This window comes from Tenacibaculum sediminilitoris (assembly GCF_964513795.1).
GTDB lineage: Bacteria > Bacteroidota > Bacteroidia > Flavobacteriales > Flavobacteriaceae > Polaribacter > Polaribacter sediminilitoris.
On record NZ_CAZEQR010000011.1, the window covers coordinates 1 to 115343 of the forward strand.

Below are 115343 nucleotides of genomic sequence, written 5' to 3' on the forward strand. Positions count from 1 at the left end.
CTTTTCCATGCCGCCGTATTTCTTGCGCCAGTAATAAAATGTACTCTTATCAATACCTAATTCTCTGGATAAATCTCCTACAGATCTTCCTTGTTCATTCTCCTTGAGAGCCTTAATGATTTGACTCTCGCTAAATTTGCTGATTTTCATAATGACAGTTTGAATTTAAAGTTAGTAAATTCGAATTTATAACTGTCCTGTTTTTGGGGAAGCCTACAGTGAATTACTATTATTTAAAAAGAAGCCATCTATTCAAGAAAAAGAATAGTTCAAAAAAATAAAGAAGTATCATAGTGTAAGGCTGCCTTAATTTAAGATAATTGGGGTAGTTTTTTGGTTTTACTAGTTCTTCTAATAAAATTAAACCTCCCGATAGTTTGTTGTATAATCAGGAGGTTAATTATATTTTTTAGTTTCATAGCAATAATCCCCCGTAAATGACGACATAACTAATTTTAAACGATATTAGGAATTTAAAAAGTTTAAAAAAATTAGTTAAGTTATATAGGTAAGATATAACTACTGCAATATTAAGTTTAGTAGAGTGTTCAGGGGTTCGGAATTATGTACTATCTATGCATACCGAACTGATTTTTTAAAATTATTAGGGGTTGTATTGGTGTGTTTTTTAAATGCAGTGTAAAAACTCGTTTTGGAGTTAAACCCAGCTTCAAGCCCTATTGCTAGAATGGTATAATTATCAAACTCTTCATTTTTTAAAATTTCCTTAGCTTCATCAATTCTTAGAGTATTGATAAAATCATTAAATGTAGAACTAGCATTATCTTTAATCAGTTTAGAAATATAACCTTCGCTTAAGTTTAGTTTTTGAGCAAGTTTATAAAGGGTTAAATTAGGATCTAGGAATAATTTATCATCAATGATTAATCTTTTTATTTTTAGGAAAGACTTTGGTTCAGACTTATCATTATTTTTCTTAGTAAGATGTTTAATTCTCTTGTTTCGAAGTTCAATCCTTTCATAAAGTTGTTTTGACTTTATCAAACCAACATATCCAATCCAATAAATTAAAAAAGATATTGTAATCCACATAGGATAAAAGAAGAAGGATTTGTCAAGGTTAAAAATAATGACCGTGACTATTGCACATAACCACAATAAACAGATTGTAATCCCCAAAAAAATGAGTTTTTTTAGCCAATTAGTTTCAGACTTTACCCAATTAACATCATATGATTTATCATTTTCATGATTTTTAATAAGCTGGTAGGAAAAGTACATTACCAGTATATTAAATATAATAGAGAAGAATTCAAGGTATACAAAAATGCCTCTTTTGAAGTGAGAAGGTATAGCATAGTTTTCGTTAATAACAAATTTGTAAAATATTTGAGTAATGTGAATAAAAACTACGAAGAAGAAAGGGCCAAATAACAAGCGCTTTTTTTTAGAGTTAAAACTTTAGTACCAATAAATTTGTGCACATAAACATAAAACATAGGAAGTACTAGCAATTGAAAAGGGATATAGACGTATTTTAGAATCTTATAATTGTTAATTAGATGAGTGTCTATTAGCCAATATTGCAGATTACTCAATGAAAGAGTAAGAACTGTTAATGAAAGAAAAGTAACGTTATATTTTATATGTTTTTTTTGAGTGAGCGTAATAATGCTGAAGAAAATACCATGTAATACTCCTGATATGATAATAATGTTAAAAATATTAAAATTATTCATTTAGAAATTAAAATAGAAATTAAGAAAAAAGTAGGAGATTAGTTTCTTGTAAAGTTTGGTGATTTAATTTATTTGTTCTTTTTTTAAGAAGAATAGGCAAGTCTAGCTTTAGCATCACGTATAAAAGTATCAATTACGGTAAACAGTGTTTTTTAGTGTTTTCATCAAGGCTTTCAATGTTATTAAGACGATTTAAGGTCTCTTTATCAAAAGAAGGCGTGTTTGCCTTGTCCGAGTAAATAATCTACCAATACATCAAAAGTTTTGACAATTTTAAGAGCCATTTCAATAGATGACGAATTGTCGTTACGCTCGTACTTACCAATAATATCACGGGAAGCGTTTACAGCCTTTGCAAGTTGTGTTTGCGACCATCCTTTTGCTTTTCTTAGCTCAATTATTTTATTTCCAATGTTTAACATATGCTACTAAGAACAACTTTTTTTAACTAATTACTGCAAATATAGTAAAAGGTATTCGTTAAAAAAAGAGGGTGTTATTTAGCTTGATATTAAATAAGTTCTACATTTGTTGTATAAATTTAACTTTTTTTATAATGTTAGATATTTCCTATTCTTACAACTATAACTACGATACAAAGCGTTTATAAATTCATGTTTTAGGAGGCATAAAGACGAATAAATTAGAGAGTTTATACAAAACCATTGATACCTACCATCCTTTTAGTTAATATCATATGGAACAGAAACTGTATATTGTATACATAAAAACACGAATATTATGGATTTATCGTCAAGAAAATACCACTTTATATAAGAGCTAATTAATGTTGATAAAGAAAACATTATGGATGCTTTAGAATGTGTTTTAAAAAGAGAAAAAGAAGCGCATCAAGAAATCTCCACCGCACATAAAAAAGAGTTAGACAATCGTTTAGAAAGCTATAAAAATAACCCATCGGATTTATTGGATTGGGATGCTGTCAAAAACGATTGGTAAATGAGTTATACAATTAAATTACTGTCTGTTGGTGTATAAAGATTTACAAAAGGCAAAAAAGAGGTATAACGACCAACGTGAAGATTTAGGAGAAGAATTTAAAACAGAAGTTAACAAAGAGTTAGCGTATATAAAAGCATATCCAGAGCACTACCAACAGAAATACAAAGAATTACGTCAATCTTTAGTTACTCGTTTTCCATACGCTATATTTTACTTAGTTGAAGAAGAGAAGAAACGAATTATTATTTTTGGTGTATTACATACAAGAAGAAATCCAGAAATAGCAAGAAAACGAATAAAATAGAGCTTCGCAAACTCCGTTACAAGCCTGTCCTGAGCGTAGTCGAATGGATTGCTTGCAAAAAGCCAATCATAACGGGAAGAATCCCCACAACATAAAACCCAGTTTTTTCGCATACTCAAAACCCTCTGTCTTTTATGTTGTTCCGCTTGCCACCGCCTTGTAATTTTTGACTTCCCACCGCAAAAACAGCATATTGTATTTTGTAGCCCTACCGCATCATCCGTCAAAATGCCTCAAACAAAAATGCGTTAACACAACATTTTGGTTTGTTGCATTTAGCTACAAAATTCAATAAGCTGTCGCCAAAGTTTATCTTGAGCGAAGTCGAAAGGCACCAAGCCAAAAATCACCCAAAGCTATGTTTACATAATTTGCATTATAAAACTGCCGACCTGAGCCACCACACCGCCAAAGCTGTTGTTATAATGCCCAGTTATGTTACTTAGCAAGGAAAATATCCAACATATTTTTTTATATTTACCAAGTAAGGATGATGTAGTATAAGTTCATTGAATTTTTAGAAGAGTAGCATTAGGAAAAATGGTCAATTGCAGAAAAAAATGCATTAGATTACTTTTCATTTGGGATGCCAATGCCGAATAGACAAATCGTTAATGGAGAACCTTATAGATACGGGTATCAGGGTGAATTTGCTGAAACAGATGAAGAGACAGGAAAACCTTCTTTTCAATTAAGAATTTATGACCCTCGTATTAACCGTTGGTTATCTCCTGATCCTTATGGACAATATGACTCTCCTTATATGAGTATGGATAACCATTGGAATATGTCAACTGATCCTACAGGTGGGTGTACAGGAGATGATAATTGCAGTTGTGGAGGAAACGGACAGCATGAAATGTTAAATGAAGTTGTTATAAATGGAAAATCAAATAATTTTACAGGATATGAACTTAATACTAGAGATTGGCAGATATTTGATATGCTAAAAATTGAAGCACCTAATTTACATTATGCAATTAAGGATCGATTTGATAAAGGTGAGTATTTTCAATTAGGAGGAGGTAATTGGGGTGGTTTTGCGCCTAATTGGGAAAAAGGAGGAGCACCTGATAATGTAGGTAGAATGATTGATGGAATGTCAATAACTTTTGAAATAGCTATCCCTATTAATCTTGAAATGAGAGATCATTATCCACCTTTATATGGATATGCTATAAGTTTTGGAACCTATAATAATTATGGTACGGATGAGGCAGGTAATTTTTTCACTCATAAAGTTGCTACTACACCTGGTTTAGCATATGGAGTATCGATTGATGCTATTTCTTTTGAGAATTTAAGAAAGAATGCATCAATACATAGTGGTTTAGCAGGGCATGGTTATGAAGTAGGCGGTAATCTTATTTTTGGATATTCAAAATCTAGAGATATTTCTTTAGGTAACCCTCATAATGCAGCTACATTATTTTCTGATTCATTCAGTTTAGGAGTAGGTATTGACGTAGGGTATTCAGAATGGGATACTTTTACGAGAGTTTACAGATATAATAAATAGAATATGGATAAGAAAAATGTAATATTACTAGTTATAATAATTATTTTAGGCTTTTTTATCTATAATAATGTATATAAAAAAACATCAAAATTTAAAGATAATTTTTTTGAGAATCTTGTTTTGAATTTTTACAAAAAAGATTTTAAAGGTGTAATACTTTATAAATTTATAGATTCAACCGATCATGATTACAGAAAAATTCGACTAAAAAGTAAATATAAAGAGGAAATAATATTTTTTAATTATGAAAGTGATTCTTTTTTAAATTTTTTAAAAAAGGGGGATAGTTTAATAAAATACAAAGACCAATTTTTTTTAAGAGTAAAAAGAAAAGAAATAGATACAGTAATAAAAATAAAATTTGATAACTATATTTATAAAAATAACCCAAATACAGTAATAAAAAAATATTTAGAGAAGTACCCCCCTGATGGCGCTAGTATGTCCGAGTAGTGCTACCGATGAATAAAATTGATCCTGATGGTGGAAGTACTGACACATGGCTTAAAAATAAAGAAACAGGATAAGAAGTTTATATTAATGATGGTTTTGAACATACTAATTTAGAAGTATTCAGATGCAGAATACAGAGGCATCTTAAATTATGTTGTAGAACATGGAGTAAAGGGATGGTATAATCCTTTGAAAAATGAAAGTTTTAGTTGGAATAACTATTGGCTATTTACTTATAATTCAGCGATACAAGAAAGTTTACATGGCGTTGGTGATGCTTTATCCATGGCAGGTCAAGAATTACTTGTTCAAGGTGTAGCTTATTTAGCTTTTAGAGGGGTTGGTAGAATATTACCGAAGCCTGTTTTTACTAGTGCATCTAAGAATAAATTAGTTAAAGTTGTTCTAGGAGATTATCATACAGTAGGTATTCCTTTAAAACCTCTAAAAAAAGGTCAAGGAATTCCTAGTTCAACATATAATTATGTTACTAGAGAAGGGAAAGCATTGGAGAAACTTTATTATAATGAAACGGGAGAATTAATTTATGAAATAAATTACAAACATCATAATATGGGAGGTGTACATGGTCATAAGATATCAACTCCAGGTAATGTAGCGTCTGGTCATTTACCTGAGAATCATGTCCCTTTTATGTTGATGCCTTGGGATTATTTAAAATAAAATTTAAATGTTAAGAAACGTATTAAATAAATATAGAGAATTTTCTGACTCATTACTTGAAAGTATATTATATAATTATAACATCGATAACTCAAAGTCATATATTGAATTAACATTATCATGTACTAATGCAGAGAATGATTTCTCTTATGAGAAGGTTAAATTAATTATGAAAGAGATTAATGAGTTTATTTTGATAGAGTCTTATAATGCTGATAATAAAATGGTGATTAAAGATGCTCTACTAAAAGAAGAAAATGGGTTAATTATATTTGATTTTGATCCTATTGATCATTTTGATTACCTCGAAGAAAACCCAAATTCTACTTTTAAAATAAAGAGTAAGCAAATAAAAATATCCCCTGATGGCGCTAGTATGTCACGTAATCGCTAGTGCTAGTATTTGCTAGTACCGATTACGAGTAAGCGTTAACAAAGAGAAATTAAAAATATAAGAGCTACCTTAATGTAAGAATTAAGGTAGTTTTTTGGGTTTTAAGAGGAATATGCCCCCGCTCCCGCTAGTTTGTAACTAGTGGCGGTTATGAGTAAGCAAAGTAATAAAAGAAATAATATAAGCTACTTTAATGTAAGAATTAGAGTAGTTTTTATTTTTAAGCTGTGTTGCCACTAGTAAATACTAGCGGTAGCTGTTAAGAATTAACGGGTGCAATTATCAATAAAATAATTAAGAAACTGTTTTACGGTAAAATGTAAGGTAGTTTTTGTATTTTAGTAAAGCTATGAGTAGAAGTTATAAATTTCATAATAAATCAGGACTTTATTTTGTGTCATTTGCTACAATTAACTGGATAGATGTATTTACAAGACACATATATTTTGATGTGCTAGCAGAAAGTATTAATTATTGTAGAAAAGAAAAAGGAATGGAGTTGTATTGTTATTGCTTTATGCCAAGTCATGTACATTTTATATTTCGATCAACCAATGAGCAACCGTCAGGACTATTAAGAGATTTTAAACGACATACTTCAAAAAAAGTTATAGAAATTATTAAGGATAATCCGCAAGAAAGTAGAAAAGAATGGTTGTTGTGGATGTTTGAACGAGCAGGAAAAAAGAATGTAACTACGCATAAATATCAATTTTGCCAACAGCATAACCAACCTATAGAGCTATGGAGTGAAAAAGTTACCAAACAAAAAATAGATTATATCCATAACAATCCTGTAGAGAGTGGTTTTGTAATAAATCCAGATGATTGGAAGTATTCAAGTGCTAGAAATTACCAAGAGGATGAGACTATACTAGAAATAGACAGTATTGGTTTTTTAAAATGATGTTTGATTTACTATAAAGACCACCAGTTACAAATTAGCAGTAACTATCGTAATAATCTTTTGATTGAGTTGTTGTATGTTGTTTTGAGTTTGTAATGTTAAGATAGCTTCGCTTTACTTTGTATCGCTCACAATGACAGTTCTAAAATGTGTCATTACGAGGAGTATGCGACGAAGTAAGCTGTTTATTTGTAGTTTGTACTGTAGTTTTGAGTTCTGTTATGTTAACAATGACACTTCTCATACGTCATTTCGAAGGAGTATACGACTGAGAAATCTGCTTCTTTATAACTTAGAAACTAGAAGGCTCAGTGGAGCTAAATTTCAAGAATATGAGTTACTCTTTTGAGAAAGATTTAACTTTGTTGAACCTTACGGTTTCTCACCTTCGTTCGAAATGACAGTTCTAAAATGTGTCATTACGAGGAGTAGGTGACGAAGTAAGCTGTTTATTTAGAGTTTGTATTGTAGTTTTGAGTTCTGTTATGTTAACAATGACACTTCTCATACATCATTTCGAAGGAGTATACGACTGAGAAATCTGCTTCTTTATGACTTTGAAACAAGAAGGCTCAGTGGAGCTAAATCTTAGGAGTATAAGTCGCTTCTTTGAATAAGATTTAACTTTGTTGAACCTTACGGTTTTTCACTGTCGTTCGAAATGACAGTTCTAAAATGTGTCATTACGAGGAGTAGGTGACGAAGTAAGCTGTTTATTTAGAGTTTGTATTGTAGTTTTGAGTTCTGTTATGTTAACAATGACACTTCTCATACATCATTTCGAAGGAGTATACGACTGAGAAATCTGCTTCTTTATGACTTTGAAACAAGAAGGCTCAGTGGAGCTAAATCTTAGGAGTATAAGTCGCTTCTTTGAATAAGATTTAACTTTGTTGAACCTTACGGTTTCTCACTGTCGTTCGAAATGACAGGTTATTTATAAGAACTACAGTTACGTTAAAAGTATTTTTTTACATTTGTAAGACGTTAGAAGTATATTATTACTTTCTATTCAATAAGAAAATAAATTGTATTATATGAAAATTAAGTGGTCAATTTTAGCTTTGGTAATTGTTTTAATAGCTGCCTGTGAAGCAGTGTTTGTAGATGATATTTCAGACAAAGCAGTAACTGTTATAGCTCCAAAAGAGGGAGTGAGCTTACCAGAAGGAAGTATTTCTTTTTTATGGGAACGTATTGAAGGAGCAGAGAAGTATCAATTACAAGTAGCGAATCCAAATTTTGAAAACGCAGCACAAGTAGTGTTAGATACAGCAATTAGTAAAAACTCTTTTGAAAAAGCATTGACAAAAGGAAATTATGAGTGGCGAGTAAGAGCAAAAAACTCAGAGTACGAAACACCTTATACCTCACAAGCTTTTTATGTATACGAAGGTGATATTACAACCAAAGAATTGGTGTTGACCTCACCCAAAGATGATGTCATGACAAATGTATCTAATCAAACGTTATCTTGGGAAAAATTACCTGAAGCAGTAGAGTATAGGCTACAAATTTGGAAACCAGATACCAACGGAACTTTAGAAGAAGACACAACCATTACTAACACAACAGTTGATGTTGATTTTTCTGATGGAACCTATACATGGCAGGTTAGACCACAAAGCACCACGCAAAACGGAAATTATGTATCAAGAATATTAACTATTGACACGGTAAAACCGAATACTCCTGAAAATATAACTCCAGCAGATGCTAGCTCACAAACAGAAACAACCGTAAGCTTTACTTGGAAAAGAGAAAATATAGCAGGAACGGATGAACTAGATAGCTTGTATGTTTTTACAGATGAGAGCTTAAATAATTTAGCTTTTAAAGCCCAAGGAACTGATAAGAGTTTTACACAAGAGAATGTAGAAGTAAAAGCATATTATTGGTATGTTCAGGCTTTTGATAAAGCAGGAAATAAAAGCGACAAAAGTAACGTAACGAGTTTTACAGTTAACTAACTTAAGTGTAATTTTAAAAGAAACGAAAAATTGTAAGGCTCTTCTGTGGAGCTAAATTTCAAGAATATGAGTTACTCTTTTGAATAAGATTTAACTTTGTTGAACCTTACGGTTTCTCACTGTCGTTCGAAATGACAGTTCTAACTCGTCATTACGAGGAGTAGGTGACGAAGTAAGCTGTTTATTTAGAGTTTGTATTGTAGTTTTGAGTTCTGTAATGTTAAGATTGCTTCGCTTTACCATGTTATGTTAACAATGACACTTCTCATACGTCATTTCGAAGGAGTATATGACTGAGAAATCTGCTTCTTTATGATTAAAAAATGCAAGGTTCAGTGGAGCTAAATCTTAAGAATGCAAGTACTTCATTATAAGAGAAACGATTACACTAAACTTTACGTTTTCTTCTTTTATAGATAAACTATTAATCCTTAACAACTTCTACCAACTTTTTATCCTGATCTACTTCCCAAACATTAAATTGTCCATCACCATCAAAATCAGTAATAGCTGTAGCACGAGCTTTAAACGTATTATTGGTACTCTCAATAATTTCGTATTGGTAATTAGCTCTACCACCGTTAGCAACAGTAACAGGAGGTACAAAATCTAGCACATTAAAATCAGTACTATAGGTAGAATGCATAAAAAAGTGATTGCGTTGTAAAGAGTGTAAGTGGTTTAATTGATTTTGGGCTTCAATACTCTTGGTACGAGATATTAAAGGCATTAAATTAGGCAACGCAATTAAAATTAAAATACCAATAATAACTAAGGTTATTAATAACTCTTGTAAGTTATAGGCATCTACTTTTTTTAGTACAATTTTTTTATAAAAGCTCATTTTTCGTTTTTAGTGGGTAAATGTAATTGTTTGTGTTAAAAAAATAAAATAATTAGGTAATTACTGTACTTAATTTAAACATTGGTAAGTACATGGCAATTAAAATTACAGCAACAATACCACCTAACACTAAAATTAAGATAGGTTCTATGGTAGCATTAATCATTTTAGATTTGTATTCTATTTCTTCGTTATATTGATACGTTAAACGTTTGAAAATAATTTCGTTTTGATTGGTTTCTTCGGCAACTTTTAATAAGGAAGCCATTTTTTTATCAAAAATAGGTTGATTGGCGACACTTTTATGTAAGCTAATACCTTGTAAAATATCTGACTCTACTTGTTGTAAAGCGGTCTGTAGTGGATAAAAACGTATCATTTTTTGAGTTAGCTGCAATCCATTTAATAATGGAACTTTAGCAGCGACAAGTAAGCTTATGGCTTGCGTAAACTGTGCAATACGTATTTTTCTTGTAAAATCACCAATAAAGGGGGTTTTTAATAAAATAGCGGAACTTATTTTTCGAAACCATAATTTATTTTTTACAACAAAGAGTAGAATAACAAAAGCTACAATAAAAAGAAAAAACAAAGGAGCATTTTCTTCAGAAAAATCAGCTAAAGCAATAATCTTTTTTGTAACCCAAGGCAACTCTACTTTGTTTTGTTTAAAGATATCAGCAAACATAGGTACTACCATTCTTAACATAAAAAATACCGCTAAAAAGGCAGTTATTAACACAACAATAGGGTAGGATAAAGCACTTACAATTATTCTACGCTGTTCATTTTTACGTTTGTAAAAATTACCCAACTCTTCACTTACTTTTTGTAAAGTTCCAGTTTGTTCACCTATTTGTAAAGAATAAAATTCATAGTTTGAGAAAGACTTGTGTCTTTTTATAGCATCCGATAAGTTTTTACCATTGATTAAATCGTCAACGATGCTGTTAAATAGTTCTTTATCTGACGCTTTTTTTTGTTCATTTCCAATAAGTTCAATGGCGTCTTTTAACTCTAAACCAGCTTTTAAAAGTATCCCTAGTTCAATATAAAAATTCTCTTTCTTTTTGTTAGAAAAAGAATTTCCAAACAAGCTAATTTCTTTTTTTAAGAGCGAGTCTATATCAAAAGATTTTTTTTCTTTTCTGCTTGTTTCTGATATGTTGTTGAGTTGAAAAGCCATTAATTGTTTAGGTAAAAAGCAGCGTCTTTTTGTTTGTAAATAAAAATTTGTTTGAAGTTGTAGGTAGGATTTGTATATAATTTCATAGCATCTATAGCACCTTGTGTAACTTCTTTCCCGTCCAAAAATAAAGATTTATTAGTAAAATTGATGAAAATTGTATCATTATGTCTTAAAATATAATCATTGCTAAAGTCATAGGTAATAGTATCTATAGCATTAGTCATTAAAAAAGTATCTTTAACAGGCGAGTAGCTTACATGATAACTGTTAAAGTCTTTCCATAACAATCGTTCTAATAATTGATATTGTTGCTGATTTTTAAAGTTTGTTTTAATACTAGTGAGTTGTTTTTGGACAGTGTTTAAAATCACAAAAGTTAAAGAAACCACCAGGCTAGTAATAACTAATACGACTAACATCTCACTTAATGTAAAAGCTGCTACTTTTTTAGTTCTCATATACCACAGTTTTTTTAGTGATTTTCTTTTTAGACTGTTTGTTTTCGGCATGAAAGACAATTAATTTTTGATTCTTTTCCCTAATTTCTTCTGAATAAATCATCCATTCATTCTCATCAGAAGAATAGGGGAGTGTAACCTGCCCATTTTTATATTGATACACAAGTTCAGTTAACTCATTTTCTATTGTATGTGTATTACTTTTAACAGCGTTAAATAACAGGTTATCTATGGTTAAAAGAGCAATACCAAAAATGACCAAAATAATAACAGTAGCTATGATTACTTCGGTTAACGAAGATGCTTTTACTTTTGTGTTAATTATTTTTTTTAGTACAACCATTTAGCAACAGTATATTTTTGATGTTCTAAAGGTAAACCACAAAATTGTATAGGTAGTTTTGTGCTATTTATTTCTGCATGGTATAAATGATTGATATAGGTACTACCAAACTGTTTTGTTAAAAAATGATTGGTGTATACACTTCCATAAACGGTTCCCATCAGTTCTAAGTTTTGATTACAATATATTTCACCTGTAATAGTTGTTTTTTCCTTGATATGAACTTGAGGATTAAAATTCATGCTTTCACTAGTACTGTAGAGTAGAATACTTCCTTTTATTTGGCAGTTGTCATCAATACTTATTTCAGGGCTGTTATTGTTGTCTATTTTATTTTCGTTTACAACCACCAAGGCACTAGGATAGTTTAAAGTAGTGTTAGATTTAACTTCAATGGTATCTTTAGCAAATGCTTGAAATATTCCTTTTACTCGATTTTGGATGATTATTTTGGGTGCAATTACGATAACATCTTCAAGTATGGCAGAAGAATGTATTGTAATGTTGCTGTTTGACTTTATAAGTATATTACCTGTTAGAGAAATATTTCTAAGATAAATAGGATAGTTTGAATTGTAAACTAAGGTTTCTTTTTTAAAAGAGTTTTTAAAATGTTTACCTTCTTCTAACTCAAAAAAAGACACTTTACTGTTTAAAAGTGCAGAAGAAAAATACTCTTTAAGAACACTTATATTCTCAATTTCTGGAAGTTTCGTACTGCTTAGAGTTGATTTTCCGTATAATAAAGTGTTGCTATTGTAAGAAGTACCTGCAATATTTCCTCTTTTAATGCCTAGTTTTGGAATGTTGGCATCTCCTATAATTTTGGTATTTCCTACGACGGCTAAAGGTTTGTTATTTTCTTGAAGGTATAATGCTTTCTTCTTTTGTTTGAAGCCTCCTAGTAAACCAACTTTTTCAAAGAATTCATTGTTTTTGGTAGTCGTTACATGAGCGATTTTATAAATTCCCCAATTTTTAAACGTTGTTGTAGTATTGTCTAATTGATTTTTAGTTGTATTGTCATTGTTTATTTTTTGAGTTTCTAAAAGATCAAAAGTATACTGTACATTTTCTATTGATTTTTTATAGAGTACTCCTTTTAGTTTAACTTTTTGATGTAGATGCATTAAAGTGATAAAAGTAAGTATGAGTATGGCTATGATTACCGAAACTACTAAAACATACTGTAGCGCTCCTGCTTTTACCTTTTTAAACAAAAACATGATTATTGAACTTTAAAGGTTTTTGTTTTATCTTGAAACTTTAAAAGTACTTCTTCTGAACCTCCTTTTACTAGCTTAATATTTTTTATGCTCTGACCAAGAACAAAAATTTCTTGACTTCCATTAATAGTAATAATAAAAGATTTCGATTTATTAGATTCTACGGTACCATTGTAAATAATTTGAGGAAAATTCTTTTTTTCTCCTGTTATTTTCTTTTTAGGTTTAAAACTAACTTTTTTCCTTTTTATTGGAAGTTTTCCTAAAAATGGATCTCTATAATCCGCTTTAATAGTATAAGGTTCAACTTCTACTATTTTTTTTCTAGAAAAATAATTAGTATTGTTTGTAGTAGCGATAGTTGTTGTATTTGGAGATAAACGATTGTAAATTTTATAACCAATTATACCCCAAATACAAATAACTACAGCGAGTAAAATATATGTTTTTTGCTTTTTATTCAAGAACTTTACTTTTTATGAGTTTTTCTATTTCGTTTAAACGATGTTCTAAGGTATTGTTTTTTTCTTTTTCCTTCTCTAATTCTTTTTGTTGCTGAATAGTGTATAAGGTTAACTCTTCAATTTTCTCTAGCAATTTTCTATTCATTTCACCTAATTCAATTCCTCCATCTTTTTGAACTTCTTTAGCACTAGGTATATTTTGTAGGTGTCCTTTTTCGTTAATGTGTTGTTCTACTTCTTGTAAGCTAGGTAGTTTGTATTCTTTAGAAAATACGTAATCAGGCCAGTTACTTTTTAACTGTACTTTTACTTCTTCTGTAATTGTTTTTCCAGCAACCGCTAGTTTGTAATCGGTTGGAGTAGAATTAGCACCAATAGAAACACTTCCTCCATAATCATTCAAAATTAAATTACCTGTAGTATTACTTCCTGTTCTACTTCTAAGATAAAGATTACCACTTGCAGCAATATTTTCCATAACGAAGTGGTTACTCCCAAATGATGAAGACCTTACCTTAAAAAGCGAACCAAATTGAATACCATCATTTGAATTGAGATTGTCTAAATGTAATTTCATTGATGGAGTAGATGTTCCTAACCCAAGTTTACCATGAATCAATAAATTTGAAGGAGCAGCAGTACTACCAACCCAAACATTTTTTTGATTGCTATAATTTAGGTATAGGTTGTCAGACTCAGAAGCATCTGCTTTTTTTCCATTAATATGCCTAACAGTAAGCATAGTATTAGTTTCTCCACCAATATTAACGTTTCCTTCTATAGCCATATTTCCTTTTATATCATTTTTATAAGGTACAGTTACAATATAGGTACCAGACAAAGCTTCATCAACAGCAATCCAGTTTTCGTAATTAGTAGGAATGTCATCAGCAGTTCTACCTTTTGCATACGCTCTTACTTGAAACCTATTGAAGTACTCTCTTGAGTCTAAAAAAATAACCACTTTACCATTTTCATTAGCCAATTTTATGTCTGGAGCATAAGCTCCATGACTTGAGGCTCCATAAGAAACGAAGTTACCTTGATAAATGTACCAGTTCAACATAATTCCGATAGACTTGCCTTTGGAGTAATTGTACCCTTCAATAATTATGGTAGGCATTTGAGAACTGTTGGTATAGGGTAAATTGGTTTTAATTTTTATACCATGGGTAGGTGTACCATTAAAACTATAATTTAATGGAGTGTAGTTTTGAGATTTAACTGTTAAAGCAGCAAACACTAAAAAAAGTAATATTATTTTTTTCATAACTAATTTTTGTTTTCAAGTTTGTTAATTCTTTCTTCAAACTTTTTTAGGAGTCTGTTTTCTTTTTTTAACTCTTCAATTTCTTTTTGTTGTTGAATAGTATATAGAGTCAATTCTTCAATTTTTTCTAACAATTTTCTATTCATTTCACCTAACTCAATACCTCCATTATCTTTCACTTCTTTAGCACTAGGAATGTTTTGCAAATGACCTTTTTCTTGAATATGCTGTGCTACTTCCTGTAGGGTAGGTAATTGGTATTCTTTAGAAAATACATAATCGGGCCAGTTAGTATAGGTAGCTACTTTGACTTCTGTTGCTGCTATTTTACCATCAACTCCTAATTTAAAACCTTTTGTATCAGTGGTTCCAATACCTACACTACCGGTGTCAAAATATGTATTAGAACCTTGTTTTTTCCACAGAATATCATTTTCAGAAGCTAACAAACCTTTATAGGGTGTAGTTGCCTCTGGGTGTATGTAAAATAATTCTGATAATCCTAGCTTTCCACCTGAACCATGGGTGGAGTATATGGTATATCGTAATTTTGTGTAAGAACCTTTAGGTACTTTCCCTGAAATAAATTTAGCTCCTCCTGTATAATCTGTGTTAGTGTAGTCGGCTATTGTAACCCATTCATTTGCTCCATTATAAGCATTATACCCTTCAATTTTAAATCGTTTTGGCTGCCAAAATCTCGTTGACCAACCTACCCATGCTCCAGTTTGAGTATGGAAGTTAGGTAAGTTTTCTATTAAAATAGTAGTAGGTGATACTGTTGAAGCGGGTGAGCCACTATAACTTGGAATAAATCTACCATCAAAAAGTGCTCGTAAATTAACAGTTGCATCACCTGTTTGCGTTACGGTGTAGCGATTGGTAGCATCGAACAAAACATTATGTTCCATACCAACAGGAGTAGTATTAGTCGTAAACTGTTGAGAAAAAATGCTTACGTTGTATAAACATATCATAGTAAAAAGTAACTTTTTCATAGTAAATAAAGTTTTAAATTAATAAAGGATAAATTTCTTTTAATGAGGTAACACCTTCTTTTACTAAATGTATAGCATTGTTTTGAAGGGTTGCAATATTGTGTTTTTTTAGGTAGGTGTGAATATCTTGTTCTTTAGTGCTTATAGCTGATACTAATTCTTGGGTAATGGGGATTATTTCATAAATAGCTTTACGTCCTTTATACCCTGTATGATAGCATTGAGTACAACCAACAGCTTTATAATGTGTGTGGTTATTTAAAAGTTTGTTTGCTAAGTGCAAATCAGTATCATTTTTAATTACTTCTTTTTTACAAGTATTACATAGTTTTCTAACCAAACGTTGCGCAACACTTACATTTAGAGTACTTGCAATTAAGAAAGGAGGGATATTCATGTCAATAAGTCTAGAAATAGTTCCCCAAGCAGAGTTTGTATGTATGGTAGATAGTACTAAGTGACCTGTTAACGAAGCTCTAATAGCCATGTTTGCGGTATCTGGATCCCGTATTTCACCTACCATAATAATATCTGGATCTTGCCTTAAAAAGGTTCTTAGAGTACTCGCAAAATCTAATCCGATGCTTTCTTTTAATTGTACCTGATTAATACCTTCTAAGGTATATTCTATAGGATCTTCAACCGTTAAAATATTAGTGTTTGGTTTATTTAAAAGCTGTAAAGTAGCATATAAAGTAGTTGTTTTTCCTGATCCAGTAGGTCCAGAAATTAAAACAATTCCATTAGGTTTGTGTACTGCTTTTTGATATATGTTTAATTCTTTTTCATTAAATCCTAGACTTTCTAACTTAAAGGATAATAAGTCTTTTGATAAAATACGAAGCACTAATTTTTCACCATATAAAGTAGGTAAGGAAGAAACACGAATGTCAAAAACATCATTTCCATTTTTAAAGTTTATTCTACCATCTTGCGGTAACCTTTTTTCAGAAATGTCTAAACCAGACATAATTTTAAGTCGGTTGACTATTTTAGGGTATTCGCTTTTTAAAATAATATGACGTTCAATTAATTTACCATCGATTCGAAAACGAACTCTATTTAAATTTTCAAAAGCTTCAAAGTGAATATCACTACTCCCTATTTCTTTAGCTTCTTGTATTATATTGGTTAAAAAATCATCAGAATAACTAAGTATTTTTTCATGGTTTCTAACAGCTTTTCTATATTTTGAATTAATTGACTTTTTAAGTATTTCATTATCAATTATTTCAAATTCAATATTTCTGCCAAGTATAACTTCTAACTCCTTTTTTAATTCTGTATTATCAACCTCACTATAGATAATTAGAGTGTTGTTTTTAATTTCTTTAGGAAGGATGTTATAAAAAAAAGCTTGTTCAGAAGATAACAGTTGAAGAGCTTCAACCTCTGTTAAAATAGTGTTTTTCATTTACATAGCGTATAAATTAAAAAAATCAAAAATGTTATTTAGTAGCATCAAAGTTACTAAAAACAAAGATTGTAATCCTGCAAGAGGAACCGTTTTGTTAGTTAATTTAGGTTTCAAAAATATAAATAAAATAAGAGAAAACACCAAAGATGAAGAAAAAATAATTAAAAAGGTTAAAGTTGGAAAACCAATAGCTAATACCGTAAAAAATATAAGATCTCCAAACCCAATTGTTTCCAATAATCTTTTTTTAAATCCTAATCTTGTATATAGATACAAGATTAGGAATATAATAATTAAAACACTTATATTCAGTAAAATAGAATTTAAAAAAATGCTTACCAGTGAAGAATGTTGATAATGATAAAAACCAACTATAAATGCAACTATTAGTAAACTAAGCAGGTATACTTTTCTTTCTTTGAAATCTTGGTAAATAATGTATATGAGATTAAAATATAAAAGAATAGTAAAAATCATTTATGATAGATTTATAAGAATGTAAGGCTTACTTCCCGATACAGAAATTTCCAAAAATGTGACCTAAAATATCTTTATCAACATCATATTCACCAGTAATATTTCCTAAATGTCGTAAACACTCACGAATATCAATAGCAAATAAATCAGAAGAAATATCTAACTCAATACCACTCTTAACTGAGTTAATACTTTCTAAAGCTAAAGTAAGTGCTTCAAAATGACGAGAGTTGGTAACAATAGTTTCGTTATTGCTTAAAGCACCAGTATTAACTAGTGAAATAAGCTCTTGTTTTAATTCATCAACCCCTATGTTTTGTTTAGCAGAAAGCATAATTAAATTTTCAATTTCTGATTGTAAGATTGAAGATTCGTGACAAGACAACGTGTCGGTTTTATTAGCAATAACTAATAAGCGTTTATTAGGAAAGCGTCTTTTTATAGTTTCAATTTCCTCTAAAAACAACTCTTTTGAATGTATGTATTTATTAGAGTCAATTAAGAAAATAATTAGTTGTGCTTTTTCAGCTTTTTCATACGCTTTTTTAATACCTATGTTTTCAATAACGTCTTTGGTTTCTCTAATTCCAGCAGTATCAATAAAACGAAAAACAACACCATCAATAATTAGCTCGTCTTCAATGGCATCACGAGTTGTACCAGCAATATCAGATACAATAGCTTTTTCTTCATTAAGCAAAGCATTTAATAACGTAGATTTACCAACGTTTGGTTCACCAATAATAGCAACAGGAATACCATTTTTCATGGCATTACCAAATCCAAAAGAATCTATTAATCGCTTTAAAACGGCTGATATTTTAGCTACTAATTCTTTAAACTTTGTTCTGTCGGCAAATTCAACGTCTTCACCAGAAAAATCAAGTTCTAATTCAATCAATGCAGCAAAATCTAACAATTGAGCACGTAACTCTTTCAATTCATTGGTTATTCCACCACGCATTTGTTGAATTGCCATTTGATGAGAAGCCGCAGAATTTGAAGCAATCACATCGGCAACGGCTTCCGCTTGCGATAAATCCATTTTACCATTTAAAAAAGCACGCATAGTAAATTCACCATTGTCAGCCATTCTACAACCATTTTGTAAAAATAGTTGAATGATTTCTTGTTGAATAAAACTTGAACCATGGCACGAAATTTCAACTATATTTTCACCTGTATAAGAGTGTGGATTTTTAAAAATAGATACTAAAACTTGATCAACGGTCACTCCATTATTAACAATATGCCCTAAATGTAGGGTATGCGACTTTTGCTGTACTAGTGATTTGTTTTTTTTAATTGAATTAAAAAACGAATCTACTATTTCAATAGATTTTTCTCCAGATAATCTTATAACAGCAATTGCTCCCACACCAGCAGGAGTTGCTAAAGCAATAATGGTATCATTTTGAATCATACTGCAAATATACACAGTAAAATAAAGTAATAAATACTCAAAAAAACAGATTGTAACAAAATATAAATAACAGCGTCTATATAATATAACCAACATTTGTATAATATGAAAAGAAATAGTCAATTATTAGCGTTAACACATCTAAGTCAATTATTAGATTTCGTAACAGGTATCGGAGGTTTAATTGTTCCTTTAATTATTTGGATTGTGAAAAAAGATGAAGTATTAGATATGGATGAACACGGACGATCAATAATCAACTTTAGAATTACTATGTTTTTGTATTTATTGATTTGTATTCCATTAGTATTACTGTTTGGACTTGGTTTTTTAGGTATGTTGGTAATTGGGGGTTTTTATCTAATTTTTCCAATTATTAATGCTATTAAAGCTAGTAATAATGAACAACCCATATACCCATTTAGTATAAAGTTTATTTAAAAATAATAACAGAAATATAATTATTTGAATTAAAAAACCAGCTTATAAAGTTGGTTTTTATATTTATAAAACAAATAGTGAAAAGCAAAAGAATAAGGCACACAATAAATAAATTACATTATTTACGAATAAAAATGTTAGTATAATACCAAGAACCGTTTTTATTCTTTTTAGCCGTTAAATTAAAATGAGAATAATTTCCTTCAATATTTTTTCTATGTCCTTCACTGTTTAACCACCCATTCACAACAGCCTCAGCAGATGAATAACCACTGGCAACATTTTCTGCAATGGTCATGGCGTTTGCTTTATTTTTTAAATAATCAGCACGTTGATTAAAGTTATCATGTGATATTTTTCCTTGAGCAATCATATAATCAGTATGCTCGTCTGTTTGCGATTTTATTATTTCAAGGATTTCGAACTCTAATAACTCTTTACTTTTTCTATGTTGATTAATCAATTTTAAAATCTCAATTTCATAATCAGAGTTAGAAGTCGAGGTTAATGTATCAAGGTTGTCAGAATTTGATGAGCACGAAATGTACATGCTACAAAATAAAACGAATATTAATTTTAAGGGAGAGGAGTTCATAATATATTAAAATTAAAAATTAAATGGCTTGTTTAATAAAATCTTCATACTCATAAAAAAATAGTTCAAACTGCGTCATGGTATCAACAAAAAACTCATAACAATCACGCCATGTATTTTTATTGTGAATACTAAACTGTTTATCAAAAGGAACATAAATGCGCCTAATAATTTTATGACTTTCTAATTCAAAACAATCATCATAAATAACCTTTGGGAGGTACTCTGATTCTACTATTTTTTTTAATGAAATTAGTTGGTCATATAATAACTCGTTGGCTATTTCTTCAGGGTGCTCAAAATCTAAGCATACTAATGCTTTTTTTCGATCAGCCTTAAACTTGAACGATACCCCTTTGATTTTAGTATTATATAACAACCATTTTTTTGGAAAAGACTTTCCAAAGCTAGTCCAAAACTCTTTGCGCAAACGGGCAGATTCTTCTTTACTAAACACTATCCGTGAACTTTTGCTGTTTTACCTCTTTCTCGCATCATTTTTGCCTCAAAAGCTAGTAAATTTTCCCATTTTTCATCAACAATATCGCGATTCATATACTCACGAGCATACTTTAAAAATAAGGTGTAGTGATTTGCTTCAGAAACCATTAAATCTAAATAAAATTTAGATAATTTTTCGTCTTCCATATTATCAGCAAAAACTTTAAAACGTTCACAGCTACGAGCCTCAATCAAAGCAGCTACTAAAAGTCTGTGTATTAAAGCTTCTGTTCTGTTTTTTGTATGCGGAAAGAATTTTTGCAGTTTTAAGGCATAATCATTCTTGGTACCTTGACCTAAAACCATACCTCGCTCTACCATAATATTATGTACCATTCTAAAATGTTCCATTTCTTCTATGGCAATATCACTCATGTCTTTAACTAATGCTGTTTCTTCAGAGTAGTTGATAATAATTGAAACAGCATTTGAAGCCGCTTTTTGTTCTGCAAAAGCATGGTCTGTTAATAATTGTTCTAAACCATTTTTGGCAACTTCAACCCATGAGGTTTCGGTATCGAATTGTAATCCAAGCATACTATATAATTGAGAGCGTAAAAGTAAAAATATAAGTGCTAATAGTGTAATAAATAATTTAAAAATAGTTAGCTTTGTTGTTAAAAGCTATTGAAAATACAGAATAACATTCTCAAAAGTTACTGAAAAAATTAATTCTGTACAAATTATAATTTAATCACTACAAATTCTAAATAACTAGTCTTTAAAAAATATTTTGAATTAGTTTTAAAAAAAATACAAAAAAAACAAACTTAACTTCCTAAAAAATGAGAACACGTTTACTAAAAAAGTTGATAAAAAATATTAGCTTTATTGCATTAATATTTTTTGTGTTTACTATAAATTCATGTAAAAAGGCATCAATTAAAGAAAGCAATATTAATGAGTTTAGTGAATATATTAGTGTTTTCCCCGATAAATTAATCTCAGTAACTCCAAATTTAAAATTTGTATTAAAAAAGAAAGTAACAACAAATTTTGATGCAAATGAACTAATAACTACAAAACCAGTAATCAAAGGAGAAGTTGTTTATAACAACAATGAACTAATTTTTGTACCTACTGAAAAGCTAAAAAGCAATCAAGAATACCTCATAACACTTCATTTATCAAAATTATACCAGGATATTGATAAAGATTTAGAAAGCTTATCAATCAAAGTAAAAACCAAAGAATTGTTATTTAATGTTTCTTTACAATCTCCAAATATTTATAATAAAAACTTATATACTGTTGAAGGAGAATTGATGGCAAGTGATGTTATAGAAACAGTCAAACTATCAAGCTTAATAAGTGCTACTTATGATGGAAAAACAAAACCCATAAAATTTAGTACTGTAGGTAAGGTAAGTACTAAGGTTTATTTTAAAATAGACAGTATACAACGATTTGAAGAGGATAAACAATTAAAAGTAGTGTGGACTGGAGTACCAGTTCAATCAGTGTCTAAAGGAAGTAGAGAAGTTACTATTACTGGAAAAAATAACTTTAAAGTATTGGATATTGAAGTTTTAGATACTGATAAGCAGCATATTGAAATAAGTTTTTCAGACCCAATACAAAAATCACAAAACTTAAAAGGACTTATTCAATTTCTAAACACTCAAAAAAGAGAGTTTACTTATAAAGTAAATAATAATAAAATTATTGTTTATCCAAAATCATCATTTAAGAAGAAAGTAGATATAGAAATATTTAAAGGAATAAAAAGTTCAGAAGGGTATGTTTTAAAAGAAAATATCATAAAAACTGTATATTTTGAAGAATTAAAACCTTCAGTTAAGTTTATAAAAAGCGGATCAATACTTCCAAACTCTAACAATTTAAAAATAAACTTTAGTGCAGTAAACCTAAAAGCAGTTGATGCCACAATTTATAAGGTTTATAAAGATAATGTACTGCAATTTTTACAGTATAATAATTTAAGTAATCAAGGAGATTTACGTTATGTGGGACGTCCTACAGCTAAGTATACAGTAAATCTTAGTAACCAAGGTTTAGACTTAAGTAAAGAAAATGCTTTTGCAATAGATTTAAAAGATATTGTAAAGGTAGAAACTGGAGCTATGTACAGGGTTGAACTTTCATTTAATAAAGATTATTCAAACTATAAATGTGATGGCAGTGTTTTTACTAAAACGATAATTTTTGGTAAAAAAGAAATCGATACTAAAAATTATGATGACCCTAACTATTATGAAAGGTATTATAGAGAATATAGATGGAGAGATAGAGAAAACCCTTGTACAACTTCATACTACTACAATAAAAATATTAGTACCAATATTTTAGCTACAAATATTGGTGTTATTGTTAAAAAAGGAAACAATAATAAAATAGTAGTAGCAGTTACGGATATACTTACCACCGACGTTATTCAAGGCGCTAAAGTAACTTTATACAACTTACAAAAACAACCAATTACATCAGCAGCTACCAATAAAGAAGGAGTTGTTTCTTTTTCTGATGTTACAAATGCCTTTTTTGCAGTAGTTACTAAAAACAACAACACAACGTATGTGAAGCTGAAAGATGGTGAAGCATTGTCAATGAGTAAGTTTGATGTTTCTGGAGTAAAATTACAAGAAGGAATTAAAGGATATATTTATGGAGAACGAGGAGTTTGGCGACCAGGAGATCAAATGTTTTTAACTTTTGTTTTAAATGACAATGCAAATCCAATTCCGGAAGAACACCCGATAAAGTTTGAATTAATAAACCCGCGAGGAAAAATAATTGATCGAAAGGTGCTTTCAAAGAAAGCAAACAATGTATATGCATACACTCCAAGCACAAACCCAGAAGCTATTACTGGTAATTGGAAACTACGAGTAAGTGTTGGGGGGGCTGTTTTCAATAAAACATTAAAAATTGAAACTATAAAACCTAACCGATTAAAAATTAAACTCGCTACAGATACAGAGTTCATCAAAGCAAACTCAACTATTGCTGGAGATGTAGAAGTAAAATGGCTGCATGGAGCAATAGCAAGAGGGTTGAAGTTAGATATTAACGGAAAATTCTCACAAACTAATACGGAGTTTCCAAAATTCAAAAATTATAATTTTGATGATGTTACTCGCCGATTTGGAACAGAAGAGTTTAAAGTATTGAAAGGAAACTTGAATAGCGAAGGAACCACTAAATTTTCTGTAAAGCCGAAGCTTGATAATAAAGCTCCAGGAATGTTAAAAGCAAGCTTCATAACAAAAGTATACGAAAATGGAGGAGATTTTAGTACTGATGTATTTTCTAAAAAAGTATCGCCATATACTTCGTATGTAGGAATACAAGAAGCGGAAGAACCACAATCTAAAAACTACTTATTTACAGATGAAGAATATACATTTAATGTAGCTTCAGTAAATGAAGAAGGAGTAGGAGTAGCAAATAATGTAGAAGTAGCTGTATATAAATTATCATGGCGTTGGTGGTGGAGTACCTCTGATAATGGTTTATCTAGTTATGATGGAGCTCGTTATCATGAGCCTTACAAAAAACTAAAAACAACAACAAATGTAAGCGGTAAAGGAACATTTAAATTAAAAGTAGATGAAAACGATTGGGGACGTTATTTAATTAAAGTAAAAGATTCAAAAAGTAAACATGAAAGCTCAAATGTGGTATATTTTGATTGGCCATCTTGGTATGCAAAGAAAAAAGGAAATCAAGATAAAAGCAATGCTACGATGTTGATATTTACAACCGATAAAGAGTCGTACGAAGTAGATGAAAAAGCAACAGTGAAGTTTCCATCTTCAGAAGGAGGAAAAGCATTTATTACCATTGAGAATGGAACCGAAGTATTAGATCACTTTTGGGTACCAACACAAGCACAACAAACAACGTTTAGTTTTCCTGTAAAAGCAAGTTATACACCTAATGTATTTGTAAATATATCGTTGCTACAAAAACATAGTCAAACAGTAAACGATTTACCAATTCGTATGTATGGATCAATACCAATGTTGGTAAATAATCCTGCAACAAAATTAGAGCCAAAAATTCAGTTAGCAGACGAGTTAAGACCTGAATCTACTGCAACTATTCGAGTAAAAGAGGAAAAAGGTAGGGCTATGACCTATACTATTGCATTGGTAGATGAAGGTTTGTTAGATTTAACACGTTTTATAACACCAAATCCTTGGGGAGTATTCTATGCACGCCAATCTTTAGGTGTGAAAACGTGGGATATTTTTGATGATGTTATAGGTGCTTACGGTGGAAAAGTAAATCAAATATTAAGTATTGGTGGAGATGAAGCAGAAGCAGGAAGTAAAAACCGAAAAGCCAACCGATTTAAACCAATGGTTACCTACTTAGGCCCTTTCGATTTAGAAAAGGGAGATACTAAAGAACACAAGGTTAAAATACCAAAGTATGTAGGATCTGTTCGTGCTATGGTAGTAGCTACCGATACAAAAAGAGATGCTTACGGAAGCGATGAAAAAACAGTTTTTGTACGTAAACCAGTCATGATTTTAGCATCATTACCTCGTAAACTCACTCCACAGGAAACAGTTACCTTACCAGTTACTGTGTTTGCTATGAAACCAAACATTAAAAATGTAAAAGTAACTGTACAACCAAATGAATCATATACTATTGTAGGAGATAAAACACAAACAGTTTCATTTAATCAACCAGATGAAAAAATGACGTACTTCACTTTGAAAGTGAATAATTTTAAAGGAATAGGGAAGGTTAAAATTGAAGCAAGTTCAGGAAGTGAAAAAGCATCTTATGAAGTAGAAATAGATGTATTAAATCCAAATCCTGTAACGACTGAGGTAAAAGATTTGGTGCTAAAATCGAACGAACAAGGAAGTGTCAATTTTACAAGTTTTGGTACGAAAGGAACGAATGCTGCTACCGTAGAGTTATCAACCTTACCACCGATGAACTTTACCGAACGTTTAGGATATCTAATTCGTTATCCACATGGTTGTGTTGAGCAAACTACATCAAGTGCCTTTCCACAATTATTTTTACCTGCATTATTTGAATTACCGAAAGAAAAAATAACTTCTACAGAAAGAAACATAAAAGTAGCTATTCAACGATTATCAGATTTTCAATTGACTAATGGAGGGCTTTCATACTGGCAAGGAAATAGTCGAGCTGATAGTTGGGGAACGTCGTATGCGGGTCATTTTATGGTAGAAGCCGAAAAGAAAGGATATGTGTTGCCAATTGGATTCAAATCAAAATGGATTAATTATCAAAAACAACAAGCACGTAATTGGAGAAGTAGTTCAAGCTATTATAACAATGCACTTTCTCAAGCGTATCGATTGTATACCTTGAGTTTAGCTAATAACCCAGATTTAGCCTCAATGAACCGTTTACGAGAAACTAAAGGAATATCTAATGAGGCAAACATTCGCTTAGCAAATGCGTATGCTTTGATAGGAAAGAAGGCTGTAGCACAATCTATTTTAAGAGAATTAACAACAGATACTTACACAAAACGAACGTATTCAAACTACGGTTCAGAAACACGTAACAAAGCAATGGCTTTAGAAACATACACTTTGTTAAATGAGGAAGCAAAAGCAATACAATTAGCTAAAAAAATAGCAGAAAATTTGTCGAGCGACCGTTGGATGAGCACACAAACTACAGCTTATAGTTTGTTAGCAATGAGTCAATACGCTTTAAAAAATGGAGGTAACGATGGAATCAATACTAGTTATATTTTTAATAAGGTTTCTGGTGAAGCAAGTACAACAAAATCATTATCAGTAAAAGATATGGTTGCGCTACAGCAAGAAAACTCACTAAGTATAACTAATAAAAATAATGGAGTTTTATATGTACGTCTGCTAAATAAAGGTATTTTACCTGTGGGTGAAGAAAAAGTATTCCAAAAGAATTTAGAAACGACTATCACGTATAAAACAAAAGACGGTATGCGAATTCAGTCAGATAACTTATCACAAGGAACCAATTTTGTAGCAGAAGTTACAGTGAAGAATCCTACGAATGAAACCGTTCAAAATATAGCATTAACACAATATATTCCTTCAGGATGGGAGATTGTAAATACTCGTTTTACTAATTTCGGGAACAATACAACATCTTCAAAAGTTGATTATACAGATATACGTGATGCAAGTATTAGCCACTATTTTACCTTAAAAAAACACGAAACTAAAACGTTTAGAGTATTACTAAATGCTTCATATTTAGGAGAGTATTATTTGCCAGGAGTACAAGTAGAAGCGATGTATGATAACGATTACATAGCACGTACGAAAGGTGAGTGGATTAAAGTAGTGAAATAGTTTATAAATAATTAAATGAAATAAATAAAGCTTACTGAAATCAGTAAGCTTTATTTATTTCTAAAATACTTAATCTTTCCTTGTGTAAGACTACCTATCTTTGCCCATCAATATAAAATTCATAGATATAAAAAGATTATGGTAAATACAGTTAAAACACAAGAAGATATTTTAGCAAAGCTAAATATTTATGAATTAAATGAAATGCAACAAAAAGCCATTTCAACTATTGATAAAACAACCAATACAGTAATATTATCACCTACTGGTACAGGTAAAACATTAGGATTTTTATTACCAACATTAAAATTAATAGACCCTAATAATAAAGAAATTCAGGTTTTAATTTTAGTACCCTCAAGAGAATTGGCTATTCAAATAGAACAGGTGATTCGTGAAATGGGAACAGGTTTAAAAGTGAATGCTGTATATGGTGGACGTTCAATGGCAAAAGATAAAATTGAATTAAAACATACACCCAGTATATTAATAGGCACACCTGGTAGAATCTCTGATCATTTTGCTAACGAGCGTTTTTCTAAAGAAAGTATTAAGACCTTGATTTTAGATGAGTTTGATAAATCGTTAGAAGTTGGATTTGAGTACGAAATGCGCGGAATTATTAATCAATTACCAAATATTAATAAACGTATTTTAACTTCAGCAACTCAAGAAGCGGAAGTTCCAGATTTTGTACGTTTAAATAACCCTACCGTATTAAATTATTTAACAGATAAAAAACCAAAGAAACTAACTTTAAAAACTGTTGTGTCGTCATCGAAAAATAAAAACCAAACCTTAGTTGATTTATTGCATCATATAGGAAATGAACAAGGTATTATTTTTTGTAATTTAAAAGATAGTATTGCTAATGTAAGCGAGTTTTTAACGAAGAACAAAATAGCACACAGTTGTTTTTCTGGTGGAATGGAACAAAGAGATCGCGAGCGTTCTTTAATAAAGTTTAGAAACGGAACAAGTAAAGTATTGTTAGCTACTGATTTAGCTGGAAGAGGAATTGATATTCCGGAAATGAAATACATTATTCACTACGAATTACCCCAACGGTTAGAAGAATTTACGCATAGAAATGGGCGAACAGCAAGGGTAAACGCTAAAGGAACGGCTTATGTTTTAAAATGGCAAAAAGAAAACCTTCCAGAATTTCTTAAAAACATACCCAATGCCGATATTTCTCAGAAGCAAAAATTAAAACCTGATTATTGGGAGACGTTATTTATTTCTGGAGGAAGAAAAGACAAAATATCTAAAGGAGATATAGCAGGTTTATTCTTTAAAAAAGGAAATCTAACAAATGATCAAGTAGGAGTTATTGAGTTAAAACAAGATTGTGCTTTTATTTCAGTTCCTATAACTGAGTCAAAAAGGTTATTAGAAGAGTTAAATAATACACGTCTAAAAAACAAGAAAGTACGTATTAGTATTGTATAGATATTATTATATATGAATGAGAAAAAAAACTATTGAAAGTTATTATTTATACTAGTTTCTGGAATATTATTTGGTAATATTTCGAATGTATTTAAAGATAAAAACATAGCATATACTTTTTGTCTTTCTTTAATAGGTATTACCCTAGGCTTTTTATGTTATTATTTAACAAAAAAGAAAAAAAAGTTTATTAAAATTATTTCGTTAATTTTTTTGATAATAGTTCCTTTAGGAATTATCATTTTCAATAGTGAAAATGAATTTAATAAAGAATGGATAAATCAATCGATAAACTCAGTTGAGTTTTCATCACCTAATAAATTAAAGTTAATATCCTCAAATTTATCAAAAGAACTTATAGAATATTATGATAAATTAGAAATATATAGCGATAACCAAAATGATAAATCAATATTTCTTTATTCTATAGAACTAAAAGAAGAAAATATAGATTTACAAAACTATTATGAACAATATTTAGATAATTTTAAAGCAAAAATACCTAATTTAAATACTATTGAAGTAACAGAAAAGAAAATAAGTGATAACAATATTTCTATAAGGTTTAATTTTCTTACAAATAAAAAAGTATTAAACGGTTTCTGTCGTATTTCTAAAGAGCGTAAAAACTTAAATATGTTCTGGTTAATTCCTTTTTATAAAAGTTATTCAAAAGAGTATATAGATAAGTTTGATAATAAAATTGTAGAAGCTACTAATTAATGCTTTATCTCTCTCCACTCAAAATCTCCTTAACAGCAATTTGATACTTCTTTGGGTTTCCAGCTTTTTTAATTTTTTTATACGTTTTGCGAGGATCGAGAAAAGACTGAGAAAAATATTCCCAAAAACCTAACATCTTCATTTTTATAGGTGTTGGTCCTGATAAGGCAGCATCGTACTGTTGATATATTTCATCATGAAACTCTCTAAATATTTTCCATCGGTCTTTTGGATATTCAGTAGTGTTATCTTTAATCATTTGTGGTAAAAAAGGATCAGCAATTAAACCACGCCCAATCATAAAATGTGTAATACTAGGAAAACGTTCTTTCATAGCTTTAAAACCTGCTACCGTAGTAATATCACCATTATAATATAGTTGATGTTTAGCTACATCTATACACTTCTGAAAAGCATCTAAATCAACACCTCCTTTGTATAATTGTTTTCCAATTCTGGCATGAATAGCCACATTTTTTAACGGGTATTTATCTAAAATAGGAAAAGTGTGTAGTATTTCTTCACTATTTTCATAACCCATTCTCATTTTCATAGAAACCAAAATATCGGTTTCATTATGTGCTCTATGTAGTATCTCATCAATTCGAGCAGGGTTACAAATTAAACCAGAGCCCATACCCGATTTGGTTACCATAGGGTAGGGGCACCCTAAATTCCAATTCAACTCTTTATACCCTAAACTCTGCACATATTTAGCTACAAATAAAAACTCTTCAGCATCATTGGTTATAACTTGAGGAATAACCGTTAAAGTAGTGTTGTTTTCAGGTAATAAATCACGTTCGTAACTCGACTTTATTTTAAATTTACCGTTCAATCGAATATAAGGAGCATAAAATGTATCAATACCTCCAAAATATTTTTGTTGAGCATTTCTAAATCGAAAATCAGTGAACCCTTGTAGAGGTGAAGAAAGTAAGGTAAAACTCATAACTTGTATTAAGTTGCAAATATAACAGACTTATCGACTAAATGTTTGCTATAAACTTTATACTTTTGAGATATATAAGTTGTCTATGAAAATTGTTTTTAACTTTTTAAAACAGCATAAAATTAAAGTTATCATGATAAGTGTTTTTATGGTAGCTTATTATTTCTGTTTACCTAAAAACCTATTCGACAATCCAACATCAACAGTAGTTACTGCAAAAAATAATGAGTTATTAGGAGCAGTGATAGCTGATGATGGACAATGGAGGTTTCCTGAATTAGATACTGTACCTAAAAAGTTTGAACAATGCATTTTACAGTTTGAAGATGCTTATTTCTATAATCATTTCGGATTCAATCCTATTTCGATAGGAAAAGCAATGATAGAAAACATAAAAGCTAAAAAAGTAGTACGAGGAGGTAGTACACTTACACAACAAGTAATACGTTTATCAAGAAAAAATAAAAAACGTTCGTACTTTGAAAAATTTCAAGAGCTAATATTAGCGACCCGGTTAGAACTTCGTCATTCCAAAAAAGAAATTTTAAAGCTATATGCTTCTCATGCACCATTTGGAGGGAATGTAGTAGGCCTTGAAATGGCTTCGTGGCGTTATTTTGGTTTACAACCCCATCAATTATCATGGGCAGAAACAGCTACCCTAGCTGTATTACCAAACGCACCTTCGCTAATTTACCCAGGGAAAAATCAACAAAAACTTAAAAATAAAAGAAATAGGTTGTTACAAAAGCTATATAAAGAAGGAGTTATTGACAGAATAACTTATGATTTAGCGATTGAAGAAGAATTACCACAAAAACCATATTTATTACCTGAAATAGCATCTCATTTTGTGCAAGAGATAGCCATGAATAAAAAAGGAAAACGAGTAAAAAGTTCCATAGATATTCATTTACAAAAGCAAGTAAACAATTTAGTAAAACAACATTATTTACGTCAAAAGCAAAATGAAGTATATAACATGGCGGTATTGGTTTTAGATGTTAAAACAAGAAAAGTACTGTCTTATGTAGGAAACAGCCCTACCGATAAAGCACATCAAAAAGATGTGAATAATATCATTGCTCCTAGAAGTACAGGAAGTACTTTGAAACCTTTTTTATATGCACAAATGCTACAATCGGGAGATTTACTACCTACTCAATTAGTAGCTGATATCCCCACAGAAATAGCAGGCTATTCTCCAAAAAACTTCAATTTAACTTTTGACGGAGCTGTTCCTGCAAATGAAGCACTTACACGTTCATTAAATATTCCTTTTGTTCGGATGTTAAAATATTACGGATTGGAAAAATTTAGAGAAGATTTAAAAGCATACCATATCAAACACATTAATAAATCAGCAGATTATTATGGACTCTCATTGATTTTAGGAGGAGCAGAAACAAGTTTATGGGATCTATGCAAAACTTTTGCAGGCTATGCAGGAATTGTAAATCACTATGAGGAATTAAAACATAATTATTACCAAAGAGAGTTTGTTGAACCACATTTTTTATTTGATACAGTTTCAAATTTTGGAGAAATTCAAAAAAACTATACTACAATTGATGCAGGAACAGCTTTTTTAACCTTAAATACACTTATAGAAGTAAATAGACCTTATACCGATCAAGCATGGAAGTATTATGACTCATCTCAAACAATAGCATGGAAAACAGGTACAAGTTTTGGAAATAAAGATGCTTGGTCAATTGGAGTTACACCAAAATATGTAGTAGGAGTATGGGTAGGTAATTCAGATGGAGAAGGTCGACCAAACCTAACAGGAGTAGGAAGTGCCTCCCCGTTGATGTTTAATGTTTTTGATATTTTACCAAAATCAAATTGGTTTTTAGAACCTTATGAAAACCTCACTGAAGTTTCTATTTGTGATAAAAGTGGGTTTTTAGCTAAAACTATTTGTCCTTCAATAACTAAAAGAGTTCAAAAAAATGCAATGAAAGCTAAATCATGTATGTATCACAAACAAATAGTAGTCGATAAAGATGAAAGGTTTAGAGTAAATTCAAACTGTGAATCAATTGCTAATACAGTCACAAAAGCATGGTTTATATTGCCTCCATTAATGGCATATTACTATCAACAAAACAATGCAGATTATAAACCATTACCTAAGTATAGAGCAGATTGCCACCGTTTAGAAAATAATACGATGGATTTTGTTTTTCCTACTAAATATGTTTCAAAAATATCATTAACAAGAGGAATAAACAATGAATTTAACCCTATAATTCTAACACTAAAACATGCTAATGCAGAAGCTAATGTTTATTGGTATTTAGATAAAAAATTTGTAGGAAAAACACAGCAGTATCACGAACAAGCAATCATCCCAAAACAAGGAACTCATACAATTACAGTAATAGATGATTTAGGTAATGAGCTAAAGAGAGTCATCGAAGTAAAAAATTAAATAAAATGTAAAAGCAGTTTAATTAAAAGCTGTATTTTTAGTCTTTTTAAAAATAAACTATGTTAGAACTAGCAGGGATAATTATACTTGGAATTTTAGCGCAATGGGTAGCTTGGAGATTTAAAATTCCAGCAATTTTACCTTTAATTTTAATAGGATTACTAGTAGGTCCTATTGCAGCAGAATTTTTTAATGAAGATGGAAGTAAATGGATAGAACCAGTATGGAATGGAGAAAAAGGGTTATTTCCAGGAGAAGGATTGTATTATTTTGTTTCCTTATCAATTAGTATCATTCTTTTTGAAGGAGGATTAACTTTACGAAGAGGAGAAATAAAAAATATAGGTCCTGTTATTACAAAACTAATAACCTTAGGTTCTGCAGTAACTTTTTTTGGAGGAGCTATAGTTGCTCACTACGTGTTTGGGTTAAACTGGGAACTTTCATTTTTGTTTTCAGGCTTAATTATTGTTACAGGACCAACAGTAATAACACCAATTCTTAGAAATATACCACTAAAAAAAGATGTCTCAGCTGTTTTAAAATGGGAAGGAATTTTAATAGACCCTATTGGAGCTTTGGTGGCAGTACTTGTTTTTGAATTTATTAGTGTAGGTGGAGGGGCAGGTTTTACAGGAACTGCTTTATTAGAATTCTTAAAAATAATCCTTTTTGGAACAACCTTCGGATTTACTTTTGCACACGCTTTAATTTTTATAATTAATAAAAAATGGGTACCTCATTACTTGTTAAATGTAGTTTCATTATCTACCGTTTTACTTGTTTTTGTTGAGTCAGAATTATTTGCTCATGAATCAGGATTACTGGCTGTTGTAGTAATGGGAATGGTATTAGGAAACAGTAAATTAAAAAACTTAAAAGAAATTTTATACTTTAAAGAATCATTAAGTGTTTTATTAATTTCGATTTTATTTATTCTACTATCAGCAAATATTGACTTTAAGGAATTAATGTTGTTATATGAATGGAAAACTCTGCTTTTATTCGGGTTAATCGTGTTTTTAATACGCCCGTTAGCAGTATTTTTAAGTACTTCTAAATCTAATTTAAAAACAAATGAAAAATTATTTATCAGTTGGGTTGGTCCTAGAGGTATAGTAGCTGCGGGTATTGCTTCTTTATTTGGAAGTAAGTTATTAAAACAAGGAATTGAAGGAGCTGAATATATTACTCCTTTAGTTTTTATGGTAGTATTAGGTACCGTTTTGCTAAATGCTACCACAGCTAGGCTATTTGCAAAATTAGTAGGAGTATTTTTGGAGCGTTCAAATGCTATAATGATTGTCGGAGCGTCAGATATTGCTAGGTTAATAGCTAAATATTTAAAAGATAATAAAAGAAGGGTTGTATTAATTGATTCCAATATTGAAAATATAGAAAAAGCAAAACAAGAAGGTTTGGAGTCGTTTGAAGTTAATATATATGATGATGAATTAACTGACAATATAGAATTAAATGATGTAGGATACTTAATTGCAATGACAGGTAGTGATTCAATTAACAAGTTTGTAATTTCTAATTTTTCGTCAGTTTTTGGTGAGCAAGGAGCTTATCGTTTAGCTACTTCTCAAGAAGTAATAACTAAAGATTATGAAGATGAGGGGCATTTGTTTACTATAGAAGATGATTATATTAACTTAGTAGAAGCCGTAAGAGAATTTCCTGAAATACATGAAACAGGAATTAATTCTATAGACGATTATCAAAACAAAATAGAAGAGATTCATGAAGAGCAAAAATCTATTCCTATTTTTGTTAAAAGTCAAAACAATGAAATTTTATTAATTTCAGAATTTGAGAAGAGTGCAAAGAAAATAGAAGATTGGAAATTAATTTATGTAGGAAAGAATTTAAACATCTAACCCAAACGTATTTTTTAATTTTTCTATTAACGGATTTTTTTCTTTTAGTTTATCATACTTTTCTTGAGGAGTATAGGCAAACTTTTTTTCTACAGTTTCATTCACAATAACATTGATTTGAATACCATAGTTGTTTAGTTTTTCACGTAAAAAAAGTAATAATTTAGGCTTCCCTTTTTCAAGTTGAGATTTCATTAAGTCATTAGGTAATGAAAAAATAATAGTAAAATCTTCCTGTAATTTAGGGTCATCAGAAGCTAAAATAGCAGCAATACTTCGCTCACCAAAATTTTGTAGTTGGAAGTAATATTTTTTCCAAACATCTTTTAAATCATCTTGAGTAAAAGGAGTTCTAGGATGGTTATCATAATTTTCTTCTACTTCTATGCTACTTTTTACCTCTTTCTTTTGATGTAAACTTTTTAAAGATAAAGCAGAAGTACGTCGCTTAATATTCTTTAAAACGGGTTTGGGAGGAGCTTCTTTTGTAACCGTAGCTATTGGTACAGGTTCGGCTTTTTTAGGAGTTTTAGTAACCGTAGGTTTTACCTCAGTTTTTTGAACTGAAGGAGATAAAGCTGTGAAGAAAGTAGCAGGAATTATGTAGTTGCTAGATTTTTTTTTTGCTCCATCAAAAGTGATAGAGGCAATTTGCATTAGAGTAAGTTCTACCAATAATCGTTGGTTTTTACTGCCTCGGTATTTTAAGTCGCAATCGTTTGCCTTATCTATGGCAGGGAGTAAAAACTGCATACTAGCTTTAGAAGCTTGCTCTAAGTACTTTTTCTTAGTATTGTCTCCAACTTCTAGTAAAGCTATCGTAGCTTGGTCTTTTGCAACTAACAAATCTCTAAAGTGAGAAGCCAAACCATTTATAAAATGATGTCCCTCAAAACCTTTTCCTAACACATCATTAAATGCCATTAAGACTTCTGGAATTTTATTCTGAAGTAATAAATCAGTAATGTTAAAATACACATCGTAGTCTAACACATTTAAGTTTTGAGTAACAGCCTCACGTGTTAAATTGTTTCCAGAGAAACTAACAACTCTATCAAAAATAGAAAGTGCATCACGCATTGCTCCATCAGCTTTTTGTGCAATTACATGTAACGCATCATCTTCAGCAGTAATGTTTTCTTTTGCACAAATTGTTTTTAAATACTCTTTAGCATCTAAAACACCAATACGTTTAAAATCAAAAATCTGACAACGAGATAATATCGTTGGTATAATTTTATGTTTTTCAGTCGTAGCTAAAATAAAAATAGCATGTGCAGGTGGTTCTTCTAAGGTCTTTAAAAAAGCATTAAAAGCAGCTTGTGAAAGCATGTGAACCTCATCAATAATATAAACCTTATATTTTCCTGTTTGAGGCGGAATACGAACCTGATCGGTTAAATTACGAATATCATCAACCGAGTTGTTAGAAGCGGCATCTAATTCAAAAATATTAAAAGCAAAATCTTCATCATCAGTAGTTGCATCTTCCTGGTTAATACGTTTCGCCAAGATACGAGCACACGATGTTTTACCAACCCCACGAGGTCCTGTAAACAGTAAAGCTTGTGCTAAGTGGTTGTTTTGTATAGCATTTTCTAACGTATTGGTAATGGCTTGTTGCCCTACCACATCCTCAAAATTTTGAGGACGATATTTACGTGCCGATACTATAAAATGTTCCATTAAAATCTACTGTTTACTTGAACAAAAATAAAAAACACTGTGGCAACACGCAAACAAATTTCTTAAGGAAATATTAAAGTTGTAAACAATTGTAAAAATAACATTCTTTGTACGACCAAGTAACATATAAAACAAGATTCATGATATGAAAGTATTTAAGTTTGTAATAGCATTTATAGTAATTATTTTATTGACAACTTTATTGAGTTTTTCATCAAAAAAAGAAAAAGTGCAGAAAGGGAGAGTAGAAGAAGTACTTTTTGAAACAAAAGTAGCTTACTTTGCAAGTGGTTGTTTTTGGTGTGTAGAAGCAATTTTTGAAAGTGTGAATGGAGTAGAGGAAGCTGTATCAGGATATGCTGGAGGAGATACTGAAAACCCAACTTATAAAACAATAGGAACAGGTCGTACAGGACATGCAGAGTCGGTAGCAGTATATTATAATCCGAAAAAAGTTAGTTTTCAAACGCTAGTAACGGTGTTCTTTGGTTCACACGATCCAACCACTAAAAATGGACAACACCCAGATTATGGTTCGCAGTATCGTTCAATAGCGTTTTATAAAACACAAGATGAAAAGCAGATAATAGAAAATACTATTAAAGGATTAAATGAAGATGTGTATCAAGGGAAAATAGTTACGGAGGTTAAAAAGATGGAGAAGTTTTTTCCTGCGGAAGAGTATCATCAAAACTATGAGCGTTTACATCCAGAGAATCCATACGTGCAAAAAGTATCAATTCCTCGATTAAATCGATTTAAACGTAAGTTTCCAGAATTGCTTAAAAAAAGAAAAGACGGGTAACTTTATTAAGTTAAAGTTTGTTTATATATAATAACTCCCCAGTAACGCTGTTGCTGGGGAGTTGCTTGTTTATAAGGTAAAACTTATTCCTAAAACAATATTTCTACCAGAGTTAAGAATATTATCAGGTTTTAATCTAGATAAGTGATTTATATACTTCTTATCAAAAAGATTATTGAAGGTTAAAGATGTAGTAAATGTGTATTTACTAATTATAATATCACCACCAATACCTAAATTAACTAAGTTATATGCAGGTGTAGCCGTTTCAAATTCGCTAACATTATCTTGCTTAAAAAATGAATGTAAGCTCACAGAAGCATATCCATTTGGTAACCACCTTTCATTTGAAAATTCAGTTCTAAGTGTGTTTTTCAAGGTATTTGTAGGTATTAGCGGTAAATAGTTTCCGTTATCTTGTTTACCAATTACCGTTTCAAAACTACTTTCTAAGTGTAACCAGTCTAGAGGATGAGGGTGTAAGTGGAAACCAAACTCACCACCATACAATTTTGCATCTTCTTGTAAATATGTATAAACAGGTGCATCATCTTCAATTTCACCAGTTGGAGATAAATAAATGTAACTATTTAATTTATTAAAAAAACCATTGGCAAATAACTCGAAGTGTTCAGTGTTATAATCTAAAGAAAGATCAAACTGTAAGTTTTTCTCGTTAAGGAGGTTGTTGTTACCAACTTCAAAACGATTTGTACCGTGATGTACTCCATTAGAGGTTAATTCAGCAAGGTTTGGAGCTCTAAATCCACTCGCAATATTTAAACGGGTTGTTACAGTATTAAAAATCTTAGTTTTAGCACCAAGAGAAGCTGTAAAACTATTAAAAGATTTATCAATTGCTTCAAAAATATGTATTTCATCTTCATGTGCTATTTCATGCCTTTCTGTGGTAATTGCTCTATTATCATAACGTATACCAGCTTGTAAAGAAGTATAATCATTCAGGTCATAGTTTGCTGTAGTAAATACACCAAAATCTTTTACAGTAGCGTTCGGAATTAACAATTCTTCACCAAAATTAGTATTGGTTTGGTGTAGTCCTTGTACACCTACTAAAACTTCAAATTTTCCAAATTTAGGAAGATGATACTTTGTGTTATAACTAAACGTTTTAAGTTTCATATCTGAGGCAGCTTCACCTTCTTCATGTTCTTCGTGTTCTTCTTCAGTTTCTTCTTCTTCATGCTCCTCATGTTCTTCAAACTCTTTACGATTATTGATAGTATACCCTAAATCGATGTCTAATTTTGAATTTTTAAAGAAAACATGGTTGTGTAAGCTTATGATATGATTATCGATATCTTGATAAGGAGTCTCGAAATGTGTTTCTTTCGTTTGTTCTCCAATACCTTCTGTTAATCCTAGCTTAGAATTGTTGAAGTTATAGCGTAATTCAGTAGAAAAATTATTTTCATGAAAACCTACACCTAATTTTAAATCTTTTTCTCTAAAACGAGTATTAGTAACTCTATAACTAGGAGTTTTGTAGTCTGCGTGTTGTGCATAAGTTCCTCTGGCTAATAATTGCCAATTTTTTAAAGAAGATGTTAAGCCTATCGAAGTGTTGGTTCCTAAAGTATTACTAAAATAACGCTGATTAAGGTTAAGTTTTGTAGTGTTTTTTGGAGCAAATCTTTCTGGTTGAATATATAGCACACCTCCTAAAGCGTCTGAACCGTATAAAAGTGAGGCAGGCCCTTTAATAACCTCTATACCAGCAATACCTGCATCATTAATACCTAAACCGTGTTCTCCACCAAATTGTTGGTTTTCTAATCGAATACCTTGCGTATATACTAAAACTCTGTTGCCACTTAAACCTCTAATAACGGGTTTTCCAATAGAGGGTCCTGTTGAGACTTGTGAAACTCCTGCAATGTTTGTAATTCCTTCCGCTAATGTTGTAGCTCCTATTTTTTGAATGGCTCTAGCCGAAAGTCGTTCAACTTTCATTACATTCTCAGATTGTAACTTATTAAAAGGAGTTGAGATGATTACTTCATCAATTTTAAAAATAGATTCTTCCAACTCTAGATTAAAAGTAATGTTTTCATTATTAAAATAAAACTCTTTTGAAACACTTTTAAAACCTAAAAAGGTAAAGTTAAAAGATATTTTTCCATTAGGAATATTTTGTAAAATATATGACCCGTTTTCATTTGTTACGGTTCCTTTATGTAATTGTTCAGAATATATTTCTACTCCTAAAAGTGGTTGGTTATCAATGTCTGTTATTTTTCCTGATAAGCTGTTTTGTGCATATATCGCAGATACTCCTATGAATAATAGGAAATTTATAAATTTCTTCATTAAAATGAATTTTACTGTTAATGATGTTTTTTGTTAATTTTTAAACAATACTATGATACAGTAAAACATGGGGGTGCTCTAGAAGATTTTTTATCAGCATATACAAAAGAGATTAACTGTGGTTGAGTTTTATAATCTAATTTGTAATAGTGTTGTGGTATAACTGCAAAATATTCAGCAGTTTGATAAGTAAATACGTTAAATTGATAGTGAGCTAAAGAACAATCAAGCTCTTGTGCATGGAAATGATGTTCATTTGTTGAAGAACAAAATGTGTGCTCGTGATTTTGAAATAAGTGTATTGTTAAAACTACTGTTGGTAACAGTAGAACTAATACACTTAGTAGGGCAATATGTTTTTTGAGTTGAATCACTAAACACAAAAGTATAAAAAATAAAACCTAATAGAAATTTACTATCAGGTTTTATTTTTATGGTCTTAATGTTTTCTTAACGGTTTTTTGAATTACCTCTTATTTTCATGTTTAACATTTCAACACCTAAAGAAAAAGCAATGGCAAAATACAGGTAACCTTTAGGAATAGCTCCTACTGATTGTTCGAAGATTATTGTATGAGATAAATGAGCCCCTTCGGTAATTAACATAAAACCTATTAAAATTAAAAAAGACAGTGCTAGCATTTGAATAGTTGGGTGCTGGTTTACAAAATTACTAACAGGCGTAGCAAATATCATCATAATTAAAATAGAGATAATAACTGCGATAATCATTATTATTAAAGCTCCTTCAACACCATTGGTCATCCCCACAGCGGTTAAAACCGAGTCGAAAGAAAAAACAATATCTATTAAAACGATTTGTATAATAACATTTGATAAAGTAACTCTTTTTTTAGGTTTTTCAGTAGGGTTTTCTTCTTCTTTACCTTCAACTTTATGGTGTATCTCACGTGTACTTTTGTACAATAGAAAAATACCACCAGCAAATAAAATTAAACTCTGACCTGTAATTCCTGTTTTAAACCAAGACAAATCAATGTTCCATATAGGGTCTTTCATGCCTATTAAGTAAGAAACTCCTAAAAGTAATAGGATTCTGAAAATCATGGCTAAAATAAGACCAATTCTTGTAGCTTTTTGTTGCTGTTCTTTAGGTAGTTTATTAGCAGAAATTGATATAAATATAATATTGTCAATACCTAAAACAACTTCTAAAAAAGTAAGTGTTAAAAGTGCTACCCAAGTATCTGCTTGTAAAAATATATCCATAGTTATTTTATTTTATAAACGGTTCCTTTTTGTGTGAATTTAGAGTAACCAATTCTAGCTGAAAAATTATATGAACTATCGGTTACTTTGGTTATTTGAACAAATATAGGGTCTTTATCTAAATCAGTTTTCGGATTTTTCATTCGTAACGTATATGCAAAGTTATTTTTCCATTTGATGTAGAGTGTATCTATATGTTGTATCTCTTTTTCAGTAACTAAGCTGTCAGTTGAAATACTTACTTTTTTAGTGTATTCTTCTATTTGTAAGCTATCTTTTCTTACAATAGTTGTTTTTCCGTAGTTATCTCCTGCAGGAATTTCAAATGTTCCGTGAACAAAACGTGTAGGGTCTCCTTTTTTCTCTGGGGTACATGCAATAGCTAAAAATAACACTAAAAAAGTAAGTAAATATCTCATTATATACCGGTATAATTAGAAGGTGTAATTTGTTTTAATTCATTTTTAATCGTTTCTGAAACCTCTAAAGTATCAATAAAGTTAGCGATAGAATTTTTGTTTATTTTTTCGTTGGTACGTGTTAATCCTTTTAAAGCTTCATACGGATTAGGATATGCTTCACGGCGTAAAATTGTTTGAATAGCTTCAGCAACTACTGCCCAATTATTTTCTAAATCTTCAGCAAATTTTGCTTCATTCAACAATAACTTGTTCAAACCTTTTAAAGTAGAAGCAAAACCAATTAACGTATGTCCAAAAGGAACTCCAACATTACGTAATACTGTACTATCGGTTAAATCACGTTGTAATCTTGAAACAGGTAATTTGGCAGCTAAATGCTCAAAAATAGCATTAGCAATTCCTAGGTTTCCTTCAGAGTTTTCAAAATCAATCGGATTTACTTTGTGAGGCATTGCAGATGAACCTACTTCACCTTTCTTAATTTTTTGTTTGAAGTAGTCGTTAGAAACATATGTCCAAACATCACGATCTAAATCGATTAAAATAGTATTTACACGTTTTAATCCGTCACATAAAGCTGCCATGTGATCGTAGTGCTCAATTTGCGTAGTAGGGAAGGAGTGGTGTAGCCCTAATACTTCTTCAACGAAATGAGATCCGAAGTTTTTCCAGTCGATATCTGGATAGGCTACTTTGTGTGCATTGTAATTACCTGTAGCACCACCAAATTTAGCAGCGTGTGGTGTATGTTGTATGTGAATAACTTGATTGTTAATACGCTCTACAAACACAAAAAACTCTTTTCCTAAACGGGTAGGAGAGGCTGGTTGCCCGTGAGTTCTTGCTAACATTGGTACGTTTTCCCATTCTTCTGATACATCAGCTAATTTGCAAACTAAGGTATCTAAAGTTGGGTAGTATACTTCTTCCATCGCATCTTTGATAGATAATGGAATAGCAGTGTTGTTAATATCTTGAGACGTTAATCCGAAATGGATAAACTCTTTATAGGTATTCAAGCTTAGCTTGTCAAACTTTTCTTTAATAAAGTACTCAACAGCTTTTACATCGTGATTGGTAACGCTTTCAATTTCTTTGATTTTTAGCGCATCTTCAGCAGAAAATTCTTCATAAATTTTACGTAAATCAGCATATAAATCTTTGTTGAAGTCTTCTAATTGAGGTAACGGAATTTCACATAAAGCAATGAAATATTCAATTTCTACTTTTACGCGATATTTAATTAAAGCTTCTTCTGAAAAATAGTTGGCTAAACTAGCAACTTTATTACGGTATCTACCATCAATAGGAGAGATGGCGTTTAATTCTGTTAAGTTCATGTTTTGTTGTTGTGTTGAAAGGCACAAAAATAGAAAATACTTCCCTTTTTTTAGAGATAAACTGAAGGAATTTTAGTACTAAAAAAAGCAATCTTATTTAGGGACAAAGAAGTATAAAATATTTTAAGAAGAAATAGAACGTTATTAAATAAAAATGAAGCCACCTCTAAAAGTAGCTTCGTTATATTATTCATTTTTGTATTTTAAATTAAATCAATTTCTTTTGTAAAATAGTTACACCCTAGATCAAACCAACTTTTTCCTTCCGTGACAAAAATAGGCAAAACGCCTATTCCATTTCCTTTGTAACCAATTTCTAAAAAGTTAACGAGAAGTTTTTTATCATCAAACTGTTTGTTATAAAAAAGTTCCATGTTAATTGAATAATTTTCTTTTACCTATGTTGATAAGAAATCAATTTGATAGTTTCTGCAATCCCACTAAGATTATTTTCAAATATTTTTACTTCTATTGGAAAAGTGTTCTCTAAATGTTTTCCTATATTTAAAACTGAATGTAAAGGTAGTTTTATTTCATTTGTAACATATATTTCATAAATCGTATTACCTAAATTACCTTCTGTATCTTTCCTTATAAGTTTTATAAAAAAACAATCTAATCCATGTATTCTTCTTCTATTTTTTAAATCTCTGATTACTTCATACTCATATTTTTTATTGAAAAGATTATATTTATTATATAAATGTTGTTTTGTCTTGTCATAGTAATGCAAAATTCCTTTTTCTTTTAATATCATAAAATAACCTCCTATCATTTCGTCCTTTTGTTTTCTAAATCGCCAAATAGAGTCATTCTTATATTCTACATGAATTTCTATATCATTAGTTTTCTCAAAAATTTTGGTAAGATTTAAAGATTTTAGCTTTTTGTTCATAAGCGAATCTTTCTCTTCCAGCGGATATTCACTATCAATTAGAGAATCATGTTTTTGTTTAAAATTAGATAAGTCTTTCTGAGAAATTTCCATTGATTTTTTGAAAACAAAATATCTACTATTGTTTGTTTGTGCAATTAATAAGTATCCATTTAATAATAAAATTATTGATAGAATAACTTTTTTCATATACTCTCTTTTTAAACTATATTCAATAAGAGAGTTCTCTGTTTAGAGAAACTCCCTTTATTAACATGCAAATTGTAAAATTTAATAAATTACCTCTACTCTGTCCAGCTCACTTACCTCTATAAACTCCATACCTGTAAAACCGCTTTCTTCAATGGCATTTTTTAACCTTTCGGATACAAAGTAACCTCCAGGTGGTGCATTAACGATTCTAAACATATCTTCAGTAGCCTTACTTAAATCTAAATAAACTTTTTTTTCAAGTAACATTAACTTATCTTTTCGTAATCTTTCTTTTTCAGAAACATATTCATCATAATTGTTTACCGAAACAGTTTGTTGGGCACTTGAATTATCCCAATCTCCTAATTTTTTTGAATAAAATTCACTTTTTGAGAAGTCTATATATTTATCTTGTTTTGTGTTATTTATGAGAAATAAATTGTATTTATCTATTAATTGTTTGTTTTGCCAAGTATTTATTTTCCATTCCTGATAATTACCAATGTTAAAAAGCCTAAGAAAACTTAAAAACTCATCATCTATTACTAAAAACTTGCTAATTGCTATAACTTTAACATATGAAGTTTGTTTTGCTTTTTTTTCAAGGATTGGTTCAGGGAGTTTAAAATCAACATCAATTCTTCCTTCAAGCGGAATAAAGTCTTGTTGAATATCTCCCAAAACATACTCTTCACTTTGCGGAAACCTTCCAACTTCTTTTATATTATTACTGAATGTTAATTTAAAATATTTCATAATTCTATGGATAACGTATTAAATCAGCTATTTGACTGTAAAAAAGTTTCCAATACTAAAACAATTTTAAAATATCTTTCAAATTACTTAATAGTAAAATTAAAATAATCAAAGAAAAAAAAGAGTTTAGAAACAAGCTAAACAAAAAAGCGGTTCTCGAAATTGACTTACTTTTTAAGTATTTAAAACTTACTAACCAACCTAGAGCAGTTAAAATTATTCCTAATAGAATTAGCAAAAAAATTAGCAGCAATAAAAAAAGATTCTCTTCTTTACCGAAAGATATTAACAATATAAAAAGTAGTAAGGTTAATACTAAATTTATAATACCTATTATTAATGGCTTTTTCATAATTATTGAACTTCTTGTTTTTATTGATTATTAAATAGGGATACTTGAAAATAGTATCCCTATTTAATAATTTACAATTCTATTAAGTTATCTTTAAAATTATAATATTGGTTTGGCTTCCAGTGATTAATAAATAATTCTAAAAGTTTCTCCCAATTTTCTCTAATACTATAACACTCGTATAGCTCCCCTTCTTTAGGGAAGGTAAATTGAACCATATTATTACCGACTTTAGAACCTCCAATTGTAAAAAATATACTATAAGATAATAATTCAATAGCATTACCATTCCATAGACTTAGGTTAAATGAATACTCAGGATATTCATCGTCTGCACATTTTTCACAAAACATTTTTTTTATATAATCATATTCAATAACTACTTTATCTTTCAAGGCTTCTTTTTTACTAGAACTTGTTTTATACCAAGTGTTCAAGCGGTTGTCAAATTCTTTTAAACGTTCTAGAAAAATTATTAATTCTTCCGTACATTCTTTAAGTGTTTGCTTCCTGAAACCCCATGTAATTGTTATTTGTTGAATACTATTATCTTTCATTATCTACGTGTATGTGTAAATTTAATATTTAACCCAAGTGGTGTTAATAACTTTTCAAATGCTAATCTTACATTATCGTGCTCAAAATGCCATTCTATTGGTAAATCACCTGCTGCTGCTCTTTGTCTTCTTGCTTGACTAACAATAGCGTCTTTTCCTGTAAAAAAAGATTTAAAAGTACCATTCGAATTCACAAAATTAAGCATTCCTGATTTAGCATCACTAAGTACTCCGTTTCTAAGCCCATCAAACTTGACACTGTTTAAAACAAAGCTCTCATTCCATTTTCTACCACTTATGAGTTCTTGGTAACTTTTGGCTGCATCACTCATACTTTCACTAACAGTTTTCCATTGCCCCTTAGCTAAAACTCTTAAATATTCGGTTAGTTTAGTTTTTGTTATAGCTCCTCCTTTAATCGCCAAGAAAGCACCTCCTCCTTTACTTGGAGACAAGAAAGAAATCATATCTAATGCATCAAGACCAACGTCTAACATGCTTCTTAAAAGACCAGGTTTATATTCCACAATAAGAATACCATCTCTCTTTCTAATTCTATAAACAGCACCAAGATATTCATCTGCAACATCAAAAGGTATATCATAACCTAGTTCTTTCATCATGTCTCTAATTACACCCCCCATTGCTTCATCACCTCTTACCAAACTAACACTCGAAGCAATTAAATTAAATGTTCCATCAATTGCCGCTTGAATTGGTTGAATTCCATACTCTTTTATAATCTTATCATCTTTGTAAATTGTTTCATTAGGGCAACATCCTCCCGGACAACAACTATCTAGTTCTTGAGGGTATTTTCCTGTTGTCTTTATTTCAAAACTCCCTGCTAGAAGACGCTTAACCTCAGTTAACCCTTTAATAAACTTTTTAGCCTCCTCTGTAATTTTGTCGTTTACTTTATTCTTATCTGCAAAAACAATAAACTTATCGGTTTCTGCTCTATTTTCGTATAACCAATCTTTTTGACTTTTATTGGTAATACCCAATTCACGAATAAGTCCACCTACAACAGCACCTTCTGCAAGCTCTCTATCAATACTACTTAATGCTAACTGTTCATTATAATCAGGAGGAAAACTTAATTTTCCTGGAGTTGGTGGAGGCAGGTTTTTATCTGCCGTCTTCGCATCTTGAATTCTTTTGTAAAACTCATCTCCTTTTTCTGGGTGGTCGTTTAACCATTGTAACTCATCTTGGTCAGTTATTTTGAGTAATGATACTAAGTAATCTATGGTAGATGTAGCATTTATAGAAATACTATGAATAAGTATACGAAGCTCTCTTTCTTTTAACCGTTGGTGTTTTCTTTTTGCTTCGGAAATGGCAAAAGGATTACTATTATAATCTCTTTTCCAAATTATTTCCCAATATCTTGGATGAAATAAGGAGAGTTCGTTGTTTTTGTTCGCATTGATGTAGTTTTCTACATAGGTAGCTGTTACAGTATTGGCTTTATTTAAATACTTATTAAAAAGTTTAATTTCTCTCTCACTCCAAGGAATTGGTGTAGGTCTGTTTATAATCGACTCATAATGAATAATAAACTGCATAAAGTCTAACTTATCCCAAGTGCCTAAACTTCCATAGTAGCTATTCTTTGTTTTTAAAACCTTAGTATTCAAAGAAACTCCTAAGATTTTAGTGATATATCCACTTTCAAACTCTTTCCACTTATTGTCTATAAACTGATTTAATAGGTTGTTATACGCATTGGTTACATCAGCAGTACTTTTTAAATTTTTTAAAGGAGTTCCGTTAACTTCAAAATCTGGATATAATGAGTTGTTAATATTCCCTCCTTTAACTTCAAGCTCTCTTATTTTTAGGGCTTTTAACCCTTTGATATGTATCTTTCTTTCAGCTGTTCTTCGTCGTACATCATTACGTTTAGCACTAACAATAGGGTTGACGTATGTGGTTCTATTAAGAGCTTCAAAAGCTAAAAAGGCATAGTCTTTTGCTTCATTAAATGATGAAAACTGTCTGTGGTATTTGTTTTCTAAAAAATCTTCTATAATTACTTTTTGTCGGTCGTACCATTCTCTTGCTTTTTTTTCTGCTGCTCTTCTAATATAATTTTCGTTAGCTACAGCAGCATCAAAAGAATTCCCCAAATTAAAATCTAAATCAGGTACTTCACAACCACAACCTTTTGATAAAATGGGTTTTAATTCGGTATAGGTACCATCAGGATTCGTTAAAAACTCATCTCCATCTACCGTTTGTAGTGTTTGGGCTTGTATGCTATGAGTACATACTACAAGGAGTATGAATAATAGTTGTATGTATATTTTTTTCATTTGTTTTTTCTTTTAGCAATTATTTTTTTATGATAATTCTTGTTTTTCTTTCTTGCCCTAACAATACTGTTACAACATACATTCCTTTTGGTAAATTAGCTCCTTCAACATAGTACTGATAACTTCCTACTTCTTGGGCTTGGAGTGGTTTAATTACTTTTTTTCGTGATCCATCCATATTCGTTATGGTAACCTTTGTGTTTGTTGGCTGTTCTAATGAATACGATACAATTACATCTTTCTCAAAGGGATTAGGATATAGTTTTATAAAACTATCTTCTTGTTTTGAAAGTGCTGCTAAGGCTTCTTCTGAAAGTTCTTCTTCTGAGTTTTCTAATTTCTTTTTCTTTTTTAAGACAAAGCGGATAGGCACTCCTGATTCTTTCCATGCATTTACATAGGTTTCTAAACTTCCTGTTAAGTAAGTTTCTGAATTTAATTGTTTGATAGAAACATCAGAAGAAAGTAATTGATGTGCTAAAACATCCGGAATATTTTTACTAAATGATCTATGTGGTAATTGAGCAGTAAAATTATTAAAGTAAAGACTGTTATCTAATTTAGTAAAGTCTACATTTTGTTTTTTATCAGCAATGGTAGTAGCTATATGTAGCACATCACTCTCTGTGTCATATTTTGCTGTAATTTGAAAAGGTATTTTGTTTTCGATATGTGTCGCTGACCAATCAAAGAATAATAAATCTCCTTCCCAAACTCCATCAAGTTGCTGTTTGGTAACTTTTACTGATGTGGCTGTCTCTTCTTTAGCTATAACTTGCTTAATTTCCTCTACGTTTACCACTTCTGAGGTTTGGGATGCTTCACTTATGTTCGTTGCTGTTGCTATATAAAGGTTGGTGTTTAATAGCTCATTTGCTTTGGCTATATTTTTATCTACTCCATAGCCATGGTAGTAACAAACGCCTAACCAATACTTCGCCATAGGGTAGTCACTCTTTTCAAACCAATGAACGGCTTTGGTATAGTCTTGCTGTATGTTTCCAAAACCTTTTAAATATAAGTAACCTAATAAATAAGTGGCTTTGGTATTTCCTAGCTCATGTCCTTTTTTAAACCATTTTCTGGCTTTGTTGTAGTTGAGTTTACATCCTCTACCATACTTATACAGTATTCCTAAATCAGTAGCTGCAATAGCATTGTTTTGTTTTGCAGCTGCTTTAATTAGCTTAAAAGCTTTTGTATAGCTTTCTTCTGTGGCTTCCTTTAGCAAAACACGTCCCATCATGAGTTGTGCCACAGGGTTTTCATTTGCTACACAAGGGGTTAGGTATTCAATAGCTTTTTGTTTGTCTTTTTTAAAGAGTTTTTTTCCCTCCAAATGATAATAAGCTCTGTTGATGTTGAAATTGCAATCAACTTCTTTTTCTTGTGCGTGGAGTGCCGATGTGCACAAAGCAACTAGTGCAATAATCTTAGTAATTTTTCTCATTTTCATATATTAAATTAAAATTCTTTAACCTTTTTGTACAAAGGTAAGTGCTACTCGTTTTTTATATAATCAGGGATATCCCTATTTGTAGCGAGTATCTCTTGGGGAAAACCCTGAGTTTTTTTAACATTTTAGTATAAAAACCTAATGTACCGTTACTTGAATTCAAAGTAAAACATAAAAAAACAGAAACAAGTAAGTCAGTGACTTACTAAAAGTAGGTCACTGACTTACTTTTTCAGTACTTATTTTGTACAAAAACAATAAAATTTAAGTATTTCTTAAGTTAAAAAAGCTATGTTATGTTTTATATCAACACAACTATTCTCAAATTGAGGTTTCTCATTAGTTAAAGAACAAACTAATACAGTTTTAAAGTCAATGTGTCTATTTTGACAAATCTTACAAAAGTCAAGACGTTCTTAGAAAATCATATTCAATTTTTTTAATCTATTTTTTAGTTTAATAATTATTCTAATGTTAAATATCTAATTGTCTTTCTTTTTCGGTCGCTTAATTTTACCTATTACTGGGTCTTATCCCAAAAATTAATAAATAACCGATCATCCAAAATTCTCCAATGGTTGCGGGTAGAATAAGAAAACTATTGAAGCCAAAATCAATTCCTGTATATTGGATAACGGTGGTAATTAGATAGCCTATACCTCCTAAAATAATAACTCTCCCTAACCAGATAGGCATTCTTTTAGATTTGATTACTATGTATCCCATTGGAAACAGCCAAAGCCCGAAGAAAAGACCGCCAATACCCCAAGAATTTGAAATTATATTTTGACAAACTTGTATTAGTACAACTTTGTCTTTCATAGCGATTACATCAGAATTTGCAATATCTATTGCGGAGGCTATTGAAATTGCACTTATCATAATGGCTAAAGCATTCACCATTCCCCATATACCCAGAGTCCAAGCTTCCCATTCATAATTTTCTTTAAATAATTTGAAAAACCAAACTGCGGTAAGTGCTTGAGATATTACAATAGCAAACTCCAAAAACAACCTAATTCTTGCTGTAGATTCTAACTCAATTAAATTCGTTAATGTTTGTTCAGGATTGTCAGAAGCAAATATTTGAGAATGAAATACCATGAAACCTAAAATCCCTGAAATGGCCATCATTAAATACCACACGCCGGTTGTTCTTGCGGTTTTAATCAATTGCTTTTGTTCTTTGTTTGCACTCATAGACTATTTGTGTTTGTTTAAATATGAAATTATAAATTTAGAGATTATCACGACTTCCTGTTACAGGTACCATTACACTACTTAAATAATCATTGCAAAAATAAAAACTTCTATTAGATTGAATAAAATATAAAATGCGTGCCATTCACTACCAAAAGTAGAAATGATAATTAAAATGGCCATACTTGCATATAAGGAGGCAATACAAATATTCAACCATTTATTAATTTGTGTTTTAAGAAAAACGGATAAAAAGATCATTAGCGAAGGAATAATTAAGGTCACATAAAAAATTACCAAAATCTTAGGAGATGTTGATTCCATTGGTGTTTGAAGATGTAATGGGTATTTGTTACAGTTTTCCCCTAATGGCATATAACGCTTTTGTATAAGCAGAGTGGGCGAGGTACGAGCCTGTCCTATCTTATACATTGTTAGCTGCTGGTAGTTTATTTATCTGTTTTTACGGGAGTACAAATCTCTATTAAAAATCCGTTGTTATCTCTTAGATAACCAATTTTTTGTCCCCAAGGTTTTTCGGTCAAAGGTTCAAACTCAACCGCTCCCATTTCAATCGCTTTTTCAAAGTCGGATTCTATATTTTCAGTTACAAATGCCATTTCCACACCGAATGGTCTTTCTGTTCTTTTCGCTTTTTCAAATCCGCTTTTGAAATTTGAGTTCCCTACTTCAATTGATGCAAATGCAATGGTCGTTTCCCCTGAAATTAATTCCCCATAATCATTTTCAGGTGTCAATAATTTTTGCTGAAACCCAAATGCCTTTTCGTAAAATCCAATCGTTTCTTTTACGTTATCAACATAAATTATTGTGTATCCGTATTTCATCATTATTTCATTGATTTTTAATAAGTTTGATTGCCCAATCGTAATGACTTGAAGTGTTCTAGGTTAGATATGCTCCAAGCGAAGTTAAACCTGCTTATTTGTATATTTTTTTCAAACAATTCTTTGTCTGAATGTTGCTTTATTACGTTTTGGGTTCGTTTGTATGATTCACCTAATAATTCTTTAGCTTCTTTGAGTTCAATATCCTTATATTTTACCCAAATTTCTTGGTTCAATTTCGGTAAAGTTCTCCAAGTATGCCCTTTTGCGGGCATATCTGGTTTTTTGCCTTTCATTCCAACGTTGTACCAACACAATACCATTAAATGCCATTTATGTAAATGTGCCAAAACATCCTTTATATTTCGATTTAAAGTTCCAACTGGAAATTCCATTTCGACTTCAGAATTTGAATAAGAGTTAACGAGTTCCAATAGTTTTCTATAATTCGCTTGACTCAATTCCAACAGTTCTTTTTTCGGTTTCGGTTTTGGCATTTCCGTTTGTTTTACTTGCAGCTAACATGTTTGTGTATAATTAATGGTGCGTTTAAGCACCTAATTTAGTAAATAATTACTGAATATAAAATCCGCGAAGATTTTAAGAAGTAGGCGAGAACAAGCAATTACTTATAGCCATTGTTATGTAACGTTTTTTTTATTTAATCTGTTTTTGACTCTAAATTATACCAATGTATAAATTGTCTCATAGCATTTATTTTAGTCTGTCCTTCATCGTGGTCAAAAAACTGAGCCTCTTCTTCATTTATCACTGTAGAGTATTGAGAAATTAGAATTGATTTGAATTTTTCGATATCATAATATTTTTTCAATAATTCATAACTTTCTTTTTTGAAATCAATTTTGTAGGGTTGTGGATTAGAAGAGCTATAAATAGTTGGTGTTAGTGAGTCAATTATAGTTTCAGTGAATTTTGGATTCTTTTCAACAATTTTGTCAATATAAGCTTCTAATTCTTTTGGGCTTCTTACAAACCAAGTTTCTAATAATAAGAAAATATAATTATCATACTTCTCAAAAATATTAGAATCGGATTTTTCACAATCAATTAAAGCTCTGTCTAAAAGAATATTGCTCAATGTTTGTATGTCAGAGGTATATATTGTTTTTTCTTCTTCTGTTTTTCCGACGTTAAACCATCTAATTAATTCTTTTGAAAATTCAAATGGTATTTCATCTGTCATCAAATATTTAGAAAATTCTAACCGTTCTGAATATTTTGGATGCTTTAACAATATTCGACTAATTGTAATTGCAGCTTGTGACTTTGGATTATGAAAACTAAATATAAAACTCCCGCCTTTTAGTCCCTCAAATTTGTCTTGAAAGTGGCAAATAGTATTTATAATTGTTTTTCGTGAGGTCCAATCTAAATCATCTTCATAAAAACTGATTTTATTTAAATATTCAGAAGGTTCTACTGTTTTAAATATTTCGGTAGTTTCAATTATTATGTCATCTAAAGATTTATCTTTTAAATTACTAATATATTCGTCAAAATATATATCTGAAATATCGTCCTTGGCAATGCTGTAAATGAAATACCTGTTAAAATATTTAGGTGAAACAATTCTTTTTTCTTTTTCCCAATTTAAGTTTTGATTCCTATAACTGTAATTTTCGAGTGCTTCTCTTACGTATGGAAACAAAAGCTTTATTAGGCTTAATATAGATTTGCTTTCTTTTTTTGATAAACCGTTATTTAACTCTTCAATTTTGTTTTTGAATTCCTCAATTTTATCATTGTCCTTATTGTTCGAATAACTATTTTGATATGATTCAATAAAGTATTCAGGTGATGATTTTATAAAATCATAGTACTTTGGATAAAAAATTTTCACTCCTTCAAAAAGGATTAAATCCGTCATATTTACTTCTCCTTTTAAAAGCGGAATTAAAAATGAAAGAGAATTTACATATCTTATTGCTAATCTTGGCGTTTTTATTTTTATTAAGATATTACTAGATATTTTCGAGCCAATTTGTTGAGCTTCATTTTCTGTTAATTCAACTTCATTTTCCCTCAACATTTTGTTTAAAAGGTCAAAAGTGTAGTTTAAAAGGTCTTTAGATAGGGCTTGAGGAATTCTTAAAGAAACTTGTATTATTTTTTCGAGAAAATTATGTCCAGAGTTTACATTTCCAGCCGCATATCTTTCTCCGATTGCAGATGCTACCATTTCATCATCAAAAGATAAAATATAGTAAGTTTTTGAAAAATCACCAGTAAGTTTTATTAATTTAAACAATGAAAATAATTCTTGTTTATCTAATCTGTCAATATCATCGATAACAACCACTATTTCTTTCTCACTTTCTTCTAAAAAATCATTTATTCTGTTCTTTAGTTCTTCAAGTTCTGTGTCTGAAAAAGTTTCTCCAACTTTTGATAAGTCTAAATTAAATACACTTGTAACACCTCCATATTTTTTTAAAAATGCACCAACTTTTTCTGTTTTTGTATTAAGTTCTTTATTTAAAACTTCAGATATGTTTTTGAAAAAATTTAAAATTAAAGTGTCTTCATCTTTAAAACGCCAAGGATTAAATTTTGCAATTAGAGTGTCTTCGTTTTCTTTTAATTTTTCTTCAATCATATTCAAAACCGAAGTTTTTCCTTCTCCCCAAATTCCATATAATCCAATTACTAAACCATCATCGTTTTTTCTTTTAATAATGGTTTCAGCTATTCTATTTGAAAACTTATGACGGTTAAATCTATCTTGGTCCTTTAAAGTTATTGGTTTGTCTGAATTGTAAATTTGTTCCATATTTTAATTGGGAGGGAAATGTTACATAACGGATTGTGTATGAGTAGAAGCGGATTTCGACTCAGTAACTTTTCAGTTTAGCACTGATCTTTGTTTTATGTTTCAACTTTTGTTTTATCACTTAAACCGCTATTACTTATACATCGTGTTGGCGGTGTTATTTTTTTATTATTTAGGTCTTAGTTTTTCTATAACTTGTGAATCGACCCAAAATATGTCCACATTTCCATCTTCTTTTGAACCCACAATTCTATTGAAGAAAAGGTATTTTCCATCTGGTGTCACACTGGCAGAAGCTTCCCAAGCTTTGGTATTTATTTTATCTCCTAAATTTATAGGATCTCCCCAAGAATCATTTTGTTGACGAAAACTAATATAGAGGTCAGAATCACCGTATCCGCCTTCTCTATTACTATCAAAAATCAAGTAGGATTCATCTGGTGCTATGAAAGGGTGAAAACTTTTTCCAGTATTGATTTTTTCACTGAGCAATTTCGGTTGTTCGTATTTACCATCTATTAATCTTGAATATCGAATATCGCCAGTAAAATCCTGTTTGAATTCATCAAAAAAATATGTCCCTTTTGATGAAGCCGTAAGGCGCATTATAGGTAAGTCTTTGAAAGGGGTATCAAGACTTTTCACTTCTGACCATTCATCATTTTTATTTCGTTCCATATACCGCTTTCCCAAATGAATAGTTTTACCATTTGGAGAGACAAAGGGCTGTCCTTTGCGTGAAGATATAACCGTCTCATGCCATTTGTTGCTATCATTCTTAAAAACAACAAACTCTTGTTCTTTATTTCCTTCAACATCTGCAACTTCTCTGAGGAAATAAAATTCTTCCATATCTGGACTGAAGACGCCACTATATTCCCAATTAGGTGTGGTTATGATACCAGGAGCGAAAGGTTGAGGAATAAAACCAGGCGGTTTTTGACCAAGATAAGGGCTATCTTCAGGTAAAGAATCATTCTCTTTTGTCTTCGATTTCTCAGCTTTGCAAGCAATTAATAAAAATAAGAATACTAGTACTGAAAATTTAATTATGTGATTTCTCATTTTTTAATTTGTTTTAATTACCGCCAACGGTATCGTGTATGATTTCGTTGCGTGTTTCAGCAACTAACTTAGTAAATAAATCACAAATAGAAAGTCAGCGAGGACTTTCGTAAGTAGGCTCTGACTAGCAATGAATTACACACATTGTTGGCAGTAGGCTTTTATTAGAATATTTTTATTTTTCCTTCCTCTAACCATTTTGGAATTTCAATTTCTTTAGATTCAGGATGTTGTTGTAAAATCATTCTTAATAACTTCAATGATTTATATAGTTCTTTCAGTAAGTCCGTTTGTTTTTTGTTAAATTTTTTATCGTAAATGTTGTTATTTATCTTATGAGCTGGACTTTGCCTTTCCTTTCTGACTTTTCTTATTGGTTTAAAAATATCATCAAATAATTTATCATCAGGATGATTATAGTTCTGTCTAATCCATTCCTCTAATAGCCTTAAAGTTCCTTTATTTTTCCTTTCTACTTGTCCAGTTTCTAACTCAATGAGTTCAAACAATTCTATTTTATCTTTGAAAAATTTTCGACTTATATTGTCAGACAACATTTTATCCAATAAAGAGATGAACTTATGATAATTCTCTAAAGTTGGCATAAAGAAAAAAGTAAATTCTTTTGGTCTATTTCCTTTTTCAAATGTTTTATTAAATAGACTTTCTTTAGAAATAGATTTGGAAATTTCGTTAATCAAATTATGTTCAGCAATGAATGCTGAGAAAATTGAATATGATGAAGTCCAATTACCTTCAATTGTATTTACATAATATTCCTCTAGCATTTGACAGCCACTTTTAATTTCTTTACTTTTCCAGTATAGTTGATGTTCAGATGTTAAGCCACTTAAATATCTTAGATATACAACAGCTACTCTTTCTAAATTTTTATCAACTCCAAGTCCAAAAGTTTTTAGAAAAATTTGGTCTTCTTCTTTTTCTAATAGAGGTTGCTCATTTTCATCATAATCACAACTTATCTGACCAGAATAATCTTGAAATTCAAAACTATATCTTGGGTCTTTGAAGTACTTGTCTAAAACTTCTATTTCAAAAAAAACAGGTTTTAATTGAGCTTCTCCAAGAGCAAGTTTTTTTGAATATGGTTTTTGAGAAAATGAAGATGTATCTCTAGTTTTTTGTAGATGTTTTTCCGAAGGATAAACACAAATTAAATGTGAGTCAAAAACTATGTTTATTTCTCCAATACTATCAATCTTTTTTGTTTTGTTCTCTTTTGCTTTTTCTAATACAGAAAGTTGATATTCTGTTTTGTAATGTCCAAGTCCAATAATGTGAGGATTTATAGTATCTTGATTTGATACTAAACCATCTTTGGTCAATTCCTTCAAAATATCAATTGTTTCAGAGTATTCTATTCCAGTTTTTTCCGCTAAAGTTGTTATTGGGATTCCATTAAAATCATTTGAAGCGATAAAAAAATCACAAACTTCATTCAGTATTTTCTCTTTATCTGTCATTTTTTTCAGCTTACCGCCAACGGTCACGGCTATGAGTAGTTGCGTGGGTTAGCACTTAACTTTGCAAGTACACACCAAGCTGAAAATCCGATAGGATTTTCAGAAGTAGGCGAGAACAAGCAATTACTTATAGCCATTGTTGTGCAACGTATTTTTTTATTCGTAATATTCAATTTGTCTTTCCCAAACCATTCCTAATTCTCCATTGGAACTTCTTCTTTTAGAAATCCAATTCCCATTTTTGTCATATACATATTCGAAAGAAGTTTGGTGTGTTCGTTCATCTTCTTCATTGAACCAATTTTGAATAGTCATATTATTCATTTCGTCATATTCGGAAACGAACTTCATAAAACTCCCATCAGGATTGAATTTAAATTGTAAATTTTCATTTCCGTCTTTATCGTATGAGTATGTTCGTCTGTCTTTTAGACTGCCATCAGGTTTATATCTGAACTGCTCAATTTTTTTGTTGTCAAAATTGTATTTGTAAATATATTTCCAACCGCTTTCATTTCCTGGTCTTTTAAGAAGCATCTCAACGTTATTTCCGTTTTCATCATATTTGTTCGATTGGATATTTGTCAGATTGTTGTCTAAATCATAAGTTTTAACAGCAATCATATTGTCGTTGGAATTATACTCATAAGTCCAATAGCTTTTTAATTCATCTGATGAATTTTTCTTCATAGCTTTCTGAGCAACTCCATCTTCATTTCTTTCATAAATAGTTTTTTCGTAAAGCGAACCGTCTCTTTCATATTGTCCGTTTTCTATTACTTTCTCATTTTTATCAAAAATCATATATGAACTTATGTTTGAGTCAAATAGATTTTCTCGACTTTTTAATTCGCCATTCTCTGGTTTGTAGATGACTTCTTTAACCATTTTCATTTTTGGTTTCAGGCTGTCAGAAGTCGATTGAGCGATAAGATTTGTTCCGGAAAATGAAATCAGAATTCCGAGTAATAATATGTATTTCATAGGTTTGTTCATATGTTGCACAACTTGTTTATATACGTAATAAAATTACTGTTATATTCTCTTAATGGTAGGATAAGCGGAACTTTTAGCAATTTTTATACGTTTTCAAATATAATAAAACTGATACTTTATCTAAAGGTAAAGTTATTAACGAGTTGTTGTTATTTGTTAATTAATTATACAATTCCAACAAACTTACTACAAGGGGTGTACAAATTTTTACGGAATTCCATAAATCTATTAATTTTTATGATTTAAGTCATAAATTGCGACAAGCATAAAAACATACCTTTGTTGTGGATTTGAACAACGATTTGTAAATGGATAAAAGAGATATTGAAAATAGAGAAGATCTGTATAAACTAGTATCAACTTTTTATAATGATAAAATTAGAAAGGATGATTTTATAGGACCTATATTTTTAAAAACAATCTCAGAAGAAACTTGGGAAAGTCATTTACAAAAACTCACCGATTTTTGGGAAACGAATTTGTTTTTTGTTAGAAAATTTAAAGGAAACCCGATGAAAGCACACAAAGATGTAGATAGAGATTTTGAATATTCTATTTATCAGGAACACTTTGGTCGCTGGTTGCAATTATGGTTTGAAACGGTTGATGAACTTTTTTACGGAACAAAAGCGGATGAAGCTAAAGAGAGAGCACGTAATATAGCTTCTATGCTCTTTTTTAGAATGTTTGAGGCAAAGCCTAAACCAACAACTACGTCATAAGTAAATAAAAAACAATAAAATATTAGAGTAACCATAAATAATAATTTTTACAAGGGTATTTGTTTGATAACTAGTTTTTTATGATTAAGGTCATAAATGAAAAAGAAGAAATCTCATTTTATTTGTTAGATATTTTTATCTTCACATACTAAAATAAGCTGAGTGGAGTCAACAACTATAATTTACATTGTATTAGCCGTTTTAATAAGCGTAATCATTGCTTTTTTTCAATATTTTTATAAAGTAAAAAAAACTCCGAAAGTACATATCTTACTTTTTAGTTTAAAAGCACTGAGTCTTTTTTTAATTGGATTGCTACTCATCAATCCGAAGATAACAACCATTGAAACAGAAAATATAAAACCTGTATTGTCTGTATTGGTAGATAACTCATTATCTACTCAATTTTTTAAAGAAGAAAAAAAGGTTCAAGAATTAGTATCAAAAATTAAAAATAATCAAGAACTCCAAGATAAATTTGACGTAGAGTATTTTTCGTTTGGGAATAATATTCAGGTATTAGACAGTTTGTCTTTTAAAGAAACGCAAACAGATATTTCAAAAGCAATTAATGCTGTTAATGAGTTGAATGAAGATAAAAAAGCTGCTACTATTTTAATAACAGATGGAAATCAAACTCAAGGAAATGATTACGAGTTTTTATCAGCAAAAAATAAAACATATCCTGTAGTTATAGGAGATACAATTCAGTACCAAGATATTCAAATTTCACAATTAAACGTTAATAAATATAGTTATATAAAGAATAAGTTTCCTGTAGAAACATTGTTGTATTATGAAGGAAAAGAAACTGTTAATACTACTTTTTCAATTGTAAGAAATGGAAATAGAGTGTTTTCAAAAAAACTACGCTTTTCACCTGAAAACCCTGTACAAACAGTTACTGCTAATTTAGTGTCTAATACTAAAGGGATACACTATTACACCGCTTCGGTAAGTAATATAAAGAATGAAAAAAACACGAAGAATAATTATAAAAGCTTTTCAGTAGAAGTTTTAGATGAGCAAACCAACGTTTTACTACTAAGTTCTTTTTTGCATCCAGATTTAGGAGCGCTTAAAAAAGCGATTGAGAGCAATAAACAACGAAAAGTGGATATTGCTTTGATACAAGATAGGAACATAGATTTAGATGCATATCAGTTTTTTGTTTTGTATCAGCCTAACAGTTATTTTAAAAGTACTTTAGAAAAAATACAATCTAATTTTTTACTGATTTCAGGAACTAAAACAGATTGGAACTTTTTGAATAGTCAAAATTTAGGGATTCAAAAAAGAGCCATTAATCAAGAAGAAGAATATATAGCTGTTTACAATCCAGATTTTTTAACTTTTTACCAAGAAGATATAGGGTTTGATCAACTTCCCCCGTTAAAAGATAAGTTTGGAGAAGTACAAATAAAAAAAGAATCTCAAAGCTTATTATATCAGAAATATGCAGGAATAGAAACTACGCAACCTTTATTGTCAACCTTTGAAGGAAATGATAAAAAATACGCACTGCTTTTTGGTGAAGGTGTTTGGAAATGGAGAGCAGCAAGTTATTTAAAAGAGAAAAATTTTGAAAGTTTTGATACGTTTGTTGGAAACCTGGTTCAGTATTTAGCATCGACTAAAAAGAGAAGACGTTTAGATGTAAAAGCGCAACGTTTGTATGCAGCTAATGAACCCATAACCATAAGTGCATTTTATGTTGATAAAAACTACCAATTTGATAGCAGAGCGTCTTTAGAATTAACAGTAACTAACTTAGAAACAAAGGACAAAAAGAGTATTCCGTTTTCCTTATTTAATAACTCATATCAAGTTTCAGTTGAAGGGTTGGCCTCAGGAGAATACTCATATACAGTAACTGTAAAGGACCAAAATATAAGCAGTTCAGGGAGGTTTAATATTGAAAAATATCAAATTGAAGAACAATTCACTAATGCTAATTTTAAGAAGTTAGAAAAACTAGCATCAAAAACAAACGGAACTGTTGCTTATGTTGATAAAGTTGATGATTTATTAAAAAATATTTATAATGATGCATCTTTTTATACCACACAAAAGTCTATTACCAAGAAACAAAGCTTAGTAGACTGGAAATGGTTATTATTATTGATTATAATTTTATTGTCAATAGAGTGGTTTGTTAGAAAATACTATGGTAAAATATGATGTATGAGCATTTTTTTCAATGTCCGCATTGTTGGAAAGAAATTTCCATGTTGTTGGACGCTAGCACATCCGAAACTTATGTAGAAGACTGTGAAGTATGTTGTAAACCTATACAAATAACTTTTACCTTTGTAAATAACGATTTAGTAGCTTTTGAAGCTAAAAATATAGAACAATAAATACGATGAGATTTCACACACGTAAATGGGTAAAACCAGAAGACCTAAACCCTAACGGAACACTTTTTGGAGGGCGATTATTACAATGGATTGATGAAGAAGTAGCGCTGTATGCAATTATTCAATTAGAGATACCAAGAACAGTTACCAAGTTTATGTCTGAAATAGATTTTGTAAGTTCGGCAAAGCAAGGAGACATTATTGAAATTGGTATTGAAGTAATAAAGTTTGGAAGAACCTCTATCACATTAAGTTGTGAAGTACGTAACAAGATAACTAGAAAAACAATTATAGCGATAGATAAAATTATCATGGTAAGCTTGGATGAAGAGGGGAAGCCTTATGGACATGGTAAAACAAAAATTGAGTATGTTAAAGATAGGTTAGGAGAAGAGTAATTTTTAGAAATTTTATACTTTTGTAAACATAAAATTGAATATTGAAAAAAATAGGTGTCATACTATTAGCCTTACTATTAATTGTGCCTCCTTTACAGGCACATACTGATGCTGTGGTTTTTGTAGCTGAATCTGAAGCGCATCATGATGTGTTAAATGAGCTACATCAAGAAGAACATCATCAAAACGATACAGAAGAAGAAAAAAACAAAGAACATCACCATCATTGTAATGTAATTACAGTTACCGCGGAATTTATTCCTGTAGAATATCACTTTGATATCGTCCCTTTTTTTGAGATAAGAAAAGCAATTGATTTTTATCAGAACACATATAACTTTTCATATTTAAAAGGAATCTTCCAGCCACCAAAATTTTAAATTAATTATTCTCGGTTTGCTTTCAGGTATTCGAAAGTCTTTCTGGTACCTTTTTTTAAAAAAAATAGGTGCTAACTTATAAATTTATATAATTAACTTAAAAGAAACACATGTTAAAAAATATAGTGTTAGCGTTAGTATTATTACTAGTAGCTATTCAAATAAATGCACAAAATTCAGTAGAATTTAAAGTAATTTCTGAAGAAAAAGAACCTGTCATAGGTGCATCAGTATATATAAAAAACACCACATTAGGAGAAGAAACTAATTTAGACGGAATTGCAATTATCAATAATATTCCTAACGGAAAGCAAACTTTTGTAGTATCGTTTATAGGATTTGAAACAATAGAAAAAACAATTCAATTTCCAACAAGCCAAACCCAAATTACTATTGAGCTTCATGAAGATGAAGAAACTTTAGAAGCTGTTGTAATACAATCAACAAGAAGTAAACGATCCATAGCTGAAATACCAACTAGAATAGAAGTGGTAGGAGCTGAAGAACTAGGAGAAAAAGTTGTAATGAATTCAACTAACATAGCTATGGTTTTACGTGAAAGCACAGGAATACAAATGCAGCAAACATCTGCGAACTCTGCGAATCAAAGCATACGTATTCAAGGGTTAGACGGTCGATTTACGCAATTACTAAAAGACGGTTTTCCACTATTTGGAGGGTTTTCTAGTGGATTGAGTATTATGCAAATTCCACCGTTAGATTTACAACAAGTAGAAATTATTAAAGGAAGCTCATCAACCTTATATGGAGGTGGAGCTATTGCAGGTTTGGTAAACTTAGTATCTAAAAAACCAAAAGAAGAACGAGAAATTAGCTTGATGTTCGATCAAACTTCCCGTAATGGAAGTACGTTAAACGCTTTTTATAGCGAGCGTTTTGATAGGTATGGAGTTACTTTATATGGTTCTGCAAATACACAAGAAGCAACGGATGTGAACGATGATCATTTTTCAGACATACCAAAAGTTAAGAGTTTTAGTATTAACCCGTCATTATTCTACTACCCGAATGAAAAGGAAGAATGGCGCTTGAATTTTGGTACAACTATAGAGAACCGTATAGGTGGAGATACTGATGTAATAGCAGGAAATATGACTCCTGATCATAGTTTTTATGAAAAAAACAAATCAGAACGTTATTCAACACAATTAACCTATTCTAATGATATTTCAGAAGATAAAAGTTTTCATTTTAAAAACAGTGTAAGCTATTTTAAAAGAAATTTAACCTTACCAGATTATGAATTTGATGGAAAGCAGTGGGCTACTTTTACTGAAGCAACATATAATTTATATAATCTTACTTCCGATTGGGTTTTTGGAGGAAATATAATTACTGAAAATTTTATAGAAAACCCAACAACAGATTTAGATAGAAGTTACAAGCAATTTACTTTAGGAGGGTTTGCGCAAAATAACTGGCAGCTTACTAATAATTTAACACTGGAAAGTGGTTTGCGAACTGATTATAACGATTATTATGGAGTATTTGTATTGCCCAGAGCCTCTATATTTATAAAATATAATGATAAAGTGTCGAGTAGAGTAGGTGGAGGCTTAGGGTATAAAATTCCTACAATCTTTACTGAAGATGCTGAGTTACGCTCATATCAAAATGTAATGCCAATTAATACAACTAATTTTAAAGCAGAAACTTCTATAGGTTTTAATGCGGATGTAAATTATAAAACGAAATTTTTTAATGATAATGTATCGTTATCATTTAATCAATTGATATTTTATACACAGTTAAAAAACTCTCTTTTACTGGAAGAAAATGGAGTAAATTATGAGTTTAAAAATGCAGCTAGTTTGTTAAATAGTTATGGGGCAGAAACTAATTTAAAGTTGAAATACAAAGATTTTATACTTTTTACGAATTATGCTTATAACAATGTTGAAATAGATGATACTCAAAAAGCGTTAACACCTAAACATAGTATTGGAGGTGTATTAATGTATGAAGTACATGATAAGTGGCGAGTAGGTTATGAAGCATATTATAAAAGTTCTCAATTAAGAAGTAATCTAACAGAAACACCAGATTATTGGACGATGGGCTTTATGATAATGAGAACATTAGGGAAGGTTAGTTTGTACGCAAATTTTGAAAATTTTACCGATACCAAACAACAAAATTATCAAGATATGATTCAAGCACCACATAATAATCCTAGTTTTACAGATATTTGGGCACCAACCGACGGATTTATTTTTAATGCAGGTATTTTGGTTAAATTATAGATAAAGAGGAGCTAAATGCTCCTCTTTTTGCATCTTTTTAATACATTTAAAGTCAATTTATAAAAACATGGGGCACAACCATCATCATCATTCACATGGAAGTTCTACAGGAAATATAGCTGTAGCTTTTTTTCTTAATCTCGCATTTACAATTATTGAAATAATAGGAGGTTTTTATACCAATAGCTTAGCTATTATGTCTGATGCCTTGCATGATTTGGGAGATAGTTTAAGTTTAGGGTTGTCTTGGTATTTTCAAAAAAAATCAACCAAAAAACCAACCAAAAAATATTCATATGGTTATAAAAGGTTTTCCCTTTTAGGGGCTATTATTAACTCAATAGTATTGGTGATAGGTTCAGTATTTATTATTAAAGAAGCAATTCCTAGAATTATCAATCCAGAAAATGCAGATGCTAAAGGAATGATGTGGTTGGCTGTTTTAGGAATTATAGTCAACGGTGCAGCCGTATTAAAATTAAAAAAAGGAACCTCAATAAACGAACGTGTAGTTTCATTACATTTATTAGAAGATGTATTAGGTTGGGGGGTAGTATTGCTAGCGAGTATTGTAATGCAGTTTTGGGATGTTCCGGTGTTAGACCCAGTTTTATCTATCGCAATTGCTGGTTTTGTTTTGCTTAATGTGTATAAAAACATAAAAGAAAGTCTTCGGGTTATACTACAAGGAACTCCTGAGAATATCTCTATTGAAGAAATTCAACAAAAGATAGTTTCTATGAAAAGTATTGAAGGTATTCATGACTGTCATTTATGGACTATGGATGGAGAATACAATGTATTTACTGCTCATTTAGTAATTAAAAATGAAGATTTTTCTTGGGAAAAAAAGCATGAAATAAAACAGCAGGTTAAACAAGTTTTACATAATGAATTTTACTTAGAACACATAACACTTGAGCTTGAACTTACATCACAAGAATGTGATTATGAAAACTGCGGTTCTTTTATTTAATTGTACATTTGAATGTAAAAACAATATAAAATGTCAAGAAATCAAGTAGAGTTAAAGTTTCCAAAGTTTGGAATGTTAATTCCAGTAGTAATAGTTTTAATAATTTTCATAGTAAAATCAACAGAAACAATTAAATCTGGAGAAGCAGGAGTATTATATAAAACCTTTGGTGGAGGTGTTGTAACTGATGAGCCACCATTGGGAGAGGGATTTCATATAGTTGCTCCGTGGAATAAAGTTCATATATATGAAGTAAGACAGCAAGAACTTTTTGAAAAAATGAAAGTGTTATCTTCTAACGGTTTAGAAATTCAAATAGATGCATCTGCTTGGTATCAACCAGTTCATAAATATTTAGGAAACCTACATCAAACGCTAGGGCAAAATTATTTACAACGTGTTATTCAACCAGCAATTCGTTCAGCAGCTCGTAGTGTAGTAGGTCGTTATACACCAGAGCAGCTATACTCTAGTAAACGAGATGCTATTCAAGATGAAATATTTGTAGAAACAAAGAAAATTTTAGAGAAGCAATATGTTCAATTGAATGAGGTGTTAGTTAGAGATGTAACGTTACCACCTACAATTAAAGAGGCAATAGAACGTAAGTTAAAACAAGAGCAAGAATCTTTAGAGTATGAGTTTAGATTAGTAACAGCTCAAAAAGAAGCAGAAAAACAAATAATTGAAGCAAAAGGTAAAGCGGATGCAAACAGAATTTTAAGCGCTTCATTAACCGATAAAATTTTACAAGATAAAGGTATTGAAGCTACCAATAGACTAGCCAATTCTACTAATAGTAAAGTAGTTATTATTGGTTCAGGGAAAAGTGGCATGCCAATTATTTTAGGAAATTAATAAAATGAATTGTTGTTGTTTTGATAAAATATTAGTAAAAAAAATACAAATAATATAGTAGAAAGTTAAGTTGTTTAACTTATTATAAATCAATTTTTTAAGGTTTCTTAAATATCTGTTAAATATATGAAAGGTATGTAACAAATGTGTGTTATCAACGTCATATAAGCGTACAAAAATTAATATAAAACTTAAAAAATAATAATATGACAACAACAGATAATTTTAAAGAGGAGAAAAAAGCTAATCAAGTAGCAAGTGTTTATTCTAAAAGATCTTCCTGGAACAGTAAAAGAAAATATGGCTATAAATATGTTACTTCTGTATTTTAGTTTTTAAAGAATCGTCATAAGATAGCTTAATCATTAGGAAATAAAAAAGCAGTGAAGTTAACTTCACTGCTTTTAGGTTTTTATAATACACTATCTCATAAAGTGTGTAAACTTATTTATCGAGGGTTTAACTTTTTAGAGTTACACCCTTTTTTCAAATATAATTAAAAATCGATTTAAAATAATCCCCTAGTTTCTAATAGGCAAACACTACTTTCTAAGGTTTTAAAAATTATTACCTACACAGATTCCATAAGAAAAATTTGTAAAGATATTGAGTCATATACAAACAATAATTCTGAAGTATCTTCTTATTTAATAACAATAGGTAATAAGCTAAACACTCTTACTTTAGAAGATGAATTATGGGGGAATTTTAAAATTCAATTTGAAAAAATTAGACTAGATCTTTTTAAGTAACTTAATAGCATAACTATTCTTTAAAAAAAAGATATAAAAATTAGGATAATTAAAAATAAATAACAAATATTTGTATCAACAAAAAAAAGAACATGAATTTTATTCAATTACATCATCATTTTCATATTTGCACTCAAGCGAACTGAAAATGTATTGAATAAAAAAAACATATATTTTAAACCCGTTTGAGTAAATCAAACGGGTTTTTTATTTCCATAGGCGCCAAGGAAACAAACTTCTCAAAACGATTTACTCAGGCTCATTCAAAAAAAACATGAGTAAATTAAAAATAGCCATTCAGAAATCAGGAAGACTCAACCAAGAGTCTCTACAAATTCTTAAAGACTGCGGAGTTTCTATTGATAACGGTAAAGATCAATTAAAAGCTTCAGCAAACAATTTTCCTTTAGAAGTTTTCTACCTAAGAAATGGAGATATTCCACAATATTTAAAAGATGGAGTAGTAGATGCTGCTATTATTGGAGAAAACTTACTAACTGAAAAGGGGGAAGGAATACTATTTATCGAAAAATTAGGTTTCTCAAAATGTAAAGTATCTTTAGCAGTTCCAAAAAATGAGGAGTATAGAGGAATAACTTACTTTCAGAATAAAAAAATAGCGACGTCATACCCAAACACCGTTTTAAAATATCTACAAAAAAGTAATATACAGGCACAATTACACATTATAAACGGTTCTGTTGAAATAGCCCCTAATATAGGTTTAGCCGATGGTATTTGCGATATCGTTTCAAGTGGCTCAACCTTGTTTAAAAATAACTTAAAAGAAGTAGAAGTTATCTTAAATTCAGAGGCAGTACTGGCAGTTTCTCCCAAACTAAAAAAAGCACAACAAGAAATACTAAACAAATTACAATTTAGAGTTCAGTCAGTATTAAAAGCAAGACAATCAAGATATGTACTGCTAAATGCTCCGAATGAAAAACTAGAAAAAATCATTGATATTCTACCAGGAATGCGTAGCCCAACAGTACTTCCTTTAGCAGAAGAAGGTTGGAGTTCAGTACACTCAGTTCTTAATAAAAATCAGTTTTGGGAAATCATAGACGAGTTAAAAAATAATGGAGCGGAAGGGATTTTGGTTTGCCCAATAGAAAAAATGGTTGTTTAAAAAAATATAAAATGAAAATTATAAAAAAACCAGCATCAGAAACTTGGAATAAACTTTGTAAAAGAGCCACTATAAATAAAGATAGTTTACAAGGTACTGTACAAAACATATTAAATAATGTAGCACAAAATAAAGACGCCGCTTTAAAAAAATATACTGAATTATTTGATGGAGTTGCTTTAAACTCTTTAGAGGTTACAAATAAAGAGGTAATAGAAGCTGAAGGTTTAGTATCGGGTGAATTAAAGTCTGCAATACAGTTGGCAAAAACTAATATTGAAATATTTCACAATTCACAAAAAGAAGTATCTAAAAAAATATCAACAATAAAAGGAGTTACTTGTTGGAGAAAAAGTGTGGCTATTGAAAAAGTAGGTTTATACATTCCTGGAGGATCAGCACCACTATTTTCAACTATTTTAATGTTAGGTATTCCTGCTAAAATAGCAGGTTGTAAAGAAATAGTATTGTGTACTCCAACCAATAAAGAAGGAATAGTTAACCCGGCTATTTTATACACAGCTTCTTTAGTTGGTATAACTAAAATTTTTAAAGTAGGCGGGGCACAAGCTATTGGAGCCATGGCATACGGAACGGAAACTATTCCTCAAGTATATAAAATTTTAGGGCCAGGAAATCAGTTCGTAACCAAAGCAAAAGAACTGGTACAACAACAAGGAGTGGCTATTGATATGCCAGCAGGACCTAGTGAAGTACTTGTAATTGCTGACGAAACATCAAACCCTGTTTTTGTAGCAGCAGATTTATTATCACAAGCAGAACATGGAGCAGATAGTCAAGCAATTTTAGTAACTACTTCCAATAAAGTAGCACAAAATGTTATAGTAGAACTCAACAATCAAATAGAAGAGTTGTCTAGAAAAGAAATTGCTAAAAAAGCGATTGAAAATAGTTTTGTGGTAGTATTAACATCAAAAGATGAATGTATCGAGTTTAGTAACAAATACGCCCCAGAACACTTAATTATAGCTTCAGATAAAGCTTCTGAATATATTGAAGGAGTTATAAATGCAGGTTCAGTATTTTTAGGTAATTATAGTTGTGAAAGTGCTGGAGATTATGCTAGTGGAACTAATCATACATTACCTACCAATGGGTACGCTAAAAATTATAGTGGAGTATCATTAGATAGTTTTGTGAAAAAAATCACTTTTCAAGAAGTTACCAAAGAAGGTATTGAAAATTTAGGTGGAGCTATAGAGCTTATGGCAGCAGCGGAAGGCTTACAAGCACACAAAAATGCAATAACGGTTAGATTAAAAGAAATTAGTAATGTTTAGTTTAGAAAAAATAATACGTCCAAACATTCAGCAATTAAAAGCTTATTCTTCAGCTAGAGACGAGTTTAATGGGATTGCTGAAGTATACTTAGATGCCAATGAGAACCCTTTTGGCAGCTTAAATCGTTATCCTGATCCGCAACAAATAGCGATTAAAGAACGATTATCAGAAATTAAAAAAGTAAATACAAGTCAAATTTTTATAGGAAATGGAAGTGATGAAGTAATCGATTTAGCTTTTCGAATATTTTGTAACCCAGGAAAAAACAAAGCGCTGACCTTTACACCATCTTATGGAATGTATGGCGTTTCAGCAGCTATAAACGATGTTGAGTTGATTGAATTAGCTTTAGACAAAGATTTTCAGATTGATATAAATACTTTAGAAAGTTATTTTGAAGATGAAAATCTAAAGTTAATTTTCATTTGTTTACCTAACAACCCTACAGGGAATTGCTTTAAAGGTGAAACAATTGAGTTTATTCTTAGTAAATTCAAAGGGATTGTAATTATTGATGAAGCTTATATTGATTTCAGTACAAAAGAATCTTTTATAAGTGAATTAAAAAACTATCCTAACTTAATTGTAAGTCAAACCTTTAGTAAAGCTTGGGGATTGGCAAGTGTTAGAGTTGGAGCAGCGTATGCTAGTCAAGAAATTATTGATGTATATAATAAAGTAAAACCGCCTTATAATGTAAGTGCTTTAAATCAAGAAGCTGTACTTAATAGGCTAGATAATTTAGCACAGTTTGAAATTGAGAAAAACATAATTCTCAATGAGAAGGAAAAATTAGAGAAGCAGCTGCAAGAAATTAAATTGGTGAAAAAGATATATACTTCAGAAGCTAACTTTATACTAATAGAGGTTACAAATGCCAATGAATTGTATAATGAACTAGTACATCAGAAAATTATCACTAGAAATAGAAATAATTTAGTAAGCAACTGTATACGTATTACTATAGGAAGTGAAAAAGAAAATAAAAAATTAATAAAAGCACTTCAACAATTGAGTGTTACATCAAGTGAAATAGAGAACTCACTTTAAACTCTCAAAATACGATGAAAAAAATACTATTTATAGATAGAGATGGTACACTAATTAAAGAGCCAGCTGACGAACAAACAGATTCATTTGAGAAATTACAATTTTATCCAAAGGTTTTTCAAGGGTTAAGTAAAATAGCAAAAGAATTAGATTTTGAGTTAGTATTGGTAACGAATCAAGATGGACTAGGAACAGAAGTATATCCAGAAAATACCTTTTGGCCTGTACATAACTTTGTAATGAACACATTAAAAGAAGAAGGAATTGTGTTTGCCGAAGAGATTATTGATAGAACTTTTGCTAAAGACAATCAACCTACAAGAAAACCTAATACAGGATTACTAGCCAAATACTTTTCTAAAGAATATGATTTAAAAAACTCTTTTGTGATTGGTGATCGTTTAACTGATGTTGAACTCGCAAAAAACTTGGGAGCTCAAGGAATTTATATTAACGATGAAACGAATTTAGGTACTGATGAAATTACTGTAAAAAAAGAGGAGTTAGATGATTTTATAGCTTTAGAAAGTAACGATTGGGATGCTATTTATGAGTTTTTAAAACTAGAAGATCGCTCAGCCTTTATTGAGCGAAGCACAAATGAAACTCAAATAAAAATTAATGTAAACTTAGATGGAACAGGAAAAAGTACTATTGATACAGGTATTGCTTTTTTCGATCATATGTTAGATCAAATAGCACGTCATGGTCAAATGGATTTGAATATACAAGTAATAGGTGATTTAGAAGTGGATGAACACCACACCATTGAAGATACTGCCATTGCACTAGGAGAAGTGTTTTATAAAGCATTAGGTAACAAATTAGGTATTGAACGTTATGGTTTTTGCTTACCTATGGATGATTGCTTAGCACAAGTAGCCATTGATTTTGGAGGAAGAAATTGGTTGGTTTGGGAAGCTAATTTTAAAAGAGAAATGATAGGTAAAATGCCTACAGAAATGTTTTCCCACTTTTTTAAGTCATTTACAGATGGAGCAAAGTGTAATTTAAATATCAAAGCAGAAGGAACTAATGAGCATCACAAAATAGAAGCTATTTTTAAAGCTTTTGCTAAAGCCATAAAAGTAGCGGTAAAAAGAGATGTTGATAAGATGATTTTACCCTCAACAAAAGGAGTTTTATAACAATGAACAATAATCAATTATCGGTGAACAATGGTTAAAGAGAATAACAGGTAATGGATAATTGATAAATGATAATTGAAAAACATGATAGCGATTATAAAATACAATGCAGGTAATATTCGATCGGTACAAAATGCGTTAACGCGCCTAGGATACGAAAGTATTATTACAGATAATCCAACAGAAATAATATCAGCAGATAAAGTAATATTTCCTGGAGTTGGAGAAGCAAGTTCAGCAATGCGATATTTAAGAGAAAGAAACCTTGATGAGTTGATTATTTCATTAAAACAACCTGTTTTAGGAATTTGTTTGGGGTTACAACTACTGTGCAAATCATCTGAAGAAGGAGATACGCAATGTTTAGGAATTTTTGATACACAAACAAAGCAATTTCCACCAAAAGAAAAAGTACCACACATGGGATGGAATAATTTTTCTAAGCTTACACCTTCAGAACTGTTAAAGAACCTAACCTTAGAAGATAATGTGTATTACGTTCACAGTTATTATGCAGCAGTATGTAATAACACATTGGCAATTTGTGATTACATCGTTCCATTTAGCTCTGTAATGCAAAAAAATAATTTTTATGCGATGCAGTTTCATCCAGAGAAATCAGCAGCTATAGGGGAAGAACTTTTGAATAACTTTTTGAACATATAAAAGAATAAACAATTAAAACCAAACAAAGTGAGAATAATACCCGCAATAGATATTATAGAAGGTAAATGTGTTCGTTTGACTAAGGGAGATTACAATACCAAGAAAATATACAATAAAAACCCATTAGAAGTAGCTAAAGAATTTGAAGCTAACGGTATACAATATTTACACTTAGTCGATTTAGATGGAGCAAAATCTAGTCGAATTATAAACAATAAAGTACTAGAGCAAATTGCTACGAAAACCAATTTAAAAATTGATTTTGGAGGAGGTTTAAAGTCTAATGAAGATGCTCGTATAGCTTTTGAAAGTGGTGCAAATCAAATAACAGGAGGAAGTATAGCAGTAAAAAAACCAGATATATTTATGGGATGGCTTACTAAATATGGAAAAGATAAAATAATATTGGGAGCTGATTGTAAAGATCGAAAAATAGCCACTAATGGTTGGTTAGAAACCTCAGAAGTTGATATTGTCGATTTTATAAGTGAATATCAAGAGATAGGTATTGCGAATACTATTTGTACCGATGTGGCTAAAGATGGTATGTTACAAGGGGCTTCCGTAGACTTGTATTTAGAAATTTTAAGTAAAACTTCAGTAAATCTAATAGCGAGTGGAGGAGTGGCAAATATGAATGACTTACATCGTTTAAAAGAGGTTGGTTGCGAAGGTACTATCGTGGGTAAAGCTATTTACGAAGGAAACATCAGTTTAAAAGAATTACAAGAGTTTATAAGCTAAGGCATGTTAAAGAAAAGAATTATCCCATGTTTGGATATAAAAAATGGACGAACAGTAAAAGGAGTCAATTTTATTGATATTAAAGATGCTGGAGACCCAGTTGAGTTGGCTAAACAGTATGTAAAACAAGGTGCAGATGAATTAGTTTTTCTAGATATTACAGCTACACTAGAAAACAGAAAAACCTTGGTTGAACTGGTAAAAACAATAGCACAAGAGATTAATATTCCTTTTACTGTTGGAGGAGGTATTAGTACTGTAGAAGATGCAGTTGCTTTAATTAAAGCAGGAGCAGATAAAATAAGTATTAATTCTTCCGCAGTTAAAAAACCGCAATTAATAGCCGATTTAAAAAACTGGTTCGGAAGTCAATTTGTTGTGGTTGCAATTGATACTAAAAATGTAAATTCGGAATGGAAAGTATTCACTAAAGGAGGAACTTTTGAAACTGAACTTGAAACTGTTTCTTGGGCAAAAAAAGTAGAAACATTAGGTGCTGGAGAAATTTTATTAACCTCTATGAATAGTGACGGAACCAAAAACGGATTTGATATTGAAGTAACCAATGCAGTAAGTAAAAATGTAAACATTCCTGTAATTGCTTCTGGAGGAGCAGGAAAAGTAGAGCACTTTACAGAAGTTTTTACAAAAACAGAAGCAAGTGCAGGCTTAGCGGCAAGTATTTTTCACTTTGGAGAAATACCAATACCACTACTAAAAAAAGAATTAAAAACACAAAATATACCCATACGATGAATATAGATTTTACAAAAGGAAATGGACTAGTTCCTGTCGTAATTCAAAATAATACCACATTGCAAGTGTTAATGCTAGGTTATATGAATAAAGAAGCTTTTACTAAAACGCAAAGTGAGGGTAAAGTTACTTTTTATAGCAGAACAAAAAACAGGCTGTGGACAAAAGGTGAAGAATCTGGAAACTTTTTATGGGTGAAAGATATTCAATTAGACTGTGATAATGATACTTTATTGATTAAAGTAACTCCTGAAGGACCAACTTGTCATAAAGGAACGACTTCATGTTTTGGAAAAGAAAGTTCAAAAGGTTTTTTGTATTCTCTAGAAAATATTATTTCTGATAGAATAGATAATGATGTAGAAAGTTCTTATACTAATCAGCTTTACAAAAGAGGTATTAATAAGGTAGCACAAAAAGTAGGAGAGGAGGCTGTAGAAGTAGTCATCGAAGCGAAAGATAATAATGATGAACTATTTAAAAACGAAGCTGCTGATTTACTATATCATTATTTAATCTTACTAAAAGCCAAAGGTTTTACGATTACTGACATAGAAGAAGTTTTAAAAGAACGCAATTAATAAAATTATGTTATTATATGGCTTTGCAGCAAAAAAAATAATTTTAGGACTATTCCACCAAGTGAGTAAAATTTAAATAGTTTATACTTTTTTTTGAAGTTTAATAGCTTTTTCAACTAGTTTTCCGATGCTCTTACTTTTTACTAGTAACCATATCATAAATAGAATTTCACCGTATGAAGTGTAGTCTGAGAGTGTAGGAACTTTCATGTTTGGGTAGAGAAATAGAAATATGGAGTCTAAAACATAACCAATACCTCCAATTATTAACATAATTGCTATAAATTTTGAAAAAGGAGTACTTAATTTAAATATCAACATACTTAAAGGAAATAGCCAAAGCCCCCAAAATATTACAGAAATGTATGAGCCATGTTTTTGAATTGCTGAAAATAAATTTGTTATATTTTGGCTTTCTTCTACAGAGAAACTATCCATATTGTTGATGATTATCATAGCGAAATGATTAGTCTCATTCAATGTAGATATACAAGCACCAAATAGCATTATAATCAACATGGATAATGCTGTTGTTTTGTTAATATTTGATAGTAATCTATATAGATAAATTACAAGTAGAATACTAACGATGTTCATAACAAGCATACTCACGATTCCAATTCGAAACAAAAATGGATTGTTGTTAATATTTATAATTGTTTTTGCGATATCCCCTTCAACTTTTATTTGAGGCATGGCGTACATGAGAGCATATAGCCCCGTTATGATAAGAGCTAGGTAAGAAAGTCCAGCAAAGAATGCATTTTTCTGAAATTTATTATTCTTGATAGCTTCCATTTTTTACTTTTTATAAGTGAATACTTCTTCTAAAGGCCTATTAAAAACCAAAGCAATTTTAAAAGCCAATTCGAGTGAAGGTGAATACTTACCTTTTTCAATAGAAGCAATAGTTTGCCTTGTAACATTTACTTTGTCTGCTAGTTCTTGTTGTGTCATTTCGTTGTTAAGAAATCGCAATGTTTTAATGGTTGTATTTATATTACATTCTTTCATATTAAATTCCCTTTTTTACGTAATAGTACTCTGATATATTCTGTACTATGAATGCAGAAAATATAGAAAAGAAAAACATTTTAAACATTAAAGTAATTGATAACCCAATAGATAGTAATATCATTGTTGTAACAAAACCAAGCATAAATGTGGTATTGAAATTCCGCTTTGCTTTTAATTTTATAATTTCCCCTAATTCATCTATGAGGAATTTTTCTTCCTTTTCTTTCGTCGTTATAGTATTAAAAATACTATAAAGCACATAAAGAATGATTCTCGAAATAATTATTACTGGTATTAAAATTAATATTGATGTACTCCAAAAAAACAATTCGTCTGTAGAGTTAGTATCCCCCTTATAAGTATTTAAAAGGATACCAAAGTATATAGAAAATGTTAGAATATCTATGGTCAAAAATACAAGGGGTCTTTTTTCTTGAGTTGTCATACTTAATTTTTTGAATTATTATTAATTATCTCAAAGGTAAAAATTTTTTACTTAATGTAAAATATTTTTAACATTAAATTTAAAAACTTGGTATGTTGATTCTTATTTTTGTTTGATTGTTATGTAGTTCTATAATTACAGGTAATCATATCAATATGAGTAGAGTTGCATAAGGTAGCACTTCATTTAGTAAGTAAGTTTCAAGTTAGAAATTCAATAAGATTTTCCAGATAAATTAAAACTAAGCAATTATTTATAGTTTTTATTAAGCTGTAATTCCATTTCAAATTATCTAACTAATATTTTTTTAGCTATTGGATTTTATTTTGTTATTCGGACAACTAAATATTAAAAATAAATTAATGTATTTTATAATGTATATGTGCCGCAGGCAATTACTCACCAACTCGTATATATAGACAGTTAATTGTTTTGTTTTTTCTAAATATGTGTACTGAAGCCTAATTGCCAGATTTTTGTATTCATTATACTTAAAGTGAGTGAAGAGGCATTCATCACTTTTTATTTGTAATTAAATAATTATGTTTCTGTATTTTTGCAATATGAAAGAAGTCTTACATGAATTGTTTACTGAGTTTCAAAGCAGCATACAAAAAAATAATTTTGTAAAACTAACGTTGAGTAAACCCACTCGTAAAAGTGATGAATTATCCAATGTATATGTTCGTCAAATAACATTAAAGGGAGATATTTGTTTTCAGTTTTTGTATCGATACAAAACTAACGACCAAACAAAAAATTACTCATTTGAAGAAAGTATTGAAGAACTTACCAATTTACTTTCAGAAAAGTTCAGAGCAGCAACCTTATTTATGCTAGAAAATGATTTGTTGGTGTTTATTTCCAAAAAGAAAAAGGTAAGTTATAAAACAACACAACCTAGTTTTAAAAACAAATTACCTGAAACTCATGATAAACCCAAAGAGAAAAGAGCTAAAAACAGTAATTATTTGTTCCATTTAGGAATAAGTAATAAAGAGGGTAAGATAATACCTAAAATGGCGGATAAATACCGTCAAATTAACAAGTATTTAGAAATAATAGAAGCACAAATACAATCGGTTAAACTGCCTAAACATATCAATATTGTAGATATGGGTTCAGGAAAAGGGTATTTAACTTTTGCGCTATATGATTATTTGGTAAACCAAAAAGGATATACCGCGAGTGTATCGGGTATTGAGTTACGTCAAAATTTAGTTGATTATTGCAATGAAATTGCTAAAAAATGTGACTTTAAAGGCTTGCTTTTCGTTGCACAACCCATTCAGGAGTATGATAATAATAAAATAGATATTTTAATCGCTTTGCATGCTTGTGATACAGCTACAGATGATGCTATTTATAAAGGTTTAATGTCAAAAGCAAAATTAATTGTTTGTGCTCCTTGTTGTCACAAACAAATCCGTCAACAAGTCAAAGGGAAAGAGCAGGAGAGTCCCTTATTAAAATATGGGATTTTTAAAGAGCGCCAATTTGAAATGGTTACCGATACGATTCGTGCATTAATTTTAGAAAAAAATAATTATGCAACGAAGGTTTTTGAATTCATTAGTAACGAACATACTCGTAAAAATGTGATGCTTATTGGTGCTAAATCGTCTAAAAAAGTAAACAAAAAACGTATTGATACTAAAATTTTAAACTTAAAGGAAGCTTATCAAATAGAAGAACACTATTTAGAGGGATTACTATAAAAGTTTTAGAATGAGTATATCAATTGGCAATGTTTTTAACGGCATTTAGTTAGAGAATAGAGAGTTAAAAAAAGTAGAAGATATTTTTTGAAGTAGCCTATAAAAAAGGAAAGACTATAATGCTAGCGAAAAGTATATTCTTAATATTAAGTGTATTACTGATGCCATAGTGTTAAAAATTACCAAGAATGATTTGGATAACACCTATGAAGAAATACCAAAAAAAGAACATTTTTTTAGAAAAAAGTTAAAACGCCCAACAGTACGATTTCAAAAATGAATTTTAAATAATACATACATCATTTTTTTTACAACTTTAATATATGTTAATTTTTAAGGTAACTTAAAAAATAAAAATAACAGTAGTTCAAGCTATATTTAACACAATGAAATTAAGTGATGTTAAAGAAACTGATTATGATGCTATTTTTTATTCTGGATACCATGAACCTTTATGGGATTTAGCTTAAAATAAAGGTTCTGTAGCTTTAATAGAAGCTTTTACACAAATAATAAACCAGTAGTAACTAACTGTATGTTATGCGCCTATCGTATTAAAGAACGCTAAATTACATAGAGAGCCTATAGAGAAAGGTAAAAAGTAACTAGTTTTTCTAATGCAGAAGAAGATGAGGTACAATTAACTTCAATAATGACATTTTTAGTGGAAGATGCGTTAAAAATAATGGAGGAATCTATAGTAAAGTAGCAGATTGACAAAAGTATGCAGCTGAAGAGTGTAATTTAATTATAGGGCAAAACCCAGTATTATTAGAGTTAGCAGCTGAGAAGTTATTAGAAAAGTTGTAATTTTAAATAATCGTATTTTAAATAAAATAGTTTAAAAGTTGTTTCTTTTAAGCTATTTTTTGTTTTTATAATATAAACTTTATTGTACTTTTATTTATCTAGAAACAACCTAAATGAAAGAATTTAAATCATTGATTATTGCTGCTTTTATAGCTATATATATTATTTGGGGATCAACATATTTACTAAATAAAATTGTTGTAACTGAAGTTTCACCATTACTATTGGCAGCTATTCGTTTTTCAATATCAGGCGCTTTAATTATATTAATAGCTAAGTTTTTAAAAATTTCAATCAAAGTAACCAAAAAAGAACTATTAAATTCTGCCATAGCTGGTTTTTTATTTTTAGTGTATGGAAATGGAGTTTTTGTGTGGGCATTAAAGTTTGTTGATAGCGGCTTTGGAGCTTTATTAGCTTCTACACAACCCTTATTTGTATTGTTTCTTTTACGTTTGATTGATGGAAAGAAAATGCAACGAAAATCTGTTATTGGTGTAATTTTAGGAATGATAGGGATGTATTTGTTGGTAAGTCAAAATGAAATTGCTAATTCAAAAGATATGCTAATAGGTATATTGATGATTTTTTCTTGCGTACTAAGTTGGAGTTATGGTAGTGTTTTTGTAGCAAAAGCAACCCTTCCAAAAAACTTTTTTGTTAGTACAGGTTATCAAATGCTTATAGGTAGTGTGTTCCTCTTTATATTTTCTATCCTCTTTAAAGAGACTTGGACCTCACCATTAGATTGGTCGTTTAAAGCACAAGGAGCTATGTTTTTATTAATTGTTTTTGGTAGTATTGTTGCGTTTACTTCATTTAATTATTTATTAAAAGTAGTTTCTACTGAAAAAGTATCAACATCAGCTTATGTAAATCCTGTTGTGGCCTTATTTTTAGGGTGGTTTTTTTTAGGTGAAACTTTAACGACACAATCTGTTATTGCATCGATTGTATTACTGTCTGGTGTTTATTTTATTACATCAAGAAAGAGAATATCAAAACTTAAAGTAACCTCTAAACCACAAAAAGTTTGATTTTAGTTTGATAAAATTTTAATAATGTGTATTTAATACATGAAGCATTTAAAACTGTCCTGTTTTTGGAGAAGCCTATATGACCTTCAACTCTTATTTTAGTTATTTTTATATCTAAACCACACTCATTAAACAAGTTAATCTCCATACTTTGGTTTCTAATTTATAATAAACTATATCTGCATTGATACAAGAAGGAGTATCATTCTCCTCTTCAAAACAAGATGTAAATGTGGTTAAAGTAAATAGAAGAAAAAAAGAGAGTTTGAAATATTTCATAGCTTTTTTAGTGGTAAATTTAATTAGTAATTTGAAACTCGTTAATTATTCCACCAAACCACAAAAAACTTAAAAAGTTCGCCATTTGTTTTCTTTAGCCAACAGAGAGGAGCATTTTCTTCATTTAAAAATTGTTGAAGTTTATTTTGAAAGGCTTCAAAAGTTAACCAGTTAATATTTGAATGTGGATTTACTAACCAGTTATGTTTAATAGGAATATAGAATTTACAATCAGAAAATTGTGATAACTCTTTCGGGTAGAGATAAAAACCATAAATACACTCGTTATTTACTACAGGAAGTTTTTTGTTTATATCTTGTAGTGGAACAAATAATTGTGCTTTAAAATATACTTTTTGTGCTATTTTAGAAGCATTTAACCCTAATTTATCAAGATAAGTTTTGCATTGATTAGAATAGAGTAGTGGTAATTGTTTTTCTTGAAGCTTTGTTAACTTTTGAATAAGAGAATCTCGTCGATTTGGTCCAATCCAATGTTCAACTTCAGAATTACCAACAGAAGCATCATATAAGTAGAACTTATATATAATTTCTAAATGAATTGGTTTCTTATCTTTTAACAATAAACAATCTAATTCACCTACAGTAATTTTTTCTTGTTGAATTTGAATGTTCTCAGCGAGGTTTGATATAGAAGCATCTTGATTTAATTCAAATGAAACAAAGCGTTCAACCAACTTACCCAAACGTAGTTTTTGTATAATTTCTTGGTTAAATGAAGTTGTTTGAGTTATTGAAATAGGAAATTGTTCTAAATTAAAAACACCTTTTCCATGCCATAGAAAAGGTGTTTTTAAGAATCCTTCGTATTGTAACTGTAAATCTTTTTGTTTTTGATACATAAAAGAATTACTCTTTAATCCCTAACTTATCTAGTACCAATTGAGTGATGTCAAAACGCTCGTCGATATATCCAAACTCATTTCCTGTAGTGGTTAATATTTGCGTATACCCGTTTGCTTTAGCCACTTCTGCAATTACTTCGCTTAGCTTTTTATATAAAGGACGTAAACTTTGATCTTTTTGAAGTTGTATCATAGCACCTCCATTTTTACGAAACTTCGCCATGTCTAACTCTAACTGTTGTATTTCTTTGATTCGAGTTTTTTTATCAGCATCCGTCATTAGCTCTTCTTCTGCTTTAAAAGAATTTATTTTTGCTTTATACTCAGTAGCCTTTACTTGAAAACTAGAGTCTAGTTTTTTACCATAATTTTCTACTCGTTGTAAAACTCCTTTCATTTGTGGCATTTTACTAATAATCAATTCACTATTTACCGTTCCAACTTTAGTTTGAGCATTTGAAAATCCGATAAAAAATAAGGTTAGTATAAAAGTGATTTTTAGTTTCATGTATTTCTGTTTTTTGACAAATATATGAAAGTGTATAAAGGAAAAATGCATAAAAAGTTAAAACTAGTATGAAAATAGTATGTTATAATCACTCTTACATTATCAAATAACTTAACAACTAAGTAGAACTATAACTTTTTGTATTCATAAATCTTATGTTATTTGTTGTTATTTTTGGTTTTTTTTTAAAAAAAGACTAAAAAAATAGCATATATAATAAATATTTTTATATTTGTTGATTTTATAATAAAAAAAATATTTTTATTAAAATTTTACTATTTATTTAAATCCTTTAATTATGACTCAAAAATTACGTCATGCTTCATTAATTGTGTTTACAATATTGATGTCCATATCAGGGTTCTCACAAGACTCTAACTCATGGATTGAAGCGCAAGAAAAATCAAATCCAAATTTTCATGAAATCCAAAAAAAGTTTTATAAACATTGGAAAGACAAAGATTTAAAAGATCCCAACGTTAGCAAAGGTAAAGGCTATAAAGTTTTTAAAAGGTGGGAGAATTTTTGGGGGCACAGGCTATACCCTAATGGAGACTTAAATCAAATGAAAAGTATGGCTATGGAGAATCTAAGTGGCTCAACAGCTTCTAAATCAAGCGGTTCTTCTTGGTCCTTATTAGGTCCTACTGTAATAGGTGGAACAGTTTCTAATGGCTCATATCAAAGCCCAGGAGGTAGTGGTAGAGTAAATATTATAGCAGTTGACCCTACGAATTCTAGCATCATATATGTAGGTACTCCAGCTGGAGGTATCTGGAAATCTACAGATGCAGGTAATTCATGGTTTAGTTTAATGGCTACGGGTGCTAACATAGGTGTTTCTTGCATTGTTGTTGATTACAGTAACCCAAACGTTATTTATATAGGTACAGGAGATAGAGATGCAAGAGACACATATAGTGTAGGTATCTTAAAATCAACTGATGCTGGAAATACATGGCAACCTACTTCGTTAAGTTTTGATGTAAGCCAAGGAAAATCTATTTCAAAAATTATTCAACACCCTAGTAATCCGAATGAATTATTAGTTTCAACACTTGGTTCTGGAGCTATTTACAAGACTACTAATGGATTTGTTTCTCATACAATAGTTAATTCAGGAACTACTTGGGATTTAGAATATCATCCAACAAATCCAAATGTTGTATATGCAGCTGGTTACTTTTCATATTATCGTTCTACAGATGGTGGTAATACATGGAGTAATTCTTCAGCTGGCTTACCAGTATCAACAAGCTATCGTTCTGAAATAGCCGTATCTCCAGATGCACCAAATAATGTTTATTATGTTTCGGGTGGAGACTCTAGTAATGACTATGGTTTTGGAGGGTTTTATGTTTCTAATGATTCTGGAGCAAGTTATTCAGTAAAACATGCTAGTAGAAGAAATACAAACTTACTAGGATGGAATACAGGTTATAATGATGCAGGAGGACAAGGATGGTACGATTTAACTCTTGCTGTAAATCCAACGAATGCAAATGAGATTTTTTTAGGAGGTGTTAACTTATCAAAATCAACCGATGGTGGTAGTTCGTGGAGCGTTAATGGGTATTGGCTTGAAGGAAGTTCTTACAACTATATTCATGCCGATCATCATTATACTTTTTATACCTCTGATGGTACCTTGTACGATGGAAATGATGGAGGAATTGTAAAATCGACTAATGGAGGAAATACTTGGACAGATATAAGTAATAATATGTCTATTGCTCAAATAGCTGGTTTAGGAGCTTCAGGAACCGATGCATCTTTAATAATTACAGGTATGCAAGACAATGGAACTAATATATTTCGAAATGGTTCTTGGACAATTACTGGTGGCGGTGATGGTGGTGAATGTATGATTGATCCATCAAACTCACAAAAAATGTATCGTTCGTATGTAAATGGTACTATTTACAGATCAACAAATGGAGGAGACTCTTGGTCTTCAATGAAACCTACAGGTGCTGGTACAGGAGCATGGGTTTCTCCTATGGTGTTAGATCCTAATACTCCTTCAACAATTTATGCAGGATACGGACAATTATGGAAATCTACTAATAGTGGTGTTAACTGGTCGCAGTTAGGAACCAGTGCAGGAAGTGGTACAATTGTTAAGATTGCTGTAGCACCTTCTAATACGAATTACATATATATACTCAAGGAGTATTATAATTCAACGGCAGGGAATTATGAATTCACTATGTTAAAATCAACAAATGCAGGAAGTTCATGGAGTGTTATCAATAACAATGCCCCAGTTACTGTGGCTGCTCCTAGAGAAATTGCTGTATCCGATACAGATCCTAATAAAATATGGTGTGTATTCTCTGGTTATACTGATGGAGAAAAAGTATATGCATCTTCAGATGGAGGAAGTTCTTGGGTAAATGTATCTAATAATATTCCAAATACTCCTGTTACGGCAATCGCATATGAAAATGGTTCAAATAATAAAGTTTATATAGGTACAGATTCAGGTATTTTTTACACCGATGACTCTCTTACAGAATGGGTAGGTTATAATGACGGTATTCCTGCTGCACCAATTACTGAGTTAGAAATATACTATGATGCAAATCCAGCGAATAGCTTACTAAGAGCAGCAACCTATGGAAGAAGTTTATGGGAAGTACCATTAGCTAATACAGTGGCTTCTTCATGTAGTGCTACTGCTAATGTAAGTGTAACTAATATTACCGAAACCGAAGCTACTGTTAATTGGGATGCTGTTACCGATGCACAAAGTTATACTTACCGATACAGAACTTCTGGAGTATCAACATGGACTTCAGGTACTACGACACAATTATCAGTAGTACTTTCAGGATTAAATTCTGGAGCTTCTTACGAAGTTGAAATCAGTACAAATTGTAGTAGTGGTAGTTCTGCTTATACGAATACGGTAAACTTTGCAACGGTATCAACAGGTTGTGACATTCCTATTAACTTAACAGCATCAGATATTACCACAAATTCTGCAACGCTTAACTGGAATGCTGTTGCTAATGCAGTTTCGTACACTATTCAATTACGAGAAGCAGGTACTACGGTTTGGACAGATTTAAACAGTTCAACAAACACTGTATCAGCGAGTAATTTAACTGCTGCTACAAGTTATGAATTTCAAGTAAGTACAGTATGTAGTAGTGGAAGCTCAGACTATTCTACAATTAGTGTGTTTACTACTGAAGATGAGCCTGTTACAGCAGAATACTGTGCCTCAACATCTACAAATTCTGATTCTTGGATTGATTATATAAGCTTAGGAAGCATCAGTAACTCATCTGGTTATGACAATGGTTATGCAGATAATACAACTATGTCTACTGACTTGACTGCTGGATCTTCAGAAACAATTACATTTAGTTGTAATTACAGCGGAAAAGGAAAACCTAAATTTTATTGGGATGTTTGGATTGATTTTAACCAAAATGGAGTTTTTGATAGTGGAGAGAATTTAGTTCATGGATATTCAAATAATTTAGGTAACTTATCAGCTACGATTTCAATACCTACAAGTGCTATTTCAGGAACTACAAGAATGCGTATCACTGTTAAAAAAGATACGTATGCTAATGCTTGCGAAACTTTTGCTAGTGGTGAAGTTGAAGATTATACGATAAATATTGTTGGTGGAAATGGTATTGTGGAACAAACAGTAAAACAAGCAATTACACTTACTGAAATAGTACCTGAGTTTGTTGTATATCCAACTGTAACAAGTCATACATTAACTATTAAAGGACTTTCAAATATTACGTCATTTAAGATATACAATGCAGGAGGAGCTAGAACAGCATATGGTAAGTTAAATAACAATACTATAGATGTATCATCTCTTCCAGCAGGAATGTATTTACTTCAGTTTTCAACAAATGAAAAATCATATATACAACGATTTATAAAAAAATAAATAGTTATATTTTGATATAAAATTTAATAAAGCCAGAGAACTAATTTTTCTCTGGCTTTTGTTTTAATCTAATTTGTATTGAGTTTATTATTTGCTGAATGTCCTCTTGAAAATCAAACCATAAAATGTTTGAATCTTTGCGAAACCATGTTCCTTGTCGTTTGGCAAACCTTCTTGAATTTTTTTTAATTTCCTCAATAGCAAATTCTTTGGTAAAGGTACCTTCAAAATATTCAAATAATTCTCTATACCCTACAGTTTGTAGTGCATTAAGGTTTCTATGAGGATGTAGTTTCTCAGCTTCTTCAATCAAACCCTTTTCAATCATAATATCTACACGACGATTAATACGGTCGTACATAATTTCTCTATCGGCAGTCAATCCTATTTTTATAAATTGAAAATTACGTGGGGTTTTTGGTTTGTTTTTAAAAGAACTATATGTTTTTTGGGTACCTATACAAACCTCTAAAGCACGTATTAATCGATGTGGATTGTCAATGGCAATCGTATTATAAGCTTCAATATCAAGTTCTTTTAATCTTTTTTGAAGATATTCTATTCCTTTATTCTCTAATTTGGTAGTTAAATCGACTCTTATTTGTGGATCTACATCAGGAAAATAGTCTAATCCTTTTAAAACAGCATCTACATACAAACCACTTCCGCCTACCATAATTTGAATAGGGTTTTGCGAAAATAATTCCTCTAGTTTAGCTAATGTATCTTTTTCAAACTGTCCTACTGAATAGTCTTCAAAAATACTTCTATTTTGAATAAAATGATGTGGCGCTGATGCTAGCTCTTCAGGGGTAGGAACAGCTGTTCCTATAGCCATTTCTTTGTAAAATTGACGAGAGTCACATGAAACAATATCACAGTTAAAATGCTGTGCCAATTTAATACTTAGTGCTGTTTTACCAATAGCTGTAGCTCCAACAATAGTAATTAACGTATTTTCTTGTGACATTTAGTTTAGCTTAGTTCCGCAATGATAACAAAATTCTGCGTCATCTTTATGACCACTATAAGAACAATTAGAACAAGATTGTGTATTTAGATGTACCTCTTTTTTAGTCATTTCAGAACTTACTATCCCTGTAGGAATCGCTATAATAGCATAACCAATAATTACAGTAATACTTGCAATAAACTGTCCTAAAGCAGTTTGAGGAGCAATATCTCCATAACCAACAGTTGTAAGTGTTACTATTGACCAATAAATACTTCTAGGAATACTTGTAAAACCGTTATCTGCTCCTTCTATAAAATACATTACAGAGCCTAAAATGATACAAATAATTAACACAAAATAAAGAAATACTCCAATTTTTGCCTTACTAGCATTTAATGCTTTTATTAATTGATTTGATTCTCCGATGTATCTAGACACTTTTAATATTCTGAAAACCCTTAATAGGCGTAATGCTCTTAAAGCAATTAAACTGCTATGTGTACCCACAAAAAAGAAGGTTAGGTACATTGGAATTGTAGATAGTAAATCAATAATACCATAAAAACTAAAGATATATTTTGTTGGCTTTTTAATTGATATTATTCGAAGAATATATTCAATAGAAAAAAAGATGGTAATAATCCATTCAGAAATGTATAAAAAATCATGATGTTTATTATCAAAATCCTCAACACTTTCAAGCATTACTAAGATAATACTTGCCAAAATTGCAAATAATAAAACGATATCAAATAATTTACCAGCAGGGGTGTCTGCTTCATAGATTACTTCATGTAATTTTTCTCTCCAATTAAGTGTTTTTTTATTCAAAAGATAAGGTTTTTGAATGCTTTGTAGCAATATTACAAATTATTTTCAACTTGAAATCGTACTATTTTAGACACGTTGTTTTTTAGTAAATATTTTTTAATTATTGTTTTAGCTAGCTCTTTGTTTTCAATAGGAGTTAGCATTGATTTTAGAATAGATATTTGGTTCTCTTGAAAAGCAAGATTGGTATAGGTGTACCCTACAACTTCATTTTCTTTAATTAAAATTACAGCGTGTTCTTCTGGTGTTCTACCTTTATCGATAATAAGCATATTATCATGATTAAAATTTTTATCAGTAATTTTTATTTTTCTTATAATATTATACTTAGGTCTAAGTTTTTCGAGCTCTAACTGGTATTTTAAACGTGTGAAAAGTATGTTTCCTGTTTCTTCATAGGAAACTTTAGAAACTCTTTTTATTACTTTTAAAGCTTTTCGAGTTTCTTTTAAAAAGAGTTTGTTCGTTTCTTGTTTCACATTTTTACCTCTCCCTATAAAAATAATAATTCCCTCATGATTATGTACATAAAAAACACCTTCTTTTTCAGGTAAATTATCTAATATTCTCTGAATACGAAATTTTTCGTGCCTATTATCAAAATACTTTATAGACTGTTGAATTATATTTTTTTTAACATCTTTATCTATCAGTAGTTTAAAAAGTTGAATAGTAGCTAGTGCGTCACCTGTTGCTCTATGACGGTCAGACATTGGAATTCCTAAAAATTTACATAATTTACCAAGACTATGAGATGGCGACTCAGGGATGAGTTTTTTACTTAAGGTAACAGTACAAAGTGTATTACGTTTGTATTTATACCCTAATCGGTCAAATTCGGTACGAAGAATACGGTAATCAAAATTAGCATTGTGTGCTACAATAAAGCAGTCTTGGGTAATTTCAATAATTCTTTTAGCTACTTCATAAAATTTAGGGGCATTTCTTAACATTTTATTGTTAATTCCTGTAAGTTTTACAACAAACTCCTGAATTTCTTTTTCTGGATTTACTAGACTAATGAATTGATCTACAATTTGATGCCCGTCATATTTATAGATGGCAATCTCTGTAATTCCTTCTTCGTTATATTTTCCTCCAGTAGTTTCAATGTCTAAAATAGCGTACAAATCTCTTCTCCTTTTAAGCTGACTTATGTAAATCTAAGCAATATAATTTCTAACTCCAAAAATTGAGCTTCCTATTCGTACCATAGTACTACCATTTTGTATGGCTAATTTATAATCTCCACTCATTCCCATTGAAAGAATTGATAACTCTGAATATTTTTCCTGATTTTTATTGAAGAAATCAGCCAATGATGAAAATTCATCTTGTAATTGTTCTTGGTTGTCTGTAAATGTAGCCATTCCCATTAAGCCCACAATTTTTACATTTTCTAATTCTTTTAATGTTTCTGAGGCTAAAATATTTTTAATATCAGTAAATGGTAATCCAAATTTGGTATCTTCTTTAGCTATTCGAGCTTGTAACAAACAATTGATAATTCTATTGTGCTTTTTAGCTTGTTTATTTATTTCTTTCAACGTTTTAAAGCTATCTACGCCGTGAATTAAATCAACAAAATGAGCCATGTACTTTACTTTATTGCGTTGTAAATGCCCAATCATGTGCCATTTTATATCTTTAGGTAATTCATCGTACTTAGTCACCATTTCTTGAATTTTATTTTCACCAAATATTCGCTGACCAGCATCATAGGCTTCCTGTAAATCGGCGATAGGCTTAGTTTTAGAAACAGCAACTAATGTTACATTTTCTGGTAGTGTTGATTTTATTTTTTGAAGATTTTCTTTAATTCCTGTAATCATAATAGTTGTTTATCAGACTTTATACTAAAACTCGTAAATAGTTAAAGCACTTCTTAGCTTAGGTTCTATGTAGGTTGTTTTCGGTGGCATCATTAAACCAGCATCAACAATAGTTTTTAGTTCTTGAATGTTAGTGGGTAACATTCCAAAAGAAACTTTAAACTCACCACTATCTACTTTTGTTTTTAGCTCCAACCCATCAGATTTATCTTGTGAATATACAATCTTGGAGGCGTTTCTAATATCCTCAATTCCTAAAACAGGTTCTAAAACAGTGGTATATAAAATATAAGCATCTAATTCGCTTAAACAATCAGTAAACTCATAAGCTGATTTACGTAAATATAAAGCATAAAACTCACCATTTAAATACATGCTAAAATGATGCTTTTCTTTAGGCCTGTATAGTTCTTGTCCACGGTTTTCAATTCTAAAGTGTGTGTCAAGCTCCATTAAAAGTTCTTCGGGTGTTAATCCGTTTAAATCTCTTATAAATCTATTGAATTCATAAATTTTTACCTGACTCTCAGGTAATAGGTAACTCATAAAAAAGTTATAGTCTTCTTTTCCTGTATGCCTAGGATTGTTCTCTGCTAAATTTTTTGCTAATAAACATGAAGATGTTGAACGATGATGTCCATCGGCAATATATAGGGTGTTAACATCTTTGAATGCTTTAGCTATTTCTTCAACATCTTTCTCATCATTTATTACCCATAAAAAATGTAAATACTTGTCAGATGTAGAGAATTCATACTCAGCTCTTTTCTTCTGATATTTTTTTACAATAGAGTTAATTACAGTATTGTCAGGGTAGGTGAGTAGTACAGGTTCTGCATTAAAGCCTGTATTTTTTAGGTAGTTTTCGAACAATAATTCACGTTCTTTTAGTGTGTCTTCGTGTTTTTTTATTACTTCTTTATGATAATCTTCAACAGATGTGGCTGCTATAATTCCACAAAAACTATTATTAGGTGTTTTTTTTTGATAAATATAATAAGCAGGAGTTTCATCTTGCTTAAAGATTTCATTTTCTTTAAACTCTAAGTAACGATTGTGTACCAATTTAAAACGCTGTTCTCCTGTTACATCTTGTTTATGATATTTATAACCTGGGTTAATTACGTGTAAAAAAGTATACGGGTTAAAATCGAGTTTAGCTCCAATTTCCGCAGGGGTATAAATTTCATAAGATTTAGAAGATACTAAAGCAACTTTATCACGGGTAGCTCTAACTGCTTTAAATGGTTTTACAATTGCCATAAATTATTCGTTTAGTAATTCGATGATTTTATTAGCAAGTTCAATCCCAACTCTATCTCTTGCTTCAAGCGTTGAAGCTCCAATATAAGGTGTCATCGATATTTCAGGATTCATTAATAATTGAATTTCAGGTCTTGGTTGACTTTCAAAAACGTCTAATCCTGCATATTTAATCTTTCCGCTTTCAATAGCTTTAATTAAATCCACCTCATTTAAAACACTTCCATGGGAAGTGTTTATAATTCCTATCCCTGTTTTCATTTTATCAAACAACGAGGCTTCTATTATATATCCTTCTTGCGCTGGAAGGTGCAAGGTTATAAAATCTGATTTTGATAATAAATTGTCTATAGTATCTGTTTCAATAAAAAAATCTACTGATTGTCCATCAAAAAAAGAAATAGTGATAGTAGCATTATCTACTTCAGTATCAGTAGCTATGACTTCCATACCTAAGGCTAAAGCAGTTTTTGCGACTTCTTGTCCTACTGTATCAAATCCTATAATACCTAATGTTTTGCCTCTTAACTCCGTTCCTTGTGAGTACTCTTTTTTTAAAGCATTAAAACGCATATCTCCTTCTAAAGGCATTTCACGATTTGATTGGTGTAAAAAGCGAACCATTCCAAGTAAATGGGCAAATACAAGTTCTGCAATTGAAGTAGCAGAAGCATCTTCGCTATTCACTACATGAACTCCATTATCAATAGCATAATCTACATCAATATTATCCATTTCTGTTCCAGCACAAGCAATAAGCTTTATACTTGGGCAGGCATCAATCAACTCTTGTCGTATTTGTGTAGTATTTCCTACAACAATAGCATCAATAGTATGATCGTTTATATAGTTTTCTAATTGTTCTTGTGCAACTTTAGTGTTAATTACTTCAAAGCCTTTGCTTTCTATAGCCTGTATTCCACTAGTGGAAATTCCTTCATTCATTAATATCTTCATCGTTCTTAAATATTATATAATGTCATTGTAAAAAAATGATGTTTTTCTAACTTATTCTTTCTAATTCTTGCATTACATCCACTAAAGCTTGAACACTGAATAGAGGTAAAGCGTTATACATACTTGCACGGTAACCACCAACACTTCTATGACCATGTAATCCATTAATGTTGGCTTCTTGCCACATTTTATCAAACTTAGTTTGTAAGTTTTTATCAACTAAGGTAAAAGTAGCGTTCATATCACTTCTATCTTCTGTAGTAGCAACTCCTTTAAATAAAGGATTTCTGTCTATCTCACTATATAGTAAAGCTGATTTCTTTTTGTTTACCTTTTCAATAAACTCGATGCCTCCTAAATTTTTTAACCATTCTAATGTTAGCATGGAAGTATATACAGCAAATACAGGAGGTGTATTGAACATACTTTCCTTATCAATAATTACCTGATAATTCAACATTGAAGGAATTTGGCGATCTACTTTACCTAAAATTTCTTCTTTTACCACAACTAGTGTAGTACCAGCAGGTCCCATGTTTTTTTGAGCACCTGCATAAATCAAATCAAATTTTGAAAAATCTAGTTGACGAGAAAAAATATCAGAGCTCATATCACATATCATTGGAACCGTAGTTTCAGGAAAGTTCTTCATTTGTGTTCCATAAATGGTATTATTGCTAGTACAGTGAAAATAATCTACATCTACAGGAATTTCATATGCTTTAGGAATGTAGTTGAAGTTTTTATCTTTAGAAGAAGCAACTTCTATCAATTCACCAAATAGCGTAGCTTCTTTTATCGCTTTGTCACTCCAAATTCCTGTATTTAAATAGGCTGCTTTTTTATTCAGTAAATTATAGGCTACCATTAAAAATTGCATGCTAGCACCACCTTGTAAAAACAATGCTTTATAGCCTTTGTTCTCTAACCCTAATAACTCTAGGGCTAAACTTCTAGCTTTTTCAATTACATCTACAAAAGGTTGACTTCTGTGAGATATTTCGATTAAAGACAGATTTTCATTGTTAAAATCGATAATTGCTTCGGATGCTTTTTTTAGTACCTCTTCAGGTAAAATACAAGGCCCTGCACTTAAGTTATGTTTTTTCATTTGTGTTGTTGTGTTTAGCTACACAAAGGTGCAAATTTATATAGAGACTTTTTTAAATTTTAGATAAAAACTCTAGTGTATTTACTCCGTCAGCATAGTCATATAACTTAGGGTGTTGTGTTTGTCCAAACGCTATTTCATTTTCAATAAAATCACTTGCTACAATACACTGAATTTGATCTCTGTCTTCCCAAAGTTTAATTTTTAAATCATCAGTATTTTCATAGTATTCATAGAAAACAGAGGAGATAGGCGAGGCGTAGCTCTTATCTTCTTTAACCATTAAAAAGCCGTTTTCTAAAATATTAAATTCACTCATTAAATACACCGCTTTATTGTAATCGTAATTATTGGCATATTTCGTATTATTAATAATTTCATGTTGTTGATACATTCCGTTGAAAAAAGCATCAAAGTTATAGTTTTTGGGGATAAATATTTTAGAAACTGAACGACAACCCAAGCCGAAGTAACGAAAAATATCTTCACTTAAATTTTGCATTTGTTTTTCAGATTCGTTTCCGCTTAAAACAGCAACAGAATTTCTGTTTTTTCTAATAATACTTGGCTTACCTTTAAAATAGTATTCAAAATAACGAGCAGTATTATTACTACCAGTAGCAATAACAGCATCGAAGTCAGTTAACTTCTCCTCGGTAAATGTAATTTTTCCTTTTAATTCAGGTTCAACATACTCTAAATATTTTGCTAAAAAAGGAAGTAAGTGTTTATCGTTTGAAGATTGTTTAACCAGTACTGAATGTCCAGAAATAAGCACTGATAAAAAATCATGAAATCCTACTAGAGGTATATTTCCAGCCATGATAATAGCAACCAATTTAGAATCATTTTTACCTAAATTTTCTTTGTTTACCCATTGTGTTAAGTTATCAGAAATGAGTGCTTTTGACCAGTTTTCTATCGAAAATAATAGGTTTTCTTTTGTAAACCAAGAGTTATTTTCTTTAGCTATTTTTAGCTGATGCTTAAAGCCATCAAAAAAGAACTCATTGTGTTCTATATGCTCTTTTCTCTCGATTTTTTCTTGAGAGAATTGACTTAAAAATTCTCCTAGTTTATGAAAAGCGTTAATTCTACTTTTTATACTATCCATTTATTTGGTTCTAAATTAAATTGGAACTATTTTTGCGAATGCAAAGTTACAAAACTGAAAGAGATTAATTATGGCAATTATAATAACTGATGAATGTATAAACTGCGGGGCTTGTGAACCTGAATGTCCAAACACAGCTATTTACGAAGGATCAGACGATTGGAAATATGCAGATGGAACTGATTTAACTGGAAATGTAGTTTTACCAAATGGTAAATTTGCGAATGCAGATGAAGACCAAGAGCCAATTTCAGATGAAATTTATTACATTGTTGTTGATAAGTGTACAGAATGTAAAGGTTTCCATGAAGAACCTCAATGTGCAGCAGTTTGTCCTGTAGATTGTTGTGTTCCTGATGAAGATAATGTTGAAACAGAAGAAGAATTGTTAGCAAAACAACGTTTTATGCATAATGATTAAATAGTTTATAGAGACTATTTGTTGTTTTAAAAAAATACTAAATATTAAGAGACTAAATATTCAATAAAAAAATTGAAGTATTTAGTCTCTTTTTTATTACATAAGTGAAACAATTAAAATTTATAGTTAACAGATAAATTAAATAGAGAACCTAATTGACTAAAATGATAACCATCATAAGTCATTTGTGAATATCTCTGATTAAACGTAATTAAATTTGATTGTGTTTTTACTTGAGCAGGGTCGTTTAAAATTGCTTGACCATTGGCGTTTTCAGCTTTAAAGCTCCACTCAGGTAATACGTCTAATATATTATTAGCATTGAAAGAAATCGTCCAATTCTTATCAACATTAAAGTTTACTCCGAAATCTGTAACGATTTTAGGTGTGAATTCTGTTCTTAAATTAGAATCTAAACCTTGTTGTTTAAAGGTAGTTTTTCCAAAATAGGTATTGTTTACAGAGAAACCAAATTTACCGATATCATACGTTGTACCTAAAATCCATTTTGTTTTGGGTCTTGAAGTGAAGAATAGCGCTTCTTGAGTAGCATTAACAACAGATTGTCCTGAATTTGCAGCGAAAGCAGGATTTTTAACAGCTCCATCTCTTTCGTTTTCAATAGTGTAGTTACCAGATAAATTGAAACCTAATTTACCATTTCCAACTTCTAATCTATTGTAACTAAATACGAAGTCTAAACCTGAAGTTTTAGTATCAATTGCATTTACGAAGAAACTAACATCAGATAAACCTGCAAATGCCTGAGTGTTTGGAGGAGTCAACTCAGTACTTAGTACGATTCTATCATCTACAGCAATACTGTAATAATCAATAGTAAATGAGAAGTTTTTAAAAGGCTTACCTCCAATTCCAACAGTAAAGTTAGTAGATTCTTCAGCGTTTAATTTAGGAATCCCTAACAAACGAGCTTGAGGCGATACATTATTTACCAAACCACCTACTTGAATTCCTTGACCTGGAACAAAACTATACTGAGCTTTTTGAGTGTAAATTTGATGTAATGTAGGCGCTCTAAATCCTGTAGAAACAGAAGCTCTTAAGGTATATTTATCATCAGCAAATTTATAACGTGAACTAGTTTTCCAAACAAAAGTACTTCCAAAGTCTGAATAGTTCTCAGCTCTTACAGTTCCGTTGATTAGGAAATCTTTGTTAATATCCCAATCTAAACTTAGATATCCTCCTAAATTATATCGATTAAAATTACCTGAATTCTCTGGTCTATTTCCTGCAAACGAATCTGCACCACCACCATCGTAAGACGCTAAACCTCCTTCAATAACCTCAAAGTTTTCCGTTCTAAACTCAGCACCTAACGCTATAGAAACCTGATCTGATAATACTTTTGAAATATCTATATTACCTACTACGTGGTTAAAAGCCGTTCCTCCAGGGTCAAAACTAATAGGACTATTTTCTCTATATAATTGAGAACTTTCAGAAAGCTCTCCTAGATCTACAATTCCATTGTTATTTGAGTCAACCCATGTTGTAGGTGATAAAACAACATTACCGTTATGAGAGTTGCTAATACTGTACGTTTGTTCATTACCTCCAAAAGTTACACTGGCATCTACATTCCAATCATTCAACTTAGATTTGAATCCGATTGTTCCATTATAGTCATTTAAATTACCTTCAAAGGTAGGAACATAACCGTCATATCCTCTAGGGTTTGTTGGGTTGCTACCTGGAAAAAAGTTAGCTAAATAAGGATAATCATCAAGCGTTCTCCAGTAAGGAGTTCTGTAATTAGCAAAGCTATTTACCTTTTTATATACATATGCAGCGTTGAAGTATAACTGGCTTTTTTCATTTAAATCTACGGCTCCATTGACTAAGAATTTAGCAGCAGTTGTTTCAGGAGAACCATTAATGTTTCCTGCGTCTGGTCTTCTTGATAAAAATTCTCTAACATCATTAATATCAGCACCAAAGTCAGCAGCCTCTCCTTCAGCATCAACTATACCTGGTCTGTTTGCTAAAGCTGTTTTAGAGAAATCGATGGTGTAATTTATAAAACCTTTACCGCTTCCGATTTTATCTCCGTTATTAATACTTACTCCTAGCATTTCTCCATCACCTTCTCCTGTAACTCCTGATCTAAAAGTTGCAGATCCATTTTTATAATCATCTTTTAAAATGATATTCATTACTCCCGCAATTGCATCAGAACCGTATTGAGCAGAAGCTCCATCACGTAAAATCTGAATTGATTTAATAGCATCTGTAGGGATTCCTGAGATGTCTGCACCAGTTTCACCTCTACCTGGAGAAGTTTGTGTGTATAACAAAGAACTTAAATTCTTACGCTTTCCATTGATAAGTATTAAAGTTCTACTAGGTCCCATATTTCTAATTTCATAAGGATCTAATAGTGATGTTGCATCGTTAACAGGTGTGTTTACTGTGTTAAACGAAGGTATTTTGTATTGTAATGCTTTGTCAAAAGTAGTCTGTCCTGTAGCTTGTAATTCTTTTACACCTACAATATCCACTGGTAATGGACTTGAAGTATTACTTCTAGCAGGAGTTCTACTACCAGTAATAACTACTTCATCAAGTTGAAGACCTTCTTTTAAGGTAATATCAAATATGGTTTTTCCACCAACTGTAATTTCTTGCGTTTCAAAACCTGAAAAACTCACAACCAAAATTGCACCTTCTTTTACTGTGAGTTGGAATTTTCCATCAAAATCTGTATTGGTACCATTTAGAGTACCTTTTTCCAAAATATTAGCCCCTGGTAGTACTTCATTAGTAGCATCTTTTACGGTTCCAGAGATTTTCATCTGAGACCATGATAGGCTACTAAACGCAAAGGCAAAAAGTAATGTTAAGAGTTTTTTCATAAAATAAAAATTTAGTTAATAATTAAGAAGATGATTAGTATTTTAATATTTTTTTAACAACCACCTTTCATATTCATTAAGTATATTTTATTTATTTTATACTCCTTATTTTTAAAAAAATTAGAATTTTACCAGAAACTTACTGTAATAAAAACTACCATTTGTGCCCATTTGTACGGCATCCCAAACGCCACCACTATCAGTGTTTTCAGATTGTTGAGAGGGGTATGTGTTAAACAAATTATCAACTCCAACTTGAAAAGAAAAATTTTTGTTTATTTCGTAAGAAATATGAGAATCTAAAGTGTATTTTGATTTATAATGATCAATTGAAGCTCGTAATCGCTCTTCAGAAGAGTTGTTAAAATTACTTAAAGGTTTATTAATTTGCCAATCTATAAGTTGCAAATTACTAAATTTAGTGATTGAACTGCTTATTGTAAAATTACCAAAAGTATAAATTGCGTTAAGGATAAGTTTATATTTTGGAGCAGAGGCTTTTAAAAAATACTGTTCTCTTGTTCCGAAGAAAGTTTCCTGGTGTAAATCGTTGTTTTGAATACTAGTAATTTCCATTTTATTCAGATTACCAGAGAGGTTGGTAAGTAGTGTTGAATTGTTAAATTGTTTAGACCAATTAAACCTAAAATCTATACCGTAGGTAGCTGTATTTACACCATTTGCAAAGAATTGCACATTCTGCACATTTGCATTTAAACTTGAGGCATCAAAATTCCCAGTAAGAATAATTCTATCCTTAATAAAGATGTAATAAGAGTCTATAGTAAAAAAAAGATTATTATTAAATTTATGAGTAATTCCCAAACTATAGTTTGTAGCTCTCTCTTCTTTTAATTGGTTTATGCCAAATTTTCGAGTTATAGAATTGTTATTAGCTATTAAAAAAGATTCTACAGGATTGCCACCAATATAATTGGTAAACTTTAAGTTATAGTATATCTGTGCTAATGAAGGGGCTCTAAAACCAGTACTGAAAGAAAAGCGTAGGTTTGTTTTTGGAAGTATTTTATATCTTGAAGCAATTTTTGTATTTATGGTACTTCCAAAATCACTGTAGTTTTCATATCTAAGAGCCGTCGCTAGTAACCATTTTTTAGTGACATCAATTTCGCTATCAAAATATAGACTAAAACTGGTTCGGGTTCTGTCAACTTCATTGGTAGGAGCATAGCCAGGAAAACCTTGCGAACCCCCAGGCCTTATTTTTCCGTTTAATGTTGGAATTAAGTTTGAAGGTGTATTATAGGTGATAATATTTCCGTTAATATCATAAGATTGATATGAGCCTAACTCTCCTGAGAATATTTTGTAATTCTCTATTCTGTTTTCAAGTCCCATAGCAATGTGAAGCCCCTTTAAGAAATTATTATAGTTTTTTGATAAGTCTATATTAGTAGCATTTTGACTCAAGCTATGTCCTCCTGCATCAAATTCAGTAGGAGATTTGTCTAATAAGGTAGCGTTTAAAGTTTCTTTGATAAAATAATGGAAATAATTTTTTCCGTAGGTATTGCTAAAGTCTACATGTAAACTGTTTATCCTTCCTTTTATTCCTAATGTTATAGACTTATCAGAAATGTTTGAAGTAATCAGTGGGTTAAAACCTTCTGGATAAATACTGGTTACGTTTCGTTCACTATCATAAGGTCTGGTAAAGGCATAAGCCTGAGTATTTTTATAATTGTAACCTCCATTGGTGTAAGCTTTAATGCTATGTGACATAGGAATTTCTGAATTAAAAAACAAACTGCTACCAGTAAAGGCAGCATCCCCATAATTATTTCTAATACTTGTTCCTTGTCTAAAAGTATGTCCTTTTGTTAAAAATTCCGCAGAAAGGTTCACAAAGCCATTTTCCCTAATTGAAGTACCATAATTAATACCAGCTTTGTAGGTTAAACCATCAATTCTTTTTCTTTTTTTGTCAGAATTATTGTTTGCATTGTGAAAACCAAATGTAGAGCTGACAGTTGTTTCGTTTGAATTGTCGTTTAAGACAATGTTAATTACCCCAGCAATAGCATCAGAACCATATTGAGCAGAGGCTCCGTCTTTTAAAACTTCAATACTTTTTATAGCTGAAGCGGGGATTGCGTTTAAATCAGTACCTGAATTGCCTCTACCTCTAGTTCCGTATAGATTAATGAGAGAAGCTTGATGCCTTCTTTTACCATTAATTAAAACTAATGTTTGATCAGGTCCTAAACCTCTGTAGGTAGCAGGAATAATATGATCAGCTCCATCAGACCCAGATTGCTTAGTCGCATTAAAAGAAGGTATTGTACTTTGAATGAATTGATTTACTTCAGTAAAACCACTCTTTTTTTTCATGTTTTGAATATCAATAACCTCAGTAGATACAGGAGAATCTGATTTTTTTCGCCTATTATTTCTAGAGCCAACGATTAGAACTTCATCTAATTGTACGCCAGCAGTTAAAATTACTCGTATAAATTTTTTTTGAGGGGTAACTGTAAGTGGAGCAAAACCTATGTGCGAAAATTTTACTGAATTTTGCCCTAGTAATTCAAGATCAAATGTACCATCATTTTTCGTTATGGTTCCATTATGAGTATTATTTTCAATGACGTTCACTTTTCTTATAGGTTGATAAAACTCGTCTAGAACAATTCCACGAATAAATGTTTTGTTACTGGTGGTACTCTTGGTGTTATCTGTTGTCAGATGTGAACTTACATACTCTTTGTTTTTACGATGATCTCCTATTAATTTGTTTTCTTGAGCAAGATATAAAACATAGTAGTTATTGCCCAGATAATCAACTTTAAAGGGTGTTACTTTTTTTAATAAAGAAATAGACTGTTCTAAGGTAAGAGCATTGAAAGGAATAACATCTATTTTTTTGTTTTGGATACTTAATGGATTGTAAGTAAAAAAAATATTGTTTTTACGGCTAATACTATCTAACGCTTCTTCTAGTGATATAAATTTTTGATCTTGACCATACGAAAAGCCAAAAACAAATAAGAATACAAAAAAGCAGAAGGTGCATAAGTTTATATTCTTACAGGTCATTGAAAACAAAGTTTAACTAGTTCTTGTAAACGACTAAATTACTACTTTCTTTTTTGATAGCTACTCCAGTAGATTTTCTTATTGCATTAAGGCAAATATCTAAGTTATGTGTAGGTACTGTACCTGTTATTAAGATGTTTTTAACATCAGTAGTTTTGTATTTAAAGCTAACCCCATAAGTGTCAGAAACTCTATTTAAAGCTTTTTCTAAGGTATAATTGTAAAACACTAATTTGCCATTTTTCCAAGAAGTTTGTTCTTCTTTAGAACTTACATTTTTATCTATTAAAATCTTTTTGTCTTTTGATGAATACTCTATGTAGTTACCAGGGGACATCTTTTTAAATTCACCATTATTAAGAGTTAACCAAATGTTTCCTTCTTCCAAGTACACTCTGGTCTTTTTTCTTAGTGTGTTAACATTGAATTGAGTACCATAAACTTCAACAACCAAATCGTTAGTATGAACCCAAAATTTTGCATTTGAAGTTTCTTTTTTATGAACCTTGAAATAGGCTTCGCCTTTTAACCAAACTTTTCTAGCATCATTTTTTTTGTAAGATATACTCGAATTTGAGTTGAGAATAACCTGAGTTCCATCTATTAACTTTAGCTCAAGAACTTCTCCATAAGCTGTTTTATGTGTAATTTTTGAAAATTCAAAATAAGTAAAAATACTAAAGCACAGTATAACAGCAATACTAGCTGCTATTGCATATTGGATAATTGGATATTTTTGTTGAGTAACTTTATTTTTTGCTTTTTTATCTTGAATGTTTTTAAGTTTAAACTCTAGTTTATTCCATTCAAATGCAATTTTTTCTTCAGAAAGATTACTTTCTTTAAAGTTGATGCCTAATAGAATATCACGTGCTTCATAAGCCATATTCTTTTTAGTTGAATTGTTCTTCAACCAAAAATCCCAAAAAGAAACATCTGATAACTGGCTATTAAAAGCCCAATTTTTAAAAGATACATCATTTAAGAAATCGTGAATTGTATTGTACGTTTTTTTTGTCATTAAATAATATAAATACTAAGGCATACACACTTATATAAGAGTGTAAATTATTAAATATACTCTTTTAGTGGTACAAATTTATGAATTTAATAATTTAATAATTTATCGATAGCTACATCTTCTCTTAAATTCTTAATGGCTTTGTGAAGAGTATTGATAACGCTTTGATAGTTAATGTTCATAGTTTCAGCTATTTCATTCGCCTTGAGGTTACAATGAAACTTTAAATAAATAACTTCGCGTTGTCTTTTAGGTAATTGGTTGATAAGTAAAGCTAAGTTTTTATTTCTAAAAGTTGTTGATTCTTGGTTCGTAATAAATTCTTCTGCGGTAAAATTAATATCCACAATATTGGAATCTACATGCCTAACCATTATATGTTTTTGTCTTTTGTTAATTTTCTTTATGATAAATCTTCTAAACGAAGAAAATAAATAAGGAGCAATTGAATCTAGATCACTCAAGTTCTCTTTGTGCTCATATATGTAAACAAAGAAATCTTGAAGAGCATCCTCTGTTAAAACTTTATCTTTAGAAATTTTTAACCCGTAATTAAATAGAGAAGCATAAAATTTCTTGAATAATATAGAAAAAGATGCAAGGTCACCTTCTTTTAATGATTTCCATAGTATTTCATCTGTTAAGTCACTCATTAATCATTAGTTAAATTTTGTTAAAATTAATAAAAAAATAACAAAGCCATAAAAAACAATTGAGATAGTTTTGTCTTAATAGTTAATATTTGAGTAAATAGTAAAGTAATATACTATATTTGCACTCGCAAAATTTCAATAAAACAATAGAATGAAAGCTGGAATTGTAGGATTACCAAATGTAGGAAAATCAACCTTATTTAACTGTTTGTCGAATGCAAAAGCGCAAAGTGCAAACTTTCCGTTTTGTACCATTGAACCTAATTTAGGAGTGGTTAACGTACCTGATGCTCGTTTAGAAAAGTTAGAAGAATTAGTAAATCCTGAAAGAGTTTTACCAGCAACTGTAGAGATTGTAGATATTGCTGGTTTAGTAAAAGGAGCTAGTAAAGGTGAAGGTTTAGGAAATCAATTTTTAGCGAATATTCGTGAAACAGATGCTATTTTACATGTATTACGTTGTTTTGACAACGATAATATCGTACACGTGGATGGTTCTGTAGATCCTATCCGCGACAAAGAAACTATTGATATTGAATTACAATTAAAAGACTTAGAAACTGTTCAAAAACGTTTAGAACGTGTAAAAAGAACAGCTAAAACAGGTAATAAGGAAGCACAGGTAGAATTAGAGGTTTTATTAAAAGTTGAAGCTACTTTGTTAGAAGGAAAATCTATACGTTCTATTGAGTTCACTGAAAAAGAAGATGAGTTTGTAAAACCTTTACAGTTTATTACAGCAAAACCTGTTTTATACGTTTGTAATGTTGATGAAAATTCAGCTGTTTCAGGAAATGCTTATGTAGATAAGGTAAAAGAAGCGGTAGCAAATGAAAGTGCTGAAGTTATTGTATTAGCAGTAGGAACTGAAGCTGATATAACTGAGTTAGAAGATTATGAAGAACGTCAAATGTTCTTAGCAGATATAGGATTAGAAGAAGCAGGAGTTTCTCGTTTGGTTCGTTCAGCTTATAAGTTATTAGACTTACAAACTTATTTTACAGCAGGAGTTAAAGAAGTAAGAGCTTGGACAATTCCTGTAGGAGCTACAGCACCACAAGCAGCAGGAGTTATTCATACTGATTTTGAAAAAGGATTTATACGTGCTGAAACTATTAGTTATGATGATTATGTATCATTTGGTAGTGAAGCAAAGGTAAAAGAAGCTGGTAAAATGAGAGTAGAAGGAAAAGAATATATTGTTAAAGATGGTGATATTATGCACTTTAGATTTAACGTGTAATCTTTTGATAAATAAAGCATAAACTCCACTAAAAATTAGTGGAGTTTTTTTGTACCTTAGAATTTCAAATTCGCTTACTATGCAACTAGAAAAACAAACACTTCAGTTTTTAAAAGATTTAAAAGAAAATAATAATCGAGAATGGTTTACTGACTTTAAATCACGTTTTACAGAAGCTCAAAACAATGCCAAAGCTCTTTATAAGCAGGTTGAAGAAAACTTAAATAAACATGATGAGATTGATAAGTTTAAGTTGTTTAGAATTTACAGAGATGTACGTTTTTCAAAAGATAAAACACCCTATAAAACACATTTTGGAGGTTCTTTCCATAGAAAAAAACCAGAATTAAGAGGAGGATATTATTTACATATTTCTCCTGGAGATAGTTTTGTTGCTGGCGGGTTTTGGGAGCCTAACAAAGAAGATCTTTTTCGTATCCGTAAAGAGTTTGAAGTAGATGCTTCTGAGATTAGAGAAATTTTAAAAGAAAAAAACTATATAAAACATTTTGGAGGTAAGCTAGAGGGAGATGAGCTTAAAACTGCTCCTAAAGGATTTGATAAGCAGCATCCTGATATTGATTTGATTCGTAAAAAAGGCTATATTGCTATTCAACGTTTTTCTGATAAAGAAGTATTAGCACCCGAATTCTTAACAAAAGTGGATGATGCTTTTAAAGCTTTACGTCCGTTTTTTGATTATATGAGTGATGTGTTAACCACAAACTTGAACGGAGAGAGCATTTTAGATTAATTTAGATTGAGCTTAACTTCTCTTTTTAAGTAAGTATAAGTAATTGCAGTGGATAAAACATCAGCTATTGGAAAAGACACCCAAACACCATTTACCCCATAATATTTAGGTAGAATATACACTAAAGGTATTAAAAAGAAACCTTGTTTTAAGAGGGTTAATAGCAATGCAGGTAAAGCTTTACCTGCTGCCTGAAAATAGGCAGACCCAATTAATTGAGTGGTGATTACTGGTGTTGCTAAAAAAGCTATGATTAATGCATTAGGTGTAAGGCTTAATAGTTTTTCATCTTTCGTAAAAACACCCACCAATTCATTAGGAAATAACATTATCATAATAAAAATTAAAACAGCAATACCAGTACCATAAAGTATAGATATTTTTATAGTTTCCTTAACTCTTGATGTGTTGTTGGCTCCGTAATTGTATCCTGCAATAGGTAAAAAACCTTGTGTAACTCCTAAAACGGGGAATAAAGCAAATAACATAACCCTGTTAACAATACCATAGATTGCAATTGAAATTTCACCTCCATACTTAAAAAGAGAAAAGTTTAAGATAATGGTCAAAATGCTTATTGTTCCCTGTCTCACTACAGTTACTCCTCCTAAAGAAACAATATCTTTTACAATTGAAAGGTTTAATTTAAAATACTTTGGAATAATTTTTAATTGTGTATTTTTTGAAATAAAGAACCATAGAATAAATAATCCACTAACAGCATATGAAATAGAAGTAGCCAAACCAGCACCAAACATTCCTAAATCCATAAACTTGATAAAAACAATATCTAAAAAAATATTCGCAATTGCAGGAAATAACATAGTAAGCATAGCATAATTAGGTTTCCCAACTGCTCTGATGACAGGATTCCCCATCATTGCAAAAGCCAAAAAAGGAACTCCCCAAACAATTACATCAAAATACTCAGTAGCAGGTGTTATAATATCTCCATTTGCCCCAAAAAGTTGTAAAATAGGAGTGCTAAAAAATGTTCCTACTAACACAAATAAAATAGATAATACAATGGTTAATGAAATTTGATTCCCAAAAACTTCAAAAGCTTTATTTTCTTTATTAGCTCCTAATGCTCTAGAAATTATAGAACTTCCTCCAATCCCAACTCCCATTCCTATTGATGATATTAAAAAAGCAATAGGTAATACTACAGTAATTGCAGCAATAGCGAGTACACCAATCCATCTTCCAACAAAAATAGTATCAACTATCATATTAATTGACATCACTAAAATCCCGATAGAAGCAGGAATAGCTTGTTTTAAAATAAGTTGACTAATACTTTTTGTACCTAAGTCGTTAGCGATTTTATTCATGCTGACTAAATTAGTGTGAATTATTCATCAAAAATAAAAAGCAGGTTAGATTTAAGTAATAATTAACATCAATCTTGTAAGTTTGTGGTATGAGTTTATTTGAACAAAAACACCTTGTAACTCCAGAAGAAATAGATGAATACAACCATGTAAATAATGTGGTGTATGTACAATGGATGCAAAATATTTCTGATGCTCATTGGAAAGAGCTTTCTAAAAATGCTAGTAATATTGATTATGTTTGGTTTGTTATTAGGCATGAAATAGCTTATAAAAATCAAGCAATATTAGGAGATGAAGTGATACTTAGAACATGGGTAGGTAAAACAGAAGGAATAAAATCAATACGTCATTTTGAATTTTATAGAGACAAAACACTCTTGGTAAAATCACAAACTACCTTTTGTTTATTAGATGCTAAAACACGTAAACCCAAAAGAATTACGAAAGAAGTTACAAACTTACTTTTACCGTAAAAAGAAATAATATATTTGCGCTTAATAATTTAAGAGAATGACAACATTTACAGCATTAGGAGTACGAAAAGAATATGTTAAAGGGTTGAAAGAATTAGGAATAATAACTCCTACTGAAGTACAAGAAGAAGCGATACCTTATTTACTTGAAAACAACTCAGATTTTATTGGGTTAGCACAAACAGGTACAGGTAAAACTGCTGCTTATGGTTTGCCTATTTTACATAAAATAGATGCTTCGAAAGGCAATATTCAAGCATTAATATTATCCCCTACGAGAGAATTGGTTCAGCAAATAAAAAAACAACTATTTAAGTTTACGAAATACGTAGACGATAAAATTTTTATAGAAGCTGTTTATGGAGGAGAAAAAATTGAACGTCAAATAAATAATCTAAAAAGAACTACCCATATTATTGTTGCAACTCCAGGACGCTTAATTGATTTAATCGAAAGGGGAGAAGTGGATTTAAAAAACATTAACACTTTAGTGTTAGATGAAGCTGACGAAATGCTAAGTATGGGGTTTAAATTAGAATTAAATCGTATTTTAAAATATACTTCTGGTACTCGTAAAACATGGTTGTTCTCTGCAACAATGCCTGATGAAATACGAAGTATTATAAAAAAATATATGAATGCTTCAGCAAAACAAGTTGAAGTAAACAAAAATGTATTGGTGAATGCAAACATTACACATCAGTTTGTAACCACAACGATTCCTGAAAAAACAAACATTATTATTAAGTTTTTAGAAAAAAGACATGTTGAAAGAGGTATTATTTTTTCAAAAACTAAAGCAGGTGCTCAAAAACTAACAAAAGAGTTAAAAGAAGAAGGTTTTTCTGTGGAAGCTTTAGAAGGAGATATGCTACAAAAAGAACGCGATAAAGTAATGCGTGCTTTTAAAAATGAAAACCTTCAAGTGTTAGTATCTACCGATGTTTCTGCTAGAGGTATTGATGTTCAAAACTTAGCTTTTGTTATACATCATCAATTACCAGAACAATTAGAGTACTATACACATCGAAGCGGTAGAACTGCAAGAGCAGGGAAAAGAGGTGTTTCATTAGCGTTAATTCTTCAAAATGAAAGAAATCGTTTAGCTGAAGTTGAAAGAACATTACAAATACAATTTTCTGAAATATCAATATAAATGGATGTAATTTACGCCATAGACATTGCCGGAACTTTTGCGTTTGCTATTAGTGGCGCATTAGTAGCGATTAGAAAAAAATTTGATGTTTTTGGAGTCATTATTATAGCTTTTGTTACCGCTGTAGGAGGGGGGATGACTAGAGATGTACTTATTAATGCACACCCTATAAACTGGATTGGAGACATTAACTATATCTGGACAATTTTAATAGCTGTTACAGCCACTTTCTTATTTCGAAGTAAAATAGCACCATTAAGAAAAACCATGTTTCTATTTGATACCATTGGTATAAGCGTGTTTACATTATTGGGAGTTCAGAAAGGCTTAAGCTTTGATTTACACCCATTCATTGCTTTAGTTATGGGAATGTCTTCTGCGGTAATGGGAGGAGTGATTAGAGATGTATTAACAAACGAAATACCATTAATTTTTCACAAAGAAATATATGCTTCAGCCTGTTTAGCAGGAGGAATTGTTTACTTGCTATTATATCCTCTACATATGAATGAAGATTTACTCTTTGTTATTTCAGCAAGCATTATTGTTATTATAAGAACAATTGCTGTACAATATGAGCTAGAACTTCCTCTAATTAAAAAGGACGTTTTTAATAAATAGAAAAAAGTATGGAAAAATTAATTTTTAAAAATTTAGATGAACTTTCTGAGATAAAAGGAAAACAATTACCAATAGGAGAGTGGTATACTGTGACACAACAAATGATTAATGATTTTGCTAACGCAACACTTGATAAACAATGGATTCATATTGATGAAGAAAAAGCAGCTAAATATTCTCCAACAAAAACAACAATTGCACACGGATTTATGTCTGTTTCTATGCTATCTGAACTTATTTCAAAACAATTTGAAGTAAAAAGTGTAACCATGGGGTTAAATTACGGATTGAATAAAGTTCGTTTTCCTAGTCCAGTACCCGTGAATAGTGAGTTACGTTTGATTAGCTCAGTAAAAAAAATAGAAGATTTTAACAACGGTAAAAAGTTAACCTTTGATTGTGTAATAGAAGTAAAAGGACAAGAAAAACCAGCTTGCGTTGCTGAGTTTATTTTTGTTTTATTTGAATAAAAAAACTGTCTTATAAAAGACAGCTTTTAATTATATACTTTTTACGACTATGACAACCAGCCTTTGGCAATAGTCTTTTTCGAATACATCAATAAAAATACTCCTATAATAATTACCATTACAGGCATTATAATACTTCCTGATCCATATACTTCTACTACTTTACTCTTAAATAAGTTATACGACATTTGAACTATGATAGCTATTAGTGAAAGTAGAAACATAGTTCTCGCTAACTTTTTTCTCATTAGTAAAAAAACGCTAGCTATTAATCCACCAAAAACAGCAATAGCAAAAGCAGCGGTAACCCAAGCAGGAACATTATTGTACAAAGCTCTTTCTGCTTCAGGTAAAATAGCTTTAACTTCATCTGTCATATAAGCTTGACCAATGTAAGACATAACACCTAGTCCATTCCAAACTAAGGCAGCAATTCCAATAATCCAAAAAAGTGTAGAGGGTTTGTTTGAATCTGTCATAAAAATATTTTAGTTAGTTATTGCTAAATGTAACTATAAATAACTCAAAACAAAAAATATACTATAAATCATTGAAGTAATATGATTGATTATATGAAATATATTATGTTTTTGCTAAAATAATGTTAAAAAGGTATTATTAATGTAACAACAGTAGAAAATAAGCGTCATATAAACACATAATTACTTAACAGGTAATGTTTAGTGATTAGTTAGTTTTTAATAGTTGATTGAAAAGAAAAGGCTCGAGATATTATCCCGAGCCTTTTTTAAATATATTGCTTTTTAACAGGTTACTTTCTTTCTAAAAGTGCCATATAAAACCCGTCGAAACCAGATTTATGCGATAGTACTTTTTCGTCTTTTACAAATTTGAAGTCTTTTCCTGCATCAGAAGCTAAAAAGAATTGAACTTGTTGTTGATTCTCAGAAGGCAATACAGAACATGTAGCGTATACCATTTTTCCTCCTGATTTTACCATTTTAGAGTATTGTTGCAAAACTTCTTGTTGTGTACCACGAATTTTATCTAAAAACTCAGGTTGTAATTTCCATTTACTGTCTGGGTTTCTTCTAATTACTCCTAAACCAGAGCAAGGTGCATCTATTAAAACTCTATCAGCTTTTCCTTGTAACTTCTTTATTACTTTGGTAGAGTCTATTACACGAGTATCAATATTATGGGCTCCATTTCTTCGAGCACGAACTTTTAGCTTTTTTAACTTACTCTCGTAAATATCTAATGCTATAATTTGCCCTTTATTTTTCATTAATGAAGCTAAGTGTAGTGTTTTACCACCAGCACCAGCACATGTATCTACTACTTTCATACCTGGTTCAACATCTAAATAAGCAGCAACTAACTGAGAAGATGCATCTTGCACTTCAAAGAAACCTTTATGAAAAGCTTCAGTTTTAAATACATTAGCACGTTCTACTAAACGTAAAGCATCATCATGCCCTTTGATAAATTCGGTATCAATTCCTTCAGAAGCTAATTGCTTTTGTAAATGAGCTTTTGTAGTGTTTAATGTATTAGTACGTAAAATTACTTCAGCTTGTTTATTAAGAGCTGCTATTTCTTTTGTCCATACTTCTTCTCCCAATTCTTGTACTCCAACTTCATCAATCCAATCAGGAATTGATTCTCTAAATTTTCTAATTTTAGATAACTCATCAAATTTCCCTTTAATCCTTCTTGTAGGAGTCTCTTCAATTTGATTCCAATCAGGTAACTTAACTCCTCTTAAAACACACCAAACAACAAACAAACGCCATAAATCAGGACGTGCATATGGTACTTTTACATTCGCAATTTCAGCATATAAACGTTGCCATCTAACAATATCATATATCGTTTCAGCAACGAACTTTCTATCACGTGCTCCCCATCTTTTATCTCTCTTTAAAGCTTTCTCTACAGCTTTGTCAGCATATACACCTTCGTTAAATATATCACGTAAACTATCAATAACAGCATACGTTAAATTTCTATGTAATCTCATTTGATGAATTTAAGAGTGCAAAGATAGTTGATTTTAATGGCTTTTTGTATTTTCGTTCTTAATGAATTTAAATAAGCCTGTAACATATATAAAAGGAATTAGTGTTGCCAGAGCAGAGTTATTATTTACCGAACTAGGTATTAAAACCTGTAATGATTTATTACATCTTTTTCCATTTAGATACATCGATAAAACCCAGTTTTATACGATTAATCAGTTGCAACAAAATTCTGCTGAAGTACAAATTGTTGGTAAAATTACGGGAGTAAAAACAGTGAAGCAAAAAAGAGGAAGTAGGTTAGTCGCCACTTTTTCTGACGCTACAGGTACCATGGAATTGGTTTGGTTTAAAGGAGCAAAGTGGATAAAAGATAGTTTAAAAATAAATGTTCCGTATGTTATTTATGGAAAATTAAACTGGTATAACGGTATTCCTAATATGCCACACCCAGAAATGGAAACGGTAAAAGAATACAAAAGTAAGCTACAAATGGCTATGCAACCAGTGTATCCTTCTACTGAAAAATTAAGCACGAAAGGAGTGAGTAACAAGGTTATGCGTACTATGATTCAAAACTTGTTTCATCAAGCCTATAATGAAATTGAAGAAACCTTTCCTCCTTATTTTATTGAAAAATATCAGTTTTTAGGTAAAAAAGACTCTTTATTAAATATTCACTTTCCTAAAAATCAGGAATTATTAACCAAAGCACAATACAGATTAAAATTTGAAGAATTATTCTTTATTCAATTACAATTATTACAGAGAAAACTCATCCGAAAATCAAAAATAAAAGGTTTTGTTTTTGAACAAGTAGGAGAGGAGTTTACCAATTTCTACAATAATCATTTACCTTTCAATTTAACAAATGCCCAAAAACGAGTTTTGAAAGAAATTCGTAAAGATGTAGGTTCTGGAGCACATATGAATCGATTATTACAAGGCGATGTAGGGTCAGGTAAAACGATTGTGGCATTATTAACGATGTTATTAGCTATCGATAACGGTTATCAAGCTACCATTATGGCTCCAACCGAAATTCTAGCAACACAGCATTATAATGGGATTCTTGAACTTCTAGAAAATACAGGTATTAAGGTTGAATTGATTACAGGCTCTACCAAAACAAAAAAACGTAGAGAAATTCATGAAAGTTTAAAAGATGGTTCGTTACATATCCTTATAGGAACCCATGCTATTTTAGAAGATAAAGTTCAATTTAAAAACTTAGGAATTGCTATTATTGATGAGCAACATCGCTTTGGAGTAGCGCAGAGAAGAAAATTATGGGAGAAAAGTCCTTCTGATGGAAGGGCAATCCCTCCACATATTTTGGTGATGACTGCAACACCTATACCAAGAACATTGGCAATGTCCGTTTATGGTGATTTAGATATTTCTGTGATTGATGAATTGCCTCCAGGGCGTAAAGAAATTAAAACTGTACATCGTTATGATAGTAATCGTTTAGGGGTTTTTAAGTTTTTAAAAGATGAAATAGCGAAAAGGCGACAAGCGTATGTAGTATATCCGTTAATTCAAGAATCAGAAGTGATGGACTATAAAGACTTGATGGATGGGTATGAAAGTATTTCTCGTGAGTTTCCTGCTCCTAAGTATCAAATAAGTATCGTTCATGGACAAATGAAACCCGCTGATAAAGATTATGAAATGGAACGATTTGCCAAAGGAGATACTCAAATTATGGTGGCTACTACAGTTATTGAAGTAGGGGTAAACGTACCCAATGCTTCTGTGATGGTAATTGAAAGTGCAGAACGTTTTGGGTTGAGTCAGTTGCACCAATTACGAGGTAGAGTAGGGCGCGGTGCTGAACAAAGCTATTGTATTTTATTGTCGAGTTATAAATTGTCTTCTGACGGAAAAACTCGTTTACAAACGATGGTAGAAACCACAGATGGATTTAAAATAGCTGAAGTAGATTTAAAACTTCGTGGTCCAGGAAATATTATGGGAACGCAACAAAGTGGAGTTTTAAATCTCAAAATAGCAGATGTTGTTAAGGATAGTCCGATACTGCATACTGCACGTCAAACAGCTATTAACTTATTACAAAATGACCCTAACTTGTCTAAACCCCAAAATAGTAATTTGCTAAAATCTTATGAAAAACTTAAAAAAACAAGTGGAATTTGGAGTGATATTAGTTAATTAATGTTTTGATAATTAAGCTTACAAGAAATAAAACCAAATTTATATCGAATTTGAACAAGTAATAAACAGTATTAAAAAAGTCAGGTTTTACAAAACCTGACTTTTTTAATATTTGATTATGTAAGGCATTACTTTACACTTAAAAATGAAAAACGATACGATAATCCAATATTTATATAAGTATTACTTAAATTCCCTCCCCTGGCTTTAACATAACCTAAACCTCCTCTAATATGTAGTTTATCATTTAATTTATGGTTAAGCCCAATACTTGGTTTTACTATTAATCCTTGGCCAGTACTAATGCCACCACCTCCTGCTGCACCTCCCAATACTTGGGTAAAAATGGAAGTAGTATTATTAAAAAATGTATTTGATTGAATTCCTAAACCTACAATTCCTTCTGCGTAAGCGCCTGCATCTCCAAAATTAGCAAAAGACGTTTGTCCTGCTGCATAAAGGCATTTGTTTAAGAAAAAATTAAGCTGTAGTGATATTTGATGCATATCTTGATTAAATCCACCATCTCTAGCAGCATTTAGGTATAAATCTTGTTTAATAATGGCTTCAAAACCTTTAAATTTTCCTTTTGTAAACACTTGGTTACCTGATAAAATACCGTCTCTATCTACATAATATTTTAAACCAAAACCAAAAGTAGAGGAAATAAAATGAGAGTTAGGATTCATTAAATATCCTTTGTTTATAGAAGCGTATACATTATTAAATAATTTTTGCTCTAAAGAAATATCCGGATAAATTAAAAAGCCTCCTTTAGTGTCAACACCACCACCACCACCAGCTCCAACACCTAATTTGGCTAAAATGTTCGTACGGTTTTTATTCATTGATAAATGATACCCTCCACCTAAAAAAGTATCCATATAACCAGCTTTAATTCCATGATAAGCACCATCAGCTCTTACAAAAAAGAAAATATTATCTGTTAAGTATGAATTTAATTCAAATCCAGCTAATCGTATGGTGCTTCCTTTGTAGGAACCTTTGGTTACTTTAGCATTATTTAAATGCATCATTAATGAAATTCGATTACTTAAAGTATTCCAAGAAGTATTTTTTAAATCATCAATAGTAAAGTTATTTTCTCTGTCTTTAAATTTTGCGGTTTCAAATGATAAAGGGATTTGTATAGCCACATTGAATTGATTACTTTTAATGGTTCCGCCATCAAAAAAATTAACATAACTATACCCAGCTGTTGTTGAAAAATATTTAAAATCATACCCTAAATTAAGATGTGGTAGTATAAAGACACCGCCACCATCTGGTGCCGAAGCACCACCACCGCCACCAAAATGAATACCAGTATCTATAAAAAGTTGATTTGTTATTTTTTTCTGAATACCAGCATTAATACCTAAGGTGAAAAAACCACCTCTAACACCTCCAACAGCTCCATACAAACCAGCCCCAGCATAACTCCAATCATTTAACTTTAAGTTGTAATGAAGCCCTGTAAAATCCATATTCTGTTCACCAACAGGCATTTTTATAGATAGGAAGTCAACTTGACCAAAGCCTAATTGAGTTTTTTGTTCAGGAACCGTGTGTGTTTGTGCATAAAAAAAATGAACACTCATTAGTAAACTTACTATGAGTGCTCTTTTGAAAATAATGTTAAGCATTAAATTTTTATATTAATTATGTATTTTTTGACGTTTTCCATTTATATAGGAAGCTACAAAGGCATCACTAAAACCAATTTTAACTAATTCTTTTTTTAAATCTTTAGCCTCTTGTAATGTGGTAAATAACCCTAAAGAGTATTTAAAATAACCATCGTTAGTAGTAACTGTTGAAGGAATAACTTCAGAAGATAGTAATGGGTAGTTGTTTTTTGAAAGCACTCCTATTTGTACAGAATAAATAGTTTCTCCAGTTATGTTTTCTGCTATTTCATCTGAAGCTGTATCTACATTTAAGTTTGATGCGTTATTAGAGTCGTTATCATTTCTTGCAGCTTTAGTTTTTGCTCTGCTAATACTATCTATAACTCTGTTAGCTTCTTTTTTCTTTACAGCAGTTACGTCTATATTAGTAATTGCACCACCACCATTGGTATAAAAATAATATGCTGCTCCTAATGAAAGACCTAAGAAAAGTCCTAAGAAAATAGGCAATATTCTCGAACTTTTTTTAAATGCTACAAATTCTTCTTGAGTGCTACTTAATTCGTTTTCAGCTTCTTCTCTTTTTAATTTTGCGTTGTCTAAGTCTTCTTGCATTAACTTAAACTTATCTTCTTCTATAAAAGGCATAGGTATGTTTATTGATTAGTGATTAATTTCGAGTACTAAAATACAAATCTTTTTTAATTCATATTTTTCTTGTGAAAGTTACTCTATTATTTTCGGATTTGAATAAATCGTCATTTTATTTTCTCTACTAAAACCAACAAGAAAAATTCCAAATTCTTTTGCAAAGTCTACTGCTAGGGACGAGCATGCTGAAACTGCTATTATAACAGGTATTTTTGCTAAAAAAGCTTTAGAGACTATTTCATAAGAAACTCTACCGCTAACCAACATATAATGACCCTCTTTTAACTTTTCTTTATTAATTAAATCCCCAACACATTTATCTACTGCATTATGACGACCAATATCTTCATTAACTGTTAATAATTTTTGATTGCTACTAAAAATAGCACAAGCATGACTTCCTCCAGTATTCTTAAATAATAATTGCATTTTATTCATTTTCATAAACATAGAGCCTATAGATTCAATCATTGAATTAAGCTTTTCATTTTCTTTTAACACTAATGATTTCCCTTCTATTTTTAAATCTTTTAATTCTTTTTTTCCACAAATTCCACAAGAAGAAACAGATAATAGTGTACGCTTGTTCAAATATCCTTTGCCTAATTTTTCTATTGGAATAGTGATGTTTAAAATTGTAGAAAAGTCTTTTTTATTTTCAATTAAATCAATTTTTAAGTTTTCTTTTTTTTTATAAATATCTTCTGCATACAACAATCCTCTCAGTAGCTCTTCATCATTACCAGGAGTTCTCATTACTACAGTATAGGGTTCTTTATTTATATTTATTTGTAGTGGTGCTTCTACTACAAGGGTATCTTCAAACCTCTCTAAGGAGTTAGTAGATAGTTTTATGGATTGATATGTATGAGTTTGCTTCATTGTGTTAATAACAAATGTATATAAAAATGGTGAGTAAAATAAAAGCCTTGATCTTTAAATCAAGGCTTTTAATACGTTTTATTTCCCCTAAATAACAAAACGTACATTTTGGATAGTTATTTCTATCTATAATTAAAAACGGTGCATAGCTAAAAATAGTATAATGACTAGTAAATTTTTGTGCAATCTATAATGATTAACTCGTTTTTTAGATTTGTAGTAAAAAATAAGTAAGTATCACCACCTTCTTTTATTTTAGTTTCTTTCCTTATTTGAGCTACAGTTTTGGGGAAGTTACGAGTTGTTATATTTGCTTTAAGAACACTAATATGTTTTTTTATTTTTTTCTTATTGTAGGGGTATACATTATTTATTTTAAATATTCTTCCAGGAAACTCTTCAACCAAATCCTTAGAAGTATATAAGTGTGAGTGTTGATGTAATTTATTTACTTTTTGTTGGTTTGCTACTTCTTTAAAACCCCCAGATTTTAAAATAGCGGCATTAGGTTCATAAAGATAATTTTGAGGTATTGAATATTCAATACTTAATTCATTTCCTAATAAAAAACAAAATTCTTGGTTGTTGTTTTTTAATAAATTAACTGTTTTTACTTTAACTCTTTCTTTATAGTTGTTATTTAGTAAAAAGAGTAATTCTTTTACTTCATTATTTACAGCCACAATATGAATTTCTTTAACAAATTTTAAATCATTTATAGTGGATGTTATATCTAAAATAGGAGAGTTTTTTATGAGGATGATGTTTGATTTTTTAAACAAAAATTCTAAATTTATGGGCACATTTGGTAAGCAATCACTCAACAAAAAAACCTTTCCTTTTACATCATTTCTTCTAGAAGGATCTATATAAATACAATCAAAACTTTGAGGTGTGCTTTTTAAGTACTCTAGTCCGTCTATTGCAATAGTTTCAATATTTGAAACCCCTATTTGCTGATTATTATATGAAACTATCTCTGATAATTCTTGATGTATTTCACAATGGATTACGGTATTAATTTTTTTGGAAAAAGCATAACAATCAACCCCAAAACCTCCTGTTATATCTACTATAGAGTTTCCTTTTATTAATTCTGACTTGTATTGAGCTGTTATTTCTGAAGAAGTCTGTTCAATACTTAGTTTTGGTGGATAATAAATGTTTTTTGTTTGAAACCAAGTAGGTAATTTTTTCTCTGATTTTTGTTTTGCGACTATTTGATTAGCTAATTCTTGTATAGGAACATCTTTAAAAGGACTCCCCTTAAAAATTAATTGTTCTACATTTGATTTTAGATTTTCATTAATATAGTTCTGAACCTCAGTATGTAAAATATTTTTATTCAAAAAGGGGTAAATTTTAGGTTGATTTCAGCCACAATAATACTAATATTTTAACAGTTCTTAAGTTTTGCTAGTCATAGATTTTTACTACGTTTGCAACCTTTTTTTATCAATTTAAAATTAACAAATAATTTATTATGAGAAAAAGTATTTTAATACTTGCTATGATTTTAGCAACAGTAAATGTTAGTGCACAATTTTATGTTTCTGCTAGTGGTGGATATTCAATACCTAGTGCAGGAGTACAGTTTGGTACCGAAACAACCATAGCTGGAGTAAAAAACACTTACGGTAGTTATGGAGAAGGTATGCATACTCAATTAAGAGGTGGATATTTTTTTGATAACACTTTTGGTGTTGAGGCTTCTTTTGGTTACTTACACGGAACAGATCAAACTATTAGAAAAGTAACTGTGCCAGGAAATAATGTTGATGTAATTGCTAGAGCTAGAGCTTATGGAGCTTCTGCTTCTTTAGTTTACAAGTTTACTAATAATATTTATGGACGTTTTGGGGCGTTAATTAAAGTTGGAGGAGAAACTGAAGCTAAAGGATACATTAAGCAAGATATTTCAGGGCAACCGTCTCCTAGTGGTGGAAATTTTCCTAACGGAACATATAATGAAACTACTTTTACTCAAGATTACAAAGGTCGTTTACCTTTAGGTTTTATAGGTGCTTTAGGGTATAAATACGAGCTTTCTAACAAGGTTTCTTTATTTGCTGAATTTGAGTATATGGGAATAAGTGTTACTAGAGATAAGGCTATTTTTCAAGAATTTAAATCTGAAATAGTTACTCCTGATAATAACAGAACA

At 30.5% G+C, this 115343-nt stretch carries 106 protein-coding genes (1 of these 106 running past the window's edge); 45 read left to right on the top strand and 61 right to left on the bottom strand.

Translation table 11 applies throughout. The features are described 5' to 3' along the window. The 3 genes from ACKTSW_RS03790 to ACKTSW_RS03800 form a co-directional block, all read right to left on the bottom strand. Positions 1 to 150, bottom strand: a 150-nt coding sequence (locus ACKTSW_RS03790; protein WP_408024270.1) for a transposase, incomplete at its 3' end; no start/stop codon positions are given. A 423-nt stretch (positions 151 to 573) separates the two neighbouring features. Further along, the gene (locus tag ACKTSW_RS03795) at positions 574 to 1053 is read right to left on the bottom strand and encodes a helix-turn-helix domain-containing protein (protein WP_408023943.1); all 480 of its coding nucleotides are present in this window, start codon (positions 1051 to 1053) and stop codon (positions 574 to 576) included. Positions 1054 to 1906: 853 nt separating this feature from the next. Beyond that, positions 1907 to 2122, bottom strand: a complete 216-nt coding sequence (locus ACKTSW_RS03800; RefSeq protein ID WP_408023944.1) for a helix-turn-helix domain-containing protein — start codon at positions 2120 to 2122, stop codon at positions 1907 to 1909. A gap of 385 nt (positions 2123 to 2507) precedes the next feature. Here ACKTSW_RS03800 and ACKTSW_RS03805 point away from each other — a divergent pair, with 385 nt between their 5' ends. The 8 genes from ACKTSW_RS03805 to ACKTSW_RS03840 all read left to right on the top strand — a co-directional run bounded on the left by ACKTSW_RS03805 (position 2508) and on the right by ACKTSW_RS03840 (position 8894). After that, complete coding sequence (locus tag ACKTSW_RS03805) at positions 2508 to 2660, top strand: addiction module protein (RefSeq protein ID WP_408023945.1); 153 nt, start codon at positions 2508 to 2510, stop codon at positions 2658 to 2660. Positions 2661 to 2691: 31 nt separating this feature from the next. Next, positions 2692 to 2967, top strand: coding sequence for a type II toxin-antitoxin system RelE/ParE family toxin (locus tag ACKTSW_RS03810; RefSeq protein WP_408023946.1), 276 nt, complete (start codon positions 2692 to 2694; stop codon positions 2965 to 2967). Positions 2968 to 3553: 586 nt separating this feature from the next. Then, positions 3554 to 4486 (top strand): RHS repeat-associated core domain-containing protein, encoded by a 933-nt coding sequence (locus ACKTSW_RS03815; RefSeq protein ID WP_408023947.1) that lies wholly within the window; start codon positions 3554 to 3556, stop codon positions 4484 to 4486. A 3-nt stretch (positions 4487 to 4489) separates the two neighbouring features. Next, complete coding sequence (locus ACKTSW_RS03820) at positions 4490 to 4939, top strand: hypothetical protein (protein WP_408023948.1); 450 nt, start codon at positions 4490 to 4492, stop codon at positions 4937 to 4939. Between the two features lie 189 nt (positions 4940 to 5128). After that, a complete protein-coding gene (locus ACKTSW_RS03825; RefSeq protein ID WP_408023949.1) occupies positions 5129 to 5623 on the top strand; it encodes a hypothetical protein in 495 nt (164 codons plus the stop codon). 7 nt (positions 5624 to 5630) lie between these two features. Then, a complete protein-coding gene (locus ACKTSW_RS03830; protein WP_408023950.1) occupies positions 5631 to 6017 on the top strand; it encodes a hypothetical protein in 387 nt (128 codons plus the stop codon). Between the two features lie 349 nt (positions 6018 to 6366). Beyond that, entirely contained in the window at positions 6367 to 6924 is a 558-nt protein-coding gene (locus ACKTSW_RS03835; protein ID WP_408023951.1) for an REP-associated tyrosine transposase, read from the top strand. Between the two features lie 1037 nt (positions 6925 to 7961). Next, positions 7962 to 8894, top strand: coding sequence for a hypothetical protein (locus ACKTSW_RS03840; protein ID WP_408023952.1), 933 nt, complete (start codon positions 7962 to 7964; stop codon positions 8892 to 8894). Between the two features lie 424 nt (positions 8895 to 9318). On the opposite strand, the gene ACKTSW_RS03845 is transcribed toward ACKTSW_RS03840, so the two are convergent. From ACKTSW_RS03845 to ACKTSW_RS03885, 9 genes are read right to left on the bottom strand one after another with little or no spacing between them, the layout of a single operon-like run. Continuing rightward, entirely contained in the window at positions 9319 to 9738 is a 420-nt protein-coding gene (locus tag ACKTSW_RS03845) for a prepilin-type N-terminal cleavage/methylation domain-containing protein (RefSeq protein WP_408023953.1), read from the bottom strand. Between the two features lie 52 nt (positions 9739 to 9790). Further along, positions 9791 to 10924 carry a type II secretion system F family protein gene (locus ACKTSW_RS03850; RefSeq protein WP_408023954.1) on the bottom strand — a complete coding sequence of 378 codons (1134 nt, stop codon included), beginning with the start codon at positions 10922 to 10924 and terminating at the stop codon, positions 9791 to 9793. Next, positions 10924 to 11385 carry a PulJ/GspJ family protein gene (locus tag ACKTSW_RS03855; protein WP_408023955.1) on the bottom strand — a complete coding sequence of 154 codons (462 nt, stop codon included), beginning with the start codon at positions 11383 to 11385 and terminating at the stop codon, positions 10924 to 10926. The genes ACKTSW_RS03850 and ACKTSW_RS03855 overlap by 1 nt, the downstream gene beginning before the upstream one ends. Continuing rightward, positions 11375 to 11728 (bottom strand): hypothetical protein, encoded by a 354-nt coding sequence (locus tag ACKTSW_RS03860; RefSeq protein ID WP_408023956.1) that lies wholly within the window; start codon positions 11726 to 11728, stop codon positions 11375 to 11377. The genes ACKTSW_RS03855 and ACKTSW_RS03860 overlap by 11 nt, the downstream gene beginning before the upstream one ends. Beyond that, the gene (locus ACKTSW_RS03865; RefSeq protein ID WP_408023957.1) at positions 11716 to 12954 is read right to left on the bottom strand and encodes a hypothetical protein; all 1239 of its coding nucleotides are present in this window, start codon (positions 12952 to 12954) and stop codon (positions 11716 to 11718) included. Before ACKTSW_RS03865 ends, ACKTSW_RS03860 begins: the two co-directional genes overlap by 13 nt. Before the next feature lie 2 nt (positions 12955 to 12956). After that, entirely contained in the window at positions 12957 to 13418 is a 462-nt protein-coding gene (locus tag ACKTSW_RS03870) for a hypothetical protein (RefSeq protein ID WP_408023958.1), read from the bottom strand. Beyond that, entirely contained in the window at positions 13411 to 14688 is a 1278-nt protein-coding gene (locus ACKTSW_RS03875; protein ID WP_408023959.1) for a hypothetical protein, read from the bottom strand. The genes ACKTSW_RS03870 and ACKTSW_RS03875 overlap by 8 nt, the downstream gene beginning before the upstream one ends. A gap of 2 nt (positions 14689 to 14690) precedes the next feature. Beyond that, the gene (locus ACKTSW_RS03880; protein ID WP_408023960.1) at positions 14691 to 15686 is read right to left on the bottom strand and encodes a Med9 domain-containing protein; all 996 of its coding nucleotides are present in this window, start codon (positions 15684 to 15686) and stop codon (positions 14691 to 14693) included. A gap of 13 nt (positions 15687 to 15699) precedes the next feature. Continuing rightward, positions 15700 to 17100, bottom strand: coding sequence for a GspE/PulE family protein (locus ACKTSW_RS03885; RefSeq protein WP_408023961.1), 1401 nt, complete (start codon positions 17098 to 17100; stop codon positions 15700 to 15702). Between the two features lie 31 nt (positions 17101 to 17131). Here ACKTSW_RS03885 and ACKTSW_RS03890 point away from each other — a divergent pair, with 31 nt between their 5' ends. Further along, on the top strand, positions 17132 to 17458 hold the full coding sequence (locus tag ACKTSW_RS03890; RefSeq protein ID WP_408023962.1) for a hypothetical protein: 327 nt from the start codon (positions 17132 to 17134) through the stop codon (positions 17456 to 17458). 150 nt (positions 17459 to 17608) lie between these two features. Here the strand turns inward: ACKTSW_RS03890 and mnmE are convergent, their stop codons facing one another. Continuing rightward, a complete protein-coding gene (gene mnmE, locus ACKTSW_RS03895; RefSeq protein WP_408023963.1) occupies positions 17609 to 19003 on the bottom strand; it encodes a tRNA uridine-5-carboxymethylaminomethyl(34) synthesis GTPase MnmE in 1395 nt (464 codons plus the stop codon). Between the two features lie 105 nt (positions 19004 to 19108). On the opposite strand from mnmE, the gene ACKTSW_RS03900 reads away from it, so the two are divergent. Then, on the top strand, positions 19109 to 19444 hold the full coding sequence (locus ACKTSW_RS03900; RefSeq protein WP_408023964.1) for a DUF4870 domain-containing protein: 336 nt from the start codon (positions 19109 to 19111) through the stop codon (positions 19442 to 19444). A gap of 118 nt (positions 19445 to 19562) precedes the next feature. On the opposite strand, the gene ACKTSW_RS03905 is transcribed toward ACKTSW_RS03900, so the two are convergent. The 3 genes from ACKTSW_RS03905 to miaE form a co-directional block, all read right to left on the bottom strand. Beyond that, entirely contained in the window at positions 19563 to 19994 is a 432-nt protein-coding gene (locus ACKTSW_RS03905) for a CAP domain-containing protein (RefSeq protein WP_408023965.1), read from the bottom strand. Positions 19995 to 20058: 64 nt separating this feature from the next. Next, positions 20059 to 20496 carry a DUF4268 domain-containing protein gene (locus tag ACKTSW_RS03910; RefSeq protein WP_408023966.1) on the bottom strand — a complete coding sequence of 146 codons (438 nt, stop codon included), beginning with the start codon at positions 20494 to 20496 and terminating at the stop codon, positions 20059 to 20061. Then, a complete protein-coding gene (gene miaE, locus ACKTSW_RS03915) occupies positions 20496 to 21077 on the bottom strand; it encodes a tRNA-(ms[2]io[6]A)-hydroxylase (RefSeq protein ID WP_408023967.1) in 582 nt (193 codons plus the stop codon). The genes ACKTSW_RS03910 and miaE overlap by 1 nt, the downstream gene beginning before the upstream one ends. 248 nt (positions 21078 to 21325) lie before the next feature. On the opposite strand from miaE, the gene ACKTSW_RS03920 reads away from it, so the two are divergent. The 3 genes from ACKTSW_RS03920 to ACKTSW_RS03930 all read left to right on the top strand — a co-directional run bounded on the left by ACKTSW_RS03920 (position 21326) and on the right by ACKTSW_RS03930 (position 29020). Then, a complete protein-coding gene (locus ACKTSW_RS03920; RefSeq protein WP_408023968.1) occupies positions 21326 to 26845 on the top strand; it encodes an alpha-2-macroglobulin family protein in 5520 nt (1839 codons plus the stop codon). Between the two features lie 138 nt (positions 26846 to 26983). Continuing rightward, on the top strand, positions 26984 to 28297 hold the full coding sequence (locus tag ACKTSW_RS03925) for a DEAD/DEAH box helicase (RefSeq protein ID WP_408023969.1): 1314 nt from the start codon (positions 26984 to 26986) through the stop codon (positions 28295 to 28297). Positions 28298 to 28510: 213 nt separating this feature from the next. Continuing rightward, positions 28511 to 29020 carry a hypothetical protein gene (locus tag ACKTSW_RS03930; RefSeq protein WP_408023970.1) on the top strand — a complete coding sequence of 170 codons (510 nt, stop codon included), beginning with the start codon at positions 28511 to 28513 and terminating at the stop codon, positions 29018 to 29020. Between the two features lie 4 nt (positions 29021 to 29024). Here the strand turns inward: ACKTSW_RS03930 and ACKTSW_RS03935 are convergent, their stop codons facing one another. Continuing rightward, positions 29025 to 29972: a tRNA dihydrouridine synthase gene (locus ACKTSW_RS03935; protein WP_408023971.1), complete on the bottom strand. Its 948-nt coding sequence runs from the start codon at positions 29970 to 29972 to the stop codon at positions 29025 to 29027. 133 nt (positions 29973 to 30105) lie between these two features. On the opposite strand from ACKTSW_RS03935, the gene pbpC reads away from it, so the two are divergent. Both pbpC and ACKTSW_RS03945 read left to right on the top strand, forming a co-directional pair. After that, positions 30106 to 32409 carry a penicillin-binding protein 1C gene (pbpC, locus tag ACKTSW_RS03940; RefSeq protein ID WP_408023972.1) on the top strand — a complete coding sequence of 768 codons (2304 nt, stop codon included), beginning with the start codon at positions 30106 to 30108 and terminating at the stop codon, positions 32407 to 32409. Positions 32410 to 32468: 59 nt separating this feature from the next. Continuing rightward, positions 32469 to 34292 (top strand): cation:proton antiporter, encoded by a 1824-nt coding sequence (locus tag ACKTSW_RS03945; protein WP_408023974.1) that lies wholly within the window; start codon positions 32469 to 32471, stop codon positions 34290 to 34292. Here ACKTSW_RS03945 and dnaX read toward each other — a convergent pair. Further along, the gene (dnaX, locus tag ACKTSW_RS03950) at positions 34281 to 35978 is read right to left on the bottom strand and encodes a DNA polymerase III subunit gamma/tau (RefSeq protein WP_408023975.1); all 1698 of its coding nucleotides are present in this window, start codon (positions 35976 to 35978) and stop codon (positions 34281 to 34283) included. The genes ACKTSW_RS03945 and dnaX overlap by 12 nt on opposite strands. Positions 35979 to 36123: 145 nt before the next feature. Here dnaX and msrA point away from each other — a divergent pair, with 145 nt between their 5' ends. Continuing rightward, entirely contained in the window at positions 36124 to 36783 is a 660-nt protein-coding gene (msrA, locus tag ACKTSW_RS03955) for a peptide-methionine (S)-S-oxide reductase MsrA (RefSeq protein ID WP_408023976.1), read from the top strand. Between the two features lie 69 nt (positions 36784 to 36852). On the opposite strand, the gene ACKTSW_RS03960 is transcribed toward msrA, so the two are convergent. From ACKTSW_RS03960 to ACKTSW_RS04050, 19 genes are all read right to left on the bottom strand, one after another. After that, positions 36853 to 39114 (bottom strand): TonB-dependent receptor, encoded by a 2262-nt coding sequence (locus tag ACKTSW_RS03960; protein WP_408023977.1) that lies wholly within the window; start codon positions 39112 to 39114, stop codon positions 36853 to 36855. A 50-nt stretch (positions 39115 to 39164) separates the two neighbouring features. Continuing rightward, on the bottom strand, positions 39165 to 39488 hold the full coding sequence (locus tag ACKTSW_RS03965; RefSeq protein ID WP_408023978.1) for a hypothetical protein: 324 nt from the start codon (positions 39486 to 39488) through the stop codon (positions 39165 to 39167). A gap of 76 nt (positions 39489 to 39564) precedes the next feature. Next, positions 39565 to 40344 (bottom strand): TerC family protein, encoded by a 780-nt coding sequence (locus ACKTSW_RS03970; protein WP_408023979.1) that lies wholly within the window; start codon positions 40342 to 40344, stop codon positions 39565 to 39567. Positions 40345 to 40346: 2 nt separating this feature from the next. Beyond that, positions 40347 to 40763, bottom strand: coding sequence for a hypothetical protein (locus ACKTSW_RS03975; RefSeq protein WP_408023980.1), 417 nt, complete (start codon positions 40761 to 40763; stop codon positions 40347 to 40349). After that, entirely contained in the window at positions 40763 to 42106 is a 1344-nt protein-coding gene (gene purB, locus ACKTSW_RS03980) for an adenylosuccinate lyase (RefSeq protein WP_408023981.1), read from the bottom strand. The genes ACKTSW_RS03975 and purB overlap by 1 nt, the downstream gene beginning before the upstream one ends. A gap of 203 nt (positions 42107 to 42309) precedes the next feature. After that, entirely contained in the window at positions 42310 to 42480 is a 171-nt protein-coding gene (locus tag ACKTSW_RS03985; RefSeq protein ID WP_408023982.1) for a hypothetical protein, read from the bottom strand. A 20-nt stretch (positions 42481 to 42500) separates the two neighbouring features. Next, positions 42501 to 43190: a hypothetical protein gene (locus ACKTSW_RS03990; protein WP_408023983.1), complete on the bottom strand. Its 690-nt coding sequence runs from the start codon at positions 43188 to 43190 to the stop codon at positions 42501 to 42503. Positions 43191 to 43271: 81 nt separating this feature from the next. Beyond that, complete coding sequence (locus ACKTSW_RS03995) at positions 43272 to 43949, bottom strand: hypothetical protein (protein WP_408023984.1); 678 nt, start codon at positions 43947 to 43949, stop codon at positions 43272 to 43274. A 423-nt stretch (positions 43950 to 44372) separates the two neighbouring features. Then, on the bottom strand, positions 44373 to 44858 hold the full coding sequence (locus ACKTSW_RS04000; RefSeq protein WP_408023985.1) for an Imm52 family immunity protein: 486 nt from the start codon (positions 44856 to 44858) through the stop codon (positions 44373 to 44375). Beyond that, complete coding sequence (locus ACKTSW_RS04005) at positions 44858 to 47179, bottom strand: Tox-REase-5 domain-containing protein (protein WP_408023986.1); 2322 nt, start codon at positions 47177 to 47179, stop codon at positions 44858 to 44860. The genes ACKTSW_RS04000 and ACKTSW_RS04005 overlap by 1 nt, the downstream gene beginning before the upstream one ends. A 19-nt stretch (positions 47180 to 47198) precedes the next feature. Continuing rightward, positions 47199 to 48629, bottom strand: a complete 1431-nt coding sequence (locus ACKTSW_RS04010; RefSeq protein WP_408023987.1) for a T9SS type A sorting domain-containing protein — start codon at positions 48627 to 48629, stop codon at positions 47199 to 47201. Positions 48630 to 49148: 519 nt separating this feature from the next. After that, on the bottom strand, positions 49149 to 49835 hold the full coding sequence (locus ACKTSW_RS04015) for a DUF4386 domain-containing protein (RefSeq protein ID WP_408023988.1): 687 nt from the start codon (positions 49833 to 49835) through the stop codon (positions 49149 to 49151). 81 nt (positions 49836 to 49916) lie between these two features. Then, positions 49917 to 50210 (bottom strand): hypothetical protein, encoded by a 294-nt coding sequence (locus ACKTSW_RS04020; RefSeq protein ID WP_408023989.1) that lies wholly within the window; start codon positions 50208 to 50210, stop codon positions 49917 to 49919. A gap of 74 nt (positions 50211 to 50284) precedes the next feature. Continuing rightward, the gene (locus ACKTSW_RS04025; protein ID WP_408023990.1) at positions 50285 to 50686 is read right to left on the bottom strand and encodes a VOC family protein; all 402 of its coding nucleotides are present in this window, start codon (positions 50684 to 50686) and stop codon (positions 50285 to 50287) included. Between the two features lie 14 nt (positions 50687 to 50700). Continuing rightward, positions 50701 to 51180 carry a ClbS/DfsB family four-helix bundle protein gene (locus ACKTSW_RS04030; protein ID WP_408023991.1) on the bottom strand — a complete coding sequence of 160 codons (480 nt, stop codon included), beginning with the start codon at positions 51178 to 51180 and terminating at the stop codon, positions 50701 to 50703. 164 nt (positions 51181 to 51344) lie between these two features. Next, on the bottom strand, positions 51345 to 53474 hold the full coding sequence (locus ACKTSW_RS04035; protein ID WP_408023992.1) for a KAP family P-loop NTPase fold protein: 2130 nt from the start codon (positions 53472 to 53474) through the stop codon (positions 51345 to 51347). A gap of 168 nt (positions 53475 to 53642) precedes the next feature. Then, positions 53643 to 54539: a TolB family protein gene (locus ACKTSW_RS04040; protein ID WP_408023993.1), complete on the bottom strand. Its 897-nt coding sequence runs from the start codon at positions 54537 to 54539 to the stop codon at positions 53643 to 53645. A gap of 164 nt (positions 54540 to 54703) precedes the next feature. Then, positions 54704 to 56023: a hypothetical protein gene (locus ACKTSW_RS04045; protein WP_408023994.1), complete on the bottom strand. Its 1320-nt coding sequence runs from the start codon at positions 56021 to 56023 to the stop codon at positions 54704 to 54706. Between the two features lie 156 nt (positions 56024 to 56179). Continuing rightward, positions 56180 to 56917: a hypothetical protein gene (locus tag ACKTSW_RS04050; protein WP_408023995.1), complete on the bottom strand. Its 738-nt coding sequence runs from the start codon at positions 56915 to 56917 to the stop codon at positions 56180 to 56182. A 410-nt stretch (positions 56918 to 57327) separates the two neighbouring features. Here ACKTSW_RS04050 and ACKTSW_RS04055 point away from each other — a divergent pair, with 410 nt between their 5' ends. The 17 genes from ACKTSW_RS04055 to hisIE all read left to right on the top strand — a co-directional run bounded on the left by ACKTSW_RS04055 (position 57328) and on the right by hisIE (position 73108). Continuing rightward, on the top strand, positions 57328 to 57741 hold the full coding sequence (locus tag ACKTSW_RS04055) for a group III truncated hemoglobin (RefSeq protein ID WP_408023996.1): 414 nt from the start codon (positions 57328 to 57330) through the stop codon (positions 57739 to 57741). A gap of 162 nt (positions 57742 to 57903) precedes the next feature. After that, on the top strand, positions 57904 to 59922 hold the full coding sequence (locus ACKTSW_RS04060; protein WP_408023997.1) for a VWA domain-containing protein: 2019 nt from the start codon (positions 57904 to 57906) through the stop codon (positions 59920 to 59922). Then, positions 59922 to 60101, top strand: a complete 180-nt coding sequence (locus tag ACKTSW_RS04065) for a CPXCG motif-containing cysteine-rich protein (protein WP_408024271.1) — start codon at positions 59922 to 59924, stop codon at positions 60099 to 60101. The genes ACKTSW_RS04060 and ACKTSW_RS04065 overlap by 1 nt, the downstream gene beginning before the upstream one ends. A 5-nt stretch (positions 60102 to 60106) precedes the next feature. Next, on the top strand, positions 60107 to 60499 hold the full coding sequence (locus ACKTSW_RS04070; RefSeq protein ID WP_408023998.1) for an acyl-CoA thioesterase: 393 nt from the start codon (positions 60107 to 60109) through the stop codon (positions 60497 to 60499). A 41-nt stretch (positions 60500 to 60540) separates the two neighbouring features. Next, a complete protein-coding gene (locus tag ACKTSW_RS04075) occupies positions 60541 to 60879 on the top strand; it encodes a hypothetical protein (RefSeq protein WP_408023999.1) in 339 nt (112 codons plus the stop codon). Positions 60880 to 60989: 110 nt separating this feature from the next. Continuing rightward, the gene (locus tag ACKTSW_RS04080; protein WP_408024000.1) at positions 60990 to 63143 is read left to right on the top strand and encodes a TonB-dependent receptor; all 2154 of its coding nucleotides are present in this window, start codon (positions 60990 to 60992) and stop codon (positions 63141 to 63143) included. A gap of 67 nt (positions 63144 to 63210) precedes the next feature. Beyond that, positions 63211 to 64119, top strand: a complete 909-nt coding sequence (locus tag ACKTSW_RS04085) for a cation diffusion facilitator family transporter (RefSeq protein WP_408024001.1) — start codon at positions 63211 to 63213, stop codon at positions 64117 to 64119. Positions 64120 to 64149: 30 nt separating this feature from the next. Then, on the top strand, positions 64150 to 64977 hold the full coding sequence (locus ACKTSW_RS04090; RefSeq protein ID WP_408024002.1) for a prohibitin family protein: 828 nt from the start codon (positions 64150 to 64152) through the stop codon (positions 64975 to 64977). A 206-nt stretch (positions 64978 to 65183) separates the two neighbouring features. Then, a complete protein-coding gene (locus ACKTSW_RS04095; protein WP_408024003.1) occupies positions 65184 to 65309 on the top strand; it encodes a hypothetical protein in 126 nt (41 codons plus the stop codon). A 694-nt stretch (positions 65310 to 66003) separates the two neighbouring features. Continuing rightward, a complete protein-coding gene (gene hisG, locus ACKTSW_RS04100; RefSeq protein WP_408024004.1) occupies positions 66004 to 66861 on the top strand; it encodes an ATP phosphoribosyltransferase in 858 nt (285 codons plus the stop codon). Between the two features lie 11 nt (positions 66862 to 66872). Continuing rightward, on the top strand, positions 66873 to 68162 hold the full coding sequence (gene hisD, locus ACKTSW_RS04105) for a histidinol dehydrogenase (RefSeq protein WP_408024005.1): 1290 nt from the start codon (positions 66873 to 66875) through the stop codon (positions 68160 to 68162). After that, complete coding sequence (gene hisC, locus ACKTSW_RS04110) at positions 68155 to 69213, top strand: histidinol-phosphate transaminase (RefSeq protein WP_408024006.1); 1059 nt, start codon at positions 68155 to 68157, stop codon at positions 69211 to 69213. Before hisD ends, hisC begins: the two co-directional genes overlap by 8 nt. Positions 69214 to 69227: 14 nt before the next feature. Next, entirely contained in the window at positions 69228 to 70361 is a 1134-nt protein-coding gene (hisB, locus tag ACKTSW_RS04115; protein ID WP_408024007.1) for a bifunctional histidinol-phosphatase/imidazoleglycerol-phosphate dehydratase HisB, read from the top strand. Between the two features lie 84 nt (positions 70362 to 70445). Next, a complete protein-coding gene (hisH, locus tag ACKTSW_RS04120; RefSeq protein WP_408024008.1) occupies positions 70446 to 71027 on the top strand; it encodes an imidazole glycerol phosphate synthase subunit HisH in 582 nt (193 codons plus the stop codon). A gap of 27 nt (positions 71028 to 71054) precedes the next feature. Beyond that, entirely contained in the window at positions 71055 to 71771 is a 717-nt protein-coding gene (gene hisA, locus ACKTSW_RS04125; RefSeq protein ID WP_408024009.1) for a 1-(5-phosphoribosyl)-5-[(5-phosphoribosylamino)methylideneamino]imidazole-4-carboxamide isomerase, read from the top strand. 3 nt (positions 71772 to 71774) lie between these two features. Continuing rightward, positions 71775 to 72527: an imidazole glycerol phosphate synthase subunit HisF gene (gene hisF, locus ACKTSW_RS04130; protein WP_408024010.1), complete on the top strand. Its 753-nt coding sequence runs from the start codon at positions 71775 to 71777 to the stop codon at positions 72525 to 72527. Then, a complete protein-coding gene (gene hisIE / locus ACKTSW_RS04135; RefSeq protein WP_408024011.1) occupies positions 72524 to 73108 on the top strand; it encodes a bifunctional phosphoribosyl-AMP cyclohydrolase/phosphoribosyl-ATP diphosphatase HisIE in 585 nt (194 codons plus the stop codon). The genes hisF and hisIE overlap by 4 nt, the downstream gene beginning before the upstream one ends. Positions 73109 to 73189: 81 nt before the next feature. Here the strand turns inward: hisIE and ACKTSW_RS04140 are convergent, their stop codons facing one another. Genes ACKTSW_RS04140 through ACKTSW_RS04150 form a run of 3 tightly spaced genes read right to left on the bottom strand, consistent with a single transcriptional unit; the run spans position 73190 to position 74570 of the window. After that, complete coding sequence (locus tag ACKTSW_RS04140) at positions 73190 to 73906, bottom strand: DUF4386 domain-containing protein (protein WP_408024012.1); 717 nt, start codon at positions 73904 to 73906, stop codon at positions 73190 to 73192. A gap of 3 nt (positions 73907 to 73909) precedes the next feature. Then, positions 73910 to 74122: a helix-turn-helix transcriptional regulator gene (locus ACKTSW_RS04145; RefSeq protein ID WP_408024013.1), complete on the bottom strand. Its 213-nt coding sequence runs from the start codon at positions 74120 to 74122 to the stop codon at positions 73910 to 73912. Between the two features lies 1 nt (position 74123). Then, complete coding sequence (locus ACKTSW_RS04150) at positions 74124 to 74570, bottom strand: hypothetical protein (RefSeq protein WP_408024014.1); 447 nt, start codon at positions 74568 to 74570, stop codon at positions 74124 to 74126. A 563-nt stretch (positions 74571 to 75133) separates the two neighbouring features. Between ACKTSW_RS04150 and ACKTSW_RS04155 the strand changes: the two genes are divergently transcribed. Both ACKTSW_RS04155 and ACKTSW_RS04160 read left to right on the top strand, forming a co-directional pair. Further along, positions 75134 to 76288 (top strand): class I SAM-dependent methyltransferase, encoded by a 1155-nt coding sequence (locus ACKTSW_RS04155; protein ID WP_408024015.1) that lies wholly within the window; start codon positions 75134 to 75136, stop codon positions 76286 to 76288. 923 nt (positions 76289 to 77211) lie between these two features. Then, the gene (locus tag ACKTSW_RS04160; RefSeq protein ID WP_408024016.1) at positions 77212 to 78135 is read left to right on the top strand and encodes a DMT family transporter; all 924 of its coding nucleotides are present in this window, start codon (positions 77212 to 77214) and stop codon (positions 78133 to 78135) included. A 320-nt stretch (positions 78136 to 78455) separates the two neighbouring features. On the opposite strand, the gene ACKTSW_RS04165 is transcribed toward ACKTSW_RS04160, so the two are convergent. Both ACKTSW_RS04165 and ACKTSW_RS04170 read right to left on the bottom strand, forming a co-directional pair. Beyond that, a complete protein-coding gene (locus ACKTSW_RS04165; RefSeq protein WP_408024017.1) occupies positions 78456 to 79277 on the bottom strand; it encodes a DUF1853 family protein in 822 nt (273 codons plus the stop codon). Positions 79278 to 79284: 7 nt separating this feature from the next. Beyond that, complete coding sequence (locus ACKTSW_RS04170; RefSeq protein ID WP_408024018.1) at positions 79285 to 79788, bottom strand: OmpH family outer membrane protein; 504 nt, start codon at positions 79786 to 79788, stop codon at positions 79285 to 79287. A 298-nt stretch (positions 79789 to 80086) separates the two neighbouring features. Here ACKTSW_RS04170 and ACKTSW_RS04175 point away from each other — a divergent pair, with 298 nt between their 5' ends. Continuing rightward, positions 80087 to 83710, top strand: coding sequence for a GEVED domain-containing protein (locus tag ACKTSW_RS04175; RefSeq protein ID WP_408024019.1), 3624 nt, complete (start codon positions 80087 to 80089; stop codon positions 83708 to 83710). 40 nt (positions 83711 to 83750) lie between these two features. On the opposite strand, the gene miaA is transcribed toward ACKTSW_RS04175, so the two are convergent. Genes miaA through ACKTSW_RS04215 form a run of 8 tightly spaced genes read right to left on the bottom strand, consistent with a single transcriptional unit; the run spans position 83751 to position 91773 of the window. Next, positions 83751 to 84680, bottom strand: coding sequence for a tRNA (adenosine(37)-N6)-dimethylallyltransferase MiaA (miaA, locus tag ACKTSW_RS04180; RefSeq protein ID WP_408024020.1), 930 nt, complete (start codon positions 84678 to 84680; stop codon positions 83751 to 83753). Further along, on the bottom strand, positions 84681 to 85496 hold the full coding sequence (locus ACKTSW_RS04185) for an ion transporter (protein ID WP_408024021.1): 816 nt from the start codon (positions 85494 to 85496) through the stop codon (positions 84681 to 84683). A 32-nt stretch (positions 85497 to 85528) separates the two neighbouring features. Continuing rightward, the gene (locus ACKTSW_RS04190; RefSeq protein WP_408024022.1) at positions 85529 to 86626 is read right to left on the bottom strand and encodes an exonuclease domain-containing protein; all 1098 of its coding nucleotides are present in this window, start codon (positions 86624 to 86626) and stop codon (positions 85529 to 85531) included. 33 nt (positions 86627 to 86659) lie between these two features. Next, positions 86660 to 87328 (bottom strand): YggS family pyridoxal phosphate-dependent enzyme, encoded by a 669-nt coding sequence (locus ACKTSW_RS04195; RefSeq protein WP_408024023.1) that lies wholly within the window; start codon positions 87326 to 87328, stop codon positions 86660 to 86662. A 24-nt stretch (positions 87329 to 87352) separates the two neighbouring features. Then, positions 87353 to 88591: a DUF1015 domain-containing protein gene (locus ACKTSW_RS04200; RefSeq protein ID WP_408024024.1), complete on the bottom strand. Its 1239-nt coding sequence runs from the start codon at positions 88589 to 88591 to the stop codon at positions 87353 to 87355. A 3-nt stretch (positions 88592 to 88594) separates the two neighbouring features. Next, on the bottom strand, positions 88595 to 89548 hold the full coding sequence (locus tag ACKTSW_RS04205) for an NAD(P)-dependent oxidoreductase (protein WP_408024025.1): 954 nt from the start codon (positions 89546 to 89548) through the stop codon (positions 88595 to 88597). Positions 89549 to 89594: 46 nt separating this feature from the next. Further along, on the bottom strand, positions 89595 to 90659 hold the full coding sequence (gene serC, locus ACKTSW_RS04210) for a 3-phosphoserine/phosphohydroxythreonine transaminase (RefSeq protein ID WP_408024026.1): 1065 nt from the start codon (positions 90657 to 90659) through the stop codon (positions 89595 to 89597). A 52-nt stretch (positions 90660 to 90711) separates the two neighbouring features. Then, the gene (locus ACKTSW_RS04215) at positions 90712 to 91773 is read right to left on the bottom strand and encodes an acyl-CoA reductase (protein ID WP_408024027.1); all 1062 of its coding nucleotides are present in this window, start codon (positions 91771 to 91773) and stop codon (positions 90712 to 90714) included. Positions 91774 to 91843: 70 nt separating this feature from the next. Here ACKTSW_RS04215 and ACKTSW_RS04220 point away from each other — a divergent pair, with 70 nt between their 5' ends. Next, entirely contained in the window at positions 91844 to 92194 is a 351-nt protein-coding gene (locus ACKTSW_RS04220; RefSeq protein ID WP_408024028.1) for a 4Fe-4S dicluster domain-containing protein, read from the top strand. A 113-nt stretch (positions 92195 to 92307) separates the two neighbouring features. Here ACKTSW_RS04220 and ACKTSW_RS04225 read toward each other — a convergent pair whose 3' ends face one another. The 4 genes from ACKTSW_RS04225 to ACKTSW_RS04240 form a co-directional block, all read right to left on the bottom strand. Then, on the bottom strand, positions 92308 to 95070 hold the full coding sequence (locus ACKTSW_RS04225; protein WP_408024029.1) for a TonB-dependent receptor: 2763 nt from the start codon (positions 95068 to 95070) through the stop codon (positions 92308 to 92310). A gap of 120 nt (positions 95071 to 95190) precedes the next feature. After that, positions 95191 to 98127, bottom strand: a complete 2937-nt coding sequence (locus tag ACKTSW_RS04230; protein WP_408024030.1) for a TonB-dependent receptor — start codon at positions 98125 to 98127, stop codon at positions 95191 to 95193. A gap of 16 nt (positions 98128 to 98143) precedes the next feature. Further along, the gene (locus ACKTSW_RS04235) at positions 98144 to 99148 is read right to left on the bottom strand and encodes a FecR family protein (protein ID WP_408024031.1); all 1005 of its coding nucleotides are present in this window, start codon (positions 99146 to 99148) and stop codon (positions 98144 to 98146) included. A gap of 86 nt (positions 99149 to 99234) precedes the next feature. Continuing rightward, positions 99235 to 99801, bottom strand: a complete 567-nt coding sequence (locus tag ACKTSW_RS04240; protein WP_408024032.1) for an RNA polymerase sigma factor — start codon at positions 99799 to 99801, stop codon at positions 99235 to 99237. Positions 99802 to 99952: 151 nt separating this feature from the next. Between ACKTSW_RS04240 and ychF the strand changes: the two genes are divergently transcribed. Further along, positions 99953 to 101044 (top strand): redox-regulated ATPase YchF, encoded by a 1092-nt coding sequence (ychF, locus tag ACKTSW_RS04245; protein WP_408024033.1) that lies wholly within the window; start codon positions 99953 to 99955, stop codon positions 101042 to 101044. 79 nt (positions 101045 to 101123) lie between these two features. Next, positions 101124 to 101798 (top strand): DUF2461 domain-containing protein, encoded by a 675-nt coding sequence (locus ACKTSW_RS04250; protein WP_408024034.1) that lies wholly within the window; start codon positions 101124 to 101126, stop codon positions 101796 to 101798. Here the strand turns inward: ACKTSW_RS04250 and ACKTSW_RS04255 are convergent. Then, positions 101795 to 103132 (bottom strand): MATE family efflux transporter, encoded by a 1338-nt coding sequence (locus tag ACKTSW_RS04255; RefSeq protein ID WP_408024035.1) that lies wholly within the window; start codon positions 103130 to 103132, stop codon positions 101795 to 101797. The genes ACKTSW_RS04250 and ACKTSW_RS04255 overlap by 4 nt on opposite strands. Before the next feature lie 89 nt (positions 103133 to 103221). On the opposite strand from ACKTSW_RS04255, the gene ACKTSW_RS04260 reads away from it, so the two are divergent. The 4 genes from ACKTSW_RS04260 to ACKTSW_RS04275 are packed head-to-tail and all read left to right on the top strand — an operon-like array spanning position 103222 to position 105855. Further along, complete coding sequence (locus ACKTSW_RS04260; RefSeq protein ID WP_408024036.1) at positions 103222 to 103608, top strand: acyl-CoA thioesterase; 387 nt, start codon at positions 103222 to 103224, stop codon at positions 103606 to 103608. 37 nt (positions 103609 to 103645) lie between these two features. Beyond that, positions 103646 to 104764, top strand: a complete 1119-nt coding sequence (locus tag ACKTSW_RS04265; RefSeq protein WP_408024037.1) for a DEAD/DEAH box helicase — start codon at positions 103646 to 103648, stop codon at positions 104762 to 104764. Continuing rightward, complete coding sequence (locus ACKTSW_RS04270) at positions 104765 to 105385, top strand: trimeric intracellular cation channel family protein (RefSeq protein ID WP_408024038.1); 621 nt, start codon at positions 104765 to 104767, stop codon at positions 105383 to 105385. 8 nt (positions 105386 to 105393) lie between these two features. Continuing rightward, positions 105394 to 105855, top strand: a complete 462-nt coding sequence (locus ACKTSW_RS04275) for a MaoC family dehydratase (protein ID WP_408024039.1) — start codon at positions 105394 to 105396, stop codon at positions 105853 to 105855. Between the two features lie 47 nt (positions 105856 to 105902). Here ACKTSW_RS04275 and ACKTSW_RS04280 read toward each other — a convergent pair whose 3' ends face one another. Further along, complete coding sequence (locus ACKTSW_RS04280; protein ID WP_408024040.1) at positions 105903 to 106334, bottom strand: hypothetical protein; 432 nt, start codon at positions 106332 to 106334, stop codon at positions 105903 to 105905. 293 nt (positions 106335 to 106627) lie between these two features. Next, positions 106628 to 107839, bottom strand: coding sequence for an RsmB/NOP family class I SAM-dependent RNA methyltransferase (locus tag ACKTSW_RS04285; protein ID WP_408024041.1), 1212 nt, complete (start codon positions 107837 to 107839; stop codon positions 106628 to 106630). Positions 107840 to 107900: 61 nt separating this feature from the next. Between ACKTSW_RS04285 and recG the strand changes: the two genes are divergently transcribed. Further along, positions 107901 to 110012, top strand: coding sequence for an ATP-dependent DNA helicase RecG (gene recG / locus ACKTSW_RS04290; protein WP_408024042.1), 2112 nt, complete (start codon positions 107901 to 107903; stop codon positions 110010 to 110012). Between the two features lie 131 nt (positions 110013 to 110143). On the opposite strand, the gene ACKTSW_RS04295 is transcribed toward recG, so the two are convergent. The 4 genes from ACKTSW_RS04295 to ACKTSW_RS04310 all read right to left on the bottom strand — a co-directional run bounded on the left by ACKTSW_RS04295 (position 110144) and on the right by ACKTSW_RS04310 (position 114528). Continuing rightward, positions 110144 to 111616: a hypothetical protein gene (locus tag ACKTSW_RS04295; protein ID WP_408024043.1), complete on the bottom strand. Its 1473-nt coding sequence runs from the start codon at positions 111614 to 111616 to the stop codon at positions 110144 to 110146. Between the two features lie 57 nt (positions 111617 to 111673). After that, positions 111674 to 112294: a hypothetical protein gene (locus ACKTSW_RS04300; RefSeq protein ID WP_408024044.1), complete on the bottom strand. Its 621-nt coding sequence runs from the start codon at positions 112292 to 112294 to the stop codon at positions 111674 to 111676. A gap of 78 nt (positions 112295 to 112372) precedes the next feature. Further along, positions 112373 to 113179: a formate dehydrogenase accessory sulfurtransferase FdhD gene (fdhD, locus tag ACKTSW_RS04305; RefSeq protein ID WP_408024045.1), complete on the bottom strand. Its 807-nt coding sequence runs from the start codon at positions 113177 to 113179 to the stop codon at positions 112373 to 112375. A 167-nt stretch (positions 113180 to 113346) separates the two neighbouring features. Continuing rightward, on the bottom strand, positions 113347 to 114528 hold the full coding sequence (locus tag ACKTSW_RS04310; protein ID WP_408024046.1) for a class I SAM-dependent methyltransferase: 1182 nt from the start codon (positions 114526 to 114528) through the stop codon (positions 113347 to 113349). Between the two features lie 134 nt (positions 114529 to 114662). On the opposite strand from ACKTSW_RS04310, the gene ACKTSW_RS04315 reads away from it, so the two are divergent. Further along, positions 114663 to 115343 carry the 5' portion of an outer membrane beta-barrel protein gene (locus tag ACKTSW_RS04315; RefSeq protein ID WP_408024047.1) on the top strand. Its footprint extends 186 nt past the window's final position, so 681 of the gene's 867 nt are visible here — the first part of the coding sequence; its start codon is at positions 114663 to 114665; the stop codon falls past the right edge of the window.

Coding starts and splice junctions, on each gene's coding strand:
- ACKTSW_RS04085 (WP_408024001.1), top strand. CDS start 63,211: ATGGGGCACAACCATCATCATCATTCACATGGAAGTTCTACAGGAAAT.
- hisC (WP_408024006.1), top strand. CDS start 68,155: ATGTTTAGTTTAGAAAAAATAATACGTCCAAACATTCAGCAATTAAAA.
- ACKTSW_RS04230 (WP_408024030.1), bottom strand. CDS start 98,127: ATGACCTGTAAGAATATAAACTTATGCACCTTCTGCTTTTTTGTATTC.
- ACKTSW_RS04045 (WP_408023994.1), bottom strand. CDS start 56,023: ATGACAGATAAAGAGAAAATACTGAATGAAGTTTGTGATTTTTTTATC.
- hisF (WP_408024010.1), top strand. CDS start 71,775: ATGTTAAAGAAAAGAATTATCCCATGTTTGGATATAAAAAATGGACGA.
- ACKTSW_RS03860 (WP_408023956.1), bottom strand. CDS start 11,728: ATGGTTGTACTAAAAAAAATAATTAACACAAAAGTAAAAGCATCTTCG.
- ACKTSW_RS04010 (WP_408023987.1), bottom strand. CDS start 48,629: ATGAGAAAAATTACTAAGATTATTGCACTAGTTGCTTTGTGCACATCG.
- ACKTSW_RS03900 (WP_408023964.1), top strand. CDS start 19,109: ATGAAAAGAAATAGTCAATTATTAGCGTTAACACATCTAAGTCAATTA.
- ACKTSW_RS04090 (WP_408024002.1), top strand. CDS start 64,150: ATGTCAAGAAATCAAGTAGAGTTAAAGTTTCCAAAGTTTGGAATGTTA.
- ACKTSW_RS03820 (WP_408023948.1), top strand. CDS start 4,490: ATGGATAAGAAAAATGTAATATTACTAGTTATAATAATTATTTTAGGC.
- ACKTSW_RS04275 (WP_408024039.1), top strand. CDS start 105,394: ATGGAAAAATTAATTTTTAAAAATTTAGATGAACTTTCTGAGATAAAA.
- ACKTSW_RS03805 (WP_408023945.1), top strand. CDS start 2,508: ATGGATGCTTTAGAATGTGTTTTAAAAAGAGAAAAAGAAGCGCATCAA.
- ACKTSW_RS04005 (WP_408023986.1), bottom strand. CDS start 47,179: ATGAAAAAAATATACATACAACTATTATTCATACTCCTTGTAGTATGT.
- ACKTSW_RS03970 (WP_408023979.1), bottom strand. CDS start 40,344: ATGGATATATTTTTACAAGCAGATACTTGGGTAGCACTTTTAACACTT.
- ACKTSW_RS04095 (WP_408024003.1), top strand. CDS start 65,184: ATGACAACAACAGATAATTTTAAAGAGGAGAAAAAAGCTAATCAAGTA.
- ACKTSW_RS03835 (WP_408023951.1), top strand. CDS start 6,367: ATGAGTAGAAGTTATAAATTTCATAATAAATCAGGACTTTATTTTGTG.
- ACKTSW_RS03975 (WP_408023980.1), bottom strand. CDS start 40,763: ATGAGATATTTACTTACTTTTTTAGTGTTATTTTTAGCTATTGCATGT.
- ACKTSW_RS04260 (WP_408024036.1), top strand. CDS start 103,222: ATGAGTTTATTTGAACAAAAACACCTTGTAACTCCAGAAGAAATAGAT.
- miaA (WP_408024020.1), bottom strand. CDS start 84,680: ATGTCACAAGAAAATACGTTAATTACTATTGTTGGAGCTACAGCTATT.
- ACKTSW_RS04040 (WP_408023993.1), bottom strand. CDS start 54,539: ATGAGAAATCACATAATTAAATTTTCAGTACTAGTATTCTTATTTTTA.
- ACKTSW_RS03945 (WP_408023974.1), top strand. CDS start 32,469: ATGTTAGAACTAGCAGGGATAATTATACTTGGAATTTTAGCGCAATGG.
- miaE (WP_408023967.1), bottom strand. CDS start 21,077: ATGCTTGGATTACAATTCGATACCGAAACCTCATGGGTTGAAGTTGCC.
- ACKTSW_RS04030 (WP_408023991.1), bottom strand. CDS start 51,180: ATGCCAAAACCGAAACCGAAAAAAGAACTGTTGGAATTGAGTCAAGCG.
- ACKTSW_RS04235 (WP_408024031.1), bottom strand. CDS start 99,148: ATGACAAAAAAAACGTACAATACAATTCACGATTTCTTAAATGATGTA.
- ACKTSW_RS04070 (WP_408023998.1), top strand. CDS start 60,107: ATGAGATTTCACACACGTAAATGGGTAAAACCAGAAGACCTAAACCCT.
- recG (WP_408024042.1), top strand. CDS start 107,901: ATGAATTTAAATAAGCCTGTAACATATATAAAAGGAATTAGTGTTGCC.
- ACKTSW_RS04015 (WP_408023988.1), bottom strand. CDS start 49,835: ATGAGTGCAAACAAAGAACAAAAGCAATTGATTAAAACCGCAAGAACA.
- ACKTSW_RS04145 (WP_408024013.1), bottom strand. CDS start 74,122: ATGAAAGAATGTAATATAAATACAACCATTAAAACATTGCGATTTCTT.
- ACKTSW_RS03935 (WP_408023971.1), bottom strand. CDS start 29,972: ATGAGTTTTACCTTACTTTCTTCACCTCTACAAGGGTTCACTGATTTT.
- ACKTSW_RS03800 (WP_408023944.1), bottom strand. CDS start 2,122: ATGTTAAACATTGGAAATAAAATAATTGAGCTAAGAAAAGCAAAAGGA.
- ACKTSW_RS04285 (WP_408024041.1), bottom strand. CDS start 107,839: ATGAGATTACATAGAAATTTAACGTATGCTGTTATTGATAGTTTACGT.
- ACKTSW_RS03875 (WP_408023959.1), bottom strand. CDS start 14,688: ATGAAAAAAATAATATTACTTTTTTTAGTGTTTGCTGCTTTAACAGTT.
- ACKTSW_RS04065 (WP_408024271.1), top strand. CDS start 59,922: ATGTATGAGCATTTTTTTCAATGTCCGCATTGTTGGAAAGAAATTTCC.
- ACKTSW_RS04170 (WP_408024018.1), bottom strand. CDS start 79,788: ATGAAACTAAAAATCACTTTTATACTAACCTTATTTTTTATCGGATTT.
- ACKTSW_RS03855 (WP_408023955.1), bottom strand. CDS start 11,385: ATGAGAACTAAAAAAGTAGCAGCTTTTACATTAAGTGAGATGTTAGTC.
- ACKTSW_RS03905 (WP_408023965.1), bottom strand. CDS start 19,994: ATGTACATTTCGTGCTCATCAAATTCTGACAACCTTGATACATTAACC.
- ACKTSW_RS04220 (WP_408024028.1), top strand. CDS start 91,844: ATGGCAATTATAATAACTGATGAATGTATAAACTGCGGGGCTTGTGAA.
- ACKTSW_RS04155 (WP_408024015.1), top strand. CDS start 75,134: ATGAAAGAAGTCTTACATGAATTGTTTACTGAGTTTCAAAGCAGCATA.
- ACKTSW_RS04215 (WP_408024027.1), bottom strand. CDS start 91,773: ATGGATAGTATAAAAAGTAGAATTAACGCTTTTCATAAACTAGGAGAA.
- ACKTSW_RS04255 (WP_408024035.1), bottom strand. CDS start 103,132: ATGAATAAAATCGCTAACGACTTAGGTACAAAAAGTATTAGTCAACTT.
- fdhD (WP_408024045.1), bottom strand. CDS start 113,179: ATGAAGCAAACTCATACATATCAATCCATAAAACTATCTACTAACTCC.
- ACKTSW_RS03890 (WP_408023962.1), top strand. CDS start 17,132: ATGTTATTTAGTAGCATCAAAGTTACTAAAAACAAAGATTGTAATCCT.
- ACKTSW_RS03840 (WP_408023952.1), top strand. CDS start 7,962: ATGAAAATTAAGTGGTCAATTTTAGCTTTGGTAATTGTTTTAATAGCT.
- ACKTSW_RS03995 (WP_408023984.1), bottom strand. CDS start 43,949: ATGAAATATTTTAAATTAACATTCAGTAATAATATAAAAGAAGTTGGA.
- ACKTSW_RS04265 (WP_408024037.1), top strand. CDS start 103,646: ATGACAACATTTACAGCATTAGGAGTACGAAAAGAATATGTTAAAGGG.
- ACKTSW_RS03920 (WP_408023968.1), top strand. CDS start 21,326: ATGAGAACACGTTTACTAAAAAAGTTGATAAAAAATATTAGCTTTATT.
- ACKTSW_RS04050 (WP_408023995.1), bottom strand. CDS start 56,917: ATGAAAATGGTTAAAGAAGTCATCTACAAACCAGAGAATGGCGAATTA.
- ACKTSW_RS04175 (WP_408024019.1), top strand. CDS start 80,087: ATGACTCAAAAATTACGTCATGCTTCATTAATTGTGTTTACAATATTG.
- ACKTSW_RS04240 (WP_408024032.1), bottom strand. CDS start 99,801: ATGAGTGACTTAACAGATGAAATACTATGGAAATCATTAAAAGAAGGT.
- purB (WP_408023981.1), bottom strand. CDS start 42,106: ATGAACTTAACAGAATTAAACGCCATCTCTCCTATTGATGGTAGATAC.
- ACKTSW_RS03880 (WP_408023960.1), bottom strand. CDS start 15,686: ATGAAAAAGTTACTTTTTACTATGATATGTTTATACAACGTAAGCATT.
- ACKTSW_RS04165 (WP_408024017.1), bottom strand. CDS start 79,277: ATGTATCAAAAACAAAAAGATTTACAGTTACAATACGAAGGATTCTTA.
- ACKTSW_RS03850 (WP_408023954.1), bottom strand. CDS start 10,924: ATGGCTTTTCAACTCAACAACATATCAGAAACAAGCAGAAAAGAAAAA.
- ACKTSW_RS03795 (WP_408023943.1), bottom strand. CDS start 1,053: ATGTGGATTACAATATCTTTTTTAATTTATTGGATTGGATATGTTGGT.
- ACKTSW_RS03845 (WP_408023953.1), bottom strand. CDS start 9,738: ATGAGCTTTTATAAAAAAATTGTACTAAAAAAAGTAGATGCCTATAAC.
- ychF (WP_408024033.1), top strand. CDS start 99,953: ATGAAAGCTGGAATTGTAGGATTACCAAATGTAGGAAAATCAACCTTA.
- ACKTSW_RS04280 (WP_408024040.1), bottom strand. CDS start 106,334: ATGACAGATTCAAACAAACCCTCTACACTTTTTTGGATTATTGGAATT.
- hisH (WP_408024008.1), top strand. CDS start 70,446: ATGATAGCGATTATAAAATACAATGCAGGTAATATTCGATCGGTACAA.
- ACKTSW_RS03885 (WP_408023961.1), bottom strand. CDS start 17,100: ATGAAAAACACTATTTTAACAGAGGTTGAAGCTCTTCAACTGTTATCT.
- hisG (WP_408024004.1), top strand. CDS start 66,004: ATGAGTAAATTAAAAATAGCCATTCAGAAATCAGGAAGACTCAACCAA.
- ACKTSW_RS03960 (WP_408023977.1), bottom strand. CDS start 39,114: ATGAAGAAATTTATAAATTTCCTATTATTCATAGGAGTATCTGCGATA.
- ACKTSW_RS04020 (WP_408023989.1), bottom strand. CDS start 50,210: ATGCCATTAGGGGAAAACTGTAACAAATACCCATTACATCTTCAAACA.
- ACKTSW_RS04080 (WP_408024000.1), top strand. CDS start 60,990: ATGTTAAAAAATATAGTGTTAGCGTTAGTATTATTACTAGTAGCTATT.
- mnmE (WP_408023963.1), bottom strand. CDS start 19,003: ATGATTCAAAATGATACCATTATTGCTTTAGCAACTCCTGCTGGTGTG.
- ACKTSW_RS03985 (WP_408023982.1), bottom strand. CDS start 42,480: ATGGAACTTTTTTATAACAAACAGTTTGATGATAAAAAACTTCTCGTT.
- dnaX (WP_408023975.1), bottom strand. CDS start 35,978: ATGGAACATTTTATAGTATCGGCACGTAAATATCGTCCTCAAAATTTT.
- ACKTSW_RS04160 (WP_408024016.1), top strand. CDS start 77,212: ATGAAAGAATTTAAATCATTGATTATTGCTGCTTTTATAGCTATATAT.
- ACKTSW_RS04140 (WP_408024012.1), bottom strand. CDS start 73,906: ATGGAAGCTATCAAGAATAATAAATTTCAGAAAAATGCATTCTTTGCT.
- ACKTSW_RS04000 (WP_408023985.1), bottom strand. CDS start 44,858: ATGAAAGATAATAGTATTCAACAAATAACAATTACATGGGGTTTCAGG.
- pbpC (WP_408023972.1), top strand. CDS start 30,106: ATGATAAGTGTTTTTATGGTAGCTTATTATTTCTGTTTACCTAAAAAC.
- ACKTSW_RS04300 (WP_408024044.1), bottom strand. CDS start 112,294: ATGCCTTTTATAGAAGAAGATAAGTTTAAGTTAATGCAAGAAGACTTA.
- hisD (WP_408024005.1), top strand. CDS start 66,873: ATGAAAATTATAAAAAAACCAGCATCAGAAACTTGGAATAAACTTTGT.
- ACKTSW_RS04225 (WP_408024029.1), bottom strand. CDS start 95,070: ATGAAAAAACTCTTAACATTACTTTTTGCCTTTGCGTTTAGTAGCCTA.
- ACKTSW_RS04200 (WP_408024024.1), bottom strand. CDS start 88,591: ATGGCAATTGTAAAACCATTTAAAGCAGTTAGAGCTACCCGTGATAAA.
- hisB (WP_408024007.1), top strand. CDS start 69,228: ATGAAAAAAATACTATTTATAGATAGAGATGGTACACTAATTAAAGAG.
- ACKTSW_RS04295 (WP_408024043.1), bottom strand. CDS start 111,616: ATGAGTGTTCATTTTTTTTATGCACAAACACACACGGTTCCTGAACAA.
- ACKTSW_RS04270 (WP_408024038.1), top strand. CDS start 104,765: ATGGATGTAATTTACGCCATAGACATTGCCGGAACTTTTGCGTTTGCT.
- hisIE (WP_408024011.1), top strand. CDS start 72,524: ATGAATATAGATTTTACAAAAGGAAATGGACTAGTTCCTGTCGTAATT.
- ACKTSW_RS04205 (WP_408024025.1), bottom strand. CDS start 89,548: ATGAAGATATTAATGAATGAAGGAATTTCCACTAGTGGAATACAGGCT.
- ACKTSW_RS04025 (WP_408023990.1), bottom strand. CDS start 50,686: ATGATGAAATACGGATACACAATAATTTATGTTGATAACGTAAAAGAA.
- ACKTSW_RS04035 (WP_408023992.1), bottom strand. CDS start 53,474: ATGGAACAAATTTACAATTCAGACAAACCAATAACTTTAAAGGACCAA.
- ACKTSW_RS03925 (WP_408023969.1), top strand. CDS start 26,984: ATGGTAAATACAGTTAAAACACAAGAAGATATTTTAGCAAAGCTAAAT.
- ACKTSW_RS03990 (WP_408023983.1), bottom strand. CDS start 43,190: ATGAAAAAAGTTATTCTATCAATAATTTTATTATTAAATGGATACTTA.
- ACKTSW_RS04195 (WP_408024023.1), bottom strand. CDS start 87,328: ATGATTACAGGAATTAAAGAAAATCTTCAAAAAATAAAATCAACACTA.
- serC (WP_408024026.1), bottom strand. CDS start 90,659: ATGAAAAAACATAACTTAAGTGCAGGGCCTTGTATTTTACCTGAAGAG.
- ACKTSW_RS04055 (WP_408023996.1), top strand. CDS start 57,328: ATGGATAAAAGAGATATTGAAAATAGAGAAGATCTGTATAAACTAGTA.
- ACKTSW_RS04150 (WP_408024014.1), bottom strand. CDS start 74,570: ATGACAACTCAAGAAAAAAGACCCCTTGTATTTTTGACCATAGATATT.
- ACKTSW_RS03830 (WP_408023950.1), top strand. CDS start 5,631: ATGTTAAGAAACGTATTAAATAAATATAGAGAATTTTCTGACTCATTA.
- msrA (WP_408023976.1), top strand. CDS start 36,124: ATGAAAGTATTTAAGTTTGTAATAGCATTTATAGTAATTATTTTATTG.
- ACKTSW_RS04250 (WP_408024034.1), top strand. CDS start 101,124: ATGCAACTAGAAAAACAAACACTTCAGTTTTTAAAAGATTTAAAAGAA.
- ACKTSW_RS03815 (WP_408023947.1), top strand. CDS start 3,554: ATGCCAATGCCGAATAGACAAATCGTTAATGGAGAACCTTATAGATAC.
- ACKTSW_RS03865 (WP_408023957.1), bottom strand. CDS start 12,954: ATGTTTTTGTTTAAAAAGGTAAAAGCAGGAGCGCTACAGTATGTTTTA.